Annotated in this window: 78 protein-coding genes; 29 read left to right on the plus strand and 49 right to left on the minus strand. The window is 46.9% G+C overall.

Annotation, left to right across the window (positions count from 1 at the left end; genetic code table 11):
* Nucleotides 1–192 precede the first annotated feature (192 nt).
* The 7 genes from NHN17_RS07805 to amrS form a co-directional block, all read right to left on the minus strand.
* Nucleotides 193–1,368 carry a hypothetical protein gene (locus NHN17_RS07805; RefSeq protein WP_255041677.1) on the minus strand — a complete coding sequence of 392 codons (1,176 nt, stop codon included), beginning with the start codon at nucleotides 1,366–1,368 and terminating at the stop codon, nucleotides 193–195.
* 4 nt (nucleotides 1,369–1,372) lie between these two features.
* Nucleotides 1,373–2,668, minus strand: a complete 1,296-nt coding sequence (locus NHN17_RS07810; protein ID WP_255041678.1) for a hypothetical protein — start codon at nucleotides 2,666–2,668, stop codon at nucleotides 1,373–1,375.
* Nucleotides 2,669–2,687: 19 nt separating this feature from the next.
* A complete protein-coding gene (locus NHN17_RS07815; protein WP_255041679.1) occupies nucleotides 2,688–3,590 on the minus strand; it encodes an OmpA family protein in 903 nt (300 codons plus the stop codon).
* 51 nt (nucleotides 3,591–3,641) lie between these two features.
* The gene (locus NHN17_RS07820; RefSeq protein WP_255041680.1) at nucleotides 3,642–4,568 is read right to left on the minus strand and encodes an OmpA family protein; all 927 of its coding nucleotides are present in this window, start codon (nucleotides 4,566–4,568) and stop codon (nucleotides 3,642–3,644) included.
* A 720-nt stretch (nucleotides 4,569–5,288) separates the two neighbouring features.
* Nucleotides 5,289–5,975: a TPR domain-containing protein gene (locus NHN17_RS07825; protein WP_255041682.1), complete on the minus strand. Its 687-nt coding sequence runs from the start codon at nucleotides 5,973–5,975 to the stop codon at nucleotides 5,289–5,291.
* A gap of 164 nt (nucleotides 5,976–6,139) precedes the next feature.
* Nucleotides 6,140–6,448 carry a glutaredoxin domain-containing protein gene (locus tag NHN17_RS07830; RefSeq protein ID WP_255041683.1) on the minus strand — a complete coding sequence of 103 codons (309 nt, stop codon included), beginning with the start codon at nucleotides 6,446–6,448 and terminating at the stop codon, nucleotides 6,140–6,142.
* A 100-nt stretch (nucleotides 6,449–6,548) separates the two neighbouring features.
* A complete protein-coding gene (amrS, locus tag NHN17_RS07835; protein WP_255041685.1) occupies nucleotides 6,549–7,634 on the minus strand; it encodes an AmmeMemoRadiSam system radical SAM enzyme in 1,086 nt (361 codons plus the stop codon).
* Nucleotides 7,635–7,712: 78 nt separating this feature from the next.
* Between amrS and amrB the strand changes: the two genes are divergently transcribed.
* Nucleotides 7,713–8,516: an AmmeMemoRadiSam system protein B gene (amrB, locus tag NHN17_RS07840; protein ID WP_255041686.1), complete on the plus strand. Its 804-nt coding sequence runs from the start codon at nucleotides 7,713–7,715 to the stop codon at nucleotides 8,514–8,516.
* Nucleotides 8,485–9,075 carry an AmmeMemoRadiSam system protein A gene (amrA, locus tag NHN17_RS07845; protein ID WP_255041687.1) on the plus strand — a complete coding sequence of 197 codons (591 nt, stop codon included), beginning with the start codon at nucleotides 8,485–8,487 and terminating at the stop codon, nucleotides 9,073–9,075. Before amrB ends, amrA begins: the two co-directional genes overlap by 32 nt.
* A gap of 162 nt (nucleotides 9,076–9,237) precedes the next feature.
* Here the strand turns inward: amrA and NHN17_RS07850 are convergent, their stop codons facing one another.
* The 5 genes from NHN17_RS07850 to NHN17_RS07870 form a co-directional block, all read right to left on the minus strand.
* Nucleotides 9,238–10,398, minus strand: coding sequence for a DUF3541 domain-containing protein (locus NHN17_RS07850; protein WP_255041688.1), 1,161 nt, complete (start codon nucleotides 10,396–10,398; stop codon nucleotides 9,238–9,240).
* 143 nt (nucleotides 10,399–10,541) lie between these two features.
* Complete coding sequence (locus NHN17_RS07855; protein ID WP_255041690.1) at nucleotides 10,542–11,147, minus strand: alpha-ketoglutarate-dependent dioxygenase AlkB family protein; 606 nt, start codon at nucleotides 11,145–11,147, stop codon at nucleotides 10,542–10,544.
* Nucleotides 11,134–12,267 carry a bifunctional 2-methylcitrate synthase/citrate synthase gene (prpC, locus tag NHN17_RS07860; RefSeq protein ID WP_255041691.1) on the minus strand — a complete coding sequence of 378 codons (1,134 nt, stop codon included), beginning with the start codon at nucleotides 12,265–12,267 and terminating at the stop codon, nucleotides 11,134–11,136. The genes NHN17_RS07855 and prpC overlap by 14 nt, the downstream gene beginning before the upstream one ends.
* Before the next feature lie 69 nt (nucleotides 12,268–12,336).
* Nucleotides 12,337–13,491 carry an endonuclease/exonuclease/phosphatase family protein gene (locus NHN17_RS07865; protein ID WP_309243480.1) on the minus strand — a complete coding sequence of 385 codons (1,155 nt, stop codon included), beginning with the start codon at nucleotides 13,489–13,491 and terminating at the stop codon, nucleotides 12,337–12,339.
* 106 nt (nucleotides 13,492–13,597) lie between these two features.
* Nucleotides 13,598–14,083, minus strand: a complete 486-nt coding sequence (locus NHN17_RS07870; protein WP_255041693.1) for a hypothetical protein — start codon at nucleotides 14,081–14,083, stop codon at nucleotides 13,598–13,600.
* Between the two features lie 333 nt (nucleotides 14,084–14,416).
* Here NHN17_RS07870 and mobB point away from each other — a divergent pair, with 333 nt between their 5' ends.
* Nucleotides 14,417–14,935, plus strand: coding sequence for a molybdopterin-guanine dinucleotide biosynthesis protein B (mobB, locus tag NHN17_RS07875; RefSeq protein ID WP_255041694.1), 519 nt, complete (start codon nucleotides 14,417–14,419; stop codon nucleotides 14,933–14,935).
* A 50-nt stretch (nucleotides 14,936–14,985) separates the two neighbouring features.
* On the opposite strand, the gene NHN17_RS07880 is transcribed toward mobB, so the two are convergent.
* Together NHN17_RS07880 and NHN17_RS07885 are read right to left on the minus strand one after the other, a co-directional pair.
* A complete protein-coding gene (locus NHN17_RS07880; protein WP_255041696.1) occupies nucleotides 14,986–15,558 on the minus strand; it encodes an NAD(P)H-dependent oxidoreductase in 573 nt (190 codons plus the stop codon).
* Nucleotides 15,559–15,615: 57 nt separating this feature from the next.
* Nucleotides 15,616–15,957 (minus strand): MerR family transcriptional regulator, encoded by a 342-nt coding sequence (locus tag NHN17_RS07885; protein WP_255041697.1) that lies wholly within the window; start codon nucleotides 15,955–15,957, stop codon nucleotides 15,616–15,618.
* A 149-nt stretch (nucleotides 15,958–16,106) separates the two neighbouring features.
* On the opposite strand from NHN17_RS07885, the gene NHN17_RS07890 reads away from it, so the two are divergent.
* Complete coding sequence (locus NHN17_RS07890) at nucleotides 16,107–16,559, plus strand: DUF302 domain-containing protein (RefSeq protein WP_255041700.1); 453 nt, start codon at nucleotides 16,107–16,109, stop codon at nucleotides 16,557–16,559.
* Nucleotides 16,560–16,663: 104 nt separating this feature from the next.
* On the opposite strand, the gene NHN17_RS07895 is transcribed toward NHN17_RS07890, so the two are convergent.
* The 13 genes from NHN17_RS07895 to NHN17_RS07955 form a co-directional block, all read right to left on the minus strand.
* Nucleotides 16,664–17,332, minus strand: a complete 669-nt coding sequence (locus NHN17_RS07895; protein WP_255041701.1) for a hypothetical protein — start codon at nucleotides 17,330–17,332, stop codon at nucleotides 16,664–16,666.
* Nucleotides 17,333–17,645: 313 nt separating this feature from the next.
* Nucleotides 17,646–19,028 carry an NCS2 family permease gene (locus tag NHN17_RS07900; RefSeq protein ID WP_255041703.1) on the minus strand — a complete coding sequence of 461 codons (1,383 nt, stop codon included), beginning with the start codon at nucleotides 19,026–19,028 and terminating at the stop codon, nucleotides 17,646–17,648.
* 196 nt (nucleotides 19,029–19,224) lie between these two features.
* Nucleotides 19,225–20,541, minus strand: coding sequence for a guanine deaminase (guaD, locus tag NHN17_RS07905; RefSeq protein ID WP_255041705.1), 1,317 nt, complete (start codon nucleotides 20,539–20,541; stop codon nucleotides 19,225–19,227).
* 88 nt (nucleotides 20,542–20,629) lie between these two features.
* A complete protein-coding gene (locus NHN17_RS07910; protein WP_255041706.1) occupies nucleotides 20,630–22,036 on the minus strand; it encodes a nucleobase:cation symporter-2 family protein in 1,407 nt (468 codons plus the stop codon).
* A gap of 246 nt (nucleotides 22,037–22,282) precedes the next feature.
* Entirely contained in the window at nucleotides 22,283–25,153 is a 2,871-nt protein-coding gene (locus NHN17_RS07915; RefSeq protein WP_255041707.1) for a molybdopterin-dependent oxidoreductase Mo/Fe-S-binding subunit, read from the minus strand.
* A gap of 2 nt (nucleotides 25,154–25,155) precedes the next feature.
* Complete coding sequence (gene ygfM / locus NHN17_RS07920; RefSeq protein ID WP_255041708.1) at nucleotides 25,156–25,950, minus strand: molybdopterin-dependent oxidoreductase FAD-binding subunit; 795 nt, start codon at nucleotides 25,948–25,950, stop codon at nucleotides 25,156–25,158.
* Between the two features lie 473 nt (nucleotides 25,951–26,423).
* On the minus strand, nucleotides 26,424–27,377 hold the full coding sequence (locus NHN17_RS07925; protein ID WP_255041710.1) for a GIY-YIG nuclease family protein: 954 nt from the start codon (nucleotides 27,375–27,377) through the stop codon (nucleotides 26,424–26,426).
* A gap of 623 nt (nucleotides 27,378–28,000) precedes the next feature.
* Nucleotides 28,001–28,909 (minus strand): FAD binding domain-containing protein, encoded by a 909-nt coding sequence (locus NHN17_RS07930; RefSeq protein WP_255041711.1) that lies wholly within the window; start codon nucleotides 28,907–28,909, stop codon nucleotides 28,001–28,003.
* Nucleotides 28,903–29,373: a (2Fe-2S)-binding protein gene (locus NHN17_RS07935; RefSeq protein ID WP_255041712.1), complete on the minus strand. Its 471-nt coding sequence runs from the start codon at nucleotides 29,371–29,373 to the stop codon at nucleotides 28,903–28,905. Before NHN17_RS07935 ends, NHN17_RS07930 begins: the two co-directional genes overlap by 7 nt.
* On the minus strand, nucleotides 29,363–31,594 hold the full coding sequence (locus NHN17_RS07940) for a xanthine dehydrogenase family protein molybdopterin-binding subunit (protein ID WP_255041713.1): 2,232 nt from the start codon (nucleotides 31,592–31,594) through the stop codon (nucleotides 29,363–29,365). The genes NHN17_RS07935 and NHN17_RS07940 overlap by 11 nt, the downstream gene beginning before the upstream one ends.
* 14 nt (nucleotides 31,595–31,608) lie before the next feature.
* Entirely contained in the window at nucleotides 31,609–32,937 is a 1,329-nt protein-coding gene (gene ssnA, locus NHN17_RS07945) for a putative aminohydrolase SsnA (RefSeq protein ID WP_255041714.1), read from the minus strand.
* A 14-nt stretch (nucleotides 32,938–32,951) separates the two neighbouring features.
* Complete coding sequence (gene ygfK, locus NHN17_RS07950) at nucleotides 32,952–36,068, minus strand: putative selenate reductase subunit YgfK (protein WP_255041716.1); 3,117 nt, start codon at nucleotides 36,066–36,068, stop codon at nucleotides 32,952–32,954.
* A 445-nt stretch (nucleotides 36,069–36,513) separates the two neighbouring features.
* Nucleotides 36,514–37,107, minus strand: coding sequence for an NTP transferase domain-containing protein (locus NHN17_RS07955; protein ID WP_255041717.1), 594 nt, complete (start codon nucleotides 37,105–37,107; stop codon nucleotides 36,514–36,516).
* A gap of 36 nt (nucleotides 37,108–37,143) precedes the next feature.
* Here NHN17_RS07955 and yqeC point away from each other — a divergent pair, with 36 nt between their 5' ends.
* From yqeC to NHN17_RS07975, 4 genes are all read left to right on the plus strand, one after another.
* Complete coding sequence (gene yqeC / locus NHN17_RS07960; protein ID WP_255041719.1) at nucleotides 37,144–38,055, plus strand: selenium cofactor biosynthesis protein YqeC; 912 nt, start codon at nucleotides 37,144–37,146, stop codon at nucleotides 38,053–38,055.
* 26 nt (nucleotides 38,056–38,081) lie between these two features.
* Complete coding sequence (gene yqeB / locus NHN17_RS07965; RefSeq protein ID WP_255041721.1) at nucleotides 38,082–39,680, plus strand: selenium-dependent molybdenum cofactor biosynthesis protein YqeB; 1,599 nt, start codon at nucleotides 38,082–38,084, stop codon at nucleotides 39,678–39,680.
* Nucleotides 39,681–39,793: 113 nt separating this feature from the next.
* Entirely contained in the window at nucleotides 39,794–40,240 is a 447-nt protein-coding gene (locus NHN17_RS07970) for a MauE/DoxX family redox-associated membrane protein (RefSeq protein ID WP_255041722.1), read from the plus strand.
* A gap of 50 nt (nucleotides 40,241–40,290) precedes the next feature.
* A complete protein-coding gene (locus tag NHN17_RS07975; RefSeq protein ID WP_255041723.1) occupies nucleotides 40,291–40,869 on the plus strand; it encodes a rhodanese-like domain-containing protein in 579 nt (192 codons plus the stop codon).
* A 496-nt stretch (nucleotides 40,870–41,365) separates the two neighbouring features.
* Here the strand turns inward: NHN17_RS07975 and NHN17_RS07980 are convergent, their stop codons facing one another.
* From NHN17_RS07980 to NHN17_RS07995, 4 genes are all read right to left on the minus strand, one after another.
* Nucleotides 41,366–42,049, minus strand: coding sequence for a DUF3157 family protein (locus NHN17_RS07980; protein WP_255041725.1), 684 nt, complete (start codon nucleotides 42,047–42,049; stop codon nucleotides 41,366–41,368).
* A 40-nt stretch (nucleotides 42,050–42,089) separates the two neighbouring features.
* A complete protein-coding gene (locus tag NHN17_RS25970; protein ID WP_255041726.1) occupies nucleotides 42,090–42,686 on the minus strand; it encodes an MliC family protein in 597 nt (198 codons plus the stop codon).
* A 181-nt stretch (nucleotides 42,687–42,867) separates the two neighbouring features.
* Nucleotides 42,868–43,866: a nickel/cobalt transporter gene (locus NHN17_RS07990; RefSeq protein WP_255041778.1), complete on the minus strand. Its 999-nt coding sequence runs from the start codon at nucleotides 43,864–43,866 to the stop codon at nucleotides 42,868–42,870.
* Between the two features lie 107 nt (nucleotides 43,867–43,973).
* On the minus strand, nucleotides 43,974–44,684 hold the full coding sequence (locus tag NHN17_RS07995) for a DUF1007 family protein (protein ID WP_303629348.1): 711 nt from the start codon (nucleotides 44,682–44,684) through the stop codon (nucleotides 43,974–43,976).
* Between the two features lie 262 nt (nucleotides 44,685–44,946).
* On the opposite strand from NHN17_RS07995, the gene NHN17_RS08000 reads away from it, so the two are divergent.
* Entirely contained in the window at nucleotides 44,947–45,792 is an 846-nt protein-coding gene (locus NHN17_RS08000) for a polysaccharide lyase family 7 protein (RefSeq protein ID WP_255041727.1), read from the plus strand.
* Nucleotides 45,793–45,805: 13 nt separating this feature from the next.
* Here the strand turns inward: NHN17_RS08000 and NHN17_RS08005 are convergent, their stop codons facing one another.
* From NHN17_RS08005 to yddG, 3 genes are all read right to left on the minus strand, one after another.
* A complete protein-coding gene (locus tag NHN17_RS08005; protein WP_255041728.1) occupies nucleotides 45,806–46,798 on the minus strand; it encodes an arginase family protein in 993 nt (330 codons plus the stop codon).
* A 19-nt stretch (nucleotides 46,799–46,817) separates the two neighbouring features.
* Nucleotides 46,818–47,576 (minus strand): IclR family transcriptional regulator, encoded by a 759-nt coding sequence (locus tag NHN17_RS08010; protein ID WP_373689549.1) that lies wholly within the window; start codon nucleotides 47,574–47,576, stop codon nucleotides 46,818–46,820.
* Between the two features lie 207 nt (nucleotides 47,577–47,783).
* Complete coding sequence (gene yddG, locus NHN17_RS08015) at nucleotides 47,784–48,671, minus strand: aromatic amino acid DMT transporter YddG (protein ID WP_255041730.1); 888 nt, start codon at nucleotides 48,669–48,671, stop codon at nucleotides 47,784–47,786.
* A gap of 486 nt (nucleotides 48,672–49,157) precedes the next feature.
* Here yddG and NHN17_RS08020 point away from each other — a divergent pair, with 486 nt between their 5' ends.
* From NHN17_RS08020 to NHN17_RS08030, 3 genes are all read left to right on the plus strand, one after another.
* On the plus strand, nucleotides 49,158–54,173 hold the full coding sequence (locus NHN17_RS08020) for a 2-oxoacid:acceptor oxidoreductase family protein (protein ID WP_255041731.1): 5,016 nt from the start codon (nucleotides 49,158–49,160) through the stop codon (nucleotides 54,171–54,173).
* Between the two features lie 2 nt (nucleotides 54,174–54,175).
* Nucleotides 54,176–56,977 carry a sulfide/dihydroorotate dehydrogenase-like FAD/NAD-binding protein gene (locus NHN17_RS08025; RefSeq protein ID WP_255041737.1) on the plus strand — a complete coding sequence of 934 codons (2,802 nt, stop codon included), beginning with the start codon at nucleotides 54,176–54,178 and terminating at the stop codon, nucleotides 56,975–56,977.
* Between the two features lie 782 nt (nucleotides 56,978–57,759).
* Nucleotides 57,760–57,897, plus strand: coding sequence for an adenosine deaminase (locus NHN17_RS08030; RefSeq protein ID WP_255041738.1), 138 nt, complete (start codon nucleotides 57,760–57,762; stop codon nucleotides 57,895–57,897).
* 441 nt (nucleotides 57,898–58,338) lie between these two features.
* Here the strand turns inward: NHN17_RS08030 and NHN17_RS08035 are convergent, their stop codons facing one another.
* Complete coding sequence (locus tag NHN17_RS08035; RefSeq protein ID WP_373689550.1) at nucleotides 58,339–60,102, minus strand: glycerophosphodiester phosphodiesterase; 1,764 nt, start codon at nucleotides 60,100–60,102, stop codon at nucleotides 58,339–58,341.
* A 455-nt stretch (nucleotides 60,103–60,557) separates the two neighbouring features.
* On the opposite strand from NHN17_RS08035, the gene NHN17_RS08040 reads away from it, so the two are divergent.
* Nucleotides 60,558–62,162 (plus strand): BCCT family transporter, encoded by a 1,605-nt coding sequence (locus tag NHN17_RS08040; protein WP_255041741.1) that lies wholly within the window; start codon nucleotides 60,558–60,560, stop codon nucleotides 62,160–62,162.
* 103 nt (nucleotides 62,163–62,265) lie between these two features.
* Here the strand turns inward: NHN17_RS08040 and arcC are convergent, their stop codons facing one another.
* From arcC to ygeW, 5 genes are all read right to left on the minus strand, one after another.
* On the minus strand, nucleotides 62,266–63,183 hold the full coding sequence (gene arcC, locus NHN17_RS08045; protein ID WP_255041742.1) for a carbamate kinase: 918 nt from the start codon (nucleotides 63,181–63,183) through the stop codon (nucleotides 62,266–62,268).
* Between the two features lie 106 nt (nucleotides 63,184–63,289).
* Nucleotides 63,290–64,747: a dihydropyrimidinase gene (hydA, locus tag NHN17_RS08050; protein WP_274126256.1), complete on the minus strand. Its 1,458-nt coding sequence runs from the start codon at nucleotides 64,745–64,747 to the stop codon at nucleotides 63,290–63,292.
* A 364-nt stretch (nucleotides 64,748–65,111) separates the two neighbouring features.
* Entirely contained in the window at nucleotides 65,112–66,323 is a 1,212-nt protein-coding gene (locus NHN17_RS08055; protein WP_255041743.1) for a YgeY family selenium metabolism-linked hydrolase, read from the minus strand.
* Nucleotides 66,324–66,528: 205 nt separating this feature from the next.
* The gene (gene dpaL / locus NHN17_RS08060; protein ID WP_255041744.1) at nucleotides 66,529–67,731 is read right to left on the minus strand and encodes a diaminopropionate ammonia-lyase; all 1,203 of its coding nucleotides are present in this window, start codon (nucleotides 67,729–67,731) and stop codon (nucleotides 66,529–66,531) included.
* Nucleotides 67,732–67,919: 188 nt separating this feature from the next.
* Nucleotides 67,920–69,107, minus strand: coding sequence for a knotted carbamoyltransferase YgeW (ygeW, locus tag NHN17_RS08065; protein WP_255041745.1), 1,188 nt, complete (start codon nucleotides 69,105–69,107; stop codon nucleotides 67,920–67,922).
* Between the two features lie 594 nt (nucleotides 69,108–69,701).
* Between ygeW and NHN17_RS08070 the strand changes: the two genes are divergently transcribed.
* Entirely contained in the window at nucleotides 69,702–71,429 is a 1,728-nt protein-coding gene (locus NHN17_RS08070; protein WP_255041746.1) for a sigma 54-interacting transcriptional regulator, read from the plus strand.
* A gap of 84 nt (nucleotides 71,430–71,513) precedes the next feature.
* Here NHN17_RS08070 and NHN17_RS08075 read toward each other — a convergent pair whose 3' ends face one another.
* Nucleotides 71,514–71,990 carry an RNA-binding S4 domain-containing protein gene (locus tag NHN17_RS08075; RefSeq protein WP_255041747.1) on the minus strand — a complete coding sequence of 159 codons (477 nt, stop codon included), beginning with the start codon at nucleotides 71,988–71,990 and terminating at the stop codon, nucleotides 71,514–71,516.
* Nucleotides 71,991–72,133: 143 nt separating this feature from the next.
* Here NHN17_RS08075 and NHN17_RS08080 point away from each other — a divergent pair, with 143 nt between their 5' ends.
* The 5 genes from NHN17_RS08080 to NHN17_RS08100 all read left to right on the plus strand — a co-directional run bounded on the left by NHN17_RS08080 (nucleotide 72,134) and on the right by NHN17_RS08100 (nucleotide 77,112).
* Nucleotides 72,134–72,625: an NUDIX hydrolase gene (locus NHN17_RS08080; RefSeq protein ID WP_255041748.1), complete on the plus strand. Its 492-nt coding sequence runs from the start codon at nucleotides 72,134–72,136 to the stop codon at nucleotides 72,623–72,625.
* A 157-nt stretch (nucleotides 72,626–72,782) separates the two neighbouring features.
* Complete coding sequence (locus NHN17_RS08085) at nucleotides 72,783–72,938, plus strand: hypothetical protein (RefSeq protein WP_255041750.1); 156 nt, start codon at nucleotides 72,783–72,785, stop codon at nucleotides 72,936–72,938.
* Between the two features lie 214 nt (nucleotides 72,939–73,152).
* A complete protein-coding gene (locus NHN17_RS08090; RefSeq protein ID WP_373689551.1) occupies nucleotides 73,153–73,998 on the plus strand; it encodes a TPR end-of-group domain-containing protein in 846 nt (281 codons plus the stop codon).
* A gap of 177 nt (nucleotides 73,999–74,175) precedes the next feature.
* A complete protein-coding gene (locus NHN17_RS08095) occupies nucleotides 74,176–75,717 on the plus strand; it encodes a DEAD/DEAH box helicase (protein WP_255041752.1) in 1,542 nt (513 codons plus the stop codon).
* Between the two features lie 84 nt (nucleotides 75,718–75,801).
* The gene (locus tag NHN17_RS08100) at nucleotides 75,802–77,112 is read left to right on the plus strand and encodes a rhodanese-like domain-containing protein (RefSeq protein ID WP_255041753.1); all 1,311 of its coding nucleotides are present in this window, start codon (nucleotides 75,802–75,804) and stop codon (nucleotides 77,110–77,112) included.
* A 59-nt stretch (nucleotides 77,113–77,171) separates the two neighbouring features.
* Here NHN17_RS08100 and torS read toward each other — a convergent pair whose 3' ends face one another.
* On the minus strand, nucleotides 77,172–80,129 hold the full coding sequence (torS, locus tag NHN17_RS08105) for a TMAO reductase system sensor histidine kinase/response regulator TorS (protein ID WP_255041754.1): 2,958 nt from the start codon (nucleotides 80,127–80,129) through the stop codon (nucleotides 77,172–77,174).
* A 151-nt stretch (nucleotides 80,130–80,280) separates the two neighbouring features.
* On the opposite strand from torS, the gene torT reads away from it, so the two are divergent.
* The 8 genes from torT to NHN17_RS08145 all read left to right on the plus strand — a co-directional run bounded on the left by torT (nucleotide 80,281) and on the right by NHN17_RS08145 (nucleotide 87,234).
* The gene (gene torT / locus NHN17_RS08110; RefSeq protein ID WP_255041755.1) at nucleotides 80,281–81,351 is read left to right on the plus strand and encodes a TMAO reductase system periplasmic protein TorT; all 1,071 of its coding nucleotides are present in this window, start codon (nucleotides 80,281–80,283) and stop codon (nucleotides 81,349–81,351) included.
* A gap of 290 nt (nucleotides 81,352–81,641) precedes the next feature.
* Nucleotides 81,642–82,100, plus strand: a complete 459-nt coding sequence (locus NHN17_RS08115; RefSeq protein ID WP_255041757.1) for a methylglyoxal synthase — start codon at nucleotides 81,642–81,644, stop codon at nucleotides 82,098–82,100.
* Nucleotides 82,101–82,363: 263 nt separating this feature from the next.
* Complete coding sequence (locus NHN17_RS08120) at nucleotides 82,364–83,347, plus strand: zinc-binding dehydrogenase (RefSeq protein WP_255041758.1); 984 nt, start codon at nucleotides 82,364–82,366, stop codon at nucleotides 83,345–83,347.
* Between the two features lie 124 nt (nucleotides 83,348–83,471).
* A complete protein-coding gene (locus NHN17_RS08125; protein WP_255041759.1) occupies nucleotides 83,472–84,116 on the plus strand; it encodes a recombinase family protein in 645 nt (214 codons plus the stop codon).
* Entirely contained in the window at nucleotides 84,116–85,303 is a 1,188-nt protein-coding gene (locus NHN17_RS08130) for a multidrug effflux MFS transporter (protein ID WP_255041760.1), read from the plus strand. The genes NHN17_RS08125 and NHN17_RS08130 overlap by 1 nt, the downstream gene beginning before the upstream one ends.
* 20 nt (nucleotides 85,304–85,323) lie before the next feature.
* The gene (locus NHN17_RS08135) at nucleotides 85,324–85,755 is read left to right on the plus strand and encodes an EamA family transporter (protein ID WP_255041762.1); all 432 of its coding nucleotides are present in this window, start codon (nucleotides 85,324–85,326) and stop codon (nucleotides 85,753–85,755) included.
* Between the two features lie 159 nt (nucleotides 85,756–85,914).
* On the plus strand, nucleotides 85,915–86,199 hold the full coding sequence (locus NHN17_RS08140; protein WP_255041763.1) for a ferric reductase-like transmembrane domain-containing protein: 285 nt from the start codon (nucleotides 85,915–85,917) through the stop codon (nucleotides 86,197–86,199).
* A 123-nt stretch (nucleotides 86,200–86,322) separates the two neighbouring features.
* The gene (locus tag NHN17_RS08145; protein WP_255041765.1) at nucleotides 86,323–87,234 is read left to right on the plus strand and encodes a ferredoxin reductase family protein; all 912 of its coding nucleotides are present in this window, start codon (nucleotides 86,323–86,325) and stop codon (nucleotides 87,232–87,234) included.
* A gap of 38 nt (nucleotides 87,235–87,272) precedes the next feature.
* Here the strand turns inward: NHN17_RS08145 and NHN17_RS08150 are convergent, their stop codons facing one another.
* The 3 genes from NHN17_RS08150 to NHN17_RS08160 form a co-directional block, all read right to left on the minus strand.
* On the minus strand, nucleotides 87,273–88,181 hold the full coding sequence (locus NHN17_RS08150) for a LysR family transcriptional regulator (protein WP_255041766.1): 909 nt from the start codon (nucleotides 88,179–88,181) through the stop codon (nucleotides 87,273–87,275).
* Nucleotides 88,182–88,210: 29 nt separating this feature from the next.
* The gene (locus tag NHN17_RS08155; protein WP_255041767.1) at nucleotides 88,211–89,575 is read right to left on the minus strand and encodes an MATE family efflux transporter; all 1,365 of its coding nucleotides are present in this window, start codon (nucleotides 89,573–89,575) and stop codon (nucleotides 88,211–88,213) included.
* A 113-nt stretch (nucleotides 89,576–89,688) separates the two neighbouring features.
* A complete protein-coding gene (locus tag NHN17_RS08160) occupies nucleotides 89,689–90,678 on the minus strand; it encodes a zinc-dependent alcohol dehydrogenase family protein (protein ID WP_255041768.1) in 990 nt (329 codons plus the stop codon).
* A 266-nt stretch (nucleotides 90,679–90,944) separates the two neighbouring features.
* Here NHN17_RS08160 and NHN17_RS08165 point away from each other — a divergent pair, with 266 nt between their 5' ends.
* Together NHN17_RS08165 and NHN17_RS08170 are read left to right on the plus strand one after the other, a co-directional pair.
* Nucleotides 90,945–91,820, plus strand: a complete 876-nt coding sequence (locus NHN17_RS08165; RefSeq protein WP_255041769.1) for a radical SAM protein — start codon at nucleotides 90,945–90,947, stop codon at nucleotides 91,818–91,820.
* 73 nt (nucleotides 91,821–91,893) lie between these two features.
* Nucleotides 91,894–92,133, plus strand: a complete 240-nt coding sequence (locus NHN17_RS08170; protein WP_255041771.1) for an RNA recognition motif domain-containing protein — start codon at nucleotides 91,894–91,896, stop codon at nucleotides 92,131–92,133.
* A gap of 67 nt (nucleotides 92,134–92,200) precedes the next feature.
* Here the strand turns inward: NHN17_RS08170 and NHN17_RS08175 are convergent, their stop codons facing one another.
* The 4 genes from NHN17_RS08175 to NHN17_RS08190 form a co-directional block, all read right to left on the minus strand.
* Entirely contained in the window at nucleotides 92,201–92,977 is a 777-nt protein-coding gene (locus tag NHN17_RS08175) for a ribonuclease H1 domain-containing protein (RefSeq protein ID WP_255041772.1), read from the minus strand.
* Nucleotides 92,978–93,153: 176 nt separating this feature from the next.
* Nucleotides 93,154–93,834, minus strand: a complete 681-nt coding sequence (locus NHN17_RS08180) for an ABC transporter ATP-binding protein (RefSeq protein WP_255041773.1) — start codon at nucleotides 93,832–93,834, stop codon at nucleotides 93,154–93,156.
* Between the two features lie 84 nt (nucleotides 93,835–93,918).
* Nucleotides 93,919–95,148, minus strand: coding sequence for an ABC transporter permease (locus NHN17_RS08185; protein WP_255041774.1), 1,230 nt, complete (start codon nucleotides 95,146–95,148; stop codon nucleotides 93,919–93,921).
* Between the two features lie 23 nt (nucleotides 95,149–95,171).
* Entirely contained in the window at nucleotides 95,172–96,158 is a 987-nt protein-coding gene (locus NHN17_RS08190) for an efflux RND transporter periplasmic adaptor subunit (RefSeq protein WP_255041775.1), read from the minus strand.
* Between the last annotated feature and the right edge of the window lie 529 nt (nucleotides 96,159–96,687).

Raw genomic sequence — 96,687 nt, forward strand, 5'->3', positions numbered from 1 at the left:
AAAGCTCAAACAGATGCGAGCAGATATCAAGCACTTTATATTGCCAGATAAAAGAAAGCACCGAACGTATCCACGTTCAGTGCTCTATATTCCTAGCCGATATCCATTGAGATATAAGCGCTAGTGCTTAACCGAATGGCATTAACCAGTTATTGGAGGCCTTGTCTTACTATGAAATAACTAGACAGTTTATCAGAAACGAATAAAGCTATCTTTAGTCAGCTCAACATCAAATTGAAAGCGTGAATTTGTTTCATCAAGCATTGTTGATGGGTTTAAATCACCAATAAAGCCAGAAGCAACTTTACCATTGTCTTTGATCACAAGGCTATCACCCGCTTCAAAGTGTATATCTGGATGATGCTGAACGATCTCAAGTTTATACTCAATATCCTTGCCGTTTGAATCAAACGTTCCTTTCAAGAGCATACCGTGACCATTCAAGCTCGCGAATGCCTGATTAATTTCACCACGGCTCTGCCCTTTTGGTCGCTCGACACGAAGGCTGAATAGAGTCTCGATCCCTTGCGAGGTTAACGTCCCCGAGAAACTCTCAGAAATAGAAGGCATATTGTACTCTGGACGATTCATCCCTGGTAAGCCAGCCGCATAACTCTTCAAGTGACCAGCACTTGCCTGCAAGTAACTCTCCCAGAAATCTTCCATGTGAGCATTGCTTACCCCAGTAGAATTAATACCGTGGAAGTAAACTGTAGCATTATTGAAATTAGCATGATGTTTACGTGCTAGTTCAACCGCGGCCTTCTGCGCTGAATCCGTGTCAGTCAGTGATGACAATGGTGTATCTGTTGAATTCTGAACACCATCTGAGTAAACCACAAGACGAATTGGTGTACCATTTAGTCGGATATCATTACTGACTTGGAACAAACTACGTGCCAGATCTTTATTTGGAACGTTGTCAGCAAATGTAGGTGGCACATCATGAGTACTCGCTTTCATCGCTTCAGCCAACCCAGTTTGAACTAGACGAGTAAAGCGAGGCAAATCATCTCTTACAACCCTGTCAGGCCTAGCTGTTAACAGGCCACCTTCAGGCAAGGCATCTTCATTTGGGTAACACGACGTAAAGACGTGAGAAACATTCCCTCTTTCAGAAATATAGTAAACACCCACTTCTTCACTTGGAAGGTACGATGGTGGCAATGTTTGTAGAATATCATTTGCCCAATTACGATCTTGCTTGGCAATTACCGAACTATCAATAACGAGATAAGTTTGTCGTGGTGAGCCATCTTCTAAACAATACTTCGTTACATCGAAACCACCAGTATTGATCATATTTGATGCGAACACAGGTGACGTCAATGCCAGCGCCATAGATGCTGCAATCGTTTTCATCTTCATATTGTTAAGCTACCATGCCCAATAGTTGTTCTTTACTAATTTTAATATCGCGTTTGTAATAAGTTTGCAGATCAAGCATTTCAGCACCGATCTTCACGTCTTCCATATTCTTGGCTCTTAACTGCATCACCAAATTATTATGGTATGTTTGAAGATTACGGTTAATTTCTTTTTGTGCTTGAACCATTACCCCATCAGCATGAGTCGCCAGAATATCTTGCAAGCGCTCAATTTTTTGCATCTCATTTCGTTCTGCTTCTTGGGCGTTGGCTAGCTCTTCAATTTGACGTGCATACTTTCGCTCAACCTGCTGCAATTCTTTCTGCATACCTTTATCAAGGCGATTAAAGTGAGCACGTGCTTGATGGAAGTTTTTCTGGGCTTCTTGATATGATGGTTTTGCATCATTTAGTGCATAAGCACAAAACATACTAATAAACCATGGTGCTATCGCGAAAATAATAAATGGGAAAAGAATGGTAAATGCTGATTCTGCAGGTGCACCGGTATCCCAAATAACAGTTTCAGCTAACTCACGGGCAATCGCTTGATAACGAACAGCCAAGATTCCAACTGTAATCGAGATAAAAGCTATCCAAGCAAAAAACTGGACACGATAATGCTGGCGCTTTTCGCGAGGCTCAATATCTGGGCCTAATAATTCAAGCCGTTGCTTAAGAAACTTGCCATGGAAATGGGCTGCGGCAGCTGTAACAGTCGCACTAACAAATGCCAATGCCAATGCAAATAGAGGAATGTTTAACAAGGTACCCAATGTTTCGTAGTTCATCCAAAATTCAGGTACACTCGGCACTAATAGACCCATAGCGTAAACTGCAGCGTTTACTTTCTTGGGCGGCTTACCTCCAGCGGCATTGAACATTTTATCGTAAAGTTTTTTGCTTTTTTCCAGCTCATCTTTGGCATCTTGATAACCATTTTCTTGGATATAAGCAAGTTCTTTCTTGGAAAGTTCGCCAGCCTTAGTATTACAGACTTGTTGGTGCTCTGTATCCTTGGCAGTTAATGACGATTCATCCATATGCTTACGCAAACGAGCCTGCAGCCCATTTAGCTCAGCAACCCAACGGCCCATGTGCTCAATTGGGTCGCGAATAACTGACAGCATCCCATTCGTATGATCATTATGATCAGTTACTACTAGACTTGATTGTTCAGCTGAATCCACCTCTTCACGCACCTTGCGCTGAATATCCTGGCTAATATCCTTAGATAAAATTGCACCTTCAAGAGGTCTCTGGGCCATAAACTTATCAATGTCAGCTTTCATTTCTTGCATAACGTGCTATTTCAACCTTTTACTCGCTAATATATTGTGTAATATCAAACTTTCTATATATATATGAAGCATAAGGCGCTTTTCTAAATTTACGCCTTACTTGTATTCCGTTCCTTTGTGGAGGAGTAGACATCAGTTCTTCTCTGAAACCCATAAGGCTTGGCAGGTGACGCAAATCACTGCTTATATTATATGTTCGACTATATGCCCAAATTTCCATCGAGCGAGCTTGACACAACTGACCACCACAATGATAGTTACGGTATAAATGAGTAACGAATGATTCGTCTGCAGTAATTAAAATTTCAACTCGACGATTTTTTGCTTTATTTTCTCTTGATGAGTTATCAACTAAAGGATAATCAGGTCCACCAGCAATTAAGACAATTGAGTCTGCTGGTACGCCTAATTTATCAAGGTACTTTGCCGCAGAAATCGCCCTTCTCAATGAGAGATTAATATTGTAGTTCCAATCACCCGAGGCATCAGTATGCCCAGTTACAACTAGCAACTGCTTATCATGCGACTTACTTCGCTTAAAATAAGTTTCTGCAACCTTATCGAGCTGATCCTTCATTTCGTTGTTTAGCTTATCGCTATTAACTTTAAAACCAGCGCTTGCAGATAAATTACGTAAGACGGCAAACCCATCAAGTTGTGATATTTCAGACTGACTATCGCTAGGGTAAAAATGCAGATAACCATCGGCTTTTTCTACTGGAATATATTTTTCACTAGCATCGACAAATGAGAGCCAACCAAAATCTTTCTCCATCTCAGAAGATGTTTCTTTCACCTGTTCCGTCATCAGTTTTGTCTGTTGGTACTCTGATATTGATGCGTCTTCACTTTCTTCTGGTGCACTTGCACACCCAAACATTAGCAATGATGTAAGAGTAAGGAGTAAACATTTAATTTTCATGCTATCAAAAATGCTATTGTTAAGTGTTAAAATTTTGAAATAAAATCAAGACTATGGCATTTTTCGATTTGACGTCGGTAATACCATTTTGCGATACCTTATTTCCTTCTTTGGTAATTCTCTCGTTTCTTTCAATTCACTACTATCCAAAGCTCTTTTTTCCTGAAGCTCTTTAGGAATATGACGAGCTTCTGTCACAACTCGGCCTTCTCGAGTATATGCAACCGCCTGAATCGTCCTTGTTTGGCAGCGTTCCGTATAACAAGGAGCTGAACGGTAAAACTCATTTACAAAACTGGTATCTTGAGTAATAAAGAACTCAACACGGCGATTTTTTGCCATATTGGCTTTATTGTCATTGGGGGCTATCGGAAAGTCCTCTCCAGCCGCTATTCGCAATATAGAATCATTCGGAACACCGGCTTCCATTAAATATCGAGCAGCAGAGTCTGAGCGGCTCCTAGAAAGCTGCTTATTGTAATTCCAGCTTCCTGAAGAGTCAGTGTGGCCAGTTATGATAATGAATGTTTTACCACCCTCGAATTTACGGTAGTTTTCATAAGCATTTTTTATGCTATCAAGGTGTAATTTTATCTTAGTACTTAATGTTGCGCTATTGACAGCAAAACCAGATGAGTTGACCGAATTATAAGAAGCGACAAGCCCTTGATAGTCATCTACAGTCCTTTTATTCGTCTCTTGAGAGTCAAATATCATGTAAGACCGATTTTCACTCTCTTTAGAAAAGTAACGACCAGGTTCAATTAAATTTAAATGCTGATCGATAATTTCTGTTGTAACAAAGCTTTCCTCAACAAAAACCATCTCTTCTTTCGTAATATACTCAATGGAATCATTACGATTATTTTCAACTTCAATATCATTGACTTCGTTTTTATATTCTAATGGTTGTTGTGTAGTCATACAACCAGCAAGAACTGACATAGTTAATGCTGAAAAAATTATTCTTATATTCATATTTCATTCACGGCGCATGGCTTTTTTTCAATGAAAATCAAAGGTGAAAAAGCGCTATATTTAACAGTGCTCTGACATTTGATTATGGTGTATAAAAATAGTCAAAATATCAAACGTCTCCGCCACCTAGAATGTAACAGAATGTGTGCAATTGTTTTTCAACGAAAATTTATCGCTTTTATTGATATTAAGCCATAAATGTAAGAAGTGTCTGATTTTTGACTAACGCCCCCACACTTAAGTGTCAACTTTTCAACCAATTAAGCGCATTATGAATAAAAAGCCATATTAATCAATAAACTATAATCTAACCCATATTTCACATAAAGCTTTAACCAAACATCGTGACAGCATATTTACGCCACTAACTCATAGTGAATTATTATGAAAATTGAAAATCAAGAGAAATAAACAATATCAATCGTATTTTTCTGCCAGTAACCTATTAATACTTTTATTTCTGGCGCTGCTTACAGAAAAGTACAAATCGTTCAAATTTGAACCAATGACACACTTTTCATTTATGTCTATCACGATTTTTTATTGACTTATTTTAAAAACCACAGGAATGACATGAAAGGCGTGCCACAAGTAGAAATGCATTCGTTGTACATTAATTTTTAGCCATTGTTACGTACTTTCCTTTATAGTTATACTGATAATTATTGTATATTTTAAGCCCTATAGTTATTAAGTAACGATAGTTCATCGGTAGTTATATTAAAGAAAACTCTTAGCACGATTGATAGCATTAATAACTTCGACCCTGTCCAAGTCCGTGCGTTCGGTATCCAATAGCTGCTGCCAAGTATCAATCGCTTTTTGATAACGGGCATTAAGAAAATAATCAGAAGCCAACAGCATCAACGCTGGTATATTATTTTCATCCAACTCTAAAGCCCGATCAAGCCATGCCTTACTTTGTGTGGTGAAATACTGCTTCTCTTGGTAATAACTGGCCGTAGCCATTGCCGAATAGATATTAGATTGGGGCTCAGGTGCCAGCCGTAATGCATAAAGAAATGCTGTGCCTGCGCTCTCAAACTCACTGCTGTACATATAGGCATTTCCTAGCGCATACCACAACTCGCCATTCTGGGTATCTTCTCGAAGCTTGTCTTGTATTTCTTCAATACGCTTTTGATTTAGCTCTGCCGCCCCCATCAGCATTTCTGCTGGGAGCGATTGCTCTTCGGATAACGTTGAAGAGGCCTGTAGCTGCTTGATAGCATTGCTTGGCTCATGGCCTAAAAAGGCGTAAGTCGTCACTGAGATCACTGATAACACACCAATAACCATCAAGGAAACAGGCGTTACTTTGCGGTTGTATCGAAACGAATGACCAATAACCAATGCGGATGCCATCACTAACAACAGCAGGAAAAACAGTCCCTGATAACTAAGCATCACCGAAAATCCATATAGCGTAATTAAGATACCAGTCTACCAGAGCCACGCTGTAGAGCCTGAAAAGAATGTAGGATATTTAGCCTAGATCAAGCCAAAAAAAAGCAGCGCTACTGCACTGCCCCATTAATTGCCGTTGGTGATAAGGTAAATATCCCCAGAGCTTACAGCTCAAAACCACCAAATGCGTCGTTTTCTACCTGACGCTCGACGAAAGCAACCAAGTCATCGTGACCACCGATGTATTGACCAGCCAAAATGATTTGCGGAACAGTGCGCACAACATTGCCCGTTTGCTGCTCGATAAAATCAACCATCATGGTTTTGGCAAGATCTGTTCCCAATACCAATGTTGTATATTCGGTGCCACGTTCATCCAAAATCGCTTTGGCTTTAACACAAAACGGGCAGTTAGGCTGGGTGATCACAAGGTTCTGGTAGCTCGCAAGTTGCTCCATCGTCATATCAGACATGTTTACTTTCTCATTCGGGTGTTTGTCATTAGGTCTGTAAGATATCGGATTGCTTATACTGCTGACAAGTCCAGACCATCTGTTATACGAAGATCAATCATTATCCGCTGGCAATTTGCACAGGGATCCGACGTCGTCCAAATGCTTTCTCAATCGGCTTAAAGCGCCCGGCTAACTGATAGCCACAGTAATGGCACTGTCCCTGACTGGTCAGGTGGCAATCCCCCAATTGATACCAGTTACGAGAAAGTACATTCTTGCCACAACCAGGACAATAGGTACTGTCACCCGCTTGGTCGAAAATATTCCCCACATAGGCATAATGCAAGCCATTTGCCACAGCGATCTCCCGTGCTCTTTTCACCGTTTCAGGCGGCGTACGCTCTTTATCCAGCATCTTGAAATCCGGATGAAAGGCACTGAAATGGATCGGAATATCTGGACCTAGGTTGTCGTACACCCAGCGGGTCAAGGCATCTATTTCTTGTGGGCTGTCATTTTCATCAGGGATCAACAAGGTAGTAATTTCAAACCACACATCGGTTTCATGTCGCAGATACAGCAAAGTATCGAGTACAGGCGCAAGATGACCGCTACATATTTTATGGTAGAAACGCTCAGTAAACGCTTTCAAGTCAATATTGGCTGCGTCCATATGGCGATAAAAATCAACCCGTGGTTTATCGCAGATATACCCCGCACTCACCGCAACGCTATGGATACCTAATTCCCGGCATGCCTGCGCGGCGTCCACGGCGTACTCCATGAAAATCACCGGATCGTTATAGGTAAAGGCAATGCTGTCACAGCCATAACGCTGCGCGGCCAATGCCAACTGTTCAGGCATCGCCGATGAACCTAAGGTGTCTATCTGACGGGATTTACTGATATTCCAGTTTTGGCAGAACTTACAGCCAAGATTACACCCAGCGGTACCAAAGGACAGAACAGAGCTTCCTGGGTAAAAGTGATTAAGTGGTTTTTTCTCGATGGGGTCGATACAAAAACCACTAGAGCGACCATAACTGGTCAAAACTATTTCACCTTCATGAGCCTGCCTAACAAAGCAAGCACCTCGCTTACCCTCTCTCAATCGACATTGTCGCGGGCAAAGATCACATACCACCCTACCGTCATCAAGCCGATGCCAATATTTTGTTGGATAAAATTCAGGAGGTTGAGACATGATAGTCACCTGATTGAGTATTTGTTCCTATACTTAAGGTTAGTCCAGTTTATTAGACTACATATGAATAGGTGACCTATGAGTACACGTCCACCAGCGGTAGCAGGCAAGTTTTATTCCCATTCTGCTGCAGCCCTGAAAAGCCAAATGGTTGAATGGCTTAGGACACCCCATCATACGGCATCCAACCACACCCTCCCAATCCGTGCACTCATTGTGCCGCACGCTGGCTATATGTTTTCAGGCAATGTCGCCGCAGATGCCTACCGATATCTAATTCCAGAGGCAAAGCGCATACGCCGTGTGATCCTGATTGGGCCCAGTCACCGCTACTATTTCCAAGGCTGTGCCATCCCTGCTGCGGATCATTTTGAAACGCCGTTAGGTAAAATAAAAATTGATACACAATTTGTTGAAAAGCTGAAGGAAATAGATGATATTGAAGTATCGGATCAGGTTCATGCCCTTGAGCACAGCCTCGAAGTGCAATTACCTTTCCTGCAGTCATGTTTACATGACTTTACCCTGTTACCGCTTTTGACCAGTAATGTACATCCGGCTATTGTCGCCAAGCTGATCGATTCCCTCTGGCAAGGTGACGACTGCCTGCTTGTTGTTAGTAGTGATCTAAGCCACTTCCACTCATATTCGGAAGCACAGCGCATAGACCGCCAAACCTGCACCATGATCGATAACTATGAGCCAACAATCGTTCCGGAACAAGCTTGTGGCTCAACAGGTATCAATACATTGCTTTTGTTAGCCAAACGAAGGGGATACACACTTATACGTAAAGCATTAATAAACTCTGGCGACACCGACGCCGGAGATAAGGAGAGAGTCGTAGGATATGTCAGCTATCTCGTTTCAGAACCTCAATAAAGGTGAATTAACACAGCTTTTGGATGTGGCTCGCGATGCTATTCGTGACCACTTTTCGGATAATATTCCCCAACCTCCTCGATTAGATTTATACAGCAAGAAGCTACTCAACCCCGGCGCTTGCTTTGTTACTCTTACTGTCGATGGACAGCTTCAAGGCTGCCTAGGTACAACCATGGCTCATTCACCGCTGGTGATGGAAGTTCACAACAAAGCCAGAGCGAGTGCTTACCAAGACCGTCGGTTTATGCCGCTGGTCGAAGAACAACTTGATAATTTGGTCGTAGAAGTATCTGTACTGACCCAACCGGAAGATCTGGCCATAGACTCAGAACAAGCGCTAATTGATTACTTAGAAAATAACAAAGTCGGCGTGATCCTGTCTGATCAGCACCAGCAAGCCTTGTTCTTGCCACAAGTATGGGAAAAACTGCCCAAACCCGAAGATTTCATTCGTCAACTGAAGCTCAAGGCTGGTTGGAGCAGTGTTTACTGGTCACCGTCAATGAAGGTGCAGATTTTCAACGTCAACAGCATTAGCGGTAAATATCATTACTAATACCAATCTGGATAAGTCGTTGATCAAGTATTTGCACTGGAAAAATATTTATGTAGGTTGGTATAAGCTATTGGCTATTTGAGATTTCAACGTCCATGTTAATAACAAACGCCCCTCTTTAGGGGCGCTGTATTTCGAATCCATTGTCTATTCCGCTAGGTATTACTTAGTAATCAAGCCATATGGCTTGTTTGTGAAAATTTCCGGCTGTTTCTGAATCGTTGGCACGGCATTGGTTCCTCGCCAATCCAACAACATAATCGCCAGTACATTACGGTGTTCACCATCTAGCAAACTGGTACTACCGTTAATTGCCGGGATAATGCCCGCTTGTCGATTCAAAGAGTGCTGGATTGCCTTTCGAGTCTTGTCCACGACAGGATCATCCTTCAATCCGGCCAATAGGAAGTTAATACCGACCTCAGCAATCACATCTTCTTTCGCGCGCGCAATAATAGTATCGATATTGTCGCGGTAGTAATCATAGATCCATTGGTAGTCAGATTCTTTTACCGAATGCTGGTAGTACTCGGTCGCAGCAAAAATGATATGGGTTAGGCCATAGACCTTGTTCATAAATTGCTGATCCGTCAACTTACCATCTAGACTGTCGGGATAGGTTTCTTTGAAGGCCGCAGTAAAATCATCAACCACATCCTGCTCCCCTAACTGACGCAGCCAGTACACCTGATTGGCCAACTGTGCCGCCCAAGCTCTGATCATCTCAGGGTCAGTCGCGTACTCTTTAAAATCATAACGACGAATCACCTCTCTGAGCTTTGCATCTTCGCGATGCTTCAAACCATACTCGTTGGCACGGGCCATTGATCCAAGCAGATCAACACCGAGGTAGTAATATTCCGGTTTGTCTTTAGTTGTTTCATAGCGCAAGTCACTTCGGGCATCTTCTTTGCGGTCATAGCGAGCAATCCGCTCTGCAGAGTAAGTGTCAATTTGCTCAGAGGTATACACTTCTGTTGCGAAGAAGTTCAGCCGACTGGCGACACGTGCCATATCAGACCAAATTGCCGCTTGGTATTTAGGGTCTTGTGTCTGGCGATACATCCGCAAGCCATAGTGGCCCATCTTAAAAGCAGGGAGGGTAAAAAGCTGACTTTCATAGGTTTGGCGAATACGCTCGGCATCTTGCAAAAAGCTTGCTGTATCGGCACTAGAAGTAGCATTGACACCGCCAGCACTGAGGTTCAATCCTTGCTCTGCAGCAGATTGAACATCTGCCCAAAGCAAAGGTGAGGTAACCACTGCCCCTGCAACCAGCGAAGAAACCACTGCCCGATGTACTCGACTGCTAACCCATCCCATTGAATACTCCCTGCTCATTGCGGTAATCATTTAGCCAGAACGCTAGCAAAGCCTTGAATCCATTACGTCAGACAACTGTCAATTAATGCTTTCATCTATGATTGCGATAACAATAGCTGCGTAGACAATACCTAAGCTGTTAATTAGCGCGTTATCTGACGGAACGTTAGATTGATACGAGGCTCAGTTGGCCGCTTGGTTTTCGGAACCGTATGTTGCCAGAAACTTTGTAGCTCACCCGCCATCACGAGCAACGAGCCATTCGTCAGCAAATACTCTTTCTTCTCTTTACTTTGGCGGTGCCGCAATACAAAACGTCGTGTTGCCCCTAAACTGATGGAGGCGATAACAGGCTCTTCACCCAGTTCGGGCTCATTGTCCTGATGCCACCCCATATAATCGTCACCATTGCGATACTGATTGGCCAACACCGAGTTGAAGTTTTGCCCCAACAGCGCAGATAACTGCTGACGAATAGCCTGCAGTGTAGGTGTCCAAGGATCGGGCTGCATGGTTAAGCCTGAATAGGTATACTCCGCCTCACCGCACCAAGCTTGCAGTCGTGGTTGCAGTATTTCCCTACCGAACATTCTGATTTTCTGTTGCTGCCAATTCAACTCACTGTCAAGTTGGCGATAGCATTGAACCGCCAAACTGGACGCCAGAAAGTTCGGTTGCCAATAGACCCTTCCTTGGGGCAAGTCTTGCCAATAACCATGGTGGGAATATTTCAAATTAGTGACGCTCATCAATCGGTAGCCAGTCTTGATGCTCCGGACCTATATAGTCAGCGCTAGGACGAATGATCCGGTTATGAGCCCGCTGTTCAAAGACATGGGCCGCCCAACCCGTTACCCTACTCATTACAAAGATCGGCGTGAACAACTTGGTTGGTATCCCCATGAAATGGTACGCGGAAGCGTGAAAGAAGTCGGCATTACAGAACAGGTTCTTCTCGCGCTTCATCACCGCTTCCACTCTGACTGAAATATCATAAAGCACAGGGTCACTGGCATCTTGGGACAATTTTTCAGCCCATAACTTAATCAATGCATTACGTGGATCTGATTCCCGGTAAATGGCATGACCAAAGCCCATGATCTTGTCTTTGTTTGCCAGCATCGCCAAGATCCCAGCCTCCGCGTCATCCGAGCTCTGCCATTGTTCAATCATTGCCATCGCCGCCTCATTGGCACCACCATGCAAGGGCCCTCTCAAGGTTCCGATAGCGGCACACACACAAGAGTAAATATCAGACAACGTCGAGGCACAAACCCGCGCCGCAAAGGTCGAGGCATTAAACTCATGTTCAGCGTATAAGATCAATGAGCAGTGCATCACCTGCGTGTGTAAATCGGGGGGCGTTTCACCGGTCAACATTTTCAAGAAATATCCGGCAATACTGTCTTGATCACAGTAGGTTTCTATTTTCACCCCGTGATGACTATAACGGTACCAGTAGCAAATGATGGCTGGCAGCAAAGCAAGTAGCCTATCGGCTTTATCATACTCTTCGGTAAAACCATGCTCCTGTTCAAGGTTGCCCAGCATAGAGCAGCCTGTTCGCATGACATCCATCGGATGGGCATCGGCAGGTATTTGTTCCAGCACCAACTTCAAGGCCAGCGGTAAACCACGGTAAGAAATGAGCTTGGTTTTGTATGCCGCCAGCTCAGTGCGGGTTGGCAGTTTTCCTTTCAGGAGAAGATAAGCCACTTCTTCGAACTCGGCATGCATTGCCAAGTCAGAAATATCATAGCCACGATAGGTTAAGCCAGTACCGGTTTTACCCACCGTACACAGTGCTGTGCTACCGGCAGTTTGTCCGCGTAAACCTTCACCGCCCAGCGGCTTGAGTGAATCAGGCATGGTGCATCTCCCTGTTGAATCAACCTTTATTCAAAAGCCTAGGTCAAGAAGCATCATATACCCAAGTAACTATTTCAAAGCGATATCCACCCACACCAAACGGTGATCTGAGCCAGCCTGCGGGTGCTCGCGGCCACGTTCATCAGTAATCAAATGCCGCAGCGGATCTTTCTTGTCTGGCCAAAAGACCCCGCTTTGCAAAACCTCCATATTAGCCGAAGGCAATGCATAATCAAGACGTAGCCCTGAAATATGGGTCCATTCACTTGACCGTCCCCGACGCTGCTGCCAAGGCCGATGAAAACGCCCTCCCAAGCTTTTCGGCGTCATTCTACCTGATGAGACTGTGCGGTGGATTTTAGGGTGCAGTAGCAAATCACGGATAGCCTTCTTCATACCATCACCATCGGCCATATCTGCATTCAAATCACCCAGCACCACAAAGCGGCTATCCGGTGAAAGACCTCCCGGAAGGCCATTATCATCAATGAGGTGATCTGCCCCACTAATAATATCTTTGAGCAGTACCAACTCGTCATGATTACGGCGAGCATTGCGTTTCTCATGGCCGTCAAACACCGGCGGAGTTGGGTGGCAAGCAAGTAGATGAAGCGTCTTACCATCAACATCCACCGGCACCATAACATGATTCTTGGAAGACAAGCGTAACTCTGTGCTTGCTGCTTCAGAATAGTAGCCTTCGGGCATTTGATGACCGGGTAAATTTTGCCAAATAAGGGTTTGCCAACTCTTTATTTCAGCGTCAACAATGGGATATCTCGATAGGATCACAAAGCTGAAATGGCCATGATGTTCACCAAACCCATGAGCATCATTGGGTAACGTAATTTTTCCATCGCCATCAAGATCATTCACCATTGCCAACCCAGTGTTCGATGGTGGGCAATACCGATAAGGATAAGACACGGCTTGCTGAGCATGTTGGGAAGAGGCCAAGTAATGCTGACAAAATCTCTCTAGCGCCCCATCATCTCCCCCCTCTCCAGGATGGTCAAATTCACACAACATCAACACATCCGGACTGACATGCTGAATAATGGCGGCAAGTTTGGAAAAGCGCTCGTTGTTAGGCTTCGCTAACTGCCCAAGAATTTCGCCAGCACCAGGGGCTGACATCGAAATATTAAACACAGCTGCACGAACAGATGGCGGTAAGGTACTCGGTGATACTTGATGAAAGGATGAGGTCTGCAAGCGATTCACTCAGAACTGAACATTGGTAATGAGTATACCCACTTCTGATTGTTCAAACATCAGAAATGGGATTGTCAGTGTTTAAAAACTTAAATATCTTACTGAGTAAAAAGGCTTATTCGGTCAACTGCGTTATCGCCATACGGATCTGTTTAGCATCCGATTCAGCACGGTGCGATACCGGGCCAAGCTCAGCCATGGTTTGTTGAAAATGTGCCCGATCGATACCATTTTCCTGCAACAACCACAAACCCACTTCAGTCAGGGTAAACGAGGGCCTCATATGAGCCGCATGATATAACCGACCGAGCCAAAACAGGTCCCATTGGCTATCACAAAATACACGCTCATATTTTCCTAACACCGCGTTAAGGTGGTGACATACATCGACGACCTGAAGCCCTTCATTATGCAGCTTCTGACGTGAAATTTGGTGAATTTCGATCTCAGCATAATCATCCCAATGTTGCCAAGGATCACCTGCTGTGAGTGGATTGATAAGCAGACTGTTTGCAGAACCGTCTGGCAACGAGTACCCCACCTCAATAGGATAGGACTGGCCGGAAAGGCCGGATGCTTCAAAATCCAATGTTGCCCACATTGCACTCTCCCTGATGCGATTATGAGTACTTACCACCAATACTACGACTTCCTGTCAAAAAACTGGATGGTAAGCGATGAAGGCATTTAATTACCTTACTTAATGGTAATAGCAGATGCCTGCGGTGTACTCAATAAATGTAGTAGGAAACATGATGTTGTTGGTGAAAAAACTCAATAAGCTTAATTTTGATACACCGTTTGAAACACCGCTGTTCAATTTCCCATCAATCGATGTCGGGATTTTACGGCAGAAGTAGCTCTGATATAGGCAGACTATGACACAGTTTAGTATTACACTCAGGAGATTATTTATAGGCGATACAGACTCAACATGGCACCAATTATTGGCTTTGCCGGCTATAGTGGCTCAGGCAAAACAACCCTTCTAGAAAAACTCATTCCGTTGCTGAAATCTAATGGCCTTCGCATTGGCTTAGTCAAACATAGCCATCACAGTATTGACCCGGACAAACCCGGTAAAGATAGCTACCGTTTACGCCATGCAGGTTGCAGTCAAACACTGCTTGCGACAAAAGAAAGACACATGCTGTATTTCGAATACCCAGAACCTGAGCGAGAGGAGCCTCAACTTGATGAGTGCCTATCACAACTGGATCACAGCCAACTTGACCTGATATTAGTTGAAGGATTTCGCGACCAGCCTATCGCAAAAATTGAAGTACACCGCCCAAGTTACGGCAAACCGCTTTTCTACCCTAACGATGAAAACATTATTGCTTTTGCCAGCGATCAACCTGCTCCTGAAGGATGCCAACTCCCTTACTTGGATTTGAACACCCCCCAAAACATCGCTGATTTTATTTTCCGATGGTTAAAAGTCCGTGACTAATAACCAATGGCTAATAACTAAGAGTAAATAAGAGCTAGGACTAAATAAGACTAAAGCTGTGCCGCCCGCTTGGAGATCTTATCAAACCACGATTGACGGCGTTGTTCTGTTGCGGTTAGCACCGGTCCCAAATAGATCGATGTCTGATTTTTGATGCCAGTGAAACTCAAAATCGTGTGCTTCAATTGTTTATAGATCGGGTTTCCCTGAACATACTTATACCAAAATGGCGGTGTATCGAGGGTAATGATCAATTCCGATGTACGCCCGCTCAACAACTTTTGTGGTATCGATTTCCCTTCTTGATATTTAAACGCGAAGCCGGGAAGGAACGTCCGATCAATCACCCCTTTAAATTTAGCTGGTATCGTGCCCCACCAAACTGGGCTGACAATGACGATATGCTCCGCCCAAGTCACGTGTTGCTGAAAACCTTTCAAATCATCTTCCAGCGGGGTTTCCTTGTCATAGCCTTGCTGAAGATCCATCTCAAACGACATATCAGCAAGGTTTACTTGTTTGATGTCGTGTTTTTTGCCTGCAATGCTGGCATAGTGCTCCGCCAATGACTGGCAAAGGCTTTCTTGCTTTGGGTTTGCATTGATAACCAAGACTTTTTTCATCACCGTACCTCCTTATTCGTGCTAGAGGCATCTTAAACCTTGACCCTAGGGTCAGAGTCAATAGTTACACTGATCAATCGCTTGCCGGTATTCACCAATGCGTAAATATTGCACTTCAAGCATTTTTATCTGGGATGCTATGCTCTGTTGCTTCTCTTCAAGAAGCTGTAACACTTTGGTCCAATTGAAATCCTGCTCACCATCGACCAACTCTTTCAACTCTGAAAGATGGAGCCCGAGAGATTGGCCCTCTTTAATAAGGCGAATAAACTCAATATCAGCTTCAGAGAAAACACGATATTTGCCTGCCCTCGATACCCTCAGCAATCCCATCGACTCATACAACCGAATTGCCCGCTCCGAAGCACCGGATTTTTTCGCAGCTTCGCCTATGTACATGGCTTTCCCTTTCCTAGTCTATGGTTCAGTTGTTCTTTACTTAGCCTGCTTGCTAAATCCGACCTTCATGACTATAAACAAGTCACTTAGGTCTATATTCATTACGTTCTATACGAACAAGGACAAGTGTATTAATGGAGAATAAACAAATGAAAATCAAACTGTTACTCTTTTTATTTTTCATTAATGTTAGCTACCCCGCATTGGCAGATAATGGGCTAGTTTCAACCCAAAGCCCTTATACCGTTCCAGAGACCACCGCAAAACTAAAGCAGGTTTTGAAAGATAAGGGCATGACCCTCTTCGCCCACGTAAAACACAGTGAATCAGCAAAAGAGGCGGGCGTTGATTTACGACCAACCGAACTGTTGATCTTCGGTAATCCCAAAATTGGTTCTGTCATTATGTCCTGCCAGCAATCGGTAGCTATCGACTTACCGCAAAAATTTTTAGTGACTGAAGATGAAAACAAAGATGTCTGGGTGACGTACAACAGCCCGATCTATCTAGCAGCCCGCCATGGTATTAACATGGACAGTGAGAAGTGTCGTTCTGTCATCGAAAAAGTCAGCAAAGCACTTAACGCAATGGTACCCAAATAACTGCAAGGTACTTGGTTTAGCTGGAAAGGAATGGATGGTAATAAATACAAAGGCTCAATGTTTAGCACGTTTTGGACTCATAGAGCTCAATGATTATTCAACGTTTATAGGTATTCGCTTGCATCTTTAGCTTCAAGATTAACCATCAAGCCCAAATACCCTGAATCATTGACATCAATACGTAGCGATTCTGATTTGCTTTCATCAAAATGCGCAATCAAATAACCATAACCTTCATTCAAACCTGTCAGTTGGCGTCCATCCACTTCAAATGCATCGTCATTCGTAACTCGTTCCCAATTGACGGCACCCGTGATATCTTCTGTTTCCCCATCACTAAAAGTAGCGGTAACTTTAACATTAACGGTCTGACCGACAGTGACATCTGTATTATCTATCTCGATGTTTAGCTCTTCGACTACCGAGTCACCGACAATTACCGTTCCGGGCTGTGCCGATTCAAAACCATTCAGACTTGCATAAATGCTTACCACTCCCGGCTTCACCGCTAAAATTGTCCCGTTCTGGGCAATCGATACACTTTCTGGATCACTACTGCGCCACGTTACACCTTGCACGTCTCGAACATAGGTCCCATCCACATAAAATGCATTGGCTGACATTTTTCGTATTTCACCATCATTAAGTTGAACGTGATAAGGAACGACGAATAACTCTAAGATTTCATTTTCAGATTCATGCGCAAACACTACTGACGTGCCAAACAACAGGATGACTATGCCAAGCCATAACCACACTTTCTCCAACACCATAAAAACCTTCCCGTCGACTACTTTAATAATGAGATGACTAATGTTCAAAAACGACGGAGGGAGTCAAGTATTTAAGGTAAAACATGAAAAACGTGATATTGAGCCAAAATAGTTAGTCAACCACATGAAATCAGCAATCTTCAAGGTATTTGGTTCAATGCGAATAACTTGGATGATAGCCAATAAAATGGTCTTTATTGCTGCTGATTAATTCGTTTGAAGATATTGCGAGTGCAATAACAAAAACGCCCCTCATTTTTCAATGAAGAGCGCGACTTATATCTCACTAAAACGTGATGCGATGTGGCGAGACTTAAATCGCCCAGCCACCCGCGTAGAAGGCCACTAGCACAATGGCGATAATCACGGTACCTGCGTTCAGTCGTTTCGCTTCACCAGAAATAACACGGCCAATCACCAATGAGCCAAAGCCCAGCATGATGCCGGTGACAATATTACCGGTCAGTACGATGAACACCGCACACATTAGACCAGATAGCGCATCAACCGAATCAGCCATATCCAACTTACTCACGTTGCTCATCATCAACAGACCCACATACATCAGCGCTGGCGCTGTAGCGTAAGCTGGTACCAAGTAGCTAATAGGCGACAAGAACAGTAGCAATATGAACAGACCACCAACAACCGTTGCGGTCAAACCCGTTTTACCACCAGCTGCCGTACCTGCAGCAGACTCGATATACACCGCCGCTGGCGCACCACCTACAAAACCAGCAAAAATACTACTCACTGAGTCAGAAGTCAGAGCCTTACCACCATCAATGATTTGATCATCTTTATCCAGTAGGTTCGCCTGACCAGCAACCGCACGGATAGTACCGGTAGCATCGAAAATCGCGGTCATCACCAAGGCCAATACACTTGGGATCACAATTGGGTTCAATGCCCCCATAATATCCATGGTGCCCAATAGCGACTCACCTTCCGTGCCAAACGATGGCATCGCAAACAGGCCTTGATAGGTCACGTTAGGATCGAAAACTAGGCCGAAGATAGAAATAGCCACAATCACCAGCAGAATGCCTCCGGGAACCTGGCGCTTCTCAAGACCGAAAATCGCGGCCAGACCCACAATCGACATGATGACAGGTAATGATGTGAACTCGCCCAATGCGACAGGTAGGCCTTCGTGCGGGTTCTGTACCACCAAACCAACACCATTGGCGGCAATCAATAGCAAGAACAAACCAATACCGATCCCCGTTCCGTGCGCAATACCAGACGGCAGGTTAGTCAAGATCCACTGGCGTACACCGGTGACGGTAATAGCGGTAAACACCACCCCCATCAAAAATACGGCCCCCAAAGCAACCGGGATGCTGATCCCCTGCCCCAGCACCAAGCTAAATGCGGTAAACGCGGTGAGGGAGATCGCACAACCAATAGCCATCGGCAGGTTTGCCCAAAGCCCCATTAACAGCGAACCAAACGCCGCGACCAAACAGGTAGCGATAAATACCGCTCCTTGGTTAAACCCAGCGGCACCAAGCATGCTCGGTACAACAATGACTGAGTAAACCATTGCCAGGAAGGTCGTCAAACCGGCAACAACTTCTTGCTTTACGCTACTACCGCGCTGGGAGATCTTAAAATACCCATCCAAGCCGCTTTTTCGGGGGGTGTCTTCTGCCACTACTGTAGGTTCATGATGAATCGAACTATTTTCAGACATGATGTAATTCCTTGTAAGAATTAGTGCCAGGCTTTGGCCTGATCACCTTGAAAAACGTTGAGCTTCCTCTCAACCCGCCCCGTCGCTATCGATTGCTTTTTTTGGGGCTGGGCAAGGTAAATTGGCAGCGATTATACGCTTCACTCACCTTGCATTGTCAAAATGGTATTTTCTACTGAAACCGTTTACGTGAAAATTAACCTCTTTCGTACACTAATCGGCCATCAACATAGGTTCGGTAGATGCTACGGTCATCGCCCAAAGTCATTAGCATGAACAATTTCTCAGGCAAATCTTTCGAACTGTCGTAGCGAAGTTGCTGAAGTGGCGTCGAACATGGATCGATAATGACGAAATCCGCTTCTTTGCCCACTTCGAAGTTACCGATCAGGTGATCCAGTGAGAGTGATTTAGCCCCACCGAGTGTCGCCAGATAAAACGCCTCGAATGCCGACAAGCGGTAATCTTGCAACTGCATGACCTTGTAAGCTTCGTTGAGGGTTTGCATCATATTGAAGGTGGTTCCAGCGCCGATATCGGTCCCCATACCGACTTTTACCTTGCGCTTCCACGCCTCCTGCAGCTTGAACAAGCCACTGCCAAGATAGAGATTTGAGGTTGGGCAAAAGGCAACGGCGGAGTCGGTGTCTTGTAAGCAGTCCCATTCTTCGTCTTCAAGATGGATGCAGTGGGCAAATACACTCTTTGACCCCGTCAAACCATGGTGATGATAAACATCCAGATAACCGTCTTGCTCAGGGTAGAGCTCTTTCACCCACGCGATTTCATTCTTGTTTTCGCACAAATGGGTGTGCACGTAAGTATCCGGGTATTCTTCCTTGAGTCGTCCAGCCATTGCGAGCTGCTCAGGAGAAGACGTTGGCGCAAAACGCGGTGTAATGGCATAGAGCAAACGACCACGTTTATGCCAACGCTCTATCAATTCTTTGGTTTGGTTGTAACCGATTTCCGGCGTATCCAGCAGGTATTCCGGCGCATTGCGATCCATCATTACCTTACCGGCAATCATCCGCATATTGATCTTCTCGGCTTCTTCAAACAGCGCATCAACCGATTCAGGATGAACGGTGCCAAAAACCAAGGCGGTTGTGGTACCGTTTCTCAGCAACTGCTTGATAAAGAACGCCGACATTTCGCGGGAGTAGTCTTTATCTTTATAGCGAGCTTCAGTTGGAAAGGTGTAATTGTTCAGCCATTCCAACAGTTGTTCACCATAGGCACCCACCATTTCGGCCTGTGGATAGTGAATATGGGTATCGACAAAGCCAGGCATCACAATCTTGCCTGGATAGTTTCGAATACGAACGGTCGATGGGATTTTATCTTTCCCCTTCTCCCATTCGCCGACCCATTCGATACGCCCGTTCTCAACTAACATTAAACCGTCTTCAATAAAACGGATGTTCTGCTCGATGTCTTCAGGCTTGTCGACAACCTTAGCAATATCCAATATAGATGCTCTAATTGCTTTAATAGATTGGGTATATTCCATAATTACCTCTTATCTTTCGGTGCAGGATAGTGATAGGGACACCGTGATTTCGTGCACTTCTTTTATTGAATTATTTCTATTGTAGGGCTTAAATTTGTTGCTCGCGTGACTGCACAGCCTCTTCCTCGGCCAGTGCTTTCTCACACTCTTCACACTCTTTGATTTGCTCTTTCAACGCTTCGCGTTTTTCATTCGCACTTTCTGCTTCATCGGCACGGTTAATACCCAAAACAATATTGAGACCCAGTGCCACTAGTGAGCCCGTAGTAATACCCGAGCCTAGAATGACGCGCATTGAATCGGGCATGTAAGTCAGGATTTCAGGACGAACGGTGACCGCCATGCCCGAGGCCACACCGACAGCGATGATAAGCATATTGCGTTTGGTAAAATTAATGCGTGACAGGATGCCAATACCGGCCGAGATGATCATAGCGAACATAACAAGTCCAGCTCCCCCAAGCACCGGCGAAGGGATAGTAACCACAATGCCGCCCAGTTTCGGGAACATACCGGCGATCAGCATGATCACACCAGTCACTGCAACCACATGGCGGCTGGCAACACCGGTAATCGATACAATACCGACATTCTGACTGAAAGATGAAAATGGGGTTGCACCAAATACCGAGGCAAGGGCACTACCGACACCGTCACATAAAATCCCTTTAGACAGCTTCTTCCCAGTCAATTTGGTATGGGTTGCATCACTCAAGGCTAAGAAGTCACCGGTCGACTCCATAATAGTGACCAGGTAAGCGATAGACATCCCGATAACACCACTGACGGTAAAGCTCAATCCAAATGGTAATAGTTCTGGCAAGGAGAAGAACTTGGCTTCTTTTACCGGCGTAAAATCAACCACCCCCATGAAGATCGCCACAATATAACCAACCATCATACCAATCACGATAGCAGCAGCAGAGATCAGCCCTTTGCCAAGTTGAGACAGCACAATCACTACAACCAACACCAACAGCCCCAGCATCAGATTATTGATTTGACCGTAATTCTCTTGCCCAACAAAACCACCTGCGAACCAGTCAACAGATACAGGTAAAATTGTCAGGCCAATTAAAACCACCACGGTGCCGGATACCACGGGTGGAAAGAGCTTTCTGATTTGCGGCATAAAACGGCTACCAATGATCATTACCAACGAGCCGATCAGCGATGCACCAAATACCCCAGAAATGCCCGAGTCCATACCAATCGAAATCGAGATGGCAACAAAGGTAAAGCTAGTACCCATTACCACCGGAAGCCGGATCCCAACAGGACCTACCCCTTTGCACTGGATGATAGTCACCACGCCCGATACCATCAGGGCTGCATTGACCAAAATCACCATTTGATCTGTCGGTAGGCCAATCGCACTACCGACCACCAAAGGGACGGCAATGATAGCCCCCATGGCGGCAAGCATATGTTGAAGAGCAAGGAGGATCGCGGCACCCATAGGAGGCCGGTCTTCCACGTTATAAAGCAGTTTCATTTCAGTTCCATCCGTAATCTATGATTCGATAACCTAGCCAGAAACTCCTGGGCCCTTTACAACAAGCTCAACCAGAGCCTGTGCCTGCCTACCCGCTTATATCCTGACCATCCCCCAGTTCATGAGAAACAATCGATACTCGCTAAGTCATGACGGCGTAATAGCCATAACACCAGCCCGGTAAACCGGAGCCGAAAAACAAAACGGCCATTTCCCATCCCCTGGAAACAGCCGCTTGTACATTGATTAAAGCTTATTCAGACCTTGTAGAACCTTCTCAGGTGTGAAGTGCCAATCCCGCATCCACACACCACATGCATCATGAATCGCACTGGCAATGGCTGGGGCTGCACCGTTAACACCAATTTCAGAGATCGACTTCGCACCGTAAGGGCCAACCGGATCGTCACTTGGTACCAATACCGCTTTAAAGTCGCGAGGTATATCGCCAATCATCGGCGCGCCATAGCTTTTCAGGTCTCGGGTCACGGGCACACCATGCTCATCGTAAACCAGCTCTTCATATAAGCTGTGGCCGATGGCTCGCATGCTGGCACCGTAAATCTGGCCTAAAGCCAAATCTGGGTTAACCGGGGTACCGCAGTCGAGCAAGGCATGGAACTTATCAAGACGGATTTCGCCGGTACGGGTGTTAACTGCCACCTCGGCGAAGTTCGCGCCGTAGGGAAAAGCAAATTCTGGTGTGGTGAAGCAACCTGAAGCCAATAATTGTCCCCACCCTGTTCCACTTTCTGCTTTGTGGGCAATATCGAAGTAGCTCACTTCACCTTGCTTACCTTTCACCATGCCCGGTGCCACAATAGCGACATCTTCCACGAGTTCATCCAGCATTTCAGCGCCACACTTAAGGATTTTCTCACGCATCGCTTCGGCAGCACGCTTGGCCGCATTACCAGAGAAGCATGTTCCTGATGAGGCGTAGGCCCCCTTATCAAACGGTGCGTGGTCGGTATCACCGGAGTGAATAGTGATTTCATCCATCGGGCAGCACAGCACTTCGGCGGTCAGTTTACTGATCACAGTATCAAGGCCAGTACCGATATCAGCGGCACCTGAATGAACAATGAAGGTACCGTCTGATGCCATCTTGATCTGACAGTTAGCCTGATCGATATCTGGAATACCGGATTTCTGCTGGATAATCGCCACACCACGGCCCACTTTCCATTCGCCGTCATCCTGTTTTGGGCTGTCCCATTCAATCAGCTTGCGTCCTTCACGCAAAATAGGCTCAAGCGCACAGCTGTGAACTTTCGGCGCACTGGTCGGCATTTTACCTTCACCGATAGCCGCTAGGATCTTCAGCTCTTGACCTTCTACCACACGGTTCTTCTCAACCATATCAAGATGGTCGATACCCAGTTCATCAGCCATTTCGGCCATCGCCATGGTCAATGCATAGTTACCTTTCGGCGCACCGTAACCCTGATAAGCCCCGGTCGGACAGATGTTGGAGTAATAGGTTGTTACCCTGAAGTCCACATTGTCACAAGGGTAAAGAGGTAGCGACAAGGCGGGACCGTTTGATGGCACGGTCAGCGCGTGGTTTCCGTAAGGGCCGGTGTTGGCACGGAAGTCCATATCAATGGCGGTTAGCGTACCGTCTTTCTTGGCACCGAGTTTCACCGTCACTTTGGCAACATGGCGGGTTGAGTTACAAATAAATTCTTCTTCGCGTGTATGATGGAAATATACCGGACGGCCTGTGGTCCAGGTTGCCCATGCACACACATCTTCCAGCAAGATATCTTGCTTCGAACCGTATCCCCCACCCACACGTTCTTTAACGATATGTACTTTGTTTTGCTTCACACCAAGGATTTTTGCTACCTGACGGCGGACATGCCAAGGTACCTGAGTCGAATCGTGCATCACGATGCGATCGCCATCCATATAGCTGTAACAGATATGGGTTTCAACCGGTAGTTGCTGAACCTGTTTCGACTCATAAGTACGCTCGATTATCATATCCGCTTCAGCAAAGCCCTTGTTAAGATCACCGATATGACCACGGACACTGGCGGCAATGTTCTTGCGCGGGAAACAACCAATAGGGAAGTTCACAATCAACTTGCCTTCACGCGGATCGGCGTTGCGATTCTGCTCTTCCAAATCATCTGGCGCACCAACACCGTACTCGATAGGCTCGTTGTGAATGATCGGGGCATTGGCGGCCATCGCCTCATCAATGCTCATCACTGGCTCAAGCACATCGAATTCAACGTCGATAAGCGTCAGTGCCTGCTCGGCAATTTCCACCGACTCAGCCACTACAGCGGCAACGCGATCACCCACATGGCGCAGTTTCTGGCCAAACATACGGCGGTCGAGCGGTGATGGTTCAGGGGCGCTCTGACCACCTGGTGTGTACGGAATATCTGGACAGTTCTTATAGGTGATAACCGATACCACACCCGCAAGTGCTTCTGCTTTGGAGACATCCAAATGCTTGACCCATGCATGAGCATGCGGGCTTCTTAGCATCTTGATAACACAAGCGTTGGCAGGGATTCGGTCTTCAACATAACAAGGCTTAGCCTGCACCATTTTCGCCGAATCAATCTTCGGACAGTTCTTACCGACCACCGCCAAGTCATCACGGAATTCAGGGGCAAATTGCTGGGTATAGGCAGGGTCGCCAAGGCGTTTCACGGCCAATTCGACCACTTCGTAAAACTGCTGATAGCCAGCATCACGGCTAAATAGCCCTGATAAAGCATCATCAATCTCCGCGCGGGTTGGTTGCGGAATACGTTCCAGCATGTCAGTTAAGATCAACGCCAATGCTGGATCGTTGTAGCCTGATTGCACTACACCAACATCGATCATCGCCTGCTGAACCAAACTCAATTGGTTCCACTCACCTAGAGACTCTGCCGTTTTTACTTCTGCACCGTCAAGCTGGGCAGCAATCAACAAAGAGGCATTGATCAGTTCACCATTGAACAAGATCACATCTGATCCGGCATAACCCCAGCCATCATCACTGTTGCGAACCGAGTGAAAGCCCATGGAGTGAAGCAATGTCTGAACATTTTCACCAAGACGGCAATCCAAAGATTGAGGGCGGCCATTTAAGGTAAATTGAATCGTCATGATTATGCTTCCTCTACCAAGTGCTGACATTCAGCCATCAAATCCGTGATTACAACGCCTGCGATATATCGCTTATACTCCACACTGCCGCGGATATCGGCTTCAGGGTAAATGGCATCAGCAACTGCTTGCTCCAGCAGCTCCCCTTTTAAATCTTGCGCTTCTACATCGCGCAGACGGACTGGACGGGCCGCACCTTGATGCAGAGGCGAAACGCCATCAAGCGCTATCACCTTGTTTCCTTGCTTATCAATAGATACCGCAGCAGTCACAATCGCTAAACCCGCCGCTGAGCGGGCAATGTTGTAACCGATACAAGTCAGGTTTCTATCTGGAATAATGACGGTAGCGATGAGCTCACGTTCTTCACTATTAATATAATCTTCAACATCCATTTCCTGCCCGTTAGCCAGCTTCAATTTGGCTCTCAGGGCAATCAAGCTTGGGACCAGCAAAGCTTCTGGCTGGCGTGCGGCAATTTCACCCCCCAAGGTGGCCTGGTTACGGATATGGCGGGAATAGATAAAGGCCGCAGATTGTTTCAACGCTACAGGCACCAGTTCGTGATCAATCAATTGCTGAATATGGCACATTGCACCGATATGCAAGCTATCGCCTTGCTGCTCAATATGAGAGAAGTTAAGTTTGCCCAAAGAGATAGCAACAGTTTTATCGGTTTTAGTTGGCGCTGCATTGATTTTGGATCCGCCTGCAAACCAGATGGCTTCACTGCCATGCTGTCGCTTTAACTCAAGTGCCTGAGCAGGGGTATCAGGCGTTAGATATTGTTCAATCATGTTATTTGCCTTTTCGCATTCTCATTGTTATTCCTGCATCATGCGTTCGGCCTAATGGCTTTTACGGAACGTTATTGATGTCTTGAATATCTAAAAGGCAACAAACACGCCAAACTGCTTGAACCAGCGGGGGAAGACAAAGATTCGTGAGCGAAGTCTGGATTTTGAACAAAAGTGGGATCGGCGTCGGGTTACGGGTCACCTTTTTCACGCCGAGCGTTTCCTTAGGTTATCAAGGTGTTAATGACTATTGTCACTGAACGAAGAAGGGATATCAAAATAATACCTGAGGCTATCAATATGATATGAGTGGGGGTGATAGCGGTGTAACTGTTAGGTTGGGAGGCTTGTTTATCACTCGTCTTGAGAGCAGACAGTCCAACCTGCTCAAGTTACCTATAAGCAAACAGAGAAAGGAGCCATTAGCTCCTTTTCTTATTGAATATCCCTTTAACGCACGCTACGAAAAGGCATTAATTCATGATGCCGTAGCCAAAAGATGCCAGCAAAAGCAAAAAAACAACCATACCAAATACAGAAGAACTGCTCTCAACATTTTTCTTAGCAATATGAGGCTTGTGAATGGCCTCGGGCTTACTCTTTGTATTATGGAACGGCTGTGTCCGCCTTTCTACGACCTTCGTGGTTCGCTTAACGTTTTCGAAGTAAATCGTGTTGTGAATGTCGAACAATGCCGCTTGCTTGGAGTTCATGGATTCTAGCGCAATGAATTGCTGGTATAGACTCTGAACGCCAAAGATACCAAAGGATAAAGTAATATCAAAGCCACAGGAGTGGCAGAGATTGTGGTTGCCGCTAATCTGCTTCGTTACTTTATGACAATCAGGACAACGGAAGTAAAGGGCACCGTAGTTGTACTCTTTAAGCTGCTTGCTATTCCGTCGCTGCACACAATCCTTGATCACTTGAGACTCGATGGCGTGTTGAGTAAGAGGGGTGGGAGGTACGCTTGTCTTGGCGATTAATTCCTCTTTATGAGCTTTGGGAAAGGCCTTTGGCTGACCGGAAGAGCTACGCTTAGCCCTTTCCATTGACCATATAGAGGAACCCTTGCTTTTCTTGGACTCTTCCAGCTTATCTAGGTATTCCTCAACCTCAATTTCAGCTTCAATTGGTGTGCACTTAAACCACTCAGACTCTTTGCCCGACGAAGCGTGCTTCAATCGGCCATACTTGTGCTTTAAGGTACTATGGATACTTTGCTCGGCTCTTTGCAATTCTCGTAGAGTAACGCAAATGGTGTAAACCTTGGCAAACTTATATCGGTGGTTGGTTGTGTCGCTTTCGCGGACATTTGCCGCCCGGCTCGTGATCCCAATTTTTGCTTCTTCAGGATGTTCCGAATCCATTCCAATGTATATGGTTCGCTCTTGCTTACCGCGGTGTTGCGCTTTGCTTTTGTTCATTACAAGCCAAGTGGTTTAGTGCTGAGTAGTCGAAATAAGCCTGTATGATACTTAATCGTCTTGAGCGCTCGCAAGGCGCATTCGTGCTTTTTTATAGACCTAGCTCATTAAAATCGCATTATGAATCTTTATATATTCAGGGGTGATATGGGTATGGTCCTTGTTATTGTTCTAGCAAAACAAGCATATGTTTGCCAAGGCACTGTTGCACAGGTTTCTCTCCAGAGAGATTAGAATAATGACAATGTACGTCACCCGACATCACCTCACTGTTATATAAAAAATTTTCCGTTTATCACACAAACTTTATCAAAGCATCACTGTATAGTTAACTGAATATAAAGGTTTTTTAGTATAAGTGCTGTATATCATGTTGAAACAATCAACATGACATCATCTTCTTTATCAAAAGGTCTTCTGAAGTCATAGGCTTGTATGTGACAGGTTCAGCATTCTAATTAGTCATAAATTTAGCAAGGGGTAAATTAAAGTAAAAGTACTCCCATTGAAAACCTGCTAGCAAACTTTCGGAGCAAAAAAAGCCAGGTACACAGCAAAAAAAGGGGCCTAGCGGCCCCGACCAAAAAGTTACAACGGTTAATTCTAGTAAGGGAATAACTCGGTTAGCTTTTTGATAGTCCTTCAAGCCAACGAGTAAGTAGATTAATCGAAGCTTGCTGACGGTAAGCTGACGTTGAGCGCTGATCGTCAATTGGGTGAATGATTTCACGATAACAGTCAGTCACCTGAGCAATAAAGCCCGGTTTAGCGAGCGTATCCAGTGACTGGCCGATAACCAGTGATTCCAACTCACGGCTGCGAACCACTGTTGGCCCTACAGCGCCAAATGCCACTCGCCAATCTTCAAGTACGGGGGCTTTCTTCGGAAAACGCTTTATCCGCGCCAAACCAGCGACCGATAACTTACTGAGCGCATTGGCCGCCCGAGTTCCGACCTTGTGATAGAACACTTCGGGTAAATCCAGCTGTGGGATCACGATATGGGTGAGCATTTCATCCGGCTTCAAGGCAGTTACCCGTGGGGCCAAAATAAAGTCTTCCAATCGCATTTCCCTTTGTCCACGCATTGATGACAACACGACTCGTGCATCAAGCAAGTACAAGGCTGGCAAAGAGTCAGCCGCAGGTGAGGCATTACAGATATTACCAGCCAATGTTGCGCGATTTCGCAACGCTGGCGCGGCAATCTTGGCGACACTCTGTCGCAATACCGATGGCACTAAAGCATGCTGTTCAATATCCGACAACACGACCCCAGCACCAATATACAGGGCTTGCCCTGCATCACTGGCTTTGTCATTTGTGGCCCCTTCATGATCAGAAACCGTAATGTATTGCAGCTCTTCGATAGCATCGACAAACAGGACATCTTGCTCGAATTTTGGCGACATTCCCGCCCTCACACCATGTTGCACCATCAGATCAGTACCGCCGGAGAACAGCATCAGTTCGCCCATCGATAAGGTATCAAGTGCTTGTGCCAAAGATTCTGGCCGGTAGATATTTACCATAAGCCTTCTCCTTTCTCGGCTGCGATTCTGGCCGCTTCAACGATCATACCGTATCCCGTACAGCGGCAGAGGTTGCCAGAAATAGCGGTGCGAATGGTGTGATCGGTGGGGTTAGGATCAACTTCAAGCAAAGCATAGAGCGCCAATACCATTCCCGGAGTACAGAACCCGCACTGCACCCCTTTGGCTTCGAGCAGAGCGTTGATCACACACTGCCCCTTTTCAGTCTGGCGCAAGCCTTCAAGGGTCATCACATCACCGCCCTGAACTTGGCCGATAGGCATCATACAAGCATTGACCAACCGTCCATTAAACAGCACAGAACATGCGCCGCACTCCCCTTCCCCGCAACCTTCTTTGGTTGCAGTATGAGCCATTGTGCCGCGCAGGGTATGAAGCAGCGACTGCATCGGCTCGACGTCGACAGCGACAAGATGGCTATTGAGGTAGAATTCAATTTTCATTGATAGGCTCTCCTTTACCAAAACTCGTTGCTTTGATTTGATTAGCTTTAAGCTGAGTCACCTTTAGCTGAGGTGTATTACCACTAGCAAGCACCTCGCACACTTTTTCAGGCGTGACCGGTATCGACGAAAGTGGCATACCAATGGCATTCTCAACCGCTGCAGCAAATGCTGCCGCGCCGCCATTATGGGTCAATTCGCCCCCCCCTTTTGCACCGTTAGGCCCATATGGGTAGGGGTTATCGACAAGATCACTACCAATAGCAGGTACATCGAGCGCTGTCGGGATCACATAGTCTGCCATTGAACGTTGGGCAAAGACGCCATCTTGGTTCAACTCTAGTTTTTCACAACTGCCGTATCCCAACGCCTGCACCAAACCGCCTTCAATCTGCCCTCTGAATATCGTACCGTCGATAGCCTTGCCGATATCATACACAGCCCAGGCACCAGTAATATCCGCCTCACCGGTTGCCATATCGACCTCAACCTCGACCACATTGGCCCCATAGCTGGTTGCTTGGTAGGCATTGCCTTGATAGGTATCTTGATCCCACTGGTGATAGTCTGGTTTACAGTACACTTCGACTATCTCTTGTGGTTCTCCGTCTATCCACGACTTTTTCAGCTTTTTCGCTGCTTTTTCGAGGATGTAACCGACAATCAAGATCGACCTTGATGCCACTGTCGGACCAGAATCTGGCACAATACCGGTATCGGGCACTGCCACCTGAACTTGATCCAGCGGTTTATTGAGGGTATCTGCGACGATCTTACGGAAAGTCAGGCTCAAACCTTGGCCAATATCGGTATTGGAGGCGAGGATCTGCACCGTACCGTCAGGCTCTTTAAGCAGTTTGACCTGCGCCCTGACTAAGGTGTCTTCCAAATCGCCTGCAAAACCACAACCGTGCTGGAATATTGCTAAGCCGATGCCTTTGCTTTTGCCTTTACGGCGCTCAGGGTGTATTTCTTCTATCTGGCTAAATTCGGCGAATTTGCGCTGATAATCCGACATATCGAGCACTTTTTGCAGCATCTCATCAAGCACCAACTCGCCAAATATTTCAGCGCCAGTCAGAGAGCGAGATTGCGAGGTCAGCATATGCCGTTGCTTGAAGGCAACAGGATCAACACCAAGCTGTTTGGCGACATGATGAATATGGGTTTCCATGCAGAAGCAATTTTGTGGCGAACCAAAGCCTCGGAATGCACCTGTTGGGACCGTATTGGTGGCCCAGGCATGGCCTTCTACCCGGACGTTGAGAATGTCATACACATTGGTTGCGGTCGTGATGGAGCGTTGCAGCACAATGCCCGACAAACTCAGATATGCTCCGGCATTAACATCGAACTTGATATCCATAGCAACTATGTTGCCATCGGCATCAACACCGGTTTTATAATGAAAAGTGACAGGGTGACGTTTTGAGGTGGTCGCAATGTCTTCCCCACGCTCAAAGATAAGCCTGATAGGTTGCTGTAGCTTTTCGACTGCGACGGCTAATGGCGCTGCCAGCACATCAGGAAAGTCTTCCTTACCGCCGAATCCACCACCGGTTGGACACTGAATCGCCCTAACATTGTCATGGCCCAGTACCACCGCCATGGTATGGTGAACATACCAAGGGCACTGCATCGACCCCTCCAAAACCACTTTGCCATCCTGCGGATAACAAACTGCTCCTTGGGTTTCGAGATAGATATGCTCCTGATAGCCCGTCGAGCAGGTCTCTTCAATGATAGTGACCGCATTGGCGAAGCCTGATTGGATGTCACCTTTGGTCAGAGCATGGGTGTCCAATACATTGTCAGTCGCGTGGATGGCACCGTCTTTCAGCGCCTTGGATTGCTCTAGGGTATAGGCTGGTGCCAGTGGCTCATAATTGACCTCAATGTCATGGAGCAGTGAATCGACGACATCGGGATCAGGACCAACAACCAAAAAAATCACCTGACCGACAAACCGCACCTCTTGATCAGCAAAAGCCGGCCAGTCGATTTCGACAATCGGCAGCACATTCTGTCCGGGGACATCATCTGCGCCAAAAATATGGTAGCCGTCAGGCAGGGATGGAAGTGTTACCGATTTAATCCGCCCGCGAGGGCAAGAAGAGCGGTAAAACCGCCCTTCTAATAGTCCCTCGTAATGGCGATCGGCAATATATTTCGCAGCTCCTGTGGCTTCCTCCCACTTAAAGCGCGTATTGACCGTATCCATAACGGGATCTCACATTAGTCTAACTTATCCATTGTTTGCCATAGACGCATTGCGACCTTGCGGGCCTCTGCGTATATCGGCGCGACATCGAACGGGAAAGCACGATCTTCATAAACGAAACGTCCTTCAACCACTACGCTGTTCACATTGCCGGCATTGAAACCAAAGGCAATATGTCCTGCTAGGTTGTCCGCAACCAGAGGTGTCGGGCTGGTGTAATCAAGGATGGTTAAGTCCGCTTTATTTCCAGCATCTAGGCGACCGAATTTCGCGCCGAAGTTACGAGCCAGAATTTCATTACCATTCCATAAATGACGTAGGAAACTATCAGGCCATAACGGACCACCCGCATCACGATGCTTGAAGAAGGCAAACTTCAATTCTTCAAACATGTCGGCACCAATACCATCAGTACCCAACGCGACATTCTGGAAGCGTGTCAGTTTGTCGTTATACCCCACGTTGTTGTTCATATTCGAACGGGAGTTATGGACCAAGAAACCGTTTTTACCGTTCAGAATGGCAATGTCCTTCTCAGATAAGAACAAACCATGCGCCAGCAACGTCTTCTCGTTGATCAAGCCGAAGCTATCTAAACGCTCAACAATGTCTTGGCTATAGTGGTGGTGGCTATGGGTCACGTCATAACGATCTTCTGCCACATGAACATGGATCCCACGACCCGTTGCCTGCACCGCTTCGGCCATCATAGACAAGCCGTCATTGGTTACGGTAAACGGAGCGTGTGCACCGATATGGGCTTCAACCAAGTAAGGTTCCTCACCCTTCTCCTTAGCACTGTCAATCAACTGGGCAAACGCGATATTTTCTTCAACGCCGGCCACCATTTCTTTCATACCGTGGTTACGGTCAGTCGTTTCGAAACAGGTCATGCCACGCAAGCCCGCCTTCATGAACCCTTTGCGCAAGGTGTTCAGAGAGCCCGCGATATAGTTTGGCGATGCATGGTGATCAATGACCGCCGAACAACCGCACTTGATCGCTTCCAGTGAACAAATCAAGCCGCTGTAGTACACCGCTTCTTCATCCAATGCCCGGTCCATTCGCCACCACAGGTTCTTCAGTATCGAAATGAAATCAGGGCTTGGCTTGATATCCGCCATGATCCCGCGCGCCAATCCCGAGTAGAAGTGATTGTGGGAGCAGACAATGCCCGGCATAACCAGTTTGCCGTTCATATCCTTGACTACGGCAACAGGGTAGTTGGCAGCTAAATTGGCCCCAACTTCCTTTATTTTGTCGCCATCAATAACAATATCGACGCCTTCTTTGATCAGTGCAGGCTCAAACTGCACCGCTGTTGCGTTTCTGAGTACTAACATTCCCTGGCTCCTCACTATACGTCTACTTTGCCTAGCAGGTAGCTGTAGTTGGCTATGACATAATTGATAATCGTTGCTTCATCAGCTAGCGATTCTGGCATGTCCACATTGCCCTGCTCATTAATACGGAAGGAATAAATCTCACTGTAACTGCGAACCAACACTTCCTCACCATCGACGAAGAATCCGGCATTGGTGCTGTTAGTGAAATCTTCACGCAAGTTGAATAGCGTGAACTTGTCTTTGTAAGGCTTGCTATCCCATGGGCAGAACTGAGCACAGTTACCACATTCATTACAGTATGCATCTAGGTGTAATGTCTGGAATTGGTCACGGAAGCCTGGAATTGGCAGCGAAATATTGGCGCGGTTCGGACAGACATCGACACACTTGCTACAAATGTACGAACACTCCAAACAGCGTTTTGCTTCTTGAGCGATGAATTCCTCACGGTCCGCTTCTTCCAGCTGGTTTGCTGCAATCAACTTAACCTGGATATCACCTTTACGAGCGTATACCGCTTCAACCTGAACATCAGATTTAGCTTCAAGTTGTTCATCGGCCTGTACTTCACGGGCCAAAATAGCTGTTGCCGCTTTACGGCCGCCTGAGATTGCCGACACAATTGATGATGGGCCTGTATGGGCATCACCCATCAAGAACACATTTTCAACCTCTGTTTCACAGCTATCTCTGTCTACAACTGGCCAGCCGTCTTCACCCATAGGGATCCCCATGCGAGAAAGCACTTCGCAGTTAGACTGCTCACCAACCGCAGTGATCAAGGCATCAACCTGAAGTTCAACTGTCATGTCTGTAGCAACAGGGCGACGACGTCCCTTCTCATCGGGCTCACCAAGCTCCATCACACGCGCGGTCAACTTACCATTGGCCTCAAACTGCTCTGGGTTGGTCAAGAACATGAACTGCACGCCATCTTCCACGGCTTCTTCATATTCTTCTTTGTAGGCAGGCATTTCAGCGATAGTACGGCGATAAAGAATCGTCACCTTCTCAACACCCGGTACTTTCAATGCAGCACGGGCACTGTCCATTGCGGTGTTACCGGCACCCACAACGGCCACATGTTTACCTAACTGCTGCAGTTCGCCATCATTGAAGCTGCGTAGGAATTCCAGCGACTTGTAAATATTGGTGTTACCACCAGCCAGTGCAATTGGGTTGCCCTTATCAGCACCTATACCCAAGCAGACATATTTGAAGCCACTTTGCTTAAGTACATCCACCGTCAGATCTGGGTTACAACCGTATTCAATATTGACCCCGTGATCTTTCACGAACTGGATATCGTGTTCAATCGCTTCAGCAGGAATACGGAACTGAGGGATAATATTCTTCACCACCCCACCGGCATTTTTCTCTTTCTCAAACACGGTGACAGGGTGACCCGCACGTGCCATGAAGTAAGCGGCAGAAAGTCCTGCAGGACCGGCACCGATCACCGCAACAGGGTGTTTGGCAGTATCTAGGCTTGGCTCATGCCATTTCGCCTTGTACTCATCCCAGCCTTTGGACAATGCGATTTTCTTCATCTCACGGATATTCAGCGCACCTTCATAATCACGGCGGGTACAGTTGTACTGGCACTGGTGATCACAGATATGGCCGGTGATAGAAGGTAATGCATTGCGGGCGTAGATGACTTCTAGCGCTTCGGTATACTTATGCTCGCCCATCAAACGGATATATTCAGGAATATCCTGGCTGATAGGACATGCGGTTACACAAGGTGCGACATAGCAGTCAGTCAGCGGTACCGCTTTCTTAACACTGATTTCTTCAGGGCCACGCCACTGTTTCTGGACATAATCAGCATCTAATGATTTTGCTGCTAATGCCTCTAGCTTGACCAAGTCCACCTTGCCCATGCCCCACTCATCGCTGCCTTCCAGCTCTTTGGCACAATCTGACAGACGAAGGTAACCACCAGGCTTAAGCAAATCAGTGGCCATAGTGATAGGACGGATCCCCGCTTCGAAGATCTCGCGGATATTGAATTTGCTTGCACCACCGGAGTAAGAAATTGGCAAAGTACCGTTGAACTCGCGGGACAATTCTAGCGCCACATTGATAGACAGCGGGAACAAGGCACGGCCAGACATGTACATTTCTTTATCAGGCAGGCGACCTTTCTTATTTAGAGTGCCTAGAGTATTGGTGAGCTTGACACCAAAGCCGATGCCTTTCTCTTTACCTAGGTCAACCAAACGGTGCAGCATGGCTTTAGCCGCGTCGATTTGGAGATCGTGGCTGAAAGACGCTTCGCTCAGTGCGACATAATCAAAACCAGCGTTGTCGAGAATGCCACGGACACGCTCAAAGCCCAATAACGTTGGGTTAAGCTTAACGAACGTATTGATCCCCTTCTCTTCAATCATATAACGACAAATCGCTTCAATTTCATGAGGAGGACAACCATGCATGGTTGAAAGGGTAACGCCACGGGTTAACTGGGCAGGAATAGCATCGACCATCGCATTCAAGCGATCTTGTCTTTCTTCTAGTTGATACTCACGAATGAATTCAGGCTGTTGGATGAAGGCTTTCAGCTCGCTGATATAACCACCAAAATTGGGGTGATCGCTAGAGTCGAGCATATCGTGGATATATTTCTGCATTGGGGGTGTCTGGATCCCAGACAAGTCATAGCCAACACTCATGTTGAAGATAAATGACTTAGCCTCACCATCAGCTCTTGGCGCGAACACTTCTTCCAATAAATGCAAGGCTATCCACGCCTTTAGATACTCATCATACGCTTTGATCAGCGTAAATTCTGTTGACCACTCGGTGTTGAAACACTCATCTTCTGCATCAATACATGGCTTGGCAATCTCAAGCTGATCGAGCTTCTGGACGGTCTTCAGTTCCATGAAGCGGCCACCGGCCAACCATGATGTAATAATATTCTGGGCAAGTTGGGTATGCGGCCCAGCTGCTGGGCCGACAGGGGTTTCACAATTCTCTCCCCATACCGACAAAGACGAGTCGATCGCTTTACGGTAGAACTGCTTTTCTGGAATACCAAAGATAGACTTACTTTGCTTGTATTCACTAAACATCCGGTTAAGTAGCTCAGCGAACGGAACGGGGCGCATGATGTCTCCCATGATGGATCTCCTTGATGCTTCTTGTTCTTCTTGGCACATTTATTTGCGCAATGTGTAGGGCTAAAAATGTGTAAATACGTTATTGGCTATGGAGCAACTACTGCGCCAAACTTTTCAGGCCCTGCCAAACCGGCGATTTTATTAATTAAATTCGTGAGCAAAGTCGAAAGTTATCTACATTTTGTGACGGAAAACCAATAAATAAATTCAATAGAATGAATAAAGCATCAAGGATTAATTTATCACAAATGAGGATGATTATTGATTAGAAACAATTTTCTATCATATTAATAAAAAGCTATCAGTTTGATATCAACAATAATGATAGATTTTAACTGCCATGGAAAAATAAAAATTTAAAGAAGATATAAATAAACTGTGAGATAAATACATTAACTATATCAGATTGAGAATAACGCCTATCTCAGCTATCAAGTTGATAGCACTAATGTGACGCTGCACACAATTCCTCATACGCTTGTGGCGTATCAACATCTAAATATATTTCGTCGCAGTTAAGACCCAAATATTTAACCGGGTAGCGAAATATAATTTTCTTCATCGACGAATGAATACTGGCATTGATAACCATGTTCTTTAATCGACTAGGGATCAATACCGGATGGCCGGGGCGCACGGAGGTGCCAGGAAATACCGTCCCTCCCCCTCTGTTAAACCACACGTCTCGGAATATGTGTGGCGGGACACAAGGCATATCACCATGAGTAATAAAGAAATACTCACTTTCTACATGCTTTACTCCCTGCTGAATAGAGCTAAACATACCCGCTTGATAAGCGTCGTTAACCACTATTTTCACCCGTGGATCAAACCTATATTTTTCAATAAGTTCTGCGCCACGATAGCCCACAACCAAAATAACGCGACGGCAAAACGAGAGCGCATTTTCGATACTTGCATCAAGGATTGTGTACTGTTGGTAAGGTAGCATGAGCTTCCAGTCCCCCATCCTAGATGATAAGCCTGCTGCAGGCATAACGCAGTCTAAACGTTCGGGACGTATTGATTTATCAATCACTTAACCTACTCCTTAACTGAAATTCATGGCGGTCATATGGCATGTAATACCCACGTACGATTAATAGAGCAAACTCCAGACCAATTTATCTTATCGGAGTTATATCAACGCCATTTGGCCGCACAAAAAAAAACATTATTTATTACTCTTGTCGGTGGCGGAGGAAAGACATCAACCGCTTTCTGGTTGGCCAGGATATTCAAACAATGGGGACATGCTGTTTGCCTAACAACCACCACGAAAATGTATTTACCCGAGGCCCATCAAACGGATTATATTCTCCCGCTAGATGCCATGTACTGCAATGAAAAAGAAAATGGAAAAAAAGTAAAAACACCTAATAAGTCTTTAGCACAAGATCAATTCTGTTTTTCTGATCCATCTATCACTTTTTGCTATAAATCTTTATTTACCGACATATTAAAAACCGACAGATTAAAGGTATTAGGATTATCTGAAAAAGAGATTAAAAATATTAAAAATGATTTCCCCTTCACAGTTTTTATTATTGAAGGCGATGGCTCACGTTCATTACCCATAAAAGCCCCTCACGGGCACGAGCCTTGCATTCCCAGTTATTCGGATATGGTGATTGGTGTCACCGGCGCAGAAGCAATTAACCATAGGGCGATCCCTGAACACATACATCGATGGCAGGCTTTTTCAGCCCTTACTCAGTGCCAACCCGGTGATGTGATTGACGCCCAAGTGTTGCAACCGCTGATTTCTCATCCGTTGGGCCTCTTTAAATCGACCCCAAAAACAGCAAAAAAAATCTGGCTGATAAACAAAATGGATAAGGCAAATAATACCGAAGTGATAAGCCAAATAGCTGAAGAGGTGTTGATCAACAGCCCGCAACTGGAAACAGTTTGGCTAGCGGAGATGCAGGCGGAAACACCAATCAAAAAAGTAATTTTGAAGGAACAAGTAGCTATTGCTACCTGACTTCGTCTGTACAGAGGTCATTGAAAATGAACATCTTTGCCAAGGCAGCCCAATTAGAACAAGACAACGTTCCATTCGCTCTAGCCAATATTATAGAAACTCGCGGCTCCGCGCCGCGCCATTCAGGCCAAATGATCGTCAAGGCCGATGGCACGATCATCGGTACCGTTGGCGGTGGGATGATTGAGCGCTATGTGATCGAGCAAGCCTTGGAAGCACTAAGTGAAAGAAAACCCCGTGTCGTTAAAGGGCGTATGACCCGCAATGGCCCTGATGCCATGGACATGGACTGCGGTGGCGCTATGACGGTGTTTATCGATGTCTACGGCCTGCGCCCTAGCTTAATTCTCATCGGTGCCGGGCACGTCAACCGTGCCGTCGCCCAAGCAGCCCATGTGCTAGGTTTTTATATTTCAGTCGCTGACGCCTACGCCGACAGCCTCGCCGAGGAGCATTTCCCGATCGGTACTAAGCGTTTACTGGGCGATACCATGGAAGGGGCCATTGAGCAGCTGGATATTAACAAAGACAGCTATATTGTCATCGCGACTAACCACCAAGACCAAGATGCCATCTCCAAGGTAGTGGACTGCGAAACCCGCTATACCGGCCTGATGGCCAGTCGCCGCAAGGTACAGACGCTGTTTACCCATTTACGCCAAAGCGGTGTCGATGAGACCCGGATCAAAAACATCCACTCACCTATCGGCTTCAATATCGGTGCCGAAACCCCGGAAGAAATTGCTATCAGCATCATGGCTGAGATCCTCAAGGTGAAACATGAATCGGTTGGCGGCCAGATGAAAGACGATACCCGCCTTAACCGTAACAAGCTGGTTTTGCTTCGCGGGGCCGGAGATATCTCGACTGGCGTCGCCGTTCGCCTATTCAATGCTGGCTACAAAGTGGTGATGACCGATATCGCCAAGCCAACCATGATTCGTTGCAGCGTATCGTTTGGCCAATGTCTTTATGGCGAACCGGTGCAAGTAGAGGGGATCACCGCCTGTAAAGCCAATAATAAAAACGAGGTGTTCGACATCATCGACCGCAACCAAATTCCGGTCGTGGTTGATGAAGACTGCAGCTCGTCTGATACCCTCAAGCCGACTTTCTTGGTCGATGCCATTCTCGCCAAGCACAACGTTGGTACCCAGAAAGACATGGCCCCTATTACCATCGCCCTTGGCCCAGGTTTTACCGCCGGCAGGGACTGTGATGCGGTGATCGAAACCAATCGAGGCCACCATTTGGGCCGGGTAATTTATCAAGGTTCGACCCAGCCGAATACCGGTGTTCCCGGCAATATTGCTGGCTATACCCACCAGCGAGTGCTACGAGCTCCATGTACTGGTGTCATGCATAACCATGTCAAACTCGGTGATCTGGTTGAAGAAGGGGATGTCATTGCCCATATCGGCGACAGCCCGGTAGTGGCACCACTGACCGGTATGATGCGCGGGCTATTGAACAACGGTCTTACCGTTCGCGAAGGCTTCAAAATTGGTGATATTGACCCACGAGGCCCTGAAGCGGATTACACCACCGTATCGGATAAGGCACGGGCAATTGCCGGCAGTGTATTGGAAGCCATGTTACATCTGGAGCAAAGCAGAATGAGTTAAGGGCTAGGGCCACTTGCAGTCTGGCTTGATGGATTCAGGCCAGATATTTTTACCCAGGTTTGATTTTCAAAACTATATCAACACTGGGTTATACGACAGGAAGAGATATAATTATGAAAACGACAGGCTATTTACATCACTTTGTCACCTCCTTTGTATTGATGTGCGCAGCAGCGCTGACGGCAAAAGGCTTTTTATTACCTGAACAAACCGGGTTACTGCTGAGCGATACCGGTATAGTCCCTGCAATGTACGTCGAACCTATCACGTTTGCCATACCGCTCGCCCTTGGCATCAGTGCACTCACCGCCTATTTGGGTATTACCACATTACTCCCTGTCGTTGCTGGCTTTGGCTTACATATTGCCTTGTCTGGACTCGCTCTGTACCAAGGCTTGCACTTTGATTGCGGCTGCTACCTGCCCGGTACAGTGCAATCTGATGTCTACAGCACCCTTGAGCCCCAATTTCTCATCATGCTGCTTGTACTTCTCGTTTCTGCAGCACTCTATTACTTCAACAACTTAACGACTCACCGCTCTGTTACACCAGCAGTTTGATTGACTAAACGTGTGACGCAGTGAAAGTAGTCTTTGATAAGGATACGATCATGATCAAGAACAAGGCTTCTCTGCACGCTCTTTCTTTCCGGCGAGTTGGGCGCAGCTTTTGGCTCAACCTATTTATTCTCACCTGTGCATTACTCGTCCTGCCGTTTAGTGCAAACGCTGCACTGTTTGGCGGTAAATTCAAAGCTGAAGTGGAAACCGAGCAGGTTGCTATCAAACTCCATAACGATACGCTTGCCGGTGGCTACCAGCTTATTGATACCAATGGACTGAAAACACTCATTGAACAAGAGGCCAGTGTCATGATCGTCGATGCCATGCCTTTCAAAGACAGCTACAAAAAAGAGCATATTCCCAGTGCCAAACAGTTCGAGTTCCCTATTTCTGATATGCCCAAGTGGGATCCTGCATTAACCGATCAGCAAACCGTAGAGGAATTTACTCAGCTACTAGGCGAAGACAAAGCTAAAACCTTGGTTTTCTATTGCGGTTTTGTTAAGTGCGGCCGTAGCCATAATGCAGCAACATGGGCGGTAAAACTGGGGTATACCAATGTCTACCGTTACCCAGGCGGTATCTTTGCGTGGAAAGGTGCTGGGTTTAACACCTCATCACTATAATTCAGATTTAGCGTTATAAAATGGCTGTCTCTCATTTGAAGATACAGCCTTTTCTTTTCAAATCACTTATGGTTAATGCAAATAATAGTGAAATCCACTGCATATTTTATATGTGGTGAAAACAACCTGTCATAAACCCCGAATACAATCTCACCAGATCAATCACTACGGCAAAGACTCAGCGTAAACTCTTATACATAAAGTTGAATGCATAAAATCGAGACATGGCGTCGGGACATATATCATAGACATGAAAACCTCAGTAGCCCCTTTTGCAGATACGTTAAAATCCGCAATTACCACCATTTATCAAGCCTTTCCAAACTTGAGTTACCGGCCAAGACCCGACGACGTCAAATTGCTAGCCGCTTATATGAAAAGCCAAGGTGACGACTACCCCAGCCACTTAGATACCTTACTCGAGGTTGAGAATCCTCACATCGAATTGGCTTTAGTGAAATATCACAATATCAACAAATCACAACCAGCAAAAGTATCACCAGCGCTCGACCGTTTTGATATCAGTTTCTAAGAAATAGCGTTCGAGCTTAGGGACAGAAAATGTCAGTATCTTGCCTTCGCGTTCAGTGCCCGGACGGAAATATGTTTCTGGCATTCGCTTGATTGAAGTCCAAACAACGTGGTCGTCACGCTGAAGCACCTCACCTTTGTTATTGCGCAGTATGGTCGCGACTTCAACCAAGATCACTGAATCTGTACCTTCATTTCTCAGCGAAACCGGAATGGTTAGTTTCCCCTCCTGATAGCTGGCAGCTTGGGCAACAATCACAACACCGCTGCGTTGGTATTCACCGACAACTCGGCCAGTATTTGGGGCAACGAGATCACCGTTAGACTTAGCAGAGGCAGCCGATGATGTCGCCAAGACCGCAGCTCCCCCAACTACCGCAGCGCCACTCCCAGTCGCATCGGTTGTTACCGCTTTACCCGCAGTAGTCCCCGTCGTTAAAGGCGTTGTTGCTGCTTTAGCTGAACTTGTCGGTTGTGCTGCAATTTCTTGGTCACCTCCTACAAAGTGCCAGGTATTATCATCCAGTAATATGACTTCCCGGCCGTCAGGCAGTGTCGCTATCATCGATGCTGCTTGGACAAACTGAATAAATCCAAACAAAAGGCTAGCAATCGCAACCTTTATAAATACTTGCCGAGCTAAGCGCATAACTCTTTCCCCTCAACGTTTCTCTGTTGCCTTTCCTGCTTTAATGCTTCTGTTGGCATTCGAACGTATTATCGAACCACTTTATGGTGATCTCACCTTGATGTTCACCGTACTCCATGTTTTGCCCGGAATATTTAATACCACTTGCCATTGGCTCAGATAATGCAATAACTTGGTCATTCCCCCGGGTTAATACTAAACTTGCCGGATCGGTCTGATTGTAAAAAACAGCTGTAAATGGCTGGCTATTATCGCCGCAATTGAGTGGCACACTCTTTGGTGCCTCTAGCTGGCCACTGATGATCTGTAGCTCGACAATCCGGCTTCTATACGCAAAATCTGTACAATCACGTACATCGTTGACTTTCCAGCAGTCGTTACGTCCTTTTATCCACCCCCGCTGCATCGCCTTTTGTATTTTCACATCATCTGCAGGCAACTGGGCCATCGCCTTATCAAACACGTGCTGCATTTTTTGATCCAGTTCAGCTAAATGAGCATCTTGGCATATCAATTTTTCTACCGCCCCTTCTGCTTCTGTACAATCAAAAGCTGGATCACTAGCGACAGCACTGGTGGCGACCCAATAAGCAGCACCTAGCATCAGAGCTCGTTTACCCCATCGTGCTTTATTCACATGCCCCCCCCACATTGCCAACTAACATCAAAGAGCGCTTACTATATTATGAACTCACTAGCACCAGCGTGTTTTTTCATCTTTGAGCCTGAAACCTAAATTGCTAAATTAATCTCTTCGAGCCCGACTCAAGCGAGGCTGACTCGACTGGTTTATATAGCCTTGTATGGGGGAAGCCTCATTAACCAAGTAAGACTGGTGATAATCCCGTACTCTGGCTACTGGCAAGCAATAGCCCCATCAATACCAGAATAATTCCGCCCACCAGTTGCAAGCTGTATCCCGCCCAGATCAAGCCAATGCGAGAGTCTGATTTCCCTACCTGTCCACTCCCTTGCTGTAAATAGTGATGGACAATACGCTTGCCAGACAAGGTCAACAAAGCCAAAGCCGAGGTCGTCAAGGCTGTTCCCAACGACATTACGACCGCACTGACCACACCCATCCAATATAAGCCGACCATATTAGCGAACAGTAAGACCATGATTGCTCCGGTACAAGGCCGCAGACCAATACTCATGATCACCCCAACGTATTCGCGCAAGCTCTTGGCATTGTCTACCTCTTCAGGCGAGGCGATATGACGATGGCCGCAACCACACTCAGTCGAATGATGGTGGTCATGGTGGTCATGGTGGTCATGGTGGTCATGGTGGTCATGGTGGTCATGGTGGTGACCACATCCCACTTGTTGGGATTTGACAACACTGCGTCGAAACCCCTTGAACGCGCGCCAGCAGATCATCCCCCCCAACACACTGACAAGGGCACTGCTAATCGTCATAAACTTCTCTGCCTGTGAACTGACCTCGCGCATCGATGCATTGAACCCCCACAACAGTACACTAACCAAAACAACAGCCACCAAAGCTTGACAAACCGCCGACACGAGTGTCAGCACCAAACTGGTTTTCACCTTGGTCGGCTGAGTCGCTAAGTAAGTTGTGACTATCACTTTACCGTGTCCAGGGCCAAGGGCATGAAGTACGCCGTAGAGAAAACTGAAACCACCTAAGTAGCCGCCAGCCACCAATGGATTTTCTTTGGCATCGTAGAGTAAATCAGCCAGTTGGTTGTTCACTGTCCGCTGCCATTCAATACTTTTGAGCACCATACTTGGCCAAGCCAACCATAACTGGTATCCGCCAAACAGCATTGCTGCCATTAGGAGCGACAACATCAACCATTCTTTTTTAACCAAAGGATCCCTTACTGACGAACTCGAGGCTTGTAGCGTCGCTTGGTGTTTGGTGTTATCTGTCGGCGGGCATTGCTTATGCTGTGTCATTAGTTTGAGTCCTCGCTATCGTCGCCAACTTCTTTTTCCGCAATGGCTTGGCAGTGGAATCGCACGGATTGAGTAAACAGTTGGCCAAGCGCATTATCAGGATCAGCATCTGCTGGCAGTGATATGGCATAGCTCATCTGCTCCGGTGTCGGATTAGGTGCAACCATCTCAAGCTCGCAATAGTCAGCGAGATCACCAGCCAAAATCACATCCCGTTTTGATAGCCAGGACATATCGACATAGTAACTTGGCTCAAAAACCAATAGCTTAAGTGATTCAGCTGTCACTAGCTGTGGCTTTGCCAAGGGCAACTCGAAAGTAAGTACCAACCGCGCACGGTCTCGGTTGAGCTTGCCGTAACGGGCCAACTGGTATTTGATGGGCTTCTCACCGTCATAAAAATACGTGAAGTAATGCTCGTGCATCATATTATCAAGCACTGATGCCGCTACCTTAGTAAAGGTTTTTGCTTCCATTTCCGGAGAGGTATCCTCGCCATCCAACATGTACGCCGATGTCATTGGGTCAAATGACCATTCCATTCGAAAACCGGTGATCATACCGTCTTTGCCATCAATATACGTTTTCATTTCAATCCAAGAATGAGGATGCGCTGAAGCAAACAGCGGGAAGATGAGAAAGAAGAGACCGGTAACTGCACGCTTGATTACAGCATTTGTCCGGTTGTTTGCCTTTTTGCGGTAAAACATTAAAAGCCTTGTGTATTGCGTTGCCTTCATTAATAAACGTTATGTTATAACATCCGACAGTGTCACCACCAATTTTTTATTTATCAAAAAGTGATACCTTTATTCGATATTTACAATACCAGCCTAACACTAATTCTTGCGGGGCGAATTGGCGTTAAGCTATTTGTATTATTATTGACATGGCTCTGACATAAGCCCAACCCTCTGATTGGTAGCCTGCTGACTTTAGCTCTTAATTTGATTGTTTCTTATGCGCAAAATAATGTCACTAACCTTTGGCTTAATGGCTAGCAGCAGCTTCGCTGCAACCGACCTTCAACAATGGACACTGAGCGTCCCCGTAGATACAACGGGAGAAGGTCGCTCTGACAATATTTCGGAAAATCAGTTAGCCGACGGTTATCAGCTTTCGCCGTATTTTGAGCAAAATGCAGAGGCTAACCTGATTTTTCTCGCTCCTATTGCGGGGCCGAAAACGTCAGAAAACACCAAATATACCCGTTCAGAGTTACGCGAAATGCTGCGGCGTGGCGATACAAAAATTCGCACCAAAGGTGTAACTGCGAATAACTGGGTCTTCTCTACTGCGCCTAAAGCTGACCAACAAGCCGCAGGCGGTATTGACGGTGTGCTGGAAGCCGATCTAGCGGTGAACCATGTCACAACAACAGGTGAGAAAAACCAGATTGGACGTGTCATTATTGGCCAGATCCACGCTAATGACGATGAGCCTATCCGTCTTTACTATCGCAAACTGCCGCATCACAACAAAGGATCAATTTATTTCGCTCACGAGCCATTATCCGGTGATGAACAGTGGTATGAAATGATTGGTGGAAAGTCCAGTTCAATTGCCGAGCCAGAAGATGGTATCGAGCTAAATGAGCGCTTCTCATATCGCATTGAAGTGGTCGGCAATCAACTTAGCACTACCATCATTAGAGAAGGCAAGCCAGACATCAATAAAACCATTGATATGTCAAAAAGTGGATATGACCTGGGCGGCCAATACATGTATTTCAAAGCCGGTGTCTATAACCAAAATAGTACCGGCCTTGCAGAAGACTACGTGAAAGCGACGTTTTATCGCATTGATGTATCACACTAGCGTCTCATATGACTCAGCGAGACTTTAGGACATGATGCAGCAGTGAGACAGCCAAACGCGCCGTCTGGTTCTGATAATCATATTCCGGATTGAGGCCAGCAATATCGACTACCCTGACTTTGTTGCTGGCCATTGCTTGACTGAGCACCATTTCAACCACAGCCAAATTAACACCGAAGACCCGAGACAGGCTCACGCCGCCAGCAATCGATGAGGAAAATACTGATAGGTCGATACTCAGGTGGATATGATCGACATGATCAAGGTATTTCGTGACGGTCGCCTGAATTCGCTTACGATTTTTCATCCTCATTTCACTATCAAGCAACCACTGTGCCCCCAGTTCATTAGCATAGGCCATGGTCGCCTTGGTATTGATATGGTCGCACATCCCCAACCCCAAATAGTGAAAAGCACGGTTATGGGTATGGCAAAAAGCCGCAACAGAATGAAATGCAGAACCGGATTTCACCGCCAGTGAGCGCCGAAGCTGGAAGTTGGCATCGATATTAATGATGCCGATCCGGTTCCCTTCTAAAAATGGTAACATTTGACTCTCTTCGCCAGAGCTGTCATTGCCCGTTTGATTCACGGTATCAGATAATGCCTGATAACTGCCGATAGCGACCTCATGTCCTCCGCCGAGCATCACAGGTAAGTGACCCAGCTTGAGCATGGCGCACAACTTGGCGTATTGGGCTGAACGCATGGTATCAAATTCATCTTCCTTGACCCCAAAGTAGCTCTGAGCCTCTATCACACCCGCATCATAGATCGGCAATGCCCCTGTATACGGGACTTTTAATAGTATCTGCCTGATACTGTCAGGTCCCTCTTTGGCTCCGCTGTAGATATCGTAATCAATCAAGCTCAAGTCACTGGCGAGCCCCAATATCACCGCTCCTACCTTTCGTTGCTCTGCATAAGGCTCAATCATGGCTCTAGGATGCGTATTAACGGGGTGACCTAGGAAGGGAAGTGGAAACCAACGTTTTACATGCAGCATGATTGCTCCTTATGTACGGTTATAAGTCCGGAGGCAACACCCTCGCCGCCTGAAGGACTGAGAAAATTATCGCGTTCTTACTCTTTTGAACCCGCTCTTGCGGTGCCATTACACTCACCGCCCCAACAACTTTGTTGCCGGTAAATACCGGGGCACTCACCCCGGAAACACCAACGTCGTATTCTGAAGTACTGATGGCGTAGCCGTCTTTTTTTATCTGCGTCAAATCTTGCAACCAATGGGTAACGTCATCGGGCTCTGTAATACCAAAATGATGTAATGTTGCCATTACCCTTTGTTCTGGCAGGTAAGCCAAAATCACCTTAGCCGAAGCACCACGGAGCAACGGCTGGCTCTGACCTTCCTCATAGGCACAGCGCAATGCGTGGGGACTATCGACCCGAGCCGTACACAAGGCCCTGAAGCCTACCGGCACCAAATAAGCGGCCATCTCTCCAGTCTGTTGCTGGACCCGTTTAAGTACCTGATGTACCCCGCTCGAAAGCGGGGAGAACTGCTGGAAGTTACGCAGCAGTTGTAACGCCGCCGGGCCAATGCTGTAACAGCTTTGCCTCGGGCTCTCCTCAATTAGGTTCCAGTTCTTAAGGATCACCAAATAGCGGTAAACGCTACTTTGCGGCATACCTGTATGCTCACTTATTGCCTGTGCGGTTACAGGTTCATTTTCTGATGCAATGTGCATCAGTACCTGAAGCAGCTTCTCGTTGGCATTTAATTTATATTTATCGGCTTTCAAATCGTTTCCTGTCGATTTCATCTGGTTAGGCGACACGTTCAGTAGCTACCATCGCGCCGACCCCTTTATTTACACGCAACACTAACCATGATTCAATCATCATTCTTACAGAGTGATAACCACTATAATAAAAAAGCAATTCATTCCCACATTGTGATAATTGAATGAACAACAAAAAACGCCGGCCAAGTGGCCGGCGCTTTAGCTATCTATTCAAGAGAGTAAGGCTCAATGCTTTTTACGCGTCAGATACCAGCAACTGAGCGAAGCCAGCGTCACCATCACCACACCTTGCCAAAATGTCATCCCCAAGCTGATGCCGAAAATCAGGGCTGAGAAAAAAGCGGATAGAATGGGCGTAAAATAAGACAGTGTGGCGAGCAGCACCATGTTTCCGCCGATAATGGCAATGTTCCACAACCCATAGCCACCCGCCATAGCAACCGCAGCCAATACCAAGTTCAGCAGCGCTTCGCTACTCCATACCATTGGCGGCTGATCGGTCAGTAAATATTTCACCCAAAGCGCGACCGCTGTGGCAATGAAGAACCAGGAAATCGCATTCTGACCATTTGCCAGACGCTTGGTGATATTGCAGTAGATCGCCCAAATAAATGCACCGCTAAATGCCAAGGTATAGCTAACCGGGTTGGTTGCAACATTCTCTACCAGTCGAGTTAACGATAAGCCTTGATCGCCGGAAACAGTCCAAGCCACCCCAAAGAAAGCCATTGCCATCGCCGGATATAATAATTTACTGACAGGCTGCTTACTGACTACAACTGCCAGCATGACCGTCAAGGCTGGCCAGAGGTAGTTGATCACACTCATTTCGATGGTCTGTACCCTATCGTTAGCCATCCCCAACGCTAATGCCAGACACATCTCGTAGCTAACGAACAGTCCACCACCAATAACGAGATACCGAGGAGAAAACCGAGTGAGTTTTGGCGCACCCACCACTACCACCAGCAATACTGAGCTCAGAGTGTAAATCATTGCCGCGCCACCAACGGGTCCCAACTGTTCAGCAACATTTCGGATAAAGGCGACAATGGTGCTCCACAGCAGGATTGCGACACATCCAGCCAAGGTATATTTGTGTTGAGAAAACAAAAAAACCACCACAACTAAACAAAGGAAAGCGACTAGATTATCAAGCTTTTAGGCAAGGCCGCTAACCTATTTTGTTATCGATTCACATCAACACGTATACACGCATGATTATTGAGGTCTTTGTGTTTAATTTGTGACCGTATGAGCAATGCTGCAAGTGCAACTAGTGTAGCATTTAACTTATATACCCAAGTGACTTCAATCTACTGGATTCAGAGCCTCATCATTGTGTTCAGTTCAAGGTTATTCAACAAAGAAATGGGCGCATTGATGGACTCCCATAGGGCGAGTTTGCTTGGGTATATATAAGCATCAGTTGGTCATATCAAGCGCTATCACTCGTTTTATGTGATTTTTCACCAAAACGCTCTGAATGATAAGGTGCACAACGGCGTATCCGCCGTGACGTATTTTGGTGAACAGTAAAGTCCCCCCTTAAGGAAGTCGACCACAAATAATAAATCACATACCAAGGAGCTATGTTGTATGTCTACACTGACACAAAGGAGCAATACGTCCCAGGGCACACCAACTTACCCAGGCCAATCAACCGTAATTCATGGTAATGGTGCCGTCGCGCATGTCATGGATTATGTTTGTGGTGGTGTTATTGGATACCCCATCACCCCTTCGACTGAAATATCAGAATTATACGAAGCTTTCAGGGCGCAAGGTGGTTGCAATGTTTGGGGACAACACCCCTTTTTCTTCGAACCGGAAGGCGAGCATTCAGCACAAAGTGGTGCATTGGGGGCAGCTCTGACCGGCGGAAAATACATCTCTAATGCTTCATCCAGCCAAGGTATCCTTTATGCTTTGGAATCTCACTATGTCACGGTGGGTAAAAAAACTGCTGGCTTCGTGCTTCATGTTGCTGCGCGTTCGGTCTCTCGTCATTCATTGAATGTCATGGCCGGGCATGATGATGTTTACGCCCTGCTTTCTGCAGGCTACACCACCCTGTTCGCCAGCAACGCGCAGGAAGCTGCGGATCTCGCGGCGATTTCATACCGAGTCAGTGCACAATCGCTGATCCCGGTTGCCAATACCATGGATGGCTTTGCCACCAGCCATATCCAAAGTGAAGTGAAGCTTCCCGAGCCTGAATTACTCAAACAGTACCTTGGTGATCCGACCGACCGTATTGTGGCACCAACCGAAGCGCAGCGTATGCTTTACGGTGCCAAAGGACGAGTGTGGCAGCTAGGTCAATTTATCGACAAATACCAAGACCAGTTCTGGCCAGAAAAGCTGCGCGATTTACAAGGCTATATTGCCAGCAAAAGTGACGAGATTGAAAAAGACAGTGAAGGTCAACTCATCGACTCGACCAACACATACTTGCCTGACGGCCTACAAAAGAAATGGCAGCGAGCTTGGCTCAACGCCTATGAAAAAGACACCCGTCAACGTGTTCCTGCACTGGTTGATACCCACAATCCAGGCCTCACCGGTGGGGTACAAAACCAGCCTGATTATCAAGCAGGGATCGTCGATCATCGCAGCCACTTCCAGAATGATGTGCCCCAGTTCATCGAACAAGCAATGCAGGAATACGGCGAGCTAACCGGTCGCTTCTATGAGCCTGTGATGGACTTTATGTGCGACGATGCCGACTACGTGATTGTAGGCCTTGGCTCGGTCACCGATGATGCCGAAGCTGTCGCTGCGCATTTACGCAAGCAAGGACAGAAAGTCGGTGTCATTTCAATCAAACAACTACACCCATTCCCAGAAGCACAGATCGTCGAGAAACTCGCAGGTAAATTAGCGGTAACCGTTCTTGAGCGTTGCGATGAAACCCGCTTGACTGCACGTATTTCCCGCGCGCTATTCAAAGCACAAGAAAACGTGCAGAAGATTCGCCATCAAGGCATCAAACCGCTACAGCATATCCCGATGGTCAACACGGGTATCTTCGGACTTGGCGGTCACGACTTACAGCCGAATCACCTCATCGCCGCATTCGATAACATGCGTGAAGAAAACACCAAGCCATTCTTCTACCTGGGTAGCCAATTCTTTGATGCTAAGGCAACCGGCGAGCTTAAACTGATTCAGGATCGACTGCGCGAAGCTTACCCTGATACCGAGCTAATGGCATTGGAAACTGGCGAGAACCCTAACCTGCTGCCAGAATCGGCTATGCGGGTACGTTTCCACTCTGTCGGTGGCTACGGCACCATTGCAACCGGTAAGTTGTTGACCGATATCCTATCCGGTGCGTTGGGGCTGCATTCTAAATCGATGCCTAAATATGGTTCGGAGAAAAGTGGTGCGCCAACCAACTTCTTTATCACGCTATCGCCTGAGCCAATAAAGATCACCAATGCCGAGTTACAGCAAGTTGAAATTGTCCTGTCGCCAGACCACAAAGTGTTTATGCACACTAACCCACTGGCCGGCTTGACCCGCAACGGTACCTTCATTCTGCAAACCCACCACGAGCCAGAGCAGGTGTGGCATGAAATTCCTGCCAGTGCGCGCCAGTTCATTCGTGAAAACAATATCAACTTCTATATCGTTGATGCCTTTAAGGTCGCCAGAGAGCAAGCACCATCCGCTGACCTTGAAATCAGGATGATGGGCATTGCCTTTATCGGTGCGCTTTGTGGTCACGCTACTCAAGTCACCCAAGGTGCTGACGAGTCATCGATGCTCGAGCGTATCACCCAGCAAATTGCCAAGAAGTTTGGTGCCAAGGGTAAGAGAGTTGTTGACAGTAACATGGCGGTGATCCGTGAGGGGATCCACGCGACCCAGCAGGTTTGTTACGCCGATTTCAACGATGTTGAGGTTGAGGCAACCGCGGCATTAACTAGCGAAACACCAAAGCAGAAACAAGCCAGCTGTGGCCTGTTCGATCCATCCTACTTCAGTAATATCGCAGGTCAGCACTACGCTGATGGCACTATCGGTGAAGCCCCCGTCATTCCAGGCTCAGGCATGTTTATGCCACCAGCCAGCGCGATCACCAAAGATAAAGGCCTGTTCAGGCTCAATGCTCCTAAGTTCGACGCTGATAAGTGTACAGGGTGTATGGAATGTACCATTGCCTGTCCTGACGGCGCGATCCCAAATGCGGTACATGAACTGCACGATATCCTGTACGTGGCGATCGACAAGCTCAATATCCCGCCGATGCAGCGTGATGGCCTGAAAGCGAAAATGCCACCCATTTTGGATGCAGTGCGCCAGTACTACCGCACAGCACCTAAAAACGAATCACTGCCACTGCACCAAGTCGTTGCCAACGTGGTCGACACCATGACCTTCGACGACCCTGCTGTCACTCAGCAAATGGCCGGTATTTGTGTCACATTGGAGTCGCTACCTGTCAGCCGCACCAAACCGTTTTTCGACGCCATGGAGAAAGCGGTTCCCGGCAGCGGTGGGTTATTCTCAGTCGCCATTGACCCAAGCAAGTGTAGTGGTTGCATGGAGTGTGTTGATGTCTGCGGACCTAACGCCCTGCAAAAAGTACGTCAAACCACTGAAATGAATCAGCAAATGCACGAGCTGTTCACTACATTGGCTGACATGCCAAACACCCCAGCCCGCTTCTTGCAACAAGGCATCACCGATGCCAGCGAATCGAAGCGTCTGTTGCTTGATCGCAGTAACTACTATGCCATGAGTTCTGGCCACGGTGCGTGCCGTGGATGTGGTGAGGTCACAGCACTTCGCCTTGCAACCTCAATCAACCGCGCCTTGCAGCAACAACGTTATCAATCGCACATTGCTAGCCTTGAAGACATGATTGAGAAGCTGGAAGATAAGTGTGAATCACTGGTTAATATCGAGGCAGAACAACCACGTGCCGAACGTATTGCCCGTACCCTCAAAGTACTAGAGAAACGCTTGTTCCACTTCGAGCACGGCCCAACAGGTAACGGTCCATCAGATGCGCTGATTGCCAACGCGACCGGTTGTAGTAGTGTCTACGCATCCACTTTCCCGGCCAACCCATACAATGACCCATGGGTGAACAGCTTGTTCCAAGACACCCCAGCGGTTGCCAAAGGCTTATTCGAAGGTGAAGCAGCGAACCAACTTGAGCAGTTCAAGGCGCTACGTGCCGCCAAGCTTGAACTTGAAGATATGTACGATGCCAAGGTGCATGATAGCCAGCTTCGCTATCTGGAGTGGAGCCAACTATCCGATCAGGAGCTCGGGCTCTTACCGACCGTATTCAGTATCGGTGGTGACGGCGCGACCTATGACATCGGCTTCGGTGCTCTATCGCGTTTGCTGTCTACCAGCACCCCAATCAAGGTACTTGTACTCAATACCGGTAGCTACTCCAACACCGGTGGTCAGGCATCCACCTCCAGCTTCACCGCACAGGACTCCGACCTCAGCCGCTTTGGCAGTGCCCACAGTGGTAAGCAGGAATCGCGTAAAGAGCTGGGTATCATTGCGACCTTCCACCCGAAAGTCATGGTGGTACAAACCTCTACCGCCCTGCAGGGCCACTTCATGTCTAACTTGATGGAGTACCTGAACTATCAAGATGCCCCTGCGCTGTTTGATGTCTATACCCCATGTATGGGCGAACACGGTATTGCCGATGATGCCAGTACCCGTCATTCACGCTTGGCGGTTGAAAGCCGCATGAGTCCGGTCTTTGTTCATGACCCACGTAAGGGCGAAACTTTATCCGAGCGCTTCTGTATCGAAGGAAACCCTGAACTGCAACAGGATTGGGCAACCCATACCATCAGCTATATCGACAACGATGGTATGACCCAGTTGAAACAAGTGCCGTTCACCCCTGCTGACTTCTCACTCTATGAAGGACGCTTCAAGAAGCACTTCTCCCCTGTAACCGAAGATCACCACGCCATTGAAGTAGCTGAATACGTTGCAATGAGTGCAGATGAGCGCAATGGCAAAACGCCGTTTATCTGGGCAACCGACAAACAGCAGCACCTGATCAAACTGCAAGTTTCCAGCTCAATTGTCGCCTTGACCGAAGAGCGGTTACGCAACTGGCATATGCTGCAATACCTGAGCGGCCAGCATGTCACCAACATTGACCAACAATACCAACGGCAAATCAATGAGTGGAAACAGCGTTACCAAAGCGCGATGGATAGCAACGAGCAAACCATCGAATCTATCGCCAATGGTTTGGCTGAGTTGGCTATGGCTGCGTCACCGAATGTCACCAACGCTATTCCGGTCACCCAGATAGAGTCAGGTTCCACGGCTCCACAAGCATCCAGCCATGCTGACGGTGCCCTGCCGCTCGTTGTCATCAATGAGGATGACAAGGGTCAATGTACCGACTGCAAGACCTGTTATCAGCAATTAGGTGAGTTGTTCGAGAAGACCACGATTGTTGATAACGGTGAAGCCAAGATCATCAGCCAGGTGATCCCTAACGCACTGGAAACCGTTCAGCTCAGCGATGAGATAGTGAAGCGTGCCTCTCGCATTGCCGATGAGTGTGATGCCGAGATCATTCACTTCAACGCACCTGCATCGGTGGAGGTGTAGCTATGAGCGAACTAGTGACTAAGTCGGAGTCGACAAAAGCTGAGTCGACTCCATCTAGGGTGTCGCAATCCCAACGGGAGCTGATGCTAAAGCGCATGGAGCAAAACCCACAGCGCTTCCAGCAGATGGTGATCGAGGAGAGTATGCAGCTCATCCGCGAGACACTGAAACAAGGCAAACTCTCTGCTGAGTTTACCGAGAAACTGTGGCAACTATTGCTTGCTAACAATGAACTCAGTGTCGCGTTACAACGCTATTTATGGCGTATTCCACTCAAACAAAAGCGTGCTTTTGTTCAGGCATTGGATACCCATCTATCTGGCCGCTACCCTATGTTCAAAGGGCTTTCCGTCGGATGGCCCGGGAGCAACAACATACCGCCATACGTGCGCCCTGCCGAAGAGCGCAACAAAGACTTTGACTTGGTAAGCCAAGGCTACCTAGGCTACATGGGACTGGGTTATAGCCTGCGCGAAGTCGAATTATTCGTATGGCTAGAAGTGATCCGCGATAAGCAGTGCGAAGATCGTCCATGTGAAATCGGCGTTCCGCAGTGCGACCGTAACGGTAACCCAGCAGAAGAAAATGACGGAGGGTGTCCGGTCAAGATCCACATTCCCCAGGTGCTCAACCTGATGGGTGAAGGCCGCTTTAAAGCCGCATTCGAGCTGGTTCGCGACGCTAACCCGCTGCCGAATGTCACCGGCCGGGTCTGTCCGCAAGAGCTACAGTGTCAAGGGGTGTGTACCCATAATGACCGACCAATCGAAATTGGCCAGTTAGAATGGTTCCTCCCCCAGCGAGAGCGCGAGCTATCCAACGGCGAGCCCCCCAAACCGGCTGACATCAACCCTTGGGTTGCCGCGACCAAGCCACCGGTCGCCATTGTCGGCTCAGGGCCTTCAGGGCTGATCAATGCCTACCTGCTCGCCAAAGCGGGCTACCCCGTCACGGTGTTCGAGGCATTCCATGTCTTAGGCGGCGTGCTGAGGTACGGGATCCCTGAATTCCGTTTGCCTAACCAATTGATTGATGATGTGGTCGAGAAAATTAAAGCGCTCGGCGGCCGCTTTGTGGCCAACTACATAGTCGGTAAAACAGCGACGCTTGAAGATCTGAAACGCGCAGGCTTTACACGTATTTTCGTCGGTACTGGGGCGGGTTTACCGCGCTTTATGAATGTACCCGGCGAGCATTTGCTGAACATTATGTCGGCCAATGAGTTCCTGACTCGTGTCAACCTAATGCATGCAAACGAACCTGACTACGAAACGCCAATGCCGGATATGGACGGTAAGGAAGTGATGATCATCGGTGGTGGTAACACCGCAATGGATGCCGCCCGAACCGCCTGCCGATTGGGTGCTAATGTCACCATTGTCTACCGCCGTACCCAGCAAGAAATGCCAGCTCGTGTCGAGGAGCAACACCACGCGCTCGAAGAAGGAGTTGTGCTCAAAGAGCTACGCTCACCTTGCGAATTCAATGGCGATAAGAACCATACCCTGGCCAGTGCCAAACTTGATGTGATGGCGCTCGGTGAGCCTGACGCCTCAGGCCGGAGACGCCCACAGTCTACCGGTGAATTTGAGCTGATGAAGGTTGATTTTGCCATTATGGCTTTGGGCAACAGCTCGAACCCAATCGTAAAAGACGCCAACCCAGACTTGAACACCTCCAAGTGGGGCACATTACTGCTCAACAAAGGCTCGCAAGAGACATCACTAAGCGGTGTCTATAGCGGCGGTGATGCTACCCGTGGTGGTTCTACCGCCATCAAAGCAGCCGGGGACGGACAGGCAGCGGCAAGAGAGATCATGGGGCAACTTGATTTCAACACCAAAGAAGTTGAGGGTCTGGTGGCACAAGCCAGTCGATATACTGACATTGGCCAAGCCGCACCTAAAATCGTCAAACGTCGTCAATTGACCGATGAAATTGTCGAGTTTACCATCACCTCACCGCTGATCGCCCAGTCGGCTAAAGCGGGACAATTTGTCCGGGTACTCGCGGATGAAAAAGGTGAATTGATCCCGTTAACCCTCGCAGATTGGGATGCCGAAGCCGGAACCATCGAACTGGTTATTCAGGGGCTGGGTACCAGCTCCAAGCTGATCAACCAAATGCAAGAAGGTGACTGTTTCGAGGCCATTGCCGGTCCTTTGGGACAAGCAAGCCATGTGGTGAAACACCCTGACAACCAGAGTGTGATTTTCACCGCTGGCGGGGTTGGCTTACCAGCAGTGTACCCAATAATGCGTGCCCATCTGGAAATCGGTAATAAGGTCACCCTTATCTCTGGTTTCAGAAGCCAAACCCATAGCTTCTGGACTGCAGAAGGTGACAAGGTGGAGAACCTTCGTGCGGCCTACCCAGAACAACTGGAGGTCGTTTACGCCAGTAATGATGGAACATTAGGTATCGAAGGGTTTGTGACCAATCCGTTGGAAGAGCGCTTGATACAACATCGAGAAGCGAATGACGCGAATGCCGAGCAAACTATTGCAGAAGTGATCACCATAGGTCCGCCTATGATGATGCGCGCGGTGAGTGATCAGACCCTAGGCTATGAAGTGCCCTGTGTTGCGAGCCTTAACTCCATCATGGTGGATGCTACCGGTATGTGTGGCGCGTGTATGGTGCCTGTCATGGAAAATGGCAAGCTGATCCGTAAACACGCCTGTATCGATGGTCCTGAAATCAACAGCCATGTCATCGACTGGGACAAGTTCTTGCCAAGGTTTAATCAATTTAAACCTCAAGAACGCCAAAGTCAGATAGCACATAAATTGATTGAGGAATAAGCGCCCTATCGGTTTCCTATAACCTCGAAAGGATCTCACTGTTTTAAGTGAGATCCTTTTTTATATTGAGTATGGTCGCCTCACCCCTAAAATAAAGCTGTTCATTATCCAAACAACCTGTATAGTGTATGAAGTTCTTGTAAATAAGCTGTTAAAGAACAGTCTACTGCAAACCACCTCTCAGTTATCTTTAGATGCCCTTCGTTTAGCGCCTGTGATTGCTTCATTTATTGTTTTTTAGTGGCATCTCATGCTTGCCAATTGCGTTAATGAAGACTATGAACGACTTAAACAACGGTAACTTTGAAATGGTTTTATGAGGCTAAAAGCTGCGGTTTAATATCACAAGATAATGTCGGTAATGCTGTGTTTTTCCATAATAAATTTAAGTGCGATGGGGAGATTACACCATTTCTATATTTCACCTTTTGTCATTACCATATTACACGAAAGACTTAGGAGTCTGATGTCTAGAAGAACAAGTCGCCAGAGATTCTGGTACAAAAAATCATGTGATGAAAAATCACAAATAACCAAAAGAAAGTATGTTTAAAATAGAATTTTATTTAGAGAGCGAAAAAAAATATTGGTCAACAGAAATACACCAATTGAATAGCGATATCTTACGCCGTCACATTTATCCAAAGATAGACGCTAACCTGTATGACCTCCAGTTCTCATACTCTGAGCCCGATAACCAAGGAAACATCTTGTCAGAGCATGGCATCAAACTGGGAACCTTTAAAATCACGTAGTAATCACTTTTTAATGATGGGGTCAAAATGAAAAAAAGTCAGAAGAAATCATCCAACAAGAAAAACATACCGGTTGAAAACCAGAATAAAAGCGCGAATATGACACGAAGAAAAATTGAAGATATCCTTGATAAGCGCGAGTTTGATAAATTATTCAATATGTAATTACGCTGTCAAATTCCCCCTGCAAAAGGGTTAAAATCACCAACACCAAAACTAATGTCTTTGCATGCAGGCAGACGTTGTCGGTGATCGGAACCCAACCAAGACAAACAGATCGGCATTTGCTAGGAACTGCAGCTCAAGCCACTCTGTACTTCAGGATAAGTAAAACTAGAACAGACTACACTTAATACCAACCTACATAAATATTTGATCAGTCTTGCTGGTTAAAATCGCTGTTCTCTGCATTAGATATTTTGTAATTAGAGCCACTAGTTACTGCAATATCTGCCTTGATAACAACGATTTTTCCAGTGTAAATACTTGATCAACTACTTATCCAGATTGGTATAACAGCATTATCCACCTCAGGAGAATGTTTATAAGTGGTTCGAACCATCAACCTCATCTATATGCTCAATGCATGTCTCGCGTTTTATTTGTTTAGAATAACAACCAATGACGCAAGGTGCGGAGTGCGCGCTCGGAAAAATCCATTTCCTCAATGACTAACTTGGCATCCAAAGCAAGCTTAGGTTCATCGGTAATAATGCCATCCACACCGAGCAAAAACAGCCGCTGCATGGCCGCGGAATTGTTAACAGTCCAAACCAATACCTCTTGCTCTCTCTGTTGGATTTCTATAATTCGCCATGCATTTAGCCATTGATCGCTTATCATCAACATATCAACGTCTCTTTCAAGCTCTGACTCACCAACACTTGCTGCATAGATAAGCGCATAGCGAAGATGTTCAGGGCGAGTAGCCTCCATCTTGCTCATCAGCTTTGCCAGTAACTCTGTATCCAGACTCGATACAATCATTGCTTGCTGATAGCTCGGCAGCAATTCAGCCATCGCACTGGCAAGTTCAAAGCGTTGGTTGTAGCGTTTTAATTCAATATTGAATTCGATTTCATCAGCATAGTCATCTAATAACCGCGTTAGCAAGGGCGGCGGTATGCGGTTGTTTTCCTGATAAGCGGCGACAATTTCTGAATAATTTGCGTCTTCAACCACCAAAGGCACACCCAGCTTACGGCCTAAATCACGGTCATGAAACACCACGACTTGACCATCTTTGGTGATCTGTACATCAATTTCGGTGCTTTGGATCCCTAATGAAATAGAATACTGAATGCCCGCTTCACTATTTTCAGGTTGCTCAAAACCACCACCGCGATGGGCGGTGACGTAGCCCGATGTATTTGTTTGTAGGTGCCCAACAAAATGGCGGACATCTGAATAACCATTAAAAGCTGCAAATACAATGATCAGTGCCATAACACAGCTAAGCAAAATGCGCCGCTCTGTACTTTGCATCAGCCCAGCAAAACGATCTTCTTCGTTGACCAATTTAAGGCGTTTGGTTTGCAAGCGCAGCACATAATATTGGCAACTAGCGTAAATAAATCGGTCAACAAAACTAAGCAGAAACCCGACGCCAATCAGCAGGATTGTAGCAAGCATTAACCAAGGGTATCGCTCAGGATCATAAGTCGCCCAGTGCAGTACTGGCTCAAGAACAAACAAAATACTCTTCGCGATAATGGCAATGATGGCCGCCCGACTCAATAGCCAAACAATATGCCCCACCACAATATGCGGATAAACCCCTTGGCTTAAGCGCTGAGATTGTTTGAACAGTTTCCATTGGGAGCAGTTTTGAAAAAGGCTCAACGGTAATGCAAGCCACCAACTTGCCCAGTAGCGAAGAACCAATAAAACACACGGCAAAGTGAGTAAAACCAGTAAGCCAACAGCAAGCCACAATGAGCTCATTTGATGGCTGAGATAATAATTGATATCCCAATCATTAAGCATCAGCCCGAAGATCCAGCGCCCGCACCAAACCAAGGTAGAAAGCAGTAAACTAATCCCTATCGATTGTGCGAGCACGACTTTCGCCACCCGAAAACAGCGTTGAAGGATCAGCCCAAAAGTATCCATGATCGACCGCTTACCTACATCTTGCTGGGCAAGCAAGATGCTAATGGTTGAGTGCTCGACGAAAAAAGCAAAACTCAGCTGAGTAATAAACCATAAACTGAGTAAGAAACCAGCCGGGGAGAGAAAGAAAGCCAGTAACTCCTGATTAGCAATCGCACTCACGCCATGAAGCGCCATCAGCTTGGAACTGATCCATATATCAAGAGGAACAAACAGAGTAAGCAGTGCGCACCGCACAAAGAGAAAGCTGGCCAGCATCTGCAAGCCACTGGTTTTAAGCCGATGCCATATAAAATATAAAATATGCCGGCCACGATGAAAAATTACGTTACTCAAGAGTCTGTTTCGCCAAGATTGAATTCTGATCCTATGGGTCATGATAACACCTGAGTTACCCGGATGCTCAGCATAGAAAAATGAGGCGAGGATAGAACACATAAATATTTAGCAGCGTATCACCATGTTTTCGCACTTTTCCATAGCCTTTTCTCTTGTGCCGATAGAGGAACCCTAAAGCTACTGGCTAATATCTAATCAGGGAGCGCTATTTTATGTTACAATACGCCGCTTGGGATTGAGCAAAAAGCCATTAATCGCCACAACGGTGTTTTTTATCATATTTGTTTATGTGATGTGGCTAGCCAATCAAGTAGTAATTGGATATGGAGTTGGTCCTTATATTCGTTCATTCGGATATGTGAACATAATAATTTATGGGATTTAAATCAAAAAAATACAGTATTGATTCTACTGATTATCAAGTTGGTCAAGATAACATCAGTAAATGGGGCATGGATGTCCATAACACAGTTTTCGTAGCCTCACTTGGCTTATCTATTCTCTTCATTGTCACCCTTCTCGCGTTACCGCCAGCAGATGCAAAAGCAGCTATTGATTCCATTAAGGGTGCAGCGCTGTCAAATTTTGATTTCCTCTTTATGTGGGGAGCCAACATCTTGTTAGTTTTTGCCATTATTTTAGCGTTTTCACCTTTAGGGAAAATTCGCTTAGGTGGTGAACACACTACTCCAGATTATTCAAAAACATCTTGGATTGCGATGTTATTTGCTGCAGGTATGGGTATTGGACTCATTTTCTGGGGGGTTGCAGAGCCAACGGCGTTCTTTACCAACTGGTTTGGAACACCACTGAATGCAGAACCTTATACAGAAGCGGGCCGTGAACTAGCATTAGGTGCAACAATCTTCCACTGGGGCTTACATGCGTGGGCTATCTATGGCATGACCGCACTTAGCCTTGCCTACTTTGTTTACAATAAAGGGTTACCACTCTCAATGCGCTCTGTGTTCTACCCATTGTTGGGTGATCGAGTTTGGGGCAAAGCGGGTGACGTGATTGATGTATTAACGGTATTGGTTACCTTGTTTGGCCTAGCGACATCTCTTGGTTTAGGGGGCGCACAAGCGGCGAGTGGTATCAGCCATGTTTTCGGCATGGAAAATACCCTCTACCTTCAGCAGTCCATTATCGTGTTGATTATGGGCCTAGCGATTGTTTCTGTTATGCGTGGCATGGATGGAGGCGTTAAGTTTCTTAGTAATCTGAATATGGTCATTGCATTTGTATTCCTTGGCCTTATTGCTGTTTTGAATTTCACCACAGTGTTGGATTCTTTGGTTACCGCTGTGACGGGTTATGTGAAAAACATTCTTCCGTTAAGTCAAACCTCTGGCCGTGATGATACAACGTGGTTGCACGGTTGGACGGTGTTCTATTGGGCATGGTGGGTAGCGTATGCTCCTCTCTTTGGTATGTTCGTAGCACGTATATCTAAAGGGCGTACCGTTCGCGAATTTATTCTTTGTGTATTGCTGATCCCGACGATGGTAACAACGGCTTGGATGTCAATCTTCGGTGGCGTTGCTATCCAGCAGGTGATCGATAAGGTGGGGCAATTAGGCCTTGATCAAGGCATTGCAGATGTCTCTCTAAGCTTATTCTATATGTTAGATGCATACCCGTTCGGTAATGCCCTATCCATCATCGCTGTAGTATTGATTATCGTTTTCTTTGTGACAACGTTAGACTCAGGCTCTATCGTTGTTGATGGCATGACCGCAGGTGGTAAGTTAGATGTACCAGTCAAACAGAAAGTGGTTTGGGCTGTTATCTCTGGTTCTATTGCAATGCTTATGTTGTGGATTGGCGGTACTGAATCTGTTCAAACTCTGCAATCAATCACCATTATTGCTGCATTGCCGTTTACGATTATTCTTCTCTTTGGCAGTATAAGCCTGATTAAAGGATTACTGACGGAAGTTGATAAACCTCAGGTATCGACCAACCAAGTTAAATAACCTCCAGCTTAACTAATCACGTTAGTTAATTGCTGAACTAGGTTTACAGTAAAACTCTCTGGTACTGAGTGCTGGAGAGTTTTAGCTTTTTGCCCAATAATACCTACACACTCACACAGGTTCCCGCCTTCTCAGCCAAGACATCTAGCCCTTCTTCCAAGGCGCCAATATAGGCTTTGCCGCCAAACAGAGCAAAGTCTGCTGCCGCTTCGACTTTCGGCCCCATTGACCCTGCCGGGAATTGGTATTCGCTCAACTGTGTTGGGGTTGCCGCTCGCAGCGCACGCTGGTTCTCAGTGCCCCAATCAAGGTAGACGGCATCGGCATCAGTCAGGATCAGCAGCTTGTCGGCGTTAAGCTGTTTCGCTAACAAAGTGGCAGACAAATCCTTGTCGATCACCCCTTCTACCCCAGTAAAACCAAAATCTGTTTTACGCACAGGGATCCCACCGCCACCGCAGCAAATGACTATCTCACCGGCATTCAACAAGGTTTCTATCGATTTCTTATCAAGAATATTCAGCGGTTTAGGCGATGGAACAACACGGCGAACGAACTCACCATCACGTTTCATGGTCCAGTTATTCGCTTCAGCTAAGATACCCGCTTCTTCTTCGTTATATACTGGGCCGACGAACTTGGTTGGATCCAGCATACTCGGATCGTTTGGATCAACTTCGATGCGGGTCAGCAAGCTGGTGACTTCTTTTTCCGGCATTAAGTTTTGCAGCTCTTGCGCTAACATATAGCCTATCATGCCTTCACTTTCAGCACCCAGTACATCCAACGGGTAAGGTTGCACCTTATCATAAGCCAGATTTTGTAGTGCCAATAGGCCCACCTGAGGACCATTACCATGGACAATTGCCACCTGGTATTCCTTGGCAATTTCCGCAATCGCTTTGGCGGCGATCTTAATATTGGCAAGCTGGTTAGTAAAACTTGGTGCATCGCCACGACGTAACAGCGCATTTCCCCCTAAGGCGACGACGGCAGTACTCTTTTGGGTTGGGGTGTTCATAGTAACTCCTTGAATTATCGTTGTTGTGGGGCTATCACCCCTCCTCGTTCGGCTATTGTCTAAAACTGGCTCTTCTCTTGAGCTATTTCTCTTGAGCTAATTAGGTTTATAGCGCACTGGCATCGAACGGTTTTCGGCGAATAAAGCGGCCATTCCCGGCTTTCCCCATAAATTCGCCATTACACGCAACAACGTCCCCACAGCTAATGGTCATCACAGGCCAGCCTTGGGTGGGGATATTTTCAAACGGGGTATAATCTGCGTTGTCGTGCAATAAATCGTGAGTAATCGTGACATTCTGCTCTGGATCAAAAAGCACCAAATCAGCATCCGATCCTGCCTGTAGCGCCCCTTTCTGCGGATAGAGACCAAACAGTTTGGCAGGTAAATAACTGGTTAGCTCCACAAAGCGGCTCGGACTGATCCGGCTTTTCATTACGCCTTCCGAAAACAGTAGCGGCATTCGAGTCTCGACACCGGGCATACCATTAGGGCACGCACTGAAGTTGTCTTTGCCACGCTGTTTCTGTTCGTGATAGGTAAACGAGCAGTGATCGGTCGCAACGGTATCAATACTGCCATCCACCAGCCCCAACCACAGCTTTTCGCGTTCGACGGCCGGGCGTAATGGCGGACTAAGAATATACTTCAGCGCATCTTCGCGCTCGTAACAGCTCTCATCCAACATCAGGTATTGTGGGCAGGTTTCTACCCATACCGGTTGGTGATTGTCACGAGCAAGGCGGGTGTAATCCAATCCCAATCCATTAGAAAGGTGAACTATATACAGAGGTGCATCACCGGCAAGTTTGGCCAGGTTGATCATTCTGGCAATGGCTTCAGCTTCACATTCAAGCGGGCGGCTTACTGCATGGTATTTAGGTTCTGTTTTACCCTGCTCAAGCAACTGTGTACGTCGCATGGCAATCGCAGCATCGTTTTCGGGGTGGACCGTTGCCAACGCACCAACTTGTTTAAGCTGGCTCAACGCCTTCAGCACTTCTTCGTCATCAAGCTTGTAGCCATAGGTTAGGTACAACTTGAAGCTGGATATCCCCTCTTCTTCGACCATCGATGCCATTTCACCGAGGATGTCGTCATTTACATGCTGAATCACACCATGGAAGCTGTAATCAATGACTGCTGTTTCCTTGGCGTACTGTTGGTAGACATTGAGCTGGTGATGGAGACTACACCCTTTAGGACCAAACCCCATATGATCGACCACCATCGTGGTACCACCACAAGCGGCTGATCGGGTGCCAGAATAAAAATCATCGCAGCTACGGGCAATACCAACATCAATATTGAAATGGGTGTGGACATCAATTCCCCCTGGCATCACATACAAGCCAGCAGCTTCGATAATTTCACACTGCTTGGGAATGATGTGAATTTCAGGCGCAATGTCGGCGATTTTGCCATCAACAATGAGGATATCGGCTTTTTGAGCTTGTAGGTGATCAACGACTATCCCTTGTCGGATCAACATGGTCGCCGGGCGGGGCTGATTCAAGGTGGCCGCTTGAGATTCTGATGATTTTTTCGAAGCCGCTGAAAACATATTCCTATTCCTTCGATTTATTCTCTGCCTTGCTGCAAACCCATTCGAGGGGTTTATTTTCACTAACTATTTATTTTGCCCATTAATACCAATCTGGATAAGTAATTGATCTATGTATTACGCAGGAAAAATGGTTGTTACCAAGGCAGAGATTGCAGCGATTTTAACCAGTAAAACGGATCAAATACTTATTTAGGTTGGTATAAGATCTTCAACTCGAATTAATGGACAAAAGAAACAGCTATAAACAAGAAATCCATCCTGGGGGGGATATGTGGCCAACGTTAGGCAGAGCAGTCGGCGCCCCCAGGACGGAAAGGGTGAATGAGCAGGGCCTTATATTAGTGCCCTGTCATTGCAATACTTACTTCTTTAACTCTTTCAAATACATCTGCGGGATAACAGCGTACATCGCTGCACAAGTCACTAGGTGGTCTTTCCAAGTCTTCTCGTTTGGCGCGTGAGCTTCTGGCTCTTTACCTGGGCCAAAGCCGATGACAGGGATACCGTAGCGGCCCATGATAGAAACGCCATTGGTAGAGAAAGTCCACTTATCAACGGTTGGTTTCTTGTCGAACAGAAGTTCGTAAGAGGCTTCTAATGTTTTAGTTGCGACATGCTTTTCATCGATAACCCAAGCAGGGAAGTAACACTCAGTTGGGTAAACCAAACCAGTGTAGGCTGGGCGGTCGTAGTCATACATAGTCACTTTACCGCCAAACTTCTTAACGGATTCTAGCTCTTCAATTTCCTTGATTGCGCCTTCCCATGTTTCACCCCAAGTTAAACGGCGGTCAATGGAAACAGCACAGCTATCGGCTACCGCACAACGGCTTGGCGACGTGAAGAACACTTCTGAAACGGTCAGTGTGCCTTTGCCTAGGAATGAGTCATCACCAAGATTGGCAGACAGGGTCTCGATATCGCTTAGCATATGGCCCATTTTGAAGATGGCGTTGTCACCACGCTCTGGCGCAGAGCCATGACAGCTCACACCTGCAACCTCAACACGGATTTCCATACGGCCACGCTGACCACGGTAAATCTGGCAATCTGTTGGCTCAGTGGATACCACGAACTCAGGACGGATATTGCTTTCTTGAATAATGTACTGCCAGCAAAGGCCGTCACAGTCTTCTTCTTGTACTGTACCGGTAACAAGCAAGGTGTACTCATCTTCCAGACCAAGATCTTTAATTATCTTACCGGCGTAAACCATAGACGCCATACCGCCTTCTTGGTCCGACGCACCACGACCACCGATCACTTCGTCATCTTCCATACCTTCGTATGGGTCAAAGTCCCAGTTATCCATGTTACCGACACCCACGGTATCTATGTGTGCATCCATCGCAATAAGATGAGGACCGTGACCAATCCAACCCAGTACGTTGCCCATTGGGTCGATTTCTACTTTGTCAAAACCGACTTTTTCCATTTCTTCTTTAATGCGCAGTACTACTTTTTCTTCGTCACAACTTTCACTCGGAATAGCAATCATGTCACGTAGGAAGCGGGTCATATCCGCTTTGTATTCTTGGGCTTTATCCAGTACTTGGGCGAATGGGATGTTCATTATAATTCTCCTTGAACCGAGCGGTGGTCATCACACCCGGTATGATCGATTTTCACGGCACCCTGCCTTATTGATGACGCTAACACGGCGCAAAATTTAAAATTTTTGGTTTTGAGCTAATTATTTTTGGCATGTAGTAACGCTAGTTAGGACAAGGGCAAGCACTCTCAAAACACACATTGTGCTAACTAGCAAAACTAAATACTTAAATGGTTTGGTGTTTACCGCCCCACACTACTTCACGGTAATGGACTGGGTCAGTATCCCCTTCGGTGCTAATCAGCAATACCACTGAGTGTTTGTTCAGACCCAGTTTTTCCATCAGTTTTTCTTTCTCTGGATGGAAGTGCACCGCGGCAAGCAAACCTGCACCAACGGCACCGGATTCACCAGAAACAACCCTTGGGTCACTGCCTTGCGGGTTGCCCAGCACACGCATACCGAGAGCCGCAACACTGTCTTGGCAGGAAACAAACTGGGTAGAGCAATCGCGAAGCACTGGCCAGCCAATAGGGTTTGGCTCACCGCAGGCCAAGCCGACCATGATGGTGGCAAGATCGCCATCGACATTGATCATTTCGCCTTTTTCGCTAATGCCAGAACGGTAGATACAGTCAGCCTGATCAGGTTCAACGACGACAGAGTGCAATTGATCAGGTCCGTACTGGTCACACAGATAGCCAAGCACGCCGCCGGCCATCGCACCAACGCCAGCTTGAAGGAAAACGTGAGTCGGACGTTCAACAGCCATGGCTTTCATTTGATCAACGGCTTCTGCCGCCATGGTGGTGTAGCCCTGCATGATCCAGGTAGGAATTTCGGTATACCCTTCCCATGCTGTGTCTTGCACCACTTTCCAACCGTTTTCATCAGCGGTTTTAATGGCAAGGCGCACGGTATCGTCATAGTTCATATCGGTGACAATACATTCGGCACCCAAGGCACGAATATTCTTCACACGCTCATCAGCCGCGCCTTTTGGCATGTACACCACGGCATTCTGACCGAGCTTATCAGCAGCCCACGCAACACCACGACCATGGTTACCATCGGTTGCAGTTGCGAACGTCATTTTTTCTGTGATGTCGTTTTTCAGCTTGTCGAAATCAAAGGCATTGATATCGAGATTGAACTCATCACACAGCAGGCGGGCAATCGCATACGCGCCCCCCAGCATTTTGAAAGCATTCAAATTGAAGCGGTAGGCTTCATCTTTGACTAGGATTTTTCCAACACCGATTGCTTTGGCCAGACAGTCGAGTGAATGTAATGGTGTCGGTTGGTAACCCTCCACAGCTTGGTGGAAGGCACGGGCTTTTTCAGCCTCGGCGGCAGTAAATAATGGAGAAAGCTGACCGTTATAGTGGCGGTTATCGGCGATCTCCATTTTTAGAGTGAAAGTAGACACGACCAGACCTCGTAAAAATAAGAGAAAGAAAAATGCGGGGGGTAACAAATATCCCAAGGGCAGTTCCCCCCGCTAGTGGGCTAGTATGACCCAAGCATAAAGATACAGATAGATCGACTAGGTTCACCCTGCCCTGCTAACACCAAAAAGTATCGTCATGGCAGGTGAAAGTGAGTAACGCGACAACGTTATTTAACACGCTTCTTCGCATCGTCCAGCAGCTCTTGCAGAATAAGTCCTGGCTCCTGGTATTTACGGTTCAAGATCATTGCCGCAATCACATATGGCTTCCAGCTGGCTTCCTTGTATGTCGCAATACGGTATTTCTCAAATACCGACTCTTCCACTTCGCCTTCCTCACAAGACACGCCCGTGATATCAGCTGGTAAGCAGTGCATGTATAACGCTTCGCCTGCTTTGGTCAGCTTCATCATTTCTTCGGTGCAGTGCCAATCTTTGTGATTGGCATTCTGTGCCAGACATTCTTGCTCTAGCACTTTCAGGCCGTCATGATCGTTAGCACGTAGCAGTTCGGTTCGACGGCCCATGACCTGGTAAGGCGCCCAAGATTTTGGATACACGATGTCGGCACCTTCGAATGCTTCTTCCATGCTGGCAACTTGAGTAAAACTACCGCCAGAGGCTTCAGCATTCTTACGCGCTTCTTCAACCACTTCAGGGATCAGGTCATAGCCTTCAGGGTGAGCCAGTGTCACATCCATACCAAAACGGGTCATCAGACCGATGATGCCCTGAGGCACTGACAGTGGTTTACCGTAGCTTGGCGAGTAAGCCCAAGTCATGGCAATTTTCTTGCCTTTCAGCTTATCCAAGCCACCGAAGTGTTCTTCCAGCCATGCCAGGTCAGCCATAGACTGGGTTGGGTGGTCGATATCACACTGTAGGTTAACCAAGGCAGGACGATGAGGTAGCACACCTTCCTTCACACCGTCATCCAGTGCTGCACCGACTTCACGCATGTAGGCATTACCCGCACCTAAGTACATGTCATCACGGATCCCGATAGCATCAGCACAGAAAGAGATCATGTTGGCCGTTTCACGGACCGTTTCGCCGTGAGCGATTTGAGATTTGCCCTCATCCAAATCCTGCTGAGCAAGGCCTAGCATGTTGATAGCTGAAGCATATGAGAAACGGGTACGTGTTGAGTTATCGCGGAACAGGGAAATTCCGAGGCCATTATTAAACACGTTAGTGGCAATATTTTCCTGACGCATCGCTTTTAGAGCTTGGGCCGTTTTCAATACACGTTCAAGCTCTTCCGGGGTTTGCTCCCACGTCAACAAGAAATCTTTGTCGTGTAGTTCAGATTTTAGCTCGTTAATTTCCTTGATCAGTTCGTTGATGCTCTTCATGATTTTCATCCCGGTTTCAATTGTTATTCTTCCCTGGCAGCACATTACATCACTAGCCAGCGACTTAATGGGTTATGACAGCCTTTAGCTAGCATTGCTCAATCAGCAGTCATTCTTTGGTTTTTTATTTAAAACATTGAGATTGCAAGAAAAAGGTATAATGTCTATTAATCTTCAGGCTTAAATTAAGGGTTAACAAAATGAGTTGATTTCGTACTTAATGAACTAACAATCAATAACTGTGCCAAAAAACGTTTTACGGTAAATAAATTATCATCTCTCGTCTACAGACCGCATTCATAAAGGGTTTAACTCTTCATGTTATTTTTTTTAAGCCATGATAAGACACGTTGTTATAAGTACGCTATCACCGAGGTATCATACCTTTAGACCAAAATGATAGTGATAAAAAAGGGGGATTATCATATTGATATTCCCGTGTGACATTGCTTGCAAAATATTTCTTTTCAAAATGTTCATTTGAAAAACCCTGATACATATCAAACAGCATGATAAGGTTTTTCTTTATGTTAGCTCGGTCATTAAAGAAATAAGCCAGTCAATATGCTTAACACACCAAGACCATCAGAATTAATGCAATTACAACCAACGATCCTCCGTTTCACGCAGATGCTGTCGGCGGTGTTGAAAATCGATGCCGAAGTGGTAGATGCCGATTTGGTACGAATTGCAGGCACTGGTCCGTATAGTAAGTTTTTTGGAAAAAAGCAAAATACCAGCTCAAGGATATTCAGATATATTCTTGAAACACATGAGGAAAAAGTTGTCGTCAAGTCACGTACCGACCCTCTATGTGAAGGCTGTACCAACAAAAACGGATGTCGTGAAATGGCCTTTTTGGGTGTACCAATCATGATTGAAGATCGTTGTTTGGGTGTGATCAGCTTGGTGGCATTTACCGAAGAATCTCGCGAACGAATCAAAGATAATGTTCAGCTTTTCTCCGATTACATCAAACATATTGCTCAAATAGTGGTGTCTAAGGTTGTCGAGAAAAATAATAATAGTGAAGGTCTCGATGAAGTGTTTACCAATCTTATTGAAAACATGGACCAGGGCGTATTAATTCTCGATGAAAACAACCGAGTTAAATACGGTAATCAGCATGCACTGACCAACTTAAATATTACAAAAGAAGTGTTGCATAGCCTTGAAATAAATATTCAACCGCTTTCTCTTCATAACAATGAAATGAAAGGTCATCAGCAGCATATTATTTCACTGGGAGGTCGGCAGGAGTTATTGGTTGGGCAGTTTTACAACACCCACGGCCATCAACTTTTCCTCATGGCTTACCACCAGCCAAATAGCACATTGATGATCCCCGATCACGAACCACAATTCGCCACGGTCATTGGTGAGTGTACCAAGATGCGCCAATTGAAAAAGTTGCTTACCCGGATTGCCAACAGTCCTTCAAGCGTATTGATCAACGGTGAAAGCGGTACCGGTAAGGAAGTGATCGCCAATGCGGTGCATAACCTCAGCGATCGCAGCCCATCCCCGTTCATTGCCATCAACTGTGCAGCCATCCCCGACCAACTATTGGAAAGCGAACTGTTTGGTTATGTAAAAGGGGCCTTTACGGGTGCTTCGAGCAAAGGTAAAACCGGTCTGATCCAAGCTGCCAACAAGGGGACTCTGTTCCTTGATGAAATTGGTGATATGTCGATGACCCTGCAGGCCAAACTGTTGCGGGTACTGGAAGAACGAGAAGTGATGCCAATCGGCTCAAACAAAGCCGTGCCGGTGGACATCCGTATTATTTCGGCCACCAACCGGAATTTTCAGGAAATGATTGCGACCAATAAATTCCGTGAGGATCTCTACTACCGCCTAAACGTGATCCCCATTAATTTACCACCACTCAAGGAGCGTGAAGGGGATATTGCGCTATTGATTAATTACTTCCTTGAGCACCACACCCAAAAAATCGGTGTGACGTATCCGGGGATCAGTGCCGAGGCCATGTGTCGTCTCAATGCCTACCACTGGCCGGGTAACGTGCGAGAACTAAGCAACTTAGTGGAGTATCTTGTCAATGTTGTACCTGAAGGCGACCAGATCGACGTCGATTTACTTCCTCCTTACTTTGAACAAACACCTGAGTGCGCCATCACACAGGAAGTCTTGAGTGACGATTGCTCAATGAGTTTGGAAGAGATGGAAAAGATACGTATCGAAGAGGCGATATTCCGACTGGGCAACCGCAAGATGGTGGCAGATGAACTAGGGATCGGTATTGCGACCTTATACCGTAAAATCAAGAAATTCGGGCTCAGTAACCACCGCCCGGCATAACAACCATCCAGCTTTCTGATGACTAAAAAGGGCCGCAACAAATGCGGCCCTTTTCGTATTAGTTGACATCGTTCTCGCTGGGACTTAAAAGCTGATTGGCTTACGGCCCGTCGCTTTATCCGCGGGCCCTTTGGCTTTAGTCTCTTTTGCCACATTACCTCTACGGCCTTTATTAGCCTTCGCTGCTTGGTTGCGAGAACCTTTAGCTTTAGTGCCCTGCTCTTTGCTTTTTGTCGCTTTTGAGCCTGGCTTAGCGTGTGAGGCTGCCTTAGGTTCAGTTTCCTTCTTCGGCCTTTCGGCCACTTCGGTCACAGGCTGATCGCAAAGAACCAAATAAAACTCGTTATTGAATTCAACCACGTCACCATCGTATACCTTGCGGCGCTTACGCTGCTCCAACTCACCGTTAACAGCCACATAGCCTTCGGAAATAGCAAATTTTGCTTCACCGCCACCACTTACTGCATTGGCAATTTTCAACACCTTATAAAGCTCAATAGGCTGAGCACTCACCTCAACGCCAAGGGCTTCAACTTCATATTCTTCGTGTTCTTCAGACATTTTTTCAACCAGTGGTGACTTCAATTATTCAGCTCACGCTGACGTTCTTACTGAATTTTAACCTATTCCGGCTTGGCATTCACGGGTTAGCTACGTTATTCTCGCCGCTTGTCTTTTCAGCTAACTTTTCTAAAGGAAGCCACATGTACTGTCCTTCTTGCGGACAAGCTTCACTAGCACGCACTGACGACAAAGCTTTTCGCTGTGAACACTGCCAATTTATCTATTTTCACAATACCGCATCAGCAATACTGGCCGTTATCTGCTTTGAGGACGAAATATTAGTGGCAGAACGAGGCCGCGAGCCTTGCAAAGGTATGCTCGATTTTCCCGGCGGCTTTGTTGATTATGATGAATCTTTGGAGCAAGCATTGTACCGGGAGCTGCAAGAAGAGCTCGGCTTTCAACCTAGCGAGGTTCACTACATTGGTTCGGCACCTAATACTTATGTTTACCGAGACATCGAATACAAAACCTGCGATGCCTTCTATCACATAACACTTGAGAATAAACCCACAATGCAAGCAAATGATGATGTTGCTGCAATACGCTGGGTCAAGCGCGATGACATTGTTCCGATTAATTTTGCCTTCGACTCAGCCAGAAGCGCACTTAGACTTTTAGGTATAGAATAGCGACCTTTAGGTCGTTCTACGCCTACGAGGATGAAAAAAGTGTGAACTACGCCTTTTTCCTCCTCCCCAAAATAATTAATCAGGGATGATGGTTTTTTAACCAAATAGAGACAGGATGTAAGCCGTAAACAACATGATGACTTGAGGGTAAAACGTCATGCTGACTTTTAATAAAGATTATGTTTTTTCAAACAATACAGAAACCAGCTTCGAAGAAGCCAACAACGTGCATTGCCAGCAAGAAGCCGACAAAGAGCTGAAGCGCAAAGCCATGTTGGCCTCAGTACAACAAGAAGGTGGTTTGGTAGAATAATTTAACTGCCAAAGCAATCCTAATTCGACGTCTCTCCAGCGCTGGTGGTAACCAAGGTTTTGGCCGCCAACCAATTTCTTCCTGTGCCTCGTTGTTAGTAAGCAATCAACATACTCAGGCCGTCAGCGCTATTCTCTTACATCCATTTCCCATCAAAATCACATTCCTTTAGACTACTATTCCTTAATAGTATTTTTTGTTCAAGGAAGTTCCTATGTTCTTACGTTATCTCCTCTTATTCGTCGCCTTTGCTCTATCGGCCTCTGCCAATGCCGAGATGCAACAAGCAGAAGATAAAATACTGGAACGCCCCTTAATGGAAAGGTATGTCCTTGATGAACTGAAATCCCTTCGTACTGATCAGCAAGATCTCGAGCGCCGCATGGTCATTGAGATCACCGACCGAGAACTGGCCGTTGCCGATAAATCAATGAATTATGCCAACGTCACCGTTACCTACTTCTTCTATCTCATCGCCGGTGCCGCTTCGCTGTTTGCTTTCGTTGGCTGGCAATCACTACGTGAACTTCGTGACAACACCAAGAAGGCTGCAGACCAACAGCTTCAATCTATCGCCCAACAATACGAAAAGAAATTCCAGCGCCTCGAACAAGATCTCAAACGCAAAACTCGAATCATTGCGCAAAACAACAAAGAGATTGAAACCATCAATGAGATCCACAATCTGTGGCTACGCTCGCAGGGGCTACAGACCCCTGAGCAAAAAATCGAAGTGTATGACGATATATTAAAGATTCGCCCTGGTGACTTGGAAGCCTTGATCTATAAAGCTGATGCCATCATCGAAATCCGCGAGTTTCATTGGGGGCTTAGCCTATGTAACCGAGTACTGGAACTTGATCCTCATAATGCCCACGCCCTCTACCAACGCGCATGTGCATACGCCTGCCTCGGCTCAGAAGAATTAGCAATGGATGATTTGGAGAAAGCCGTGACTGACAGTGCGTCGTTGCGAGAATTAGCCGCCGAAGAAAAAGATTTTGAATCCCTGCGTGGCAACGAACGGTTTGAGCTTCTTATTGCGCCCATTGAGAACTGACAGCACACAAACTGTATCGGCAACATGACGATACTGTATTAAGGCAGCAACATATTGAGACTATTGCCGCAAACTTCAAACGCATAGAATTAGGACTTTTCTCGATCCTGCTGTAAGCTAGCCGGCTTGCTGCCTATGTGAGGCAGATCAAACTTTTCTTCCGAATGAGAATTATCTATGAGTTTTGCCTCTTTGGGCCTTTGTACCCCAATCCTTGAAGCTGTTGCCAACCAAGGCTATGAAACCCCGTCTCCTATCCAAGCTCAGGCTATCCCTGCGGTATTGGAAGGCCGTGACGTCATGGCTGCTGCACAGACAGGAACAGGTAAAACTGCAGGTTTCACCCTGCCAATTCTCGAGCTTTTGTCTAAAGGCCCTGTAGTACGTGCAAACCAAGTGCGCGCACTGGTACTGACCCCAACCCGCGAGCTTGCCGCTCAGGTGGGCGAAAATGTAGCGACTTACTCGAAGCATCTACCACTGAGCTCTGCCGTTGTTTTCGGTGGTGTGAAAATTAATCCTCAGATGATGCGCATGCGCCAAGGCGCTGACGTATTGGTTGCGACTCCTGGCCGCTTGCTGGATCTTATGGGTCAGAACGCCGTTAAGTTCAACCAACTTGAAGTTCTGGTACTGGACGAAGCCGACCGTATGCTGGATATGGGCTTTATCCGTGACATCAAAAAAATTCTGGCGAAGCTACCTGCTAAACGCCAGAACTTACTGTTCTCTGCCACCTTCTCTGAAGAAATTCGTGAATTGGCTCGTGATCTGACCAACAACCCGGTTGAGATTTCGGTGACCCCGCGCAACAGCACGGCAACAACCGTAGAGCAATGGATTTATCCAACGGATAAAAAGAAAAAACCCGCCCTACTGACCAAGCTTATCCAAGAGAAAAAGTGGCAACAGGCGCTTGTCTTCACTCGTACCAAGCATGGTGCTAACCGATTGGCAAAATACCTTGAAGAGCGTGATATCACAGCAGCGGCGATTCACGGCAACAAGAGCCAAGGGGCACGTACCAAAGCATTGGCACATTTCAAAACTGGTGAAGTTCGCATTTTGGTTGCAACGGACATAGCCGCGCGTGGTATTGATATCGATCAGTTACCGCAAGTTGTGAATTTTGACCTGCCGAATATTGCAGAGGATTATGTTCACCGTATTGGCCGTACAGGCCGCGCTGGTGCTAACGGTCATGCTGTTTCTCTAGTATGTTCAGAAGAAGTCAAAGAACTGAATGCCATAGAGCAACTGATTCAAAAACACCTTGAGCGTAAAGATGTGGTGGGCTTCAAGCCAACAGCTGCACTGCCTAAATCACTAGCAATCAAGCCGCTTAAAGCGAAAAAGCCTAAGAAACCGAAAAAGGTGGATGAGTCATCAGAAAACAATTCTGAAAAGCGCACTGACAGCCGCAGCAAGCCAAAACGTCCATCTGGCCCACGTAAAGGTAGCCAGTCAGCACAAGGCGACAGAAAGCCGCGCAATGCTAATGGCTCACAGCGCAAACGTCAGGACAGCGGCAATGGCAATGGCAATGGCAATGGCAATGGCAATGGCAATGGCAATGGCAATGGCAATGGCAATGGCAATGGCAAAAATACACGTAGCAGCGATGCAAAGCCACGCGGCCAAAAGCCGGGCCAACGTAGCCGTAAACCTAATGGTAATAATGTGAGCCGCTCGAGAAATACGGCAGCACCAGCCAATTAAGCAGCTGAAACGTTACTTATATCAATAAAATACCTAGCCAGCATTATATAATGCTGGCTTTGTTGTTTACGCCGGGTATTTCATATGAAATTCATGAAGTGGACACTACTTTTCACCGCCACAATTATCAGTCCCCAACTCATGGCGGCAACTTTTGACCAGTTAGCCGCCGATAATAACCAAGACTTCCAAGTCATCGATTGTCGGTCGAGTAATCACTATAACGGCTGGCCTGAAGCCAACCAAACACGTGGTGGCCACTTCCCCGGCGCTATCAATTTCGATGCCGACTGGCTATCAACGCTCCGCCCTCAGGTTGTCCGTGCCGAGTTAGAAAACCGTGGCATTGACCTTACCAAGCCAACATACCTCTACTGTCAGCCTGAGAAAGCCGACATTTTACAGTCTCAGCTTGAAGCCCTAGGCAGCAAAAACATTAAGTCAATCGACCAATCCATTGCCAACTATTCAAGGCAATTGACTGCGCTAGAAAACTACCAGCAGCTCGTACCTGCGCAATGGCTTAATCAGCTGATTAATGACGAGGAGGTGATCCACCCGCCAGTCAAAGGCTTTAAAATCGTCGAAGTGGCATGGGGACCGCCAACGAAATACCTAGCAGCCCATATTCCCTCAGCCCTTTACCTCAATACCAACACCATAGAGTCTGAGCCTTGGTGGAACCGCGTTGATGATAAAAAGCTGGAAGCCGTTATCAGAGAGCTGGGGGTTTCCCACGATACGACAGTGATCCTGTATGGCCGCGACAATACCGCTGCAGCCCGCGTCGCAAGTTTGTTGATGTACGCCGGTGTCGATGATGTTCGCCTGCTCAATGGCGGCTGGCAGTCTTGGGTCAATGCAGGGCTATCGACCCAACCGCTACGCAACCGCGCCGAGCCGGTAGAATTCGGCCGATCGATTCCGGCCAACCCGCAATATATTGTCGATGTCCCGCAAGCCAGAGACATTCTGGCTGATCCTCAGCACCAATCTTTGGTTAGTATCCGAAGTTGGGCGGAATACACCGGTGAGACCAGCGGTTACCGCTACATCGAACCCAAAGGCCGGATCAAAGGCTCTAAGTGGGGCCACGGTGGTTCGGATGCTTATCATCTGGAAGACTTCCGCAACCCAGATGACACCATGATGAGCCCAAGTATCATGACCCAGTTCTGGAAGGATTGGGGGATCAACGCATCGCAGACCGTCTCGTTCTATTGCGGAACAGGCTGGCGGGCGTCAGAAGTCTTTTTCTACGCCCATGTGATGGGGTGGAAAGACATCAGTGTCTATGATGGTGGCTGGTTTGAATGGAGCGGGGATCCTAGCAACCCGACCGAAACCGGTGACATCCCCAACGCACCAAAATCAGCGTTCTACAGCGAAAAATAATAAAAAGGCTGCGAAATCGCAGCCTTTTTTCTATCGGTTATCTCAGGACGGGACAAACGTTACTTTTGCTCAGAAGCAAAAGTCACAGCCAGCACTCTGATTGATTCCTGATGAATAGACTCCAACGCTTTGGCTGCCTCCTTCTCGACAATACCTTCCTTCGCTAACTTCTCTACCTCCAAGCAAATCTGATGTAACTGGCGCAGCCCCATGGTGCCTGCCGCGCCTTTGAGGTTGTGGGATAAGCTGGATACAGAAGTCAGATCGCCGCTCTCCATCGCAGGAAGCAATTTCGCCATTGTCTCTTTCGACGACTCTGCAAACAGGGATATCATTTTCTCGACCATTGCCTGGCCCAGGACTTGAAGATCGCTTCCCAATACAGACTCATCCAATATCGGCATTTGCTCATCCATACTAATTATTACCTTTTCGCTCTGCTCTTCTTGATGAGAAACACTTGCCTGAATATTCTCTACTTCAGCGGTTCCTACTCTCTCTGCGCTACCAAGAATACTTTTCAGGACATCGACCAGTTGGTGCTCTACCAGCGGTTTTGGCAAGAATCCGGCAAAGCCCGCCGCCAAATATTGTTCAACTTCTTCATTGAAGACATGGGCAGAAAAAGCGACAAACGGGGTGTTGTTTCCCTCCCCTTCGCGATCACTTGCTGCTTTCAGCTGCTTGAGATCTCCCAGAAGAGTAACCCCATCGGTATCCGGTAGGTTGATATCCAATAACACAATATCAAAGTCATTTTCAGCATAGAGCTCTTTTGCTTGGTGACCATTTTCCGCGACCAATGTTTGATGACCCAAACGTCGCAAGAAGCCTTCGGCAACCAAACTGTTGACGGGGTTATCTTCCACCAGCAGTACCTTCGCCGCAGGTAAGCTTGACCCCATATTCAACCTCTGGCTCTCTGTTTGCTCCCCGGGCTCAAGCGTTAAGGTAAACCAAAAACAGCTCCCCTCACCCGGTGCAGAACTAAGACCAATTTCTCCACCCATGGCTTCAACAATACGCTTACTGATGGCCAATCCTAGCCCTGTCCCACCAACGGCCTGACGGCCTTCGCTGGACTGCTGGAAGGCATCAAATATCACTTGCTGTTCATTATGTGGAATCCCCATACCTGTATCTTCCACTTCAATATGCAGGCGTGATAGGTTGTGTGCAGAGGCCGAAACCAGCACTGTTACTTGGCCATCTTCGGTAAACTTGATGGCATTACCCACTAGGTTTGCCAAAATTTGGCGAATACGGGTTGCATCCCCCACCCAATATTCTGCGACGTTGTCATCAATCTCTGTCAGTAATCGAATATTTTTACCCTGTGCTCGTCCGGCAAACAGGCTGTAAACATCCTTGACCAAGGTATGGAGTGAGAAATTCGCAGGCCTGATATCCAAGTGACCCGCTTCGATTTTCGAATAATCCAGTACATCATTAAGGATATCGAGAAGGGTTTCACCGCTCCGGTTAATCACCTTCAAATATTCCGCCTGCTTATCATCCAACCCAGTATCAGCCAGCAGGGATGCCGTTCCAAGCACGCCATTCATCGGGGTGCGGATCTCGTGGCTCATCGTGGCTAAGAATGCTGATTTCGCCCGGTTGGCTTGTTCCGCTTCAGAACGGGCTTTAGCATGGTTATACACCTCTTGGTTAAGCTTCTCGTTGGCTTTTTCCAACTGGCTAGTGCGTTCTGCGACTAATTGCTCAAGACTGTTTTTATGCTGTTGCAGCTCATAGCGGATTTTAGATTCTACCTGTGCCAACCGGTGTCGTTCGTAGGCGGTATCGCGGGCAACCATAATAGCGCGTCCCATTAGCGCCAACTCATCATCACCTTGCATGGTCAAACGAATTTCCAAATCGCCCCGTGCCAGTGCCATCAGAGCCTTGCTGTAATCATTGATTCGACGGATCACCCGTGCATACACGTAGCGCCACATGATCAGCACCAGTGCCACCAACCCCAAAGCAGAAATAGCAATCAGACTATTTCTTGCGATGGTCAGTGTCTCGTCAACTTGAGTCACCGCCTTCTGTGTACCGACATTGGCCGCCTGGATAATACCATCTACCGTTTGGTTCAACTGCTGGAACAGCACCACGTTTTGCTGCTCCATCCTCTCGACATCCTGATGAGCATGGATTAACGCTTCCATAGCCACGAAGAACTCACCATCATTATTGAGCGCCTTTACCTGCTCCAATAATTGTTCAGAACGGCTTGGGTCTTCGACCGATTTCACCCGCTGCTGGATAACACTTACCGCATACTCAAAACGTTGCTTTAGTTTGTTCAGATCATTGATGGTGCTTACTTGCTCGCTGTCATCAAGCATATTGATAACCTGCAGTGACAGAAAACGCAGTTCAAAGAGGCGCTCACTGAGATCCATATCCACCTCAACCAAGCTATCAAGGGCATTAAACACCGCCTCTTTGTTACCTCTTTCAACCAAGTCATAGATGCGGGAAACATTCGCAACGGCAATGGTATTGGCATTGGACACTTGTGACTGGGACAGTTCATCGATCTGTTTGGTTGCCACCGTCATGGTGTCATTAAGTGTCCGCACTTGATCAGTTAGCTCCAGCTTTCTACCGACCAACATCCCCAGCATGGCCAAGTTATTGACAATGTTCTTCACATCCGTTTCTAGCTGTGTCATCAACTCTGGCTCGAACGCATATTGATCAAGGGAGTTTAGGCTGTTGTTGAGTGCGCGAATATGAAGGGTCAACGACTTCCCCTGCTGCTCCCGCTCTTTTTCATCTTTCGACTTCGCCAATACCTGAGCATTAAAGATAATACGAGTACTAAGATCTGATAATTGACGGGCTTCAACCAAGGCCGGAACGGCAGTATTGATCACCGTCCGCTCGGTTTTAGCCACCAGGGAAAAACCGGCAACACCAATCACCACTGCAATAATCATCAAGCCAGCCATCATGGAAAAAGCAATCAGCAGTTTCTGGCCAATGCTACTGGGAGTAAGGGTCATAGAAATAAACCGTGGCAGAGATAAGTAGGTCTGCAGCTCAATCCACCATCACAACATGGGGAACAGGCAGGCACACCTAACAGGAAACAGTAAAAATGCTATTATACCAGCTAAATATACCCAAATAGCCCTATTTCCTGACGGTTACAACATGATCAAGACCATAGCGATGACATTGCTGGCAATTGCCTGTATCAGCCAAACCGCCTATGCCGCGGAGGTTATCGCCTACCCCCCTTCTTTTGAGACAGACAAACAAGCTAAACACATCCAATACCAACCGTTAGAGAAAGCCCGCAAACCTTGGAAGCTCTGTGCCGTATACCCGCACCTAAAGGATTCCTATTGGTTGTCCGTGAATTATGGCATGGTAGAGCATGCCAAAAAGCTGGGTGTTGAGCTTAAAGTGCTCGAAGCAGGTGGTTATCCGAACCTCGAAAAGCAACAGAGCCAACTTACTGACTGCCGAGAATGGCAAGCTGACGCCATCATTTTGGGCACTGTTGATAGCCTAGCCTATGATAATAGGCTAACCCAGTTAACTGATGACATTCCGGTTTTTGCCACCATCAACTACCTCGATACCAGCAAACAAAACAGCAGTGACAACGTTATCGCCCGTGTGGGAGTGGATTGGTATCAAATGGGCTACCGTACCGGTGAGTTTTTAGCTAACCGCCATCCCAGTGGCAGTGGTATGGTCAATGTTGCCCTACTTCCTGGCCCACAGAAACGTGGTGGCACCAAGCCCGTAGTACAAGGCTTTTATGATGCCACTGAAAGTAGCGATATCCATATTGTCACGACGTTGTGGGCTGATCATAGCAAAGAGCTGCAACGTAACTTGATCCAGCAACTGCTGGCATCCGATCAACACTTCGACTACATCGTCGGTGGCGCCGTATCAGCAGAAGTGGCGATCAGTGAACTACGGGCCAAAGACTTAACTACAGAGACCAAAATCCTATCGACCTACCTCAGTCATGGGGTATACCGTGGGCTGCTTCGCGGCAAGATCCTCTTCGCCCCAACCGACAAAATGGCCCAGCAGGCGATGCTTTCAGTCGATCAAGCTGTCAGGTATCTTGAAGGTAAACCGTTGAAAAAAGATCTCGCCCCGATCCTGGCTCTACTGACACCAGAAAACCTAGACAGTAAGGTGATCGCCGAGTCCCTTTCCCCTGCAGCATTTCGTCCCGTATTTCATGTAGAGGCACCGTAATATCAATCTCAGTAATATTCAGTTTGCTGCAATTCTATTCAGATACCAGCAGATGCTGGCCACTGATTCTGGATTTCTGTTATCGAAGCTATGATTTTAAAAGATTTATTTGTACTTCCCTTACAAGCTCTGGTACTTATACTCAATGCCTCAAATTGAGTTGCACAAGCTTTCTCACACCAAGTGCAATCCATTACATATGGCTGAAAGATAGTACCACACAGCTGTCACACTCTAGCAATACACTTTGCCCGATAGCTGTTATCAATTTTGTCTCTGTGGAGTAGTAGATGCACGTCACAACCCGAACAATGGAAGAATCCAAGCATATCGCGCTTGTCGCTCATGACAACTGTAAAACCCACCTTCTGCGCTGGGTCAGTGAGCACAAAGATAAATTAAAAAATCATGTCTTGTATGCCACAGGCACTACCGGCCATATGATTGCGCGTGAATCGGGTCTTGAAGTCAACTGCTTGCTGAGCGGCCCGATGGGCGGTGACCAACAGCTTGGTGCACTGATTTCCGAAGGCAAGATCGATATGATGATTTTCTTCTGGGATCCACTCAATGCCGTACCGCATGATCCAGATGTCAAAGCACTGCTTCGTATTTCTGCAGTATGGAACATTCCGGTTGCCACCAACCGCGCCAGTGCCAACTTTATGATTTCATCACCAAGATTGGCGGAAAAAGTAGAAATCGAAATCCCAGATTACGAAGCTTACTTAAACGAGCGTCTAGGCTAAGACTAACCTCGACACCGTACATATTCTTCAAACGCCTCTTGATCAAGAGGCGTTTTTTATTGCCTTTATTTGCCTCTTAACAACCGCCATCACAAGTTTGGAGCACTGGCACTCTTCTCTCGCCCATTAATACCAACCAACATAAATGCTTGCTCAACGACTTATCCAGATTGGTATAACGCTGACGTGGCAGCCAAAAATCGAAAATTTGGTTTATTGTTAATAAAGGATAAAAAATACAATAAAGATTACAGTGGTGGCCAATGAAAGCATGGAAATTAAACCAGCCGGAAGGTATCGACCAATTGGTACTGACAACGGCCTCGACACCAGCTCCATCAGCTGATGATGTCTGTATCCAGGTTGAAGCTGTTGGTATAAACCCTATCGACTATAAGCTTGCCCATTGGGGCTACGCGACCTGGAACTACCCACAAATTATCGGGTTGGATATAGCCGGTACAGTTACCGAAGTCGGCGTTGATGTTCACCACCTCCAACCGGGCGATCGGGTAATGACGTTTATCGATCCACGCGACGGCGGTGGCTTCGCCCAATACGCCAAAGCCAAAGCCTATGCAATTAGCCGGTTGCCTGATGATATTAGCTTTACTCAAGCCGCCGCTCTTCCTTGTGCTGGCTACTCAGCTTGGATTGCGATTCATGACAAATTGCGGCTTGAAGCAGGCCAAAGCATTGCCATCACCGGCGCTGGGGGTGGCGTGGGTGGATTCGCGGTCCAACTGGCAAAACAGTTAGGCGCCACCGTTTATGCCATCGCCGACAGCCAGCACCACCAACGGCTTCTTTCTTATGGCGCTGATGAAGTCATTGACCCACAAACTGAAAATATCGCCATGCGGCTCATTGAATACACCGAGGACAAACTGGTACACGGGGTGATTGATTGCGTATCGGCCAGGTCTGGCAGCACCATGAGTGCCTTGGTTCGCTACAACGGCCATATTGTGATGATCGCCGACCAGTTCAATCAGATCCCTCTATTAGCCACCACCAAAGCACTCAGCTTACATGAGGTCGCGCTTCACGGCACCTACGCCCACGGCCAAATCGAACATATACAGCACCTTGCCGATATCGGTAATCAGCTCGCGAACTTAGTGAGTGAAGGACGGCTCGATCCTATGGTGGATCACATCTATGCGTTCGACCAGCTTCCCGAGGCTCTCAAGCACCTTAAAGAGCAGCAACACAGCGGTAAGCTTGTGATGCAAGTAAGTGAATAACAGCCTTGCTGTAGTCACTGAAAGCCAACGCAGAATAACCCCAGCCTGGCTCCATTCATTGCGTTTATGGACTTCTCCATGTATATTTATGAGCCATTACATCAAGTGAGCTTAATTTTGCTTTATGGCGAAATACATCTATTCGCGCTATTCCCCCAAAAATACTGATCACCAACAACAGCTTGATGCCCTGCTTTCCGCCGAACCAGAAGCTGAACAGGTACAAGATCGTGTGCGCGGCGATATCGCACCGATGGATCGGCATGGCTTCCGCCATATGTTCGACAATCTCGAACCGGGCGATCGGGTGTGGGTATGGTGGCTGACCACTTTCGGGCATGACTTCAATCAGGTTCAGGCAACCGTATCAGCACTGCTCGACAAAGGCGTAATACTAAAAACACTGTCCGAGCCACTGACCTTTATCCCTGACTCAGAATCTAGCCGAGTACTGCTATCACTGCTCAGTGGCTATGGCACCGTACAAACCCGTCGCAGACTGCTTGCTGCCGAGCATAGCCGTAAAGCCATGAAACAAGATCCTAAACTGTGGCAGCAAAAATTCCGAGGCCGCCCAGCGGATCGCGAGAAGCACCAACAAATAGCCGCCTTGTTACTCGAAGGCCACAAGCTCCAGCATGTTGCAGACAGCTGTGAGGTCAGTATTTCCACCGTCAAACGTGTGAAAAGCAAATTAAGCCAGTTCGATGATGAAGGCGCATTGCGTACCCGGCACAAAAATACTCGCCACAAGGATAAAAAACTGTAATGACCGACCGTAATTTCTGGAAAGCCTTAGGGCTAGTGTGCCTGATCATCAGCGTCGGCCAATTGAGCATGGGCTTGGTATTCCCTTCTCTGCCTTGGATTGCCAAAGATTTTGATATATCCCTCGACCAAGCGCAGCTTCTCGTCAGTGTCTATTTACTCGGCTTTGGTCCTTCTCAGTTTCTTTATGGCCCGGTCTCGGATGCCTTAGGCCGCAAGAAAGTTTTGATGACCGGTTTGTTGATTGCCCTATGCGGGTTGTTGATGATCATTTCGCTAAGCCATTCATTTACCGGGATGGTAATGGGGCGTTTTCTCCAAGGTCTGGGAACCGGTTGCTGCGCTGTACTTGCTCGTGCTTCGACCCGTGACCGATTCAATGGTGCGGAGCTCCCATTAGCGATGTCTTACATCGCAATGGCCGCTTCACTGACCCCCTTAATGGCACCTGTCATTGGCGGCTTCATTAACTTCCATTTTGGCTGGACCATGGTTTTTACCTCTCTGCTTGGCTATGTCAGCCTTGTTTGGGTGGTAATTGCTTTTCGTTTCAAGGAAACCATGCAGCAAACCTCGAAAGTACCGACACCAAGGAAAATGGCTCAACAGTATTGGCAACTGCTTACTTCAAGCTACTTCATGAGCTTTGCCAGTATTAGCTGGCTCAACTTCAGCCTGATGATCACCACCGTGTCGGTCATGCCTTTTATCATGCAGAACCAGATCGGCATGACATCCGATGAATACGCCATGTGGGCACTGATCCCAGCTCTGGGTATGTTGATGGGAACAACGTTGACGAACAGAGTAAGACCGAAAATCGGCACACAGAAAATGCTTTACTTCACACCTGTTTTGCATACTGGCGCAGCGCTGTGGTTGTTCTTCTGTCCTGTCGAACCACTATATCTGATGCTGGGACAATTTCTGATGATATTGGGTAACGGTATCGCCCTGCCATGTTCACAAGCAATGGTAATGCAGCCATATAAGAAACAAGCCGGTGCCGCAGCAGCCATGTCAGGAGGCGGCCAGATGATCGCTTCTTCAATTGTCAGTATGGGGTTGGTGACATTGGGTCTTAGCCAACCGTGGCATTTATCGATTGTGATCGTTGTTTTTGCCCTGATCACCCTGAGCAATATCACCCGAGGGTTCAAGGTGAGCCCACAAGTCCAAACAGCTTAATTTATTGTAGAGATATCACCATGCTTCAAACATCTTGGCTCTTTTGGGCGGCCTTGTCCGCTGTATTTGCATCGCTCACGGCTATTTTAACCAAGCTCGGAGTAAGCAACATAAATTCCGACTTTGCCACTTTTATCCGTACCTGCGTCATTCTGGTCATGGTCGGTGGCATTGCATTTTTCACCAAACAATTTCAATCACTAGACACCTTATCGACAAAAGGGTTGGTATTCTTGGTGCTCTCTGGCCTCGCAACGGGTGCTTCTTGGTTATGTTATTTTCGAGCAATGAGCCTAGGCCAAGCCGCACAGGTTGCGCCGGTAGACAAGCTAAGTGTGGTTCTGGTCGCTGTATTTGGCGTGCTGTTACTTGGCGAAAACCTCAGTACCATAAACTGGCTTGGAGTTGCCTTGATTACCCTAGGGGTCATATTGGTTGCTTGGCAAGCATAGCAAGCACTTAATCGTCTGATGACCATAACCACTTACATATCCAGCCTTATACTTCATGCAAAGGCTGGATATATTCCCCGCCCTTTACACACCTTTACGCCGACTGGCGTTATATTACATTCAGCGCGGTAAAGTATAAGCTTAAAAGGAGCTTGTACTATGAAGAAACTCTATCTAACCGCTGCAGGGCTTGTTGCCTTATGCGCCCTTATCTGGCTACAAGCTGAGCCTAATTTATTCGGTAACTCCACGTTAATGCAATGGCGGAGCTCCCTTATCCAAATCACAGGGATCACTTCGATCCTGCTATTGACTATGGTCATGGTCCTGGCGTTACGCCTACCGTTTATTGAGCGGCTAACTTCTGGCCTCGATAAGTCATACCGTTTACACAAATGGTTAGCTATTTATGGTGTTATATTTGGTACAGTGCACTGGTTGTAAGCTATCGTCCCCAAACAACTCGTTCGATTTAGTTTGCTTGAGAGAGGCGCAAAGCCTCGTTCTACGATAGATCCAGATTCTTTTTACAACGTTATTCGTGGTCTTCGAGGCGGAGCAGAATCATTGGGCGAATGGGCGTTGTACCTATTTATCGCCTTAACACTTATTGCCCTATTTGTGCCAATCAAATACAAACGATTTAAGCTGACCCATAAGCTAATGGCCATCGCCTTTATTGCTATAGCCTACCATTCAGTGATATTGCTAAAGCATTCCTATTGGGATCACCTCATTACACCCGTTGTCGTGGCTATTGCTTTAATTGGCGTTATTTCTGCGTTGATAAGCTTAATTGGGCTCATCGGTAAACAACAAAAATATCAAGGTACGATAGCGCAGATCCATTACGACGAGCTAAACAAAACCACTCTTATCGATATTGATGTACCAAAATGGAAAGGTCATAACTCTGGGCAGTTTGCTTTCCTAACCATCAAAGGGGAGGAGCCGCACCCCTTTACCATCACATCTGCGGGGGGCAAAAACAAAACCGTGCAGTTTTTGGTAAAAGCCTTGGGTGACTTCACCTCGAATATCCACAACCAAATACAGGTCGGTGAGCAGGTTGACGTAGAAGGTCCTTATGGACACTTTCACTTCAATGATAACAAGCCGCAGATCTGGATTGCTGGCGGTATAGGCTGTGCCGCTTTCAAGGCAAGATTATCCGAGTTGAAATCACACAATAGCAATAAACGGGTGATCTTTTACTATTGTACTGAGCACCCATCACCTCAGCTCATTCGCGACTTAGAATCAGCGACCTATGGGGCGAATGTTGAGTTTCATGTTATTGATAATCGCCTAAATAGCTTTTTGACCGTCGCCGATATACAGCAACGCACCGACGATTTATTGAATTCGAGCGTTTGGTTCTGCGGCCCTACCGCATTTGGTAAGGCCATTACCCAGCAGTTGAATGGTGAAGGTTTCGATATGGCACATTTCCATACAGAGTTATTTGATTTCCGCTAGTGACATCAATCATCGAGGGCGAAGCCATGTTCTTGGCCCTACCCCTTCAATTCCAGATCCCAATAAGGTGGTGCACCGAAGTGCTGGGCGAAATAGTCGACAAATGCCCGCACTTTTGGCGCAAGGAGCTGTGAGCTAGGGTAAATTGCCCAAATCGCAGCTTCATCCACCAACGGGTAGTCTTCGAGAATTTGAACAAGATCTCCCCGCGTCAAGTGTTCGTAGGCTATCCAAGTCGCACACATTGCAATACCCATCCCGTGAACACTGGCATCACGCACCGCCTCGCCATGGTCGACTCTGATAGTGCCTTTCACCTTGATATTCTGTACACCTTCAGGAGTATCAAAACGCCACCCTTCCAATCCAGTATGATTAATACAAAGGTGGTTATTGAGATCTTTCGGTGAAGATGGCTTACCATGCTCAGCAAGATATTGCGGCGAGGCACACATGATGCGCTTATCAACGGCGAGTTTGCGGGCGATCAGACTCGAATCCTGTAGCTCAGCATTTCTAATGGCAACATCAAAGCCCCCTTCAACCAGATCAATAATGGAGTCGGTCAGCCTTATATCAACCGAAAGATCGGGATATTTAGCCAAAAAGCCTTTAAGTGCGGGAATAAGGTGCATGCGACCAAAAGACGCCGGGGCGGTAATACGTAATGTCCCATGCGGCAATCCACCAGCGGCAGTACCCACCGACGCACGGGCTGAATCGACACTTCGTAGCACTTCTTCGGCATGGGGCAAAAAGGCCATCCCTTCCTCGGTCAATGACACCTTGCGCGTTGTACGATGTATCAAACGCGCGCCCAAACTTTCTTCCAACTTACTGATATGCATGCTAGCTACAGGGGGCGAGAGGCCAAGCTCCTGCCCAGCCTGACTAATGTTATGGGTAGACGCTATCCGGACAAACAGCCGAAGGTGTTCAATATTCATTAATAAGAACCCAATACACGAAGATTTTATTAGCTTACAACAACATCCCCTGATCGCGGAATATCTCTTTGGGTTTGCTTAGCCAGGGTACTCCAAATAGCCAGCCCCGCCATTACCCCAGCCAAAACATTGGCCACAGATGCAGCGATGACAATATGGCTGACACTGCCGCTTATTACCCCAATCCAAATTGCGGGTATATACAAAATAAACAGCCGAGTGAAAGTGACGAGCAGCGCCCGATGTGACAATCCCAAGGCATTAAAAGCCGAGACAGCCACCATGCACAGGCCCAGCGGTCCATAACTGTAAGGTAATATCGTTAAAGCAATTTCAAACCACGATTGAATATTATCTTGCTGACTGATTAACGGAGACAACAACGGTATAGCCAACGACAACACTCCACCTATCACAATATGAAACACCACAACAAACTTGGCAGTTGCCATCAGTACATCTGAAATTTCATGCCATGCACCTTCCCCAAGATAGCGCCCAATAAGCGGTGGGACTGACATGGTCAATGCAAGGGTAAAAACAATCGCAAAACTTTCAAACCGAATGAGTAAGCTCCAAAAAGCCATGGTGTCAGTGCCCATGTTCGTGATCAGCAACATGGCCATAAAAGCACTGACTGACGGTAACACCTGGTTTGCAGTGGTCATCAACGCCGTTCTCACCAATTCACAAAACACTTTCCCTGTTTCGCTACTAATATCTATGGCTGAAAACCACTGCCGACGTCTAGCGTTAACTATCATGTATACTGCCGTTGTGCCGTACCCCAAGATGGTTGCTAACGCTGCACCTGTAATCCCCATCTCAAAGGTAAACATCAGCAGCGGGTCTAGGATCAGATTTATCAGACTTGCGATAACAAACATCATGCCCGTGATTTTACTGTCACCGTGAGAGCGATAGACACAGGTTACCAAATAAAGAGCCGCCACCGAAAAGGCACTCAATAGCCACACTGGCCAATAGCGATTAAAAATTTGCTGCAGCATTACAGCCTGCGCATGCGGTATTTCCTCATTAAAGAAAGCAGTAAAAACCCAGTTGCTAGATAACCACAGCAGCAAACACACCATCGCAATCAATAAGCTTCCAAAACACACCGTCATCGTTGAAACAACAGCAGACTTATCTTTTTGATTTGCCCCTAGAGCCCTTGCAATAATCGACGTCGCCGCCACACCAATGCCGACCTGCAGGCCAACAAAAACCGTTTGGAAAGGGAGTGTCATTCCATGAACCGCCAGTTGGTTTAAACCCAGCAGCCCGATAAACACAGAATCCACCAGTTGCACCAGCATAATAGCAAACAGTCCAACAGTTAGGGGGAGCGTCCTGCTAATGATCAACTTAAGTGTCGGTGAGGCAGAGAGCATATATCAGTTACCTTATGAGCAAGGTTGAAGCAAACGAGGTTGATAGGGGTATGAAAGGATGAAAAGGCTTGCACTTAGGCAAGCCTTAAAATCAAGAGAAGAGCCGCAGTCCTTTAAGCTATATCAATCATAACCTTGCCAATCGCCTGACCACTCGCGAGGTGATTATGTGCCGCAGCAACATTTTCCAGAGCAAAACGCTGAGCATCAACAACTGGCTTCAGCTCTCCGGCTTCAGCAATTTTAGCCAGCGCTTCTAGAATTTTGCCGTGCTCTTCGCGGCCTTTGTTGTGGATCATCGGAATAAGCATGAAGATCACATGCAGCGATAAACCTTTCATGTGAACCATCGAAAGATCCAACTCCAGGAACGACAAGGTCGTCGCAATCTGGCCATTGAGCTTTGCCGCCTCAATAGAATTATTGAGATTTGCACCGCCGACCGAATCAAAAACCACATCAAAACCGTCGCCATCAGTATGCTTCGTCACATAATCCGCTACAGATTCAGCTTTGAAATCAATCGCGGTTGCACCGAGTTCTTCGATAAGGGCTGCTTGCTCACCAGCGCTACCCGTACCATACACTTCAGCACCAAAGTGACGGGCAAGCTGAACGGCAACGTGACCCACACCACCAGCAGCGCCATGTACCAATACCTTCTGACCTTGACCGATACCTGCACGCTGCAAGCCTTCGAAAGCGGTAATGCCAACCAATGGTAGGGCTGCTGCCTCTGTCATCGATAAATTCTTCGGCTTGTGCGCAATCAGCTTAGCGTCCGCCAATATATACTCAGCCAATGTGCCTGGTAAATCGCCCAAACCACCGGCACAACCAAAGACTTCATCGCCGACGTTATACTCTGTGACACCCTCACCAACGGCTTCAACAACCCCTGCAAAGTCCATCCCAAGCACAGCTGGTGCTTGAGGTGAAAACGGTAGGCCCTCACCCATTTCACGGATCATCATATCGATAGTGTTCACACTGGTTGAGGCAATGCGCACTAATACATTACCGGCGCTTACCTCTGGTTTAGGTAGCTCAGCCTGCTCAAAACCTTCAACACCACCAAATTCACGAATGACCATTGCTTTCATGGAAAATAACCTCTTTATAGAATGCGTGATAAATGGCCCAACACACTTCAGTCAGGCTCATCATTGACTGCTTGGTGACAAGTATATGTGGCGTGGCGAAAATGATAATTCCACTCAACGACGAATGAGTTTTAAGTAATAATTAATAATTACTTTATTATTAAATTCTCATTAAGTGTCATTTCACGTCCAGCCCAGTTATCAACGCCATTACGTCTCGCTAAACTGCACCGCATCAATTCCGATACATGTTCGAGGAGTGTGTTATGCACTATGAAGGTAAAATTTATCGCCCTTGGATGGAGGCCGAGAGCGTACTTATCCAAACAACGCTCGGTTGCAGTAACAACCAATGTACTTTCTGTACCATGTTTGACGATAAGCGGTTCAAAGTCAGGGATATTCAAGACATATTCAACGATATTGATGAGGCGCGAGTGATTTACCCTCGTGTAGAATCAATCTTCCTTATCGATGGCAATGTAATGGCAATGAGAACTGACATGCTGCTGAAGATTTTGGACAAGCTCAAAACCACATTTCCAGAGCTCAAGAACATCTCGCTTTATTCTGGCTTCAATGATTTTCGTCGCAAGAGCATTGCTGAGCTCAAAGAAATGAAATCGGCAGGCTTGAGCATGGCCTATTCCGGTTTGGAATCGGGTGATCCGATTGTCCTAGAACGGATCAAGAAGCGCATGACCCGTGAACACGCTATCGAAGGGATGGATATGGCAAGAGAGGCGGGAATAAAGGTACTGGCATCATTTATTTTCGGCCTTGGTGGAAAAGCACGCTCTGTGGAGCATGCGGTCAATACCACTAGCCTGCTCAATATCATGCAGCCGGATGCCATTGCGCCGATGGCGCTGGCAGTACAACCAGGTTCTGAGTTAGAAAGGGAAATTAATCGCGGTGAGTTCACCCTGCCGACTCCCTTGCAAATACTGGAAGAAGAAAAATACTTACTGGAGAACTTGGTTGATTTCCCGTGTTACTACTGGGGCGACCACGGCAATAATATCTCGCCAATGCGCGGTATGTTACCAGCGGTACGACAGCCATTCTTGGACAAAATCAATCAGGATATTGCCCATAATCCCATCACCAAACAGAACATGATTCAGACGTTTGCTTGGTAGGTATTATTTATCTTGGTTTGCGTAGGCGAACCTGCGACAATCCGCACGTAACTTATCATCCAGATGGATAATCATGAAACTATTAGTTCGCAACCTAGCGCGCACCACTGCTGAGCATGAAATTCGTGCTCTATTCTCTACTCATGGTTCAGTAGCAGAATGCACTCTGGTTTTAGACCAAGAAACAGGCCAGTCAAAAGGCTTTGCATTTGTTGAAATGCCAAATGACGATGAAGCGAAAGCAGCCATCTCAGCCCTGAATCTGACCAGTTTTGCTAAAAGCAAAATTCGAGTTAAGAACGCTGACGCATAATTCAGCTTTCAACACTAAAAAGCCAGCGAGTGACACGCTGGCTTTTGTTTTTCTGGGTCTAGCTTGATTAGCCTGCTCGCAATGCGAGAATTTTTGAAATATCAGAGGTCTCGCGATACAAACTCAGACCTTCTTCTTTAGTATCAATGGCAACAATCGACATACGATCAGCCAGTTCATTACCTTCAATCCCGACGTGGCCATTAACATGATGTATCGTTATTTTCTTCTCAAGTTCTTGGTATAGCTCATACATAGGTTTGATAAGATCTAAGTTCTTAATCTCACCTCCAGGCCTCACCCATCCTTTCGATTTCCAGCCTTTCGCCCACTGTGTGATACACTGGATCGAATAATTAGAGTCACAATAAATAGCCACGGTATAACCTTTAGCTATTTTCTCTTTTGCCAGTAAAAATGCCTGATTTAAACCATTGAGCTCCGCGGTATTATTGGTGCCTAATGATTGATACATGCCGTACCACAACTCGGTCAATGTATTGTTTTGGTAAACGGCGATCCCTGAGCCAGCTTCACCGGGATTAGGATCACAGCCGCCGTCAGTGAATATCTTTATCTCAAAGGGCATATCATCAATTTGGGCCTGAGTCAGCGGTGCTTTTTTAGGCTTACTTGTCTTAGATACGGATTTAGCACTGCTTGGTTTCTGAGCCGACGGGTTACCCGCTCGCTGTCCCCCAAATGCACTCTCTGCTTCTTCTCTCGTTGGAAACGACTTATATTTTGCGCCTGCAAATTTATCAACTTGCGCCTTACACTCAGCCCAAGATGTAAAAATGCCTGTTTGCCGCCCTTTCCAGACGACATAATACTTTTTAGCCAACCCAATGATCTCCTAAGCAAGCTCCTTAAATCGACAACCAGTATCTATGGCAAAGATCATCAAGGCAAGCGACCAAACTGAAAAGTATGCATTTATACTTACGCCACGTCGGCCAATAATCTTGTTTATTTAAAGCTTTATATTAGACATACTCGATGCGGTGATCACCGGTAGGGTCAAAGGATTCGGCCATCTTGCATTTCAATTCGGCGACGAGCACGCTGTGCTTTTTCGAGATCATGCGTCACCATAACCACCGTTACTCCCTCAGCGTTTAGTCTTTCAATAATATGCATGATCTCTTCACCGGTCTTATGATCCAGGTTACCCGTCGGCTCATCCGCTAACAGAAGTGACGGCGAGCCAACCAACGCTCTGGCTATCGCGACCCTTTGCCGCTCACCACCTGAAAGCTCATGGGGTTTATGAAGGCCACGTTTATTCAAACCGACCTTGCCCAGAGCTTCTTTGACTTTTTTCTCGCGCTGCTGGCTTGTTAGTTTTCGGTAAAGAAGAGGCAGTTCGATATTCTCGCAAACATTAAATTGCGGCAGCAGATGAAAAGCTTGAAAGACAAACCCAATTTGATGGTTGCGTACATGGGAAAGATCAAAGTCTGAGAGTTCGTCCACCCGGGTACCATTGAGGACATACCGCCCTGTTGTCGGTGTATCCAAACAGCCAATGATCTGCAACAAAGTAGATTTGCCAGAACCGGACGTACCGGTTATCGCAATGTATTCCCCGGCACATATGGAAAGAGAAACAGCACTTAGCGCAGTGACATCCGTTTGGCCCATGGCGTAAATTCGGCTAACTGTGTCCAACTGCACCAATGACGATACACTTTCTCCCATGTACTCTTCCTCATGCTTTTTCGTATCGACAAAATTTATACCAACCTACATAAATATTTAATCAACTACTTATCCAGATTGGTATTACTCTCGCTTCAACGCCCGAATAGGGTCAAGCCGAGAAGCAACTAGAGCAGGATATAGCCCCGAAACAAGTCCGACTAAACAGGCTGAGCCAAGCGCTAATACAAGGGCGCTTGGAGTAATCATCACCGGAAAGTTACGCATCGTTGCAACAACAGACACTAACACCACCCCCAAAACGAGACCAGAAAGCCCTCCAATTGTGGTAAGACACGTTGCCTCAATAATAAACTGATTTCTGATGTCTTTATGCGTTGCTCCCAATGCACGACGCAGGCCAATTTCCTCGGTCCTTTCACGAACCGCTACCAGCATCACATTCATGATGCTAATTCCACCCACGACCAGCGATATGGCCGCCACGCATGCCAACCAAAAGGTCATAGAGCGAGTGGCATCGGCCATGCTCTCCTGAAGCTCGGTTAAATCATTAATGATAAAATCATCGGGTTTATTCTCTGGAAGTCGGTGCTGGCGTCTTAAAACACGCTGGATATGAAAAATACTGTCTTTGATCTTATTTTGATCATCAATACGAATATGAGCATAGTGGATAGACCCAGGACGCGTTTTGCTCAAGCCGATAATGCGTAGTTTGGCCGTAGAAAGAGGAATAAGGACCCTGTCATCTTGATCCATTCCCCCAGGGGACTGCCCCTTACGTTGTAACACCCCAATCACCTTAAATGGGGTGTTTCCAATGCGTATTGTTTTACCAATAGCACTCTCCCCCTCAAATAATGCTTTCTCGACGCTTTCACCAAGCACTGCCACTTTTTTTGCCCGGCTTTGTTCAATATCATTAAACATACGCCCTTGAGCGACTTTCCACTTTCTCAGCAATAGATAGTCGCGTGTCGTACCCTGTATCCGGCTTATCCAGTTACGCGCCTGGTAAATAACCCGCCCCTCTGCATATACAGACGGAGACGTTGCCACTATATTTGGGACCAAATTTTGTATAGCTGTAATATCATCGACGGTCAGTGTTGATGAATGGCCTTTCATTTGCACGCCACCGCTTTCCATTACATCGGGTTCGATAAAAAGTAAATCGGCACCTAAGCTCTCAACTTGCTGCAACACCTGATGCTGACTACCAGCTCCCACCCCGATCACAGTCACAACGGCCGTGACACCAATCATAATACCCAAGATCGTCAATGCACTGCGAAGTCGGTGGCGATATATAACTCTCAGCGCATTAGAAAGATACAACCAGTAGCTCATTGCGTTAGAACCCTAATAACCATTTAGCGTATCCAGCCTGACGTCATTGACTCCTCAATGCGTGAAGTGTAACTCGCATTTGTGCTATCAGATGTCTCATCGGTGGTGATCTCGACAACGGCGGTCATACCCGGCAGTAACGAATCGCCATTGTTTTCAGCGGATAAAACAACGGTATAGGTTACAACATTATCCACCACTAACGGGGCAACCCGAATTTGTTCGACTATTGCTTTAAAACGTCGATCTCCATAGGCCGGTACGGTGAATTCAGCCTTCTGACCTGTGCGGATCTGGCCAATATCCGCTTCATCAATTCTGGCGTGAATTTCCATTTCATTTAAGGTGTGGGCGATTTTAAATAACTTAGGCGCTTCGAGACTCGCCGCAACGGTTTGTCCACTCATCACTTCACGGGATAGCACCACACCATCAATGGGAGCGAGAATTTCGGTGCGGGATAAGGTCACTCTTGCTTCTTCCAACTCGGCCTCATGGCTAATCACAACAGCCAGTGCCTGCTCCAATTCAGCCTCCGCAACCCATACATTCGTCTCAGCTTCTTCCAAGCTATTCTGCGACACGGCTTTACGCTTATTGAGGGCCTTTATTCTCTTCAAAGAGCGTATAGATTGACGTAATGATGCCTTCTTCATTGCGACCAACGCCTTTGCATTGAGCAAGGAGGCCTCGGCTTGACGAATCTGAGCTTCAAAAAATTTCGGGTCGATACGTGCGATCGTTTGTCCCTTTTGGACAACATCATTAAAATCAACCAGTAACTCAATTATCCTGCCCGATACTTCAGAACCCACTTCTACTTCGCCTACTGGCTTCAAGGTTCCCGAAGCAATAACCAAGGGCTCCGGTTCATAAATGGAATCAGACTCATCCGGTTGCGTTAACCCAAGTGGTGAGGAATATTCCGGCTCATGGTTTACATCATTACAAGCCACAAGCAAAGGAAATAGGAGGAAAGTTATTAAGCGAAACCAATAAACTGAATACATCGATATAATAACTCCGAAATAAAAAGCATATATCACCTTAAAGAAAAAAAACCTTGGTATACAAGACAATGAGTTAGCGACAGCTACTAGTGCTGCCGCTAACATATATTTAGTTAGTAACCATAGTAATGGTCACACTTGGAGTAGCTGTATTTTGTCTTAGAACCGTAATAGTTTTTGCTCGATTTACAGGTTTTAGACTTATACGTAGCTTTTTTATACTTAACTTGAGGCTTGTAATCGGATTTGTGATATGACTTATAGTCATGTTTATAATAGGATTTATAACTATATGCATGAGCACCAGATGTTGCTACTGCCAATGCAAAAGCAGTGAAAACGCCAACTAATTTAATATTCATTGGAATAGTATCCTGATTAATAGTACCGAAGTGTATTCCTGTTTTATGTGTCTACTTTTACAAACACGGTAATATTTATAGATACATAGCCCTGAATTCAGATAATAAGTGCGACACTCATGGGAAGGTGTAAAAGAGGAAGCCAACTGCCGAAAGTGGTACGCTCT

Source organism: Photobacterium pectinilyticum, assembly GCF_024357955.1.
GTDB lineage: Bacteria > Pseudomonadota > Gammaproteobacteria > Enterobacterales > Vibrionaceae > Photobacterium > Photobacterium pectinilyticum.

What these genes read in the sequence shown, in the direction of transcription:
- NHN17_RS07805 (WP_255041677.1), bottom strand. Translation starts at nt 1,368, where the DNA reads ATGAAGATGAAAACGATTGCAGCATCTATGGCGCTGGCATTGACGTCA.
- NHN17_RS07810 (WP_255041678.1), bottom strand. Translation starts at nt 2,668, where the DNA reads ATGCAAGAAATGAAAGCTGACATTGATAAGTTTATGGCCCAGAGACCT.
- NHN17_RS07815 (WP_255041679.1), bottom strand. Translation starts at nt 3,590, where the DNA reads ATGAAAATTAAATGTTTACTCCTTACTCTTACATCATTGCTAATGTTT.
- NHN17_RS07820 (WP_255041680.1), bottom strand. Translation starts at nt 4,568, where the DNA reads ATGAATATAAGAATAATTTTTTCAGCATTAACTATGTCAGTTCTTGCT.
- NHN17_RS07825 (WP_255041682.1), bottom strand. Translation starts at nt 5,975, where the DNA reads ATGCTTAGTTATCAGGGACTGTTTTTCCTGCTGTTGTTAGTGATGGCA.
- NHN17_RS07830 (WP_255041683.1), bottom strand. Translation starts at nt 6,448, where the DNA reads ATGTCTGATATGACGATGGAGCAACTTGCGAGCTACCAGAACCTTGTG.
- amrS (WP_255041685.1), bottom strand. Translation starts at nt 7,634, where the DNA reads ATGTCTCAACCTCCTGAATTTTATCCAACAAAATATTGGCATCGGCTT.
- amrB (WP_255041686.1), top strand. Translation starts at nt 7,713, where the DNA reads ATGAGTACACGTCCACCAGCGGTAGCAGGCAAGTTTTATTCCCATTCT.
- amrA (WP_255041687.1), top strand. Translation starts at nt 8,485, where the DNA reads ATGTCAGCTATCTCGTTTCAGAACCTCAATAAAGGTGAATTAACACAG.
- NHN17_RS07850 (WP_255041688.1), bottom strand. Translation starts at nt 10,398, where the DNA reads ATGGGATGGGTTAGCAGTCGAGTACATCGGGCAGTGGTTTCTTCGCTG.
- NHN17_RS07855 (WP_255041690.1), bottom strand. Translation starts at nt 11,147, where the DNA reads ATGAGCGTCACTAATTTGAAATATTCCCACCATGGTTATTGGCAAGAC.
- prpC (WP_255041691.1), bottom strand. Translation starts at nt 12,267, where the DNA reads ATGCCTGATTCACTCAAGCCGCTGGGCGGTGAAGGTTTACGCGGACAA.
- NHN17_RS07870 (WP_255041693.1), bottom strand. Translation starts at nt 14,083, where the DNA reads ATGTGGGCAACATTGGATTTTGAAGCATCCGGCCTTTCCGGCCAGTCC.
- mobB (WP_255041694.1), top strand. Translation starts at nt 14,417, where the DNA reads ATGGCACCAATTATTGGCTTTGCCGGCTATAGTGGCTCAGGCAAAACA.
- NHN17_RS07880 (WP_255041696.1), bottom strand. Translation starts at nt 15,558, where the DNA reads ATGAAAAAAGTCTTGGTTATCAATGCAAACCCAAAGCAAGAAAGCCTT.
- NHN17_RS07885 (WP_255041697.1), bottom strand. Translation starts at nt 15,957, where the DNA reads ATGTACATAGGCGAAGCTGCGAAAAAATCCGGTGCTTCGGAGCGGGCA.
- NHN17_RS07890 (WP_255041700.1), top strand. Translation starts at nt 16,107, where the DNA reads ATGAAAATCAAACTGTTACTCTTTTTATTTTTCATTAATGTTAGCTAC.
- NHN17_RS07895 (WP_255041701.1), bottom strand. Translation starts at nt 17,332, where the DNA reads ATGGTGTTGGAGAAAGTGTGGTTATGGCTTGGCATAGTCATCCTGTTG.
- NHN17_RS07900 (WP_255041703.1), bottom strand. Translation starts at nt 19,028, where the DNA reads ATGTCTGAAAATAGTTCGATTCATCATGAACCTACAGTAGTGGCAGAA.
- guaD (WP_255041705.1), bottom strand. Translation starts at nt 20,541, where the DNA reads ATGGAATATACCCAATCTATTAAAGCAATTAGAGCATCTATATTGGAT.
- NHN17_RS07910 (WP_255041706.1), bottom strand. Translation starts at nt 22,036, where the DNA reads ATGAAACTGCTTTATAACGTGGAAGACCGGCCTCCTATGGGTGCCGCG.
- NHN17_RS07915 (WP_255041707.1), bottom strand. Translation starts at nt 25,153, where the DNA reads ATGACGATTCAATTTACCTTAAATGGCCGCCCTCAATCTTTGGATTGC.
- ygfM (WP_255041708.1), bottom strand. Translation starts at nt 25,950, where the DNA reads ATGATTGAACAATATCTAACGCCTGATACCCCTGCTCAGGCACTTGAG.
- NHN17_RS07925 (WP_255041710.1), bottom strand. Translation starts at nt 27,377, where the DNA reads ATGAACAAAAGCAAAGCGCAACACCGCGGTAAGCAAGAGCGAACCATA.
- NHN17_RS07930 (WP_255041711.1), bottom strand. Translation starts at nt 28,909, where the DNA reads ATGGTAAATATCTACCGGCCAGAATCTTTGGCACAAGCACTTGATACC.
- NHN17_RS07935 (WP_255041712.1), bottom strand. Translation starts at nt 29,373, where the DNA reads ATGAAAATTGAATTCTACCTCAATAGCCATCTTGTCGCTGTCGACGTC.
- NHN17_RS07940 (WP_255041713.1), bottom strand. Translation starts at nt 31,594, where the DNA reads ATGGATACGGTCAATACGCGCTTTAAGTGGGAGGAAGCCACAGGAGCT.
- ssnA (WP_255041714.1), bottom strand. Translation starts at nt 32,937, where the DNA reads ATGTTAGTACTCAGAAACGCAACAGCGGTGCAGTTTGAGCCTGCACTG.
- ygfK (WP_255041716.1), bottom strand. Translation starts at nt 36,068, where the DNA reads ATGGGAGACATCATGCGCCCCGTTCCGTTCGCTGAGCTACTTAACCGG.
- yqeC (WP_255041719.1), top strand. Translation starts at nt 37,144, where the DNA reads ATGGCATGTAATACCCACGTACGATTAATAGAGCAAACTCCAGACCAA.
- yqeB (WP_255041721.1), top strand. Translation starts at nt 38,082, where the DNA reads ATGAACATCTTTGCCAAGGCAGCCCAATTAGAACAAGACAACGTTCCA.
- NHN17_RS07970 (WP_255041722.1), top strand. Translation starts at nt 39,794, where the DNA reads ATGAAAACGACAGGCTATTTACATCACTTTGTCACCTCCTTTGTATTG.
- NHN17_RS07975 (WP_255041723.1), top strand. Translation starts at nt 40,291, where the DNA reads ATGATCAAGAACAAGGCTTCTCTGCACGCTCTTTCTTTCCGGCGAGTT.
- NHN17_RS07980 (WP_255041725.1), bottom strand. Translation starts at nt 42,049, where the DNA reads ATGCGCTTAGCTCGGCAAGTATTTATAAAGGTTGCGATTGCTAGCCTT.
- NHN17_RS07990 (WP_255041778.1), bottom strand. Translation starts at nt 43,866, where the DNA reads ATGTTGTCGCTCCTAATGGCAGCAATGCTGTTTGGCGGATACCAGTTA.
- NHN17_RS07995 (WP_303629348.1), bottom strand. Translation starts at nt 44,684, where the DNA reads ATGTTTTACCGCAAAAAGGCAAACAACCGGACAAATGCTGTAATCAAG.
- NHN17_RS08000 (WP_255041727.1), top strand. Translation starts at nt 44,947, where the DNA reads ATGTCACTAACCTTTGGCTTAATGGCTAGCAGCAGCTTCGCTGCAACC.
- NHN17_RS08005 (WP_255041728.1), bottom strand. Translation starts at nt 46,798, where the DNA reads ATGCTGCATGTAAAACGTTGGTTTCCACTTCCCTTCCTAGGTCACCCC.
- NHN17_RS08010 (WP_373689549.1), bottom strand. Translation starts at nt 47,576, where the DNA reads ATGAAATCGACAGGAAACGATTTGAAAGCCGATAAATATAAATTAAAT.
- NHN17_RS08020 (WP_255041731.1), top strand. Translation starts at nt 49,158, where the DNA reads ATGTCTACACTGACACAAAGGAGCAATACGTCCCAGGGCACACCAACT.
- NHN17_RS08025 (WP_255041737.1), top strand. Translation starts at nt 54,176, where the DNA reads ATGAGCGAACTAGTGACTAAGTCGGAGTCGACAAAAGCTGAGTCGACT.
- NHN17_RS08030 (WP_255041738.1), top strand. Translation starts at nt 57,760, where the DNA reads ATGAAAAAAAGTCAGAAGAAATCATCCAACAAGAAAAACATACCGGTT.
- NHN17_RS08035 (WP_373689550.1), bottom strand. Translation starts at nt 60,102, where the DNA reads ATGCTGGCCAGCTTTCTCTTTGTGCGGTGCGCACTGCTTACTCTGTTT.
- NHN17_RS08040 (WP_255041741.1), top strand. Translation starts at nt 60,558, where the DNA reads ATGGGATTTAAATCAAAAAAATACAGTATTGATTCTACTGATTATCAA.
- arcC (WP_255041742.1), bottom strand. Translation starts at nt 63,183, where the DNA reads ATGAACACCCCAACCCAAAAGAGTACTGCCGTCGTCGCCTTAGGGGGA.
- hydA (WP_274126256.1), bottom strand. Translation starts at nt 64,747, where the DNA reads ATGTTTTCAGCGGCTTCGAAAAAATCATCAGAATCTCAAGCGGCCACC.
- NHN17_RS08055 (WP_255041743.1), bottom strand. Translation starts at nt 66,323, where the DNA reads ATGAACATCCCATTCGCCCAAGTACTGGATAAAGCCCAAGAATACAAA.
- ygeW (WP_255041745.1), bottom strand. Translation starts at nt 69,107, where the DNA reads ATGAAGAGCATCAACGAACTGATCAAGGAAATTAACGAGCTAAAATCT.
- NHN17_RS08070 (WP_255041746.1), top strand. Translation starts at nt 69,702, where the DNA reads ATGCAATTACAACCAACGATCCTCCGTTTCACGCAGATGCTGTCGGCG.
- NHN17_RS08075 (WP_255041747.1), bottom strand. Translation starts at nt 71,990, where the DNA reads ATGTCTGAAGAACACGAAGAATATGAAGTTGAAGCCCTTGGCGTTGAG.
- NHN17_RS08080 (WP_255041748.1), top strand. Translation starts at nt 72,134, where the DNA reads ATGTACTGTCCTTCTTGCGGACAAGCTTCACTAGCACGCACTGACGAC.
- NHN17_RS08085 (WP_255041750.1), top strand. Translation starts at nt 72,783, where the DNA reads ATGCTGACTTTTAATAAAGATTATGTTTTTTCAAACAATACAGAAACC.
- NHN17_RS08090 (WP_373689551.1), top strand. Translation starts at nt 73,153, where the DNA reads ATGTTCTTACGTTATCTCCTCTTATTCGTCGCCTTTGCTCTATCGGCC.
- NHN17_RS08095 (WP_255041752.1), top strand. Translation starts at nt 74,176, where the DNA reads ATGAGTTTTGCCTCTTTGGGCCTTTGTACCCCAATCCTTGAAGCTGTT.
- NHN17_RS08100 (WP_255041753.1), top strand. Translation starts at nt 75,802, where the DNA reads ATGAAATTCATGAAGTGGACACTACTTTTCACCGCCACAATTATCAGT.
- torS (WP_255041754.1), bottom strand. Translation starts at nt 80,129, where the DNA reads ATGACCCTTACTCCCAGTAGCATTGGCCAGAAACTGCTGATTGCTTTT.
- torT (WP_255041755.1), top strand. Translation starts at nt 80,281, where the DNA reads ATGATCAAGACCATAGCGATGACATTGCTGGCAATTGCCTGTATCAGC.
- NHN17_RS08115 (WP_255041757.1), top strand. Translation starts at nt 81,642, where the DNA reads ATGCACGTCACAACCCGAACAATGGAAGAATCCAAGCATATCGCGCTT.
- NHN17_RS08120 (WP_255041758.1), top strand. Translation starts at nt 82,364, where the DNA reads ATGAAAGCATGGAAATTAAACCAGCCGGAAGGTATCGACCAATTGGTA.
- NHN17_RS08125 (WP_255041759.1), top strand. Translation starts at nt 83,472, where the DNA reads ATGGCGAAATACATCTATTCGCGCTATTCCCCCAAAAATACTGATCAC.
- NHN17_RS08130 (WP_255041760.1), top strand. Translation starts at nt 84,116, where the DNA reads ATGACCGACCGTAATTTCTGGAAAGCCTTAGGGCTAGTGTGCCTGATC.
- NHN17_RS08135 (WP_255041762.1), top strand. Translation starts at nt 85,324, where the DNA reads ATGCTTCAAACATCTTGGCTCTTTTGGGCGGCCTTGTCCGCTGTATTT.
- NHN17_RS08140 (WP_255041763.1), top strand. Translation starts at nt 85,915, where the DNA reads ATGAAGAAACTCTATCTAACCGCTGCAGGGCTTGTTGCCTTATGCGCC.
- NHN17_RS08150 (WP_255041766.1), bottom strand. Translation starts at nt 88,181, where the DNA reads ATGAATATTGAACACCTTCGGCTGTTTGTCCGGATAGCGTCTACCCAT.
- NHN17_RS08155 (WP_255041767.1), bottom strand. Translation starts at nt 89,575, where the DNA reads ATGCTCTCTGCCTCACCGACACTTAAGTTGATCATTAGCAGGACGCTC.
- NHN17_RS08160 (WP_255041768.1), bottom strand. Translation starts at nt 90,678, where the DNA reads ATGAAAGCAATGGTCATTCGTGAATTTGGTGGTGTTGAAGGTTTTGAG.
- NHN17_RS08165 (WP_255041769.1), top strand. Translation starts at nt 90,945, where the DNA reads ATGCACTATGAAGGTAAAATTTATCGCCCTTGGATGGAGGCCGAGAGC.
- NHN17_RS08170 (WP_255041771.1), top strand. Translation starts at nt 91,894, where the DNA reads ATGAAACTATTAGTTCGCAACCTAGCGCGCACCACTGCTGAGCATGAA.
- NHN17_RS08180 (WP_255041773.1), bottom strand. Translation starts at nt 93,834, where the DNA reads ATGGGAGAAAGTGTATCGTCATTGGTGCAGTTGGACACAGTTAGCCGA.
- NHN17_RS08185 (WP_255041774.1), bottom strand. Translation starts at nt 95,148, where the DNA reads ATGAGCTACTGGTTGTATCTTTCTAATGCGCTGAGAGTTATATATCGC.
- NHN17_RS08190 (WP_255041775.1), bottom strand. Translation starts at nt 96,158, where the DNA reads ATGTATTCAGTTTATTGGTTTCGCTTAATAACTTTCCTCCTATTTCCT.